Origin of the sequence: Mesorhizobium sp. B2-4-19 (assembly GCF_006441315.1) — a bacterium.
GTDB lineage: Bacteria > Pseudomonadota > Alphaproteobacteria > Rhizobiales > Rhizobiaceae > Mesorhizobium.
On record NZ_VFUV01000020.1, the window covers coordinates 2,501 to 112,063 of the forward strand.

Annotated in this window: 115 protein-coding genes, 1 tRNA gene, 1 pseudogene and 1 riboswitch (1 of these 118 running past the window's edge); of the genes and pseudogenes, 51 read left to right on the forward strand and 66 right to left on the reverse strand. The window is 64.3% G+C overall.

The features are described 5' to 3' along the window. Positions 1-45 precede the first annotated feature (45 nt). Positions 46-2,016: a M23 family metallopeptidase gene (locus FJ546_RS26125; protein WP_181168095.1), complete on the forward strand. Its 1,971-nt coding sequence runs from the start codon at positions 46-48 to the stop codon at positions 2,014-2,016. A gap of 105 nt (positions 2,017-2,121) precedes the next feature. On the opposite strand, the gene FJ546_RS26130 is transcribed toward FJ546_RS26125, so the two are convergent. Next, a complete protein-coding gene (locus FJ546_RS26130) occupies positions 2,122-3,696 on the reverse strand; it encodes an MFS transporter (protein WP_140891953.1) in 1,575 nt (524 codons plus the stop codon). Positions 3,697-3,849: 153 nt separating this feature from the next. On the opposite strand from FJ546_RS26130, the gene FJ546_RS26135 reads away from it, so the two are divergent. Then, positions 3,850-4,482 (forward strand): TMEM175 family protein, encoded by a 633-nt coding sequence (locus FJ546_RS26135; protein WP_140891954.1) that lies wholly within the window; start codon positions 3,850-3,852, stop codon positions 4,480-4,482. On the opposite strand, the gene FJ546_RS26140 is transcribed toward FJ546_RS26135, so the two are convergent. The 8 genes from FJ546_RS26140 to FJ546_RS26175 all read right to left on the reverse strand — a co-directional run bounded on the left by FJ546_RS26140 (position 4,456) and on the right by FJ546_RS26175 (position 16,230). Continuing rightward, entirely contained in the window at positions 4,456-5,970 is a 1,515-nt protein-coding gene (locus FJ546_RS26140) for a L,D-transpeptidase family protein (RefSeq protein ID WP_140891955.1), read from the reverse strand. The genes FJ546_RS26135 and FJ546_RS26140 overlap by 27 nt on opposite strands. A gap of 149 nt (positions 5,971-6,119) precedes the next feature. Next, positions 6,120-6,482 carry an MmcQ/YjbR family DNA-binding protein gene (locus FJ546_RS26145; RefSeq protein ID WP_140891956.1) on the reverse strand — a complete coding sequence of 121 codons (363 nt, stop codon included), beginning with the start codon at positions 6,480-6,482 and terminating at the stop codon, positions 6,120-6,122. 60 nt (positions 6,483-6,542) lie between these two features. Continuing rightward, entirely contained in the window at positions 6,543-9,149 is a 2,607-nt protein-coding gene (gene clpB, locus FJ546_RS26150) for an ATP-dependent chaperone ClpB (RefSeq protein ID WP_140891957.1), read from the reverse strand. Positions 9,150-9,369: 220 nt separating this feature from the next. Continuing rightward, positions 9,370-10,359: a DUF4167 domain-containing protein gene (locus tag FJ546_RS26155; RefSeq protein ID WP_140891958.1), complete on the reverse strand. Its 990-nt coding sequence runs from the start codon at positions 10,357-10,359 to the stop codon at positions 9,370-9,372. 310 nt (positions 10,360-10,669) lie between these two features. Next, entirely contained in the window at positions 10,670-11,542 is an 873-nt protein-coding gene (prmC, locus tag FJ546_RS26160) for a peptide chain release factor N(5)-glutamine methyltransferase (RefSeq protein ID WP_140891959.1), read from the reverse strand. Further along, entirely contained in the window at positions 11,535-12,614 is a 1,080-nt protein-coding gene (gene prfA, locus FJ546_RS26165; RefSeq protein WP_140891960.1) for a peptide chain release factor 1, read from the reverse strand. Before prfA ends, prmC begins: the two co-directional genes overlap by 8 nt. A 10-nt stretch (positions 12,615-12,624) precedes the next feature. Further along, complete coding sequence (gene ptsP, locus FJ546_RS26170; RefSeq protein WP_140891961.1) at positions 12,625-14,895, reverse strand: phosphoenolpyruvate--protein phosphotransferase; 2,271 nt, start codon at positions 14,893-14,895, stop codon at positions 12,625-12,627. A gap of 81 nt (positions 14,896-14,976) precedes the next feature. After that, positions 14,977-16,230 (reverse strand): aspartate kinase, encoded by a 1,254-nt coding sequence (locus FJ546_RS26175; RefSeq protein ID WP_140891962.1) that lies wholly within the window; start codon positions 16,228-16,230, stop codon positions 14,977-14,979. Between the two features lie 248 nt (positions 16,231-16,478). On the opposite strand from FJ546_RS26175, the gene FJ546_RS26180 reads away from it, so the two are divergent. After that, positions 16,479-18,317, forward strand: a complete 1,839-nt coding sequence (locus FJ546_RS26180) for a CHASE3 domain-containing protein (RefSeq protein ID WP_140892059.1) — start codon at positions 16,479-16,481, stop codon at positions 18,315-18,317. Between the two features lie 18 nt (positions 18,318-18,335). Here the strand turns inward: FJ546_RS26180 and FJ546_RS26185 are convergent, their stop codons facing one another. Then, positions 18,336-18,905: a putative glycolipid-binding domain-containing protein gene (locus FJ546_RS26185; protein WP_140891963.1), complete on the reverse strand. Its 570-nt coding sequence runs from the start codon at positions 18,903-18,905 to the stop codon at positions 18,336-18,338. A 181-nt stretch (positions 18,906-19,086) separates the two neighbouring features. On the opposite strand from FJ546_RS26185, the gene ubiG reads away from it, so the two are divergent. After that, positions 19,087-19,836, forward strand: a complete 750-nt coding sequence (ubiG, locus tag FJ546_RS26190; RefSeq protein ID WP_140891964.1) for a bifunctional 2-polyprenyl-6-hydroxyphenol methylase/3-demethylubiquinol 3-O-methyltransferase UbiG — start codon at positions 19,087-19,089, stop codon at positions 19,834-19,836. A 234-nt stretch (positions 19,837-20,070) separates the two neighbouring features. Here the strand turns inward: ubiG and FJ546_RS26195 are convergent, their stop codons facing one another. Both FJ546_RS26195 and FJ546_RS26200 read right to left on the reverse strand, forming a co-directional pair. After that, positions 20,071-20,568, reverse strand: coding sequence for a flavin reductase family protein (locus tag FJ546_RS26195; protein WP_140891965.1), 498 nt, complete (start codon positions 20,566-20,568; stop codon positions 20,071-20,073). 23 nt (positions 20,569-20,591) lie between these two features. Then, on the reverse strand, positions 20,592-20,735 hold the full coding sequence (locus FJ546_RS26200; protein WP_246686974.1) for a hypothetical protein: 144 nt from the start codon (positions 20,733-20,735) through the stop codon (positions 20,592-20,594). Between the two features lie 71 nt (positions 20,736-20,806). Between FJ546_RS26200 and FJ546_RS26205 the strand changes: the two genes are divergently transcribed. Continuing rightward, the gene (locus FJ546_RS26205; protein WP_246686975.1) at positions 20,807-20,953 is read left to right on the forward strand and encodes a hypothetical protein; all 147 of its coding nucleotides are present in this window, start codon (positions 20,807-20,809) and stop codon (positions 20,951-20,953) included. 6 nt (positions 20,954-20,959) lie between these two features. Here the strand turns inward: FJ546_RS26205 and FJ546_RS26210 are convergent, their stop codons facing one another. Beyond that, entirely contained in the window at positions 20,960-21,868 is a 909-nt protein-coding gene (locus FJ546_RS26210; protein ID WP_140891966.1) for a DMT family transporter, read from the reverse strand. A 117-nt stretch (positions 21,869-21,985) separates the two neighbouring features. Between FJ546_RS26210 and FJ546_RS26215 the strand changes: the two genes are divergently transcribed. Beyond that, entirely contained in the window at positions 21,986-22,471 is a 486-nt protein-coding gene (locus FJ546_RS26215; protein WP_140891967.1) for a MarR family transcriptional regulator, read from the forward strand. 4 nt (positions 22,472-22,475) lie between these two features. On the opposite strand, the gene FJ546_RS26220 is transcribed toward FJ546_RS26215, so the two are convergent. From FJ546_RS26220 to FJ546_RS26235, 4 genes are read right to left on the reverse strand one after another with little or no spacing between them, the layout of a single operon-like run. Next, positions 22,476-22,901, reverse strand: a complete 426-nt coding sequence (locus FJ546_RS26220; protein WP_032931815.1) for a DUF1178 family protein — start codon at positions 22,899-22,901, stop codon at positions 22,476-22,478. Beyond that, positions 22,898-23,764 carry a carbon-nitrogen hydrolase family protein gene (locus tag FJ546_RS26225; RefSeq protein ID WP_140891968.1) on the reverse strand — a complete coding sequence of 289 codons (867 nt, stop codon included), beginning with the start codon at positions 23,762-23,764 and terminating at the stop codon, positions 22,898-22,900. The genes FJ546_RS26220 and FJ546_RS26225 overlap by 4 nt, the downstream gene beginning before the upstream one ends. A 10-nt stretch (positions 23,765-23,774) precedes the next feature. Then, on the reverse strand, positions 23,775-24,044 hold the full coding sequence (grxC, locus tag FJ546_RS26230) for a glutaredoxin 3 (protein WP_140891969.1): 270 nt from the start codon (positions 24,042-24,044) through the stop codon (positions 23,775-23,777). A gap of 26 nt (positions 24,045-24,070) precedes the next feature. Next, the gene (locus FJ546_RS26235; RefSeq protein ID WP_095772302.1) at positions 24,071-24,871 is read right to left on the reverse strand and encodes a ComF family protein; all 801 of its coding nucleotides are present in this window, start codon (positions 24,869-24,871) and stop codon (positions 24,071-24,073) included. Positions 24,872-24,936: 65 nt separating this feature from the next. Between FJ546_RS26235 and FJ546_RS26240 the strand changes: the two genes are divergently transcribed. Next, the gene (locus FJ546_RS26240) at positions 24,937-25,809 is read left to right on the forward strand and encodes a methyltransferase domain-containing protein (RefSeq protein ID WP_140891970.1); all 873 of its coding nucleotides are present in this window, start codon (positions 24,937-24,939) and stop codon (positions 25,807-25,809) included. A 24-nt stretch (positions 25,810-25,833) separates the two neighbouring features. Here the strand turns inward: FJ546_RS26240 and FJ546_RS26245 are convergent, their stop codons facing one another. From FJ546_RS26245 to argJ, 5 genes are all read right to left on the reverse strand, one after another. Further along, a complete protein-coding gene (locus FJ546_RS26245; RefSeq protein WP_140891971.1) occupies positions 25,834-26,013 on the reverse strand; it encodes a Flp family type IVb pilin in 180 nt (59 codons plus the stop codon). A gap of 107 nt (positions 26,014-26,120) precedes the next feature. Continuing rightward, positions 26,121-26,438, reverse strand: a complete 318-nt coding sequence (locus tag FJ546_RS26250) for a hypothetical protein (RefSeq protein ID WP_140891972.1) — start codon at positions 26,436-26,438, stop codon at positions 26,121-26,123. Positions 26,439-26,639: 201 nt separating this feature from the next. Then, entirely contained in the window at positions 26,640-27,062 is a 423-nt protein-coding gene (locus FJ546_RS26255) for a (deoxy)nucleoside triphosphate pyrophosphohydrolase (protein WP_140891973.1), read from the reverse strand. A gap of 8 nt (positions 27,063-27,070) precedes the next feature. Further along, entirely contained in the window at positions 27,071-27,823 is a 753-nt protein-coding gene (locus FJ546_RS26260) for a GNAT family N-acetyltransferase (RefSeq protein WP_140891974.1), read from the reverse strand. 29 nt (positions 27,824-27,852) lie between these two features. Then, complete coding sequence (argJ, locus tag FJ546_RS26265; RefSeq protein WP_140891975.1) at positions 27,853-29,094, reverse strand: bifunctional glutamate N-acetyltransferase/amino-acid acetyltransferase ArgJ; 1,242 nt, start codon at positions 29,092-29,094, stop codon at positions 27,853-27,855. Positions 29,095-29,408: 314 nt separating this feature from the next. On the opposite strand from argJ, the gene FJ546_RS26270 reads away from it, so the two are divergent. Together FJ546_RS26270 and FJ546_RS26275 are read left to right on the forward strand one after the other, a co-directional pair. Continuing rightward, complete coding sequence (locus FJ546_RS26270; RefSeq protein ID WP_246686976.1) at positions 29,409-29,798, forward strand: hypothetical protein; 390 nt, start codon at positions 29,409-29,411, stop codon at positions 29,796-29,798. Positions 29,799-30,124: 326 nt separating this feature from the next. Beyond that, positions 30,125-30,724: a TetR/AcrR family transcriptional regulator gene (locus tag FJ546_RS26275; RefSeq protein WP_140891976.1), complete on the forward strand. Its 600-nt coding sequence runs from the start codon at positions 30,125-30,127 to the stop codon at positions 30,722-30,724. 66 nt (positions 30,725-30,790) lie between these two features. On the opposite strand, the gene FJ546_RS26280 is transcribed toward FJ546_RS26275, so the two are convergent. Further along, complete coding sequence (locus FJ546_RS26280) at positions 30,791-31,693, reverse strand: peptidylprolyl isomerase (RefSeq protein ID WP_140891977.1); 903 nt, start codon at positions 31,691-31,693, stop codon at positions 30,791-30,793. A gap of 262 nt (positions 31,694-31,955) precedes the next feature. Here FJ546_RS26280 and secA point away from each other — a divergent pair, with 262 nt between their 5' ends. The 5 genes from secA to FJ546_RS26305 all read left to right on the forward strand — a co-directional run bounded on the left by secA (position 31,956) and on the right by FJ546_RS26305 (position 39,801). Next, positions 31,956-34,688, forward strand: a complete 2,733-nt coding sequence (gene secA / locus FJ546_RS26285; protein WP_140891978.1) for a preprotein translocase subunit SecA — start codon at positions 31,956-31,958, stop codon at positions 34,686-34,688. A 319-nt stretch (positions 34,689-35,007) separates the two neighbouring features. Then, the gene (locus FJ546_RS26290) at positions 35,008-36,408 is read left to right on the forward strand and encodes a lipopolysaccharide biosynthesis protein (RefSeq protein ID WP_140891979.1); all 1,401 of its coding nucleotides are present in this window, start codon (positions 35,008-35,010) and stop codon (positions 36,406-36,408) included. Beyond that, entirely contained in the window at positions 36,408-37,688 is a 1,281-nt protein-coding gene (locus tag FJ546_RS26295) for a GNAT family N-acetyltransferase (protein WP_140891980.1), read from the forward strand. Before FJ546_RS26290 ends, FJ546_RS26295 begins: the two co-directional genes overlap by 1 nt. Positions 37,689-37,690: 2 nt before the next feature. Further along, the gene (locus tag FJ546_RS26300) at positions 37,691-38,632 is read left to right on the forward strand and encodes a creatininase family protein (protein ID WP_140891981.1); all 942 of its coding nucleotides are present in this window, start codon (positions 37,691-37,693) and stop codon (positions 38,630-38,632) included. 161 nt (positions 38,633-38,793) lie between these two features. After that, complete coding sequence (locus FJ546_RS26305; protein ID WP_246686977.1) at positions 38,794-39,801, forward strand: YncE family protein; 1,008 nt, start codon at positions 38,794-38,796, stop codon at positions 39,799-39,801. 22 nt (positions 39,802-39,823) lie between these two features. Here the strand turns inward: FJ546_RS26305 and FJ546_RS26310 are convergent. Next, positions 39,824-39,908: transfer RNA gene (locus FJ546_RS26310), tRNA-Leu, on the reverse strand. Between the two features lie 275 nt (positions 39,909-40,183). On the opposite strand from FJ546_RS26310, the gene FJ546_RS26315 reads away from it, so the two are divergent. Together FJ546_RS26315 and FJ546_RS26320 are read left to right on the forward strand one after the other, a co-directional pair. Further along, positions 40,184-40,768, forward strand: a complete 585-nt coding sequence (locus FJ546_RS26315) for a YqaA family protein (RefSeq protein WP_010911700.1) — start codon at positions 40,184-40,186, stop codon at positions 40,766-40,768. Positions 40,769-40,796: 28 nt separating this feature from the next. After that, positions 40,797-41,315, forward strand: a complete 519-nt coding sequence (locus tag FJ546_RS26320) for a disulfide bond formation protein B (protein ID WP_140891983.1) — start codon at positions 40,797-40,799, stop codon at positions 41,313-41,315. A gap of 152 nt (positions 41,316-41,467) precedes the next feature. Here FJ546_RS26320 and FJ546_RS26325 read toward each other — a convergent pair whose 3' ends face one another. Next, a complete protein-coding gene (locus tag FJ546_RS26325) occupies positions 41,468-42,025 on the reverse strand; it encodes an HNH endonuclease (RefSeq protein ID WP_010911702.1) in 558 nt (185 codons plus the stop codon). Between the two features lie 128 nt (positions 42,026-42,153). Beyond that, positions 42,154-42,795: a DNA-3-methyladenine glycosylase gene (locus tag FJ546_RS26330; protein WP_140891984.1), complete on the reverse strand. Its 642-nt coding sequence runs from the start codon at positions 42,793-42,795 to the stop codon at positions 42,154-42,156. A gap of 75 nt (positions 42,796-42,870) precedes the next feature. On the opposite strand from FJ546_RS26330, the gene gluQRS reads away from it, so the two are divergent. Continuing rightward, positions 42,871-43,746 (forward strand): tRNA glutamyl-Q(34) synthetase GluQRS, encoded by an 876-nt coding sequence (gene gluQRS, locus FJ546_RS26335; RefSeq protein ID WP_140891985.1) that lies wholly within the window; start codon positions 42,871-42,873, stop codon positions 43,744-43,746. A gap of 150 nt (positions 43,747-43,896) precedes the next feature. Further along, positions 43,897-44,811, forward strand: coding sequence for a DMT family transporter (locus FJ546_RS26340; protein WP_140891986.1), 915 nt, complete (start codon positions 43,897-43,899; stop codon positions 44,809-44,811). A gap of 141 nt (positions 44,812-44,952) precedes the next feature. Here FJ546_RS26340 and FJ546_RS26345 read toward each other — a convergent pair whose 3' ends face one another. After that, a complete protein-coding gene (locus FJ546_RS26345; protein ID WP_027047430.1) occupies positions 44,953-45,804 on the reverse strand; it encodes a YihY/virulence factor BrkB family protein in 852 nt (283 codons plus the stop codon). Between the two features lie 58 nt (positions 45,805-45,862). Between FJ546_RS26345 and FJ546_RS26350 the strand changes: the two genes are divergently transcribed. The 7 genes from FJ546_RS26350 (at position 45,863) to FJ546_RS26380 (ending at position 51,422) form a co-directional block, all read left to right on the forward strand. Then, positions 45,863-46,729 (forward strand): SDR family oxidoreductase, encoded by an 867-nt coding sequence (locus tag FJ546_RS26350; protein WP_140891987.1) that lies wholly within the window; start codon positions 45,863-45,865, stop codon positions 46,727-46,729. A 25-nt stretch (positions 46,730-46,754) separates the two neighbouring features. Next, entirely contained in the window at positions 46,755-46,946 is a 192-nt protein-coding gene (locus tag FJ546_RS26355; RefSeq protein ID WP_140891988.1) for a twin transmembrane helix small protein, read from the forward strand. 18 nt (positions 46,947-46,964) lie between these two features. Beyond that, positions 46,965-47,546 (forward strand): cob(I)yrinic acid a,c-diamide adenosyltransferase, encoded by a 582-nt coding sequence (locus tag FJ546_RS26360; protein WP_140891989.1) that lies wholly within the window; start codon positions 46,965-46,967, stop codon positions 47,544-47,546. A gap of 39 nt (positions 47,547-47,585) precedes the next feature. Next, positions 47,586-48,386 carry a rhomboid family intramembrane serine protease gene (locus tag FJ546_RS26365; RefSeq protein ID WP_140891990.1) on the forward strand — a complete coding sequence of 267 codons (801 nt, stop codon included), beginning with the start codon at positions 47,586-47,588 and terminating at the stop codon, positions 48,384-48,386. Positions 48,387-48,589: 203 nt separating this feature from the next. After that, positions 48,590-49,339 carry an electron transfer flavoprotein subunit beta/FixA family protein gene (locus FJ546_RS26370; protein WP_019861385.1) on the forward strand — a complete coding sequence of 250 codons (750 nt, stop codon included), beginning with the start codon at positions 48,590-48,592 and terminating at the stop codon, positions 49,337-49,339. Positions 49,340-49,497: 158 nt separating this feature from the next. Beyond that, positions 49,498-50,427 carry an electron transfer flavoprotein subunit alpha/FixB family protein gene (locus FJ546_RS26375; protein WP_140891991.1) on the forward strand — a complete coding sequence of 310 codons (930 nt, stop codon included), beginning with the start codon at positions 49,498-49,500 and terminating at the stop codon, positions 50,425-50,427. A 116-nt stretch (positions 50,428-50,543) separates the two neighbouring features. After that, positions 50,544-51,422 (forward strand): 3-hydroxybutyryl-CoA dehydrogenase, encoded by an 879-nt coding sequence (locus FJ546_RS26380; protein ID WP_013892834.1) that lies wholly within the window; start codon positions 50,544-50,546, stop codon positions 51,420-51,422. Positions 51,423-51,495: 73 nt separating this feature from the next. Here the strand turns inward: FJ546_RS26380 and FJ546_RS26385 are convergent, their stop codons facing one another. From FJ546_RS26385 to FJ546_RS26395, 3 genes are read right to left on the reverse strand one after another with little or no spacing between them, the layout of a single operon-like run. Beyond that, positions 51,496-51,651 carry a hypothetical protein gene (locus FJ546_RS26385; protein WP_246686978.1) on the reverse strand — a complete coding sequence of 52 codons (156 nt, stop codon included), beginning with the start codon at positions 51,649-51,651 and terminating at the stop codon, positions 51,496-51,498. A 40-nt stretch (positions 51,652-51,691) separates the two neighbouring features. After that, positions 51,692-52,330 (reverse strand): NrsF family protein, encoded by a 639-nt coding sequence (locus FJ546_RS26390; protein ID WP_140891992.1) that lies wholly within the window; start codon positions 52,328-52,330, stop codon positions 51,692-51,694. A gap of 1 nt (position 52,331) precedes the next feature. Then, entirely contained in the window at positions 52,332-52,883 is a 552-nt protein-coding gene (locus FJ546_RS26395; protein ID WP_140891993.1) for a sigma-70 family RNA polymerase sigma factor, read from the reverse strand. Positions 52,884-53,200: 317 nt separating this feature from the next. Between FJ546_RS26395 and FJ546_RS26400 the strand changes: the two genes are divergently transcribed. The 3 genes from FJ546_RS26400 (at position 53,201) to FJ546_RS26410 (ending at position 57,042) form a co-directional block, all read left to right on the forward strand. Further along, positions 53,201-54,208 (forward strand): iron ABC transporter substrate-binding protein, encoded by a 1,008-nt coding sequence (locus tag FJ546_RS26400; RefSeq protein ID WP_140891994.1) that lies wholly within the window; start codon positions 53,201-53,203, stop codon positions 54,206-54,208. A gap of 174 nt (positions 54,209-54,382) precedes the next feature. After that, positions 54,383-55,963 carry an iron ABC transporter permease gene (locus tag FJ546_RS26405; protein WP_181168096.1) on the forward strand — a complete coding sequence of 527 codons (1,581 nt, stop codon included), beginning with the start codon at positions 54,383-54,385 and terminating at the stop codon, positions 55,961-55,963. Further along, positions 55,960-57,042, forward strand: coding sequence for an ABC transporter ATP-binding protein (locus FJ546_RS26410; RefSeq protein ID WP_140891996.1), 1,083 nt, complete (start codon positions 55,960-55,962; stop codon positions 57,040-57,042). Before FJ546_RS26405 ends, FJ546_RS26410 begins: the two co-directional genes overlap by 4 nt. Before the next feature lie 29 nt (positions 57,043-57,071). On the opposite strand, the gene FJ546_RS26415 is transcribed toward FJ546_RS26410, so the two are convergent. From FJ546_RS26415 to FJ546_RS26435, 5 genes are all read right to left on the reverse strand, one after another. After that, entirely contained in the window at positions 57,072-57,881 is an 810-nt protein-coding gene (locus FJ546_RS26415; RefSeq protein ID WP_140891997.1) for a phosphodiesterase, read from the reverse strand. Positions 57,882-57,888: 7 nt separating this feature from the next. Then, positions 57,889-58,989 (reverse strand): sn-glycerol-3-phosphate import ATP-binding protein UgpC, encoded by a 1,101-nt coding sequence (locus FJ546_RS26420; RefSeq protein ID WP_140891998.1) that lies wholly within the window; start codon positions 58,987-58,989, stop codon positions 57,889-57,891. Positions 58,990-59,006: 17 nt separating this feature from the next. After that, a complete protein-coding gene (locus tag FJ546_RS26425) occupies positions 59,007-59,921 on the reverse strand; it encodes an ABC transporter permease subunit (protein ID WP_095772370.1) in 915 nt (304 codons plus the stop codon). Positions 59,922-59,927: 6 nt separating this feature from the next. Next, positions 59,928-60,812, reverse strand: coding sequence for a sugar ABC transporter permease (locus FJ546_RS26430; RefSeq protein WP_095772275.1), 885 nt, complete (start codon positions 60,810-60,812; stop codon positions 59,928-59,930). A 105-nt stretch (positions 60,813-60,917) separates the two neighbouring features. Further along, positions 60,918-62,270 (reverse strand): extracellular solute-binding protein, encoded by a 1,353-nt coding sequence (locus FJ546_RS26435; protein ID WP_140891999.1) that lies wholly within the window; start codon positions 62,268-62,270, stop codon positions 60,918-60,920. Positions 62,271-62,504: 234 nt separating this feature from the next. Between FJ546_RS26435 and FJ546_RS26440 the strand changes: the two genes are divergently transcribed. Continuing rightward, positions 62,505-62,684: a hypothetical protein gene (locus tag FJ546_RS26440; protein WP_140892000.1), complete on the forward strand. Its 180-nt coding sequence runs from the start codon at positions 62,505-62,507 to the stop codon at positions 62,682-62,684. A gap of 10 nt (positions 62,685-62,694) precedes the next feature. Here the strand turns inward: FJ546_RS26440 and FJ546_RS26445 are convergent, their stop codons facing one another. Continuing rightward, positions 62,695-63,375: a TlpA disulfide reductase family protein gene (locus tag FJ546_RS26445; protein ID WP_140892001.1), complete on the reverse strand. Its 681-nt coding sequence runs from the start codon at positions 63,373-63,375 to the stop codon at positions 62,695-62,697. A gap of 37 nt (positions 63,376-63,412) precedes the next feature. Between FJ546_RS26445 and argH the strand changes: the two genes are divergently transcribed. The 3 genes from argH to lysA all read left to right on the forward strand — a co-directional run bounded on the left by argH (position 63,413) and on the right by lysA (position 66,473). Then, positions 63,413-64,813 (forward strand): argininosuccinate lyase, encoded by a 1,401-nt coding sequence (argH, locus tag FJ546_RS26450; protein WP_140892002.1) that lies wholly within the window; start codon positions 63,413-63,415, stop codon positions 64,811-64,813. Between the two features lie 118 nt (positions 64,814-64,931). Further along, the gene (locus tag FJ546_RS26455) at positions 64,932-65,138 is read left to right on the forward strand and encodes a hypothetical protein (protein WP_140892003.1); all 207 of its coding nucleotides are present in this window, start codon (positions 64,932-64,934) and stop codon (positions 65,136-65,138) included. A gap of 66 nt (positions 65,139-65,204) precedes the next feature. After that, on the forward strand, positions 65,205-66,473 hold the full coding sequence (gene lysA, locus FJ546_RS26460; RefSeq protein WP_140892004.1) for a diaminopimelate decarboxylase: 1,269 nt from the start codon (positions 65,205-65,207) through the stop codon (positions 66,471-66,473). Between the two features lie 18 nt (positions 66,474-66,491). On the opposite strand, the gene FJ546_RS26465 is transcribed toward lysA, so the two are convergent. Further along, positions 66,492-66,794 (reverse strand): metalloregulator ArsR/SmtB family transcription factor, encoded by a 303-nt coding sequence (locus tag FJ546_RS26465; protein WP_140892005.1) that lies wholly within the window; start codon positions 66,792-66,794, stop codon positions 66,492-66,494. A gap of 58 nt (positions 66,795-66,852) precedes the next feature. On the opposite strand from FJ546_RS26465, the gene FJ546_RS26470 reads away from it, so the two are divergent. From FJ546_RS26470 to FJ546_RS26480, 3 genes are all read left to right on the forward strand, one after another. Beyond that, positions 66,853-67,794 (forward strand): threonine/serine dehydratase, encoded by a 942-nt coding sequence (locus FJ546_RS26470; RefSeq protein WP_140892006.1) that lies wholly within the window; start codon positions 66,853-66,855, stop codon positions 67,792-67,794. 116 nt (positions 67,795-67,910) lie between these two features. Then, positions 67,911-70,517 (forward strand): TIGR02302 family protein, encoded by a 2,607-nt coding sequence (locus FJ546_RS26475; protein ID WP_140892007.1) that lies wholly within the window; start codon positions 67,911-67,913, stop codon positions 70,515-70,517. Positions 70,518-70,549: 32 nt separating this feature from the next. Then, complete coding sequence (locus FJ546_RS26480; protein ID WP_140892008.1) at positions 70,550-70,921, forward strand: glyoxalase superfamily protein; 372 nt, start codon at positions 70,550-70,552, stop codon at positions 70,919-70,921. On the opposite strand, the gene FJ546_RS26485 is transcribed toward FJ546_RS26480, so the two are convergent. Next, on the reverse strand, positions 70,900-71,781 hold the full coding sequence (locus FJ546_RS26485) for a LysR substrate-binding domain-containing protein (protein WP_140892009.1): 882 nt from the start codon (positions 71,779-71,781) through the stop codon (positions 70,900-70,902). The genes FJ546_RS26480 and FJ546_RS26485 overlap by 22 nt on opposite strands. A gap of 224 nt (positions 71,782-72,005) precedes the next feature. On the opposite strand from FJ546_RS26485, the gene FJ546_RS26490 reads away from it, so the two are divergent. After that, positions 72,006-72,953, forward strand: a complete 948-nt coding sequence (locus FJ546_RS26490) for a DMT family transporter (RefSeq protein ID WP_140892010.1) — start codon at positions 72,006-72,008, stop codon at positions 72,951-72,953. Here the strand turns inward: FJ546_RS26490 and FJ546_RS26495 are convergent. From FJ546_RS26495 to FJ546_RS26505, 3 genes and pseudogenes are all read right to left on the reverse strand, one after another. Then, positions 72,954-73,324: pseudogene (locus FJ546_RS26495) on the reverse strand (response regulator). It lies immediately after the preceding gene. A 119-nt stretch (positions 73,325-73,443) separates the two neighbouring features. After that, positions 73,444-73,986, reverse strand: coding sequence for a hypoxanthine phosphoribosyltransferase (gene hpt / locus FJ546_RS26500; RefSeq protein WP_032931858.1), 543 nt, complete (start codon positions 73,984-73,986; stop codon positions 73,444-73,446). Positions 73,987-74,008: 22 nt separating this feature from the next. Further along, positions 74,009-74,653 carry a hypothetical protein gene (locus FJ546_RS26505; protein WP_140892011.1) on the reverse strand — a complete coding sequence of 215 codons (645 nt, stop codon included), beginning with the start codon at positions 74,651-74,653 and terminating at the stop codon, positions 74,009-74,011. Between the two features lie 258 nt (positions 74,654-74,911). Between FJ546_RS26505 and ftsE the strand changes: the two genes are divergently transcribed. From ftsE to FJ546_RS26520, 3 genes are all read left to right on the forward strand, one after another. Then, positions 74,912-75,571, forward strand: a complete 660-nt coding sequence (gene ftsE / locus FJ546_RS26510; protein WP_010911739.1) for a cell division ATP-binding protein FtsE — start codon at positions 74,912-74,914, stop codon at positions 75,569-75,571. After that, entirely contained in the window at positions 75,564-76,556 is a 993-nt protein-coding gene (locus tag FJ546_RS26515; RefSeq protein WP_140892012.1) for an ABC transporter permease, read from the forward strand. Before ftsE ends, FJ546_RS26515 begins: the two co-directional genes overlap by 8 nt. 110 nt (positions 76,557-76,666) lie before the next feature. After that, positions 76,667-77,392, forward strand: a complete 726-nt coding sequence (locus FJ546_RS26520; protein WP_140892013.1) for a YdcF family protein — start codon at positions 76,667-76,669, stop codon at positions 77,390-77,392. Between the two features lie 18 nt (positions 77,393-77,410). On the opposite strand, the gene FJ546_RS26525 is transcribed toward FJ546_RS26520, so the two are convergent. Next, the gene (locus tag FJ546_RS26525) at positions 77,411-78,043 is read right to left on the reverse strand and encodes a pyridoxamine 5'-phosphate oxidase family protein (protein WP_140892014.1); all 633 of its coding nucleotides are present in this window, start codon (positions 78,041-78,043) and stop codon (positions 77,411-77,413) included. Positions 78,044-78,124: 81 nt separating this feature from the next. Then, entirely contained in the window at positions 78,125-78,595 is a 471-nt protein-coding gene (locus tag FJ546_RS26530) for a DUF1348 family protein (RefSeq protein ID WP_140892015.1), read from the reverse strand. 119 nt (positions 78,596-78,714) lie between these two features. Between FJ546_RS26530 and FJ546_RS26535 the strand changes: the two genes are divergently transcribed. Both FJ546_RS26535 and FJ546_RS26540 read left to right on the forward strand, forming a co-directional pair. Then, positions 78,715-79,617 carry a LysR family transcriptional regulator gene (locus tag FJ546_RS26535; RefSeq protein ID WP_140892016.1) on the forward strand — a complete coding sequence of 301 codons (903 nt, stop codon included), beginning with the start codon at positions 78,715-78,717 and terminating at the stop codon, positions 79,615-79,617. 114 nt (positions 79,618-79,731) lie between these two features. After that, positions 79,732-80,520 carry a 1-acyl-sn-glycerol-3-phosphate acyltransferase gene (locus FJ546_RS26540; protein ID WP_140892017.1) on the forward strand — a complete coding sequence of 263 codons (789 nt, stop codon included), beginning with the start codon at positions 79,732-79,734 and terminating at the stop codon, positions 80,518-80,520. An 18-nt stretch (positions 80,521-80,538) separates the two neighbouring features. Here FJ546_RS26540 and FJ546_RS26545 read toward each other — a convergent pair whose 3' ends face one another. The 3 genes from FJ546_RS26545 to FJ546_RS26555 form a co-directional block, all read right to left on the reverse strand. Further along, the gene (locus FJ546_RS26545) at positions 80,539-81,165 is read right to left on the reverse strand and encodes a LysE family translocator (RefSeq protein WP_140892018.1); all 627 of its coding nucleotides are present in this window, start codon (positions 81,163-81,165) and stop codon (positions 80,539-80,541) included. Positions 81,166-81,252: 87 nt separating this feature from the next. Continuing rightward, positions 81,253-82,200 carry an aldo/keto reductase gene (locus FJ546_RS26550; protein ID WP_140892019.1) on the reverse strand — a complete coding sequence of 316 codons (948 nt, stop codon included), beginning with the start codon at positions 82,198-82,200 and terminating at the stop codon, positions 81,253-81,255. A 123-nt stretch (positions 82,201-82,323) separates the two neighbouring features. Further along, positions 82,324-82,845, reverse strand: a complete 522-nt coding sequence (locus tag FJ546_RS26555) for a gamma-glutamylcyclotransferase (protein ID WP_140892020.1) — start codon at positions 82,843-82,845, stop codon at positions 82,324-82,326. A 153-nt stretch (positions 82,846-82,998) separates the two neighbouring features. On the opposite strand from FJ546_RS26555, the gene FJ546_RS26560 reads away from it, so the two are divergent. Together FJ546_RS26560 and FJ546_RS26565 are read left to right on the forward strand one after the other, a co-directional pair. Next, positions 82,999-83,997 (forward strand): DUF2125 domain-containing protein, encoded by a 999-nt coding sequence (locus FJ546_RS26560; protein WP_140892021.1) that lies wholly within the window; start codon positions 82,999-83,001, stop codon positions 83,995-83,997. A gap of 6 nt (positions 83,998-84,003) precedes the next feature. Then, positions 84,004-84,933 carry a sugar kinase gene (locus FJ546_RS26565; protein ID WP_140892022.1) on the forward strand — a complete coding sequence of 310 codons (930 nt, stop codon included), beginning with the start codon at positions 84,004-84,006 and terminating at the stop codon, positions 84,931-84,933. On the opposite strand, the gene FJ546_RS26570 is transcribed toward FJ546_RS26565, so the two are convergent. Both FJ546_RS26570 and hisC read right to left on the reverse strand, forming a co-directional pair. Continuing rightward, positions 84,930-85,865, reverse strand: coding sequence for a prephenate/arogenate dehydrogenase family protein (locus FJ546_RS26570; RefSeq protein WP_181168097.1), 936 nt, complete (start codon positions 85,863-85,865; stop codon positions 84,930-84,932). The two genes, FJ546_RS26565 and FJ546_RS26570, sit on opposite strands and share 4 nt — an antisense overlap. A gap of 23 nt (positions 85,866-85,888) precedes the next feature. Continuing rightward, the gene (hisC, locus tag FJ546_RS26575) at positions 85,889-86,998 is read right to left on the reverse strand and encodes a histidinol-phosphate transaminase (protein ID WP_140892023.1); all 1,110 of its coding nucleotides are present in this window, start codon (positions 86,996-86,998) and stop codon (positions 85,889-85,891) included. A 184-nt stretch (positions 86,999-87,182) separates the two neighbouring features. Next, a riboswitch (SAM riboswitch) is annotated at positions 87,183-87,260 on the forward strand. Between the two features lie 106 nt (positions 87,261-87,366). Here hisC and FJ546_RS26580 point away from each other — a divergent pair. Both FJ546_RS26580 and metW read left to right on the forward strand, forming a co-directional pair. Beyond that, the gene (locus tag FJ546_RS26580) at positions 87,367-88,536 is read left to right on the forward strand and encodes a homoserine O-acetyltransferase (RefSeq protein ID WP_095787893.1); all 1,170 of its coding nucleotides are present in this window, start codon (positions 87,367-87,369) and stop codon (positions 88,534-88,536) included. 58 nt (positions 88,537-88,594) lie between these two features. Then, positions 88,595-89,212 carry a methionine biosynthesis protein MetW gene (gene metW / locus FJ546_RS26585; RefSeq protein WP_095788041.1) on the forward strand — a complete coding sequence of 206 codons (618 nt, stop codon included), beginning with the start codon at positions 88,595-88,597 and terminating at the stop codon, positions 89,210-89,212. A gap of 2 nt (positions 89,213-89,214) precedes the next feature. Here metW and FJ546_RS26590 read toward each other — a convergent pair whose 3' ends face one another. The 5 genes from FJ546_RS26590 to FJ546_RS26610 form a co-directional block, all read right to left on the reverse strand. Next, the gene (locus FJ546_RS26590) at positions 89,215-89,670 is read right to left on the reverse strand and encodes a macro domain-containing protein (protein ID WP_181168098.1); all 456 of its coding nucleotides are present in this window, start codon (positions 89,668-89,670) and stop codon (positions 89,215-89,217) included. 11 nt (positions 89,671-89,681) lie between these two features. Further along, the gene (locus FJ546_RS26595; RefSeq protein ID WP_140892025.1) at positions 89,682-90,002 is read right to left on the reverse strand and encodes a DUF1330 domain-containing protein; all 321 of its coding nucleotides are present in this window, start codon (positions 90,000-90,002) and stop codon (positions 89,682-89,684) included. 139 nt (positions 90,003-90,141) lie between these two features. Next, entirely contained in the window at positions 90,142-90,945 is an 804-nt protein-coding gene (locus FJ546_RS26600; protein WP_140892026.1) for a DUF1194 domain-containing protein, read from the reverse strand. 87 nt (positions 90,946-91,032) lie between these two features. After that, a complete protein-coding gene (locus FJ546_RS26605; protein ID WP_140892027.1) occupies positions 91,033-92,853 on the reverse strand; it encodes an ABC transporter ATP-binding protein/permease in 1,821 nt (606 codons plus the stop codon). A gap of 129 nt (positions 92,854-92,982) precedes the next feature. Continuing rightward, complete coding sequence (locus tag FJ546_RS26610; RefSeq protein ID WP_140892028.1) at positions 92,983-93,771, reverse strand: methyltransferase domain-containing protein; 789 nt, start codon at positions 93,769-93,771, stop codon at positions 92,983-92,985. Between the two features lie 164 nt (positions 93,772-93,935). Between FJ546_RS26610 and gloB the strand changes: the two genes are divergently transcribed. Further along, positions 93,936-94,703 carry a hydroxyacylglutathione hydrolase gene (gene gloB / locus FJ546_RS26615; RefSeq protein WP_140892029.1) on the forward strand — a complete coding sequence of 256 codons (768 nt, stop codon included), beginning with the start codon at positions 93,936-93,938 and terminating at the stop codon, positions 94,701-94,703. Between the two features lie 13 nt (positions 94,704-94,716). Further along, positions 94,717-95,157 carry a cupin domain-containing protein gene (locus tag FJ546_RS26620; protein WP_140892030.1) on the forward strand — a complete coding sequence of 147 codons (441 nt, stop codon included), beginning with the start codon at positions 94,717-94,719 and terminating at the stop codon, positions 95,155-95,157. Here FJ546_RS26620 and FJ546_RS26625 read toward each other — a convergent pair. The 3 genes from FJ546_RS26625 to FJ546_RS26635 all read right to left on the reverse strand — a co-directional run bounded on the left by FJ546_RS26625 (position 95,132) and on the right by FJ546_RS26635 (position 97,588). Beyond that, positions 95,132-95,806, reverse strand: a complete 675-nt coding sequence (locus FJ546_RS26625) for a lysoplasmalogenase family protein (RefSeq protein ID WP_140892031.1) — start codon at positions 95,804-95,806, stop codon at positions 95,132-95,134. The two genes, FJ546_RS26620 and FJ546_RS26625, sit on opposite strands and share 26 nt — an antisense overlap. Further along, positions 95,803-96,717, reverse strand: a complete 915-nt coding sequence (locus FJ546_RS26630) for an EamA family transporter (protein ID WP_140892032.1) — start codon at positions 96,715-96,717, stop codon at positions 95,803-95,805. Before FJ546_RS26630 ends, FJ546_RS26625 begins: the two co-directional genes overlap by 4 nt. 82 nt (positions 96,718-96,799) lie before the next feature. Further along, a complete protein-coding gene (locus FJ546_RS26635; protein WP_140892033.1) occupies positions 96,800-97,588 on the reverse strand; it encodes a DUF3108 domain-containing protein in 789 nt (262 codons plus the stop codon). 258 nt (positions 97,589-97,846) lie between these two features. Here FJ546_RS26635 and rpmB point away from each other — a divergent pair, with 258 nt between their 5' ends. From rpmB to FJ546_RS26650, 3 genes are all read left to right on the forward strand, one after another. Then, entirely contained in the window at positions 97,847-98,143 is a 297-nt protein-coding gene (gene rpmB / locus FJ546_RS26640; RefSeq protein WP_010911765.1) for a 50S ribosomal protein L28, read from the forward strand. Positions 98,144-98,295: 152 nt separating this feature from the next. After that, positions 98,296-98,976 carry a queuosine precursor transporter gene (locus FJ546_RS26645; RefSeq protein WP_140892034.1) on the forward strand — a complete coding sequence of 227 codons (681 nt, stop codon included), beginning with the start codon at positions 98,296-98,298 and terminating at the stop codon, positions 98,974-98,976. Positions 98,977-98,979: 3 nt separating this feature from the next. Further along, a complete protein-coding gene (locus FJ546_RS26650) occupies positions 98,980-99,654 on the forward strand; it encodes a spermidine synthase (RefSeq protein ID WP_140892035.1) in 675 nt (224 codons plus the stop codon). Positions 99,655-99,676: 22 nt separating this feature from the next. On the opposite strand, the gene FJ546_RS26655 is transcribed toward FJ546_RS26650, so the two are convergent. The 6 genes from FJ546_RS26655 to FJ546_RS26680 form a co-directional block, all read right to left on the reverse strand. Further along, positions 99,677-100,165, reverse strand: coding sequence for an SRPBCC family protein (locus FJ546_RS26655; RefSeq protein ID WP_140892036.1), 489 nt, complete (start codon positions 100,163-100,165; stop codon positions 99,677-99,679). Further along, positions 100,162-100,524, reverse strand: coding sequence for a metalloregulator ArsR/SmtB family transcription factor (locus FJ546_RS26660; protein WP_140892061.1), 363 nt, complete (start codon positions 100,522-100,524; stop codon positions 100,162-100,164). The genes FJ546_RS26655 and FJ546_RS26660 overlap by 4 nt, the downstream gene beginning before the upstream one ends. Positions 100,525-100,726: 202 nt before the next feature. Next, the gene (locus FJ546_RS26665; protein WP_140892037.1) at positions 100,727-101,755 is read right to left on the reverse strand and encodes an esterase-like activity of phytase family protein; all 1,029 of its coding nucleotides are present in this window, start codon (positions 101,753-101,755) and stop codon (positions 100,727-100,729) included. Then, positions 101,752-103,650 (reverse strand): cobaltochelatase subunit CobT, encoded by a 1,899-nt coding sequence (gene cobT, locus FJ546_RS26670; protein WP_140892038.1) that lies wholly within the window; start codon positions 103,648-103,650, stop codon positions 101,752-101,754. Before cobT ends, FJ546_RS26665 begins: the two co-directional genes overlap by 4 nt. Before the next feature lie 11 nt (positions 103,651-103,661). Next, positions 103,662-104,648, reverse strand: a complete 987-nt coding sequence (gene cobS / locus FJ546_RS26675; RefSeq protein WP_027047444.1) for a cobaltochelatase subunit CobS — start codon at positions 104,646-104,648, stop codon at positions 103,662-103,664. A 123-nt stretch (positions 104,649-104,771) separates the two neighbouring features. After that, positions 104,772-105,401 (reverse strand): J domain-containing protein, encoded by a 630-nt coding sequence (locus FJ546_RS26680; RefSeq protein ID WP_019861454.1) that lies wholly within the window; start codon positions 105,399-105,401, stop codon positions 104,772-104,774. 157 nt (positions 105,402-105,558) lie between these two features. Between FJ546_RS26680 and FJ546_RS26685 the strand changes: the two genes are divergently transcribed. Then, positions 105,559-105,861 (forward strand): BolA family transcriptional regulator, encoded by a 303-nt coding sequence (locus FJ546_RS26685; RefSeq protein WP_140892039.1) that lies wholly within the window; start codon positions 105,559-105,561, stop codon positions 105,859-105,861. 30 nt (positions 105,862-105,891) lie between these two features. Here FJ546_RS26685 and FJ546_RS26690 read toward each other — a convergent pair whose 3' ends face one another. The 4 genes from FJ546_RS26690 to aroB form a co-directional block, all read right to left on the reverse strand. Then, positions 105,892-107,442: an acetolactate synthase large subunit gene (locus tag FJ546_RS26690; RefSeq protein WP_140892040.1), complete on the reverse strand. Its 1,551-nt coding sequence runs from the start codon at positions 107,440-107,442 to the stop codon at positions 105,892-105,894. 118 nt (positions 107,443-107,560) lie between these two features. Beyond that, the gene (locus FJ546_RS26695; protein WP_140892062.1) at positions 107,561-108,361 is read right to left on the reverse strand and encodes an alpha/beta hydrolase; all 801 of its coding nucleotides are present in this window, start codon (positions 108,359-108,361) and stop codon (positions 107,561-107,563) included. A gap of 85 nt (positions 108,362-108,446) precedes the next feature. Further along, a complete protein-coding gene (locus FJ546_RS26700; protein ID WP_140892041.1) occupies positions 108,447-109,331 on the reverse strand; it encodes an HlyC/CorC family transporter in 885 nt (294 codons plus the stop codon). 1 nt (position 109,332) lies between these two features. Further along, positions 109,333-109,563, reverse strand: partial view of a 3-dehydroquinate synthase gene (aroB, locus tag FJ546_RS26705; RefSeq protein ID WP_140892042.1) — the final stretch only. 906 nt of this gene lie beyond the right edge of the window; the window shows 231 of its 1,137 coding nt (coding positions 907-1,137); its start codon lies off the right edge, out of view — the gene reads right to left on this strand; it ends in the stop codon at positions 109,333-109,335.

Below are 109,563 nucleotides of genomic sequence, written 5' to 3' on the forward strand. Positions count from 1 at the left end.
AAAAGCGACAAGCCGTTCCGCCCGGGGAAGAAGCAGCCCTTCTGGATGCCAGACACGGAAAATGTCATAGCCGAACTCGGCAATGAGCCGCCGCTTATCGCGGATGGCCGCAGTGGCCCGCCCGATCGGCGCGAGGTTTCTGCGCGCTGGCTGTCGGGAACATTCCTGACCGGCGTGACTTCGAGCGTGCTGATGGGCGTGGCGCTGTTCGCCGCCCTTGACGGGCGCCAGCAACTGGCGACGCCACCCGAAATCGCGGAACTGATCGGCCTTTCCAGCAATGGCGATTCCGGCGAGGTGGCCAAGACAACCAGGCTGGTGGCGCCGCGTCAGATCGCCAAGGCCAAGGACCGCCGCCGCATGGAAGTGTCGATGGTCACCAAGGTCGGCGACCGCGACGTCATCCACACAATGCCTTTCGTGCAGATCAAGATGGCGCTCGCCGCGGGCCACACCACCAGCCGGCCCTACCCGCCTTTCGACCCGATGCAGGTGTTCGGCGACGACGGCGACGACGCTCCGGCGCAACCGGCGGCGGCCTCCGCCGCCTCCGGCCAGATCTATGGCGCCAAGGTCGAAAGCGAGATGAGCCTGAAGACCGTCGACTTCCCGATCGAGACGGCGGCCTTCGACGAGAAGAGCGATCTGTCCGCCGACGAGGTGGAAAAGGTGGTGCGCGAGGCCGGCACCGACCTTAGCGACGGCGCCGTGCAGGTCGCTTCACTCCACTATGTCGATCCGCAGCGATTCGGCGATGCCTTCGCCGAGAGCATGGCCGGTTCCTATGACGTCAAGATCGTGCCGGAAAACGTCTCGGTGTCGCCGCGTGCCGCGACTGACGACCAGGCGCCGGCTTTCGCCGAGGAAATCATTCCCTTCACCAAGGACACCGACCTCACCGAGGCCTTTGCCGATTCGGGTTATACGGGCGACGACGCCACCGGCATGGCCGAAGCGATCGCCAAGCTGTTGAACGCGCCGACGCTGAAAGCCGGAACCGTGCTGCGCGTCGGTCTCGAAGTCCATGGCGACGCCGCCAAGGTCGTGCGCACCAGCGTCTACGACAGGACCACCCATATCGTTACCATCGCGCTCGATGACCGCGGCCAGTATGTGCCGGCGCAGGAGCCCGATCCCAATCCCGAATTGTTGACGGCATTTGGCGATTCGTCGGCGCCGGTGGTGGTGCGCGGCAACCTGCCCACTGTCTATGACGGTATCTACCGCACCGCCTATTCCTACGGCATGTCGAAGAAAATGACCCAGCGGCTGATCAAGCTGCTGGCATCTGGCGTCGACTTCCAGTCACGACTCAATCCGTCCGATCGCCTCGAAGTGCTGTTCTCGCAGCCGGACGGGGATGACCAGACCTCCGACGATTCGGAGCTCCTCTATGTCTCGGCGAACTTCGGCGGTACGACGCGCAACTTCTATCGCTTCCAAATGCAGGACGGCAGCACCGACTATTTCGACGAGGATGGATCGAGCGCCGAGCAGTTCCTGCTGCGCAACCCATTGCCCAACGGAAGATTCACCTCCGGCTTTGGGGCGCGCAAGCATCCTATCCTGGGGTATGTCCGTATGCACACGGGCACCGACTGGGCCGCCCCGATCGGATCGCCGATCATCGCCGCCGGCAATGGCGTCGTCGAGAAGGCCGGCTGGGCTGGCGGCTATGGCAAGCAGATCATCCTGCGCCATGCCAATGGCTACGAGACCTCCTACAATCACCAGAGCGCCTTTGCAAAAGGCATCGCGCCGGGTGTTCGGGTTCGCCAGGGCCAGGTCATTGGCTATCTCGGCCAAACCGGTCTTTCCACCGGTCCGCATCTCCACTACGAGCTGATCGTCAACGGCACCAAAGTCGATTCGATGCGTGTTCGGCTGCCGGTAGGCAAGGTGCTGAAGGGCGACGACCTCGTCGCCTTCAAGCGCGAGCGCGAGCGCATCGACGACCTGCTGAAGCAGGAAGAAGGCAATTCGCTGAAGGTCGCGAGCGCCAAGATCGACGGCTAGCGTTTCACCGTTTCCCGAGGGAGAGCGCTACGCGCTTTTCCCGGGAAAACCGCTCACACTTTTCCTGGAATTGCTCTGAACCTTCGCCAATCCGGCATCGGCGAATCAGTTTCGCGACGAATCGGTTGACGATCCATCGGTGCGGCGCGGCCAGGGCAGCGCCTGACCCGAAACGGTCATCCAGGTGATGATCGCTGCAAGCAGGCACAGCACGGCGGTCGTCAAGGATATGGCTGAAAAGGCCGTGTCGCTGGCAGCAAGCCGTGTTGCTTCGAGTTCGGGCGGCAGGCCTGTCGATACCGGTTCGCCAAACCCCGGAATGCCCGACCTGACCCTGGTGTCGAGCATCGTTGAATAGACCCAGGTGGCAAGCGAGCCCATTGCCGCCACCGCGATCAGGCCGCCAATGCGCGAGACGGCATTGTTGATGCCGGAGGCAGCCCCCGTATCCTTGTCTTCCACCGCCGTCATGATCGCGGTGGACAGTGGTGAGACGACCAGCGCCATGCCGAGGCCCATCAGCGCCATCAGCGGAAATATTCCGGTCCAGAAATTGTGGATGCCGGCATGGGCGAGCAAGGCAAGTCCGGCGAAAGCCAAAGCCACGATCAGGCTGCCGCAGGCGATCGGGAAACGCGGTCCGATCCGGTCCGACAACTGCCCGACCGGTCCCGACAGAAGCGCGATCGATGCTGACAGCGGCAGGAAGATGAAGCCGACCTCCGCCGTGCTCAGTCCCCAGCCGGCGATCAGCAGCATCGGCAGATAGAAAAGATTGGCCGACAGCGCGAAATAGAGGAAGAAGGTCGCGACATTGGCACCGGCAAAAGCGCCGATGCGAAACAGGCTGAGGTCGATCATCGGCTCGCGTTGCCGGTGTTCGAACAGGATGAAGACCACAAGCAGCATCGCTCCGGCGGCAATGCTCGGCCCCGCCATATTGCCCTCGCCGCTCGAACTCATCGAGGTCAGCCCATAGGCGAGTGCGCCGAACGCCAATGTCGCGAGCGCGCCACCGCCGAGGTCGAGGCTGCGTTCTTCCGTCGCGGCATCGGCCGGAATCTTGACGAGCAGCAGGTAGATCGAGATCAGGCCGAGCGGCAGGTTGACGGCGAAGATCGCCCGCCAGATGCCGTCGCCGAAAGCCGACAGCACCAAGCCGCCGAGCACCGGCCCAAGGGCCGTGGTCAGCGCCGAGGCGGCGGCCCAGATGCCGATTGCACGGCCCCGCTCCTTTTTCGGATAGGCCTTGGCGATGATGGCGAGGCTGCCCGGCACCATGATCGCCGCACCAATACCCTGGACAGCGCGAAACCCGATCAGCACGACAGCATTCGGCGCCAACGCGCAGGCGAGCGAGGCAACGATGAACAGTGCGATGCCGGCCATGAAGGCGCGGCGCAGCCCGAACCGGTCGCCGGCGGCGCCTCCGGCAAGGATCAGCGCCGAAAGCGTCAATGCATAGGCATTGGAGATCCACTGCGCCTCGGCAAGGCCGGCGCCGAGGTTGACACGGATCGCCGGCATGGCGATGGCCAGGATCGAGCCGTCGATGAAGCCGAGCGCCGAGGCCAGGATCGCCGCGATCAAGACGAATCGCCGCTGCGATTGCGGACAAAAGGTTCCGTTCGTGACCGGGCTGGTCAGCGAGACGGCGGCGGCTTCATTTGGCGAATGCATGCCACCTTGCTTAGACCCCAGGCGCGCCGGCGACAACCGGCCAGCAGCTTGCAGTCCTTGAAACCAGCCAATTGGCCAGGATGCGTCCCGTGCCGATGCAAACGCCGGCAGTCATGCTAGGTTTTCCGGAAGAACGGCAGCCGGGGGCAATCAATGAAACGTCCACTTGAAGCGTCGGCGGAAGGACGCGGCCGCATTGTCGGCATCACCGACGGCGTCTTTGCCATCGCGCTCACGCTCATCGTGCTCGAGATCAGGGTGCCGGCGCATGAGAGCGTGCATTCCGAGCACGATCTGCTCGTCGCCATCGCCGCACTGGCACCGCGCTTCCTGACTTATGCCTTGAGCTTCCTGACGCTGACCATCTTCTGGTTCGGCCAGCAGGCTCAGCATGGGCTGATCGCCAAATCCGACAGGCGGCTTGCCACGCTGAATCTCTGCTTTCTCGCCTTCATCGCGCTCTTGCCGTTCTCGACCGACCTTCTCGCGGACTTCCTCGAATTCAGGACCGCGGTGCTGGTCTACTGGCTCAACCTGCTGATGCTCGGCGTCACGCTGTTCGCCAGCTGGCGCTATGCGGAAAAGAACGGCTTTGTCGCCGAAGATGTCGATGCCGAAACGAAGCGCACGGTCTATCTGCGCATCGTCAAGGCACAGATCCTGTGGGCGATCGGCGCGCTGCTCTGCCTGGTCACGCCGTTGCTCAGCGTCGGCGTCATCCTGGTGGTGCAGCTGATCTATGCCACCGCGTTGCGCGGCTCATTGCTGCGCAAAGTCATCGGCTGAGGGTCCGCCGACAAACTCCACGGTGACGCCTGGCGACACCAGCTTGGCGAGTTCGCGCGCGTCCCAGTTGGTCAGGCGTACGCAGCCATGGCTTTCGGTCTTGCCGATCTTCGACGGCTCGGGCGTTCCGTGGATGCCGTAGGTCGGCTTGTCCAGGGCGATCCACACCGAGCCGACGGGGCCGTTGGGGCCTGGCGGAATGGTCAGGATCTTGTCGTTCTGGCCCTGCTTGAAATTGATGTTCGGGTTGTAGGTGTAGTTCGGGTCGAGCGCGATGCGCGACACGGCGTGGATGCCGGTAGGCGACGGCGTGTCGGACGAACCGATGGTCGCGGGATAGGCAGCGACCAGCTTGCCGCCCGCATCATAGGCGTACACTTCCTTCTTGCTCTTGTCGGCGACGATGCGCGCGACGGGCGTCGAGACCAGCTTGCCGAAATTGGCGACCTTGATGATCGTGCCGGGACGGTTGAAGTCGAGGCCCTTGTTGATCGACTTGAGATAGTTCTCGTCCATGTGGAAGCGCTCGGCCAGCGCCTCGGTGACGGAGGTGTAGCACATGCAGTTGAGCTGCGCCTTCTGGCCGTAGTCTTCCGGGATCGAGGCGACATAGGCACCAGCCGCATCTTCCGCTGTGATGGTGTAGCTGGCGAAAGCATCGCCGCCCGATTGCGCGAGCGCCGCCTGGATGCCGACCGTGTCCGTCGATTTCAGATTGCTGCCGGTGATCTGGTTATAGGCGGCCAGGGCCTTATCGACATTCGAGCCGAAACGCCCGTCGATCACGCCCGGCGAAGCGCCGCCGCGGTCGAGCAGCACCTGCAGCGCCGCCACGTCCTGGCGCACGCCGAGCGACAGCGACGGATCGACGGCGGCCTTGCCGCCAGTATCAGGCGGCAGGGAAGCCTGCGTATCCGGATTGACCTGCTCTGCGTCCGGCCGCGCTGGGTCTATCGCGGCCTCGTTCAGCGGCTGGCGCTTGATGGTGCCCGGCTTTGCCGGTGGCGCATCGGGATAGCTGTTGTCGTAGCTGCCGTCGTCTTGCGGCGCCGGCGGATAGGCTTCGACCGAATTGTCGCCATAGGGGTCGTATTCGTCCGCCGGCGGCGGGATGACCCGGCCTTCCTCTTCCAACTGCTTGCGGCGGAAGCGCGCCATGTCTTGTGGATCGTCGAGATAGTAGCGGTCATCGTCGGCGGGAGCCCGGCCCAATTCGCGCAACCTTGTCTCGCGGCGAAGTGCACGCCGGTCAAGCCGCGTCTGCGGCGGCTGGATGGCGATGACCTTGCCGGTGTCGGCATCGACGATGACGCGGTTGCCGCGGGCATCGTAGTAGATGTCCAGATTTCCGTCCTGGGCCACAAGAATGCCGCCATCATCGGTGGCGCGGGCAACCTTTGCTGCATTGTCCTGCGTCGGCGCGGCAACCGCACCGAAAGACACGAGCCCGGTGGCAAGCGCCGAAAGGGCAAAGATCGTGCGGAACATCGTGGCCAACTCTCCGGTCCGTAATTGCCGCCGCCCGGCGTTGTTCACTGGGCGAACCCCTTCGCCAGCAAACCAGTTACCCCACCCTATGGTTCCAATATGAACCGGGCATGAAGATGGCGGTTTTTCGGCGTACCGACGAATACTCGCTAGCTTGCGAGCCCCAATTCCTTGCGCGCCGGCTTGGTCAGCTTCAGGGCGACAAGGCGATGGCTCTCGCGCAAATAATCCTTCAGCGCAGCATCATCCATGCTCTGGCTTGTCCGACGCTGGATCCATTTCATGCCGCGCGAGGCAAGGTAGGGCGCGGGCCGCAAGCCCGGCTGCTCCTTCAGCACGTCATAGGCGATGTCGGAACATTTGAAGGTGACGAAGAGCTGCTGGCCCTGATCCCAGCCGCCGATCGCAAACACCTTGGTGCCGACCTTCCAGACATGGGCGCCGCCCCACTGGACGACGTGGTTTACCGCGGGCAGTGCGGCGCAGAAGCCATTGTAGTCGTCCAGCGTCATCCGCCCCCCACCCTCGATATGAAAACGTCGCGCGTCCAGGATGGACGCGCGGCGTTGAAATCAGGCCGCCGCTTCGGTCGCGACGACCGGCGGCTTCGAGCGGAAGTTCAACCGGTCGGAACCGGACGTGACCTTGACGGTCGAACCGTCGAGAATCTCGCCGAGCAGGATCTTCTCCGCCAGCGGATCCTGCAGTTCCTTCTGCATCACCCGCTTCAGTGGCCGCGCGCCATAGGCCGGGTCGTAGCCCTTGGCCGCCAGCCACTCGATCGCCTCGTGATCCAGCGACAGCGTGATCTTGCGATCGACGAGCAGGCTTTCCAGCCGCTTGAGCTGGATTTCGACGATGCGGTCCATGTCCTTGCGCCGCAGCCGGTGGAACAGGATCACCTCGTCGACGCGGTTGAGGAATTCCGGCCGGAACGATGCCCTGACCACGCCCATCACCTCGTCGCGCACGGCATCGACATCCTGGTCCTCGCCGAGATTGACCAGATATTCGGCGCCAAGGTTCGACGTCATGATGATCAGCGTGTTGCGGAAATCGACCGTGCGGCCCTGCCCATCGGTGAGCCGGCCGTCATCGAGCACCTGCAAGAGCACGTTGAAGACATCGGGATGCGCCTTCTCGATCTCGTCGAACAGCACGACCTGATAGGGCCGGCGCCGCACCGCTTCGGTCAGCGCGCCGCCTTCCTCATAGCCGACATAGCCGGGAGGTGCGCCGATCAGCCGGGCGACCGAGTGCTTCTCCATGAACTCCGACATGTCGATGCGCACCATGGCGCTGTCGTCGTCGAACAGGAAGCTTGCCAGCGCCTTGGTCAATTCGGTCTTGCCGACGCCCGTCGGTCCCAGGAAGATGAACGAGCCGATCGGCCGGTTCGGATCCTGCAGCCCGGCACGGGCACGCCGCACCGCCTTGGAAACGGCTTGCACCGCCTCGCCCTGCCCGACGACCCGCTTGCCGATCTCGTCTTCCATGCGCAGCAGCTTGTCACGCTCGCCCTGCAGCATCTTGTCGACTGGAATGCCGGTCCAGCGCGAGACGATATGGGCGACATGGTCGGGGGTGACCACTTCCTCGACCATGCCGGCCTTGCCGTCCTGGGCTTCGGCTTCCTTCAGCTTCTTCTCGAGTTCCGGGATCTTGCCATAGGCAAGCTCGCCGGCGCGCTGGAACTCGCCCTTGCGCTGGGCAATGGCAAGATCGTTGCGTGCCTCGTCGAGCTGCTTCTTCAAGTCGGCCGCAAGCCCGAGTTTCTGTTTCTCGGCCTGCCACTTGGTTGTGATCTCGGTCGATTCCTCCTCAAGGCCGACAAGCTCCTTCTCCAGGCGGGCGAGCCGGTCCTTCGAGGCATCGTCCGTCTCGACCTTCAGCGCCTCGCGCTCGATCTTGAGCTGCATGATGCGGCGGTCGATCTCGTCCAGTGCCTCTGGCTTGGAATCGACTTGCATCCTCAGCCGCGAAGCGGCCTCGTCGACAAGGTCGATCGCCTTGTCCGGCAGGAAGCGGTCGGCGATATAGCGGTTGGACAGCGTCGCCGCCGCCACCAGCGCCGAGTCCGAGATACGCACCTTGTGGTGCTGCTCGTATTTTTCCTTCAGGCCGCGCAGGATCGAGACGGTGTCCTCCACCGTCGGCTCATCGACAAAGACCGGCTGGAAACGGCGGGCAAGTGCCGGATCCTTCTCGACATGTTTTCTGTATTCATCGAGCGTGGTCGCGCCGACGCAGTGCAGTTCACCGCGCGCCAGCGCCGGCTTCAACAGGTTCGACGCATCCATCGCGCCGTCCGCCTTGCCGGCGCCGACCAGCGTGTGCATCTCGTCGATGAACAGGATGATGTTGCCATTGGCCGAGGTGACTTCGGAGAGCACGGCCTTCAGCCGCTCCTCGAACTCGCCGCGATATTTGGCGCCGGCGATGAGTGCGCCCATGTCGAGCGCCATCAGCTGCTTGTCCTTCAGCGATTCCGGTACGTCGCCATTGACGATGCGCAGCGCCAGGCCTTCGGCGATCGCCGTCTTGCCGACGCCCGGCTCGCCGATCAGCACCGGATTGTTCTTGGTGCGGCGCGACAGCACCTGGATGGTGCGGCGGATCTCGTCGTCACGGCCGATGACCGGGTCGAGTTTGCCGGCGCGCGCGTCGGCGGTCAGGTCGCGCGCGTACTTCTTCAGCGCGTCATAGCCTTGCTCGGCACTCGCCGAATCGGCGGTACGGCCCTTGCGGACATCATTGATGACCTGGTTCAGCGCCTGCGCGGTGACGCCGGCCTTTGCCAGTATGTCGGCGGTCTTGGCCGACTTTTCCATGGTGAGCGCCTGCAGCAGCCGCTCGACCGTGACGAAGCTGTCGCCGGCCTTCTTGGCCAGTTCTTCCGCCGTCGAGAACACCTTGGCCAGCGGCTGCGCCAGGTAGAGCTGGCCGTTGCCGCCCTCCACCTTCGGCATTGCCTCGAGCGCCGTCTCGACGCCGAGCTTGACGTCGCGGACATTGCCGCCGGCGCGCTCGATCAGTGACGCGGCCAGGCCCTCGTCATCGTCGACGAGCACCTTCAAAATGTGTTCGGGGGTGAATTGCTGGTGATTGCGTGAGAGCGCCATGGTCTGCGCGGACTGGATGAAGCCGCGCACGCGCTCGGAGTACTTCTCAAGGTTCATATCTGTCTCCTTCCATCACCGGCCCGCTTTGCGGCACCGGATCAGATTGCGGTGACGGACCCGCCCATTCGAGCCGGGTCCTGTTCCGCCGAGATATGGTGCATAGGCCATGCCGTCTCAAGACGCCTTGATGTCGGTCAATGCATAATATTCCACGTCAGCCGAGACGAAAACGGCGGAGATTTCTCTCCGCCGTTCAACGTTTTGAAATGCCGTTCGTTCAGTTGTCGATGTCGACGATCACCGGCTCGGCATTGCCGCTATCGGCCGGGGCCGCGGCCACCTCGCCGGCATCCGCGTTGTCGCTGCCGCCATCGACCTGGTCGGCACTGGCGCGCGGACGGCGCGGACGGCGCGGGCGACGGACAGCGCCGCTCTCGGCAGCCGCTTCGTTGAGCTCGGCCTGGGCGGCAAGAGCCGCCGGCGAAAAACTCTCGAACAGCGGCGCCGGCTCGGCGACGGCAACGGTCTCGGCCGGTGAACCAGGCTCTAGCTGCACCTCCGCTTGTGCCGGGGCTTCGTTGCGCTGCTGGCCGCCTTGCTCGGTCGATGACGCGTAATCACGCTGGCTATTCTGGCCATAGCCGCCATTGGGGCGGCGATCGCGGTGACGCCCGCCATTGTTGTCGCGGCCACCATTGTTGCGCCCATTATTGTCGCGCCCGCCATTGTCGCGCCCACCACTGTCGCGATTGTCGCGGCCGTCACGGTTCAGCGCGACCTCGGCCGGCATGCCCTCGATCACCGGCTGCGGACCGGCGCCATGGTTGATGACAGGAATTTGCGGATCGGAGACGGTGTTGCCGCCATTGCCCCCGCCATTGTTGCCGGCATTGTTGCCGGCATTGTCGAAATCGTCGCGATCTTCATCGCCGTCATCGTCGAAATCGTCACGGTTCTGCTGGACGTTCTGGATCGGCATCTGCGCCTGCGCGGCGGCAATGATGCGATTGTAGTGTTCGGCGTGCTGGAGATAGTTCTCCGCCATGACCCGGTCGCCGGAGCTTTGCGCGTCACGGGCCAGCGTAGCGTATTTCTCGGCGATCTGCTGAGCCGATCCACGGATCTTCACATCCGGGCCGTTGCTCTCGTAGTTGCGCGTCAGGGGATTCGGGCCCTTGCGGTTGTTGTTGTTGTTATTGTTGTTGCCGCCGCCGCCGCCACTGTTGTTGCGACCGCGCATGCGCCTGTTCTGCTGTTGTGGCCTCATTCGACTCTCTTCATCTTGAAATTTTCGAAAACTCGTTACGAACGGAGGCGCTCATGCAGCCAGCCGTTTCGTTTCTTCACCGGCGTTCGCCCGCATCAATTGCGTTGGCGCCACGTGCCATCCTGTTCCGGTTACATCACTTGCCGGACGATTCCCGCACGAAGCTTGGGCGTCGTTTGCGCAAGAAGGCAGCTATTTCCAAGGAGGACCGAATCGCTAAGAGCACTGCCTGCTTCGTCTCATCCGGTTGAGGCGACCCTAGCCGCATTCCCTGGTATTGCCAAGCGGTTTTTTCGCACTGCGTCAAGGCTTATCCCCATTGAAAGACAAGAACCCTGTCGTTTCCGCCGAGATCACGCAAAGCAGCAGCCGATGCATAACCAGCCGCCTTGAATATATCCGTAACCTCATTGCGTTGCGTATGGCCGATCTCGACCGCAATCCTGCTTTCGGCTTCTAGAAACCGTGCCGCCTCGGCGGCAATGATCCTGTAGGGGTTCAGCCCATCCACGCCGCCATCCAAGGCTTGGCGTGGGTCGAAATCGCGGACCTCGTCCTGCAGATTTCCAATGTCTCCTGACGGTATATAGGGAGGGTTTGCGGCAATTACATGGTATCGGCCGGAAACTTTTTCGAACCAGTCCGACTGCACCGTCGTGAACCTGGCTCCGAGTCCGAGTTCCACGGCATTGCGCGCCGCCGTCGCCAGAGCGCCGGCGGAAATGTCGACACCGGTGGCGGTCGCGGCCGGCACGGCACTCAGCAGCGCCAGCGCGATGGCTCCCGACCCGGTGCCGAGATCAAGGATGCGGCAGGCCCCCTCCCGCGTGGCCATTGCCTTGACGAAGGGCAGCATCGCCTCGACCAGCGTTTCGGTATCCGGCCTCGGCTCGAGCGTTTCCGGCGACAGCGCCAGGCGCAAACCGTAGAATTCGCGGTAGCCGAGGATGCGGTGCACCGGTTCGCCACCCGCCCGGCGTCTCAGGGCGGCATCAATCGCGGCGATGGTGTTGCTGTCGATCATGCGTTCAGGGTCGGCAACGGCCTGCGTGCGCGTCGTGCCGGAAAAATGTTCGACGATCAGCCGCGCATCGAGCGCCGGATCGCCGACCCCGGCCGTCATAAGCCTGGCCCGCGCTGCCCGCAGCAACGGCCCCAGCGCCTCGGGCAGAGGGTCAGCCATCAAGGCCGATATCGGCCAGCAGCTTCGACTGGTGATCGGCGATCAGCGCGTCGACGATCTCGTCGAGCTCGCCCATCATCACCCGGTCGAGCTTGTAGAGCGTCAGGTTGATGCGATGGTCGGTGACGCGGCCTTGCGGGAAATTGTAGGTGCGGATGCGCTCCGAACGATCGCCGGAGCCGACCTGCGATTTGCGCGATTCCGAGCGCTCCTCATCCGCCTTGCCGCGCTCCAGGTCATAGAGCCGGGCGCGCAGGATCTGCATGGCCTTCGCCCGGTTCTGGTGCTGCGACTTCTCCGCCTGCACCACCATGATGCCGGTCGGCAAATGGGTGATGCGCACCGCCGAATCGGTGGTGTTGACGTGCTGCCCGCCGGAGCCCGAGGCACGCATCGTGTCGATGCGGATGTCTTCGGCGCGGATCTCGATGTCGACTTCTTCCGCTTCCGGCAGCACGGCGACGGTCGCCGCCGAGGTGTGAATGCGCCCACTGGCCTCGGTCGCCGGCACGCGTTGCACGCGATGAACGCCGGATTCGAATTTCAGATGGGCAAACACGCCCTTGCCCGAGACGGTGGCGATGATTTCCTTGAACCCGCCGGCATCGCCGTCGCTGGCCGACACGGTCTCGAACCGCCAGCCGCGTTCGGCGGCATAGCGCTCATACATGCGAAACAGGTCGCCGGCGAAGAGCGCCGCCTCGTTACCGCCGGTGCCGGCACGGATTTCGAGGATGGCGTTCTTGTCGTCGGCGGCATCCTTGGGCAGAAGCAGGATCTGGATATCCTTCTGCAGCGTTTCGATACGTTCCTCCACGCCGGGCAGATCCGCCTCGGCGAGAGCCCGCATCTCGGCGTCGGTGCCCTTGTCGGCAAGCATTGCCTCGAGGTCGGCCTGCTCATGCTCGGCCGAGCGCAATTCCCTGACCTTGGCCACCATGTCCTGCAGCTCGGCATATTCCGATGCCATCCTCACATAGGCATCCGGCGCCGGGCCGGCCGACATCTGCGCTTCGAGCATCTCGAAACGCTTGACGACTTGATCCATACGATCGCGGGGCAAATTGACCATGATGGGGACGCTACAACGGAATCGAGCGGTCGTCGGCGAAGGCCTGCAGCAGCGCCCGCATCGGCAACCCCTGCGCCGGCGCCATCAGATTGTCGTCGAAGAACGCCGTCAGTTCATCCAGCGGCAATTCCGTCAGCATCGCCTTGACCGGACCGATCGAGGCCGGCGACATCGAGATCGAGCGGAAGCCAAGACCGATCAGCGCCATCGCCGAGATCGGCTTGCCTGCCAGTTCACCGCACAGCGTCACCGGCGTGTGGTTGCGGGTGCCGGCATCGGCGATCTGCTTGAGCACGCGCAGGAATGGCGCCGACAACGTGTCGAAGCGGTTGGCCAGTTGCGTGTTGCCGCGGTCGACCGCCATGACGAACTGGAACAGATCATTCGAGCCGACCGAGACGAAATCGACCGCCTTCATCAATTCGTCGAGCTGGAACAGAAGCGACGGCACTTCCAGCATCGCGCCCAGCTTGAGGCTGGTCGGCAGATGATGGGCGAAACGCGAGAGATGCCGCACCTCGCGGTCGATGATTTCGCGCGCCTGGGCGATCTCGCCAAGCTCGGTCACCATCGGCAGCATCAGCTTGAGCTCGCGCCCGCCGCTGGCCTTCAGCAGGGCGCGGATCTGGGTGCGCAGCAACCCCGGCCGGTCGAGCGTCAACCGGATCGCCCGCCAGCCGAGCGCCGGGTTTTCTTCCTGGATGGCGCCCTTGAAATAGGGCAGCACCTTGTCGCCGCCGATGTCGATGCTGCGGAAGGTGACCGGCTTGCCGCGCGCGGCCTCAAGCACGTCGCGGTAGAGCTTCTCCTGCGCCTCGGCGCGCGGAAAGGTCGAGGCGACCATGAACTGCAGTTCGGTGCGGAAAAGGCCGATGCCGGCGGCGCCCGACTCGGCCAGCTGCGGCAGGTCGACGGCAAGCCCGGCATTCATCAGGAGATCGACTTGCACGCCGTCCCTGGTCGTCGACGGCTTCTTGCGCAGTTCGCGATAGACCTCTTGCCGGCGGGCGCGGAACCGCACCTTTTCGGCATAGGCCGCTTCGAGATCGGACTGCGGCCGCAGATGGATCGTGCCTTCCTCGCCGTCGACGATGATGGCGTCGCCGTTTTCCGCCATGGAAACGGCGCCCTTCATCTGGCCGGCGACCGGAATGCCCATGGCGCGCGCGACGATGACGACGTGGCTGGTGGCGGCACCATCCTCGAGCACCAGCCCGCGCATTTTCTCCCTGGGGTAGTCCAGCAGCTCGGCCGCGCCCATCGAGCGGGCGACGATGATGGCGTCCTTCGGCAGCGAGGCCGCGACATCTTCCGGCCCGCGGCCCATCAGCTGGCGCAAGAGCCGGTTGGCGAGGTCGTCGAAATCGCTCATCCGCTCGCGCAGATAGGGGTCGGTCATATGCAGCATGCGGGCGCGCATGTCGCTCTGCACCTTTTCCACGGCGGCTTCCGCCGTCAGGCCGTTGCGGATCGCCTCCTCCAGGCGCCGCACCCAGCCGCGGTCGTTGGCGAACATGCGGTAGGCTTCCAGCACCTGGCGATGCTCGCCCTCGAAGGCGACGTCGCGGCGCTCCAGCATGTCGTCGATGGAGAGCCGCAGCGAACTGAGCGAGCTCTCCAGCCGCCGGACCTCTTCCTCGCTGTCTTCATTGAACAGATTGGTGACGACGATGCGCGGCTCATGCAGCACGACATGGCCGAGCCCGACGCCGTCGTTGAAGGACAGGCCGGTGAAACTGACGGGCCGGCGCAGGTCGAGTTCCAGCCCAGGCCGGGTCAGCCGCGCCAGATCGCCGGTGGCGATCATCTCGGCGATGACCATGGCGGTGGTTTCCAGCGCCTCGACCTCGTCGTCGCGATAATGGCGCATGGTCTTGTTCTGCACGACCAGGACGCCCAGCGTGCGCCCGGCCCTGAGCACCGGCACGCCGAGGAAGGAATTGTAGATCTCTTCCCCCGTCTCCGGCAGATAGGCGAAAGCCGGATGTTCCTGCGCATTGGACAGATTGAGCGGCCGCGCGCTGGCCGCGATGGTGCCGACCAGGCCTTGCCCGAGCCGCAGCTGCGCCAAGTGGACGGCGTTCGGGTTCAGACCCTCGGTGGCGTAGAGCTCAAGCACCGAATCGGCGCGCAGCACATAGAGCGAGCACACTTCCGCGACCATGTTGGAAGCGATGTCGCGCACGATCCGGTCAAGCCGCTCCTGCGGCTCCAGCGGCTCTTGCATGAGCTCGCGGAGCCGTTTCAGCAAAACGCGCGGGCCGCTGGCCTGGTCACGCATCGCGGCTTCTTCTCCAATGAAACACCTGCCGGCGCAGTTTCCGCCGCTGCCGGCATGCGCGCAACAACTGATTCAGTCTTGCTACTGCTTATCCAGACCGTAGACGGAATGCAAAGTGCGAACCGCAAGTTCGGTGTACGGACCGTCGATCAGTATCGAAATCTTGATCTCGGAGGTGGTGATGGCGCGGATATTGATCGCCTTCTCGGCCAGCGCCTTGAAAGCGGTGGCGGCGACACCGGCATGGCTCCTCATGCCGATGCCGATGACCGAAACCTTCGACATGCCGGCTTCCGACTGCACCACATCGTAGCCGACCTCGGCCTTCAGCGCGTCGAGCACGGCCAGCGCCTTGTCGACGTCACCCGAAGGCACGGTGAAGGTCATGTCGGTGAACTTGCCGTCCTCGGAGATGTTCTGGACGATCATGTCGACATTGATGTTGGCCTCGGCCAGCGGCCCGAAAATGCCGGCGGCGACGCCAGGGCGGTCGCCGACGCGGCGCAGCGAAATCTGGGCCTCGTCCTTGGCGTAGGCAATTCCGGTGACGACCTGCTGTTCCACGATCTCTTCCTCGTCGCAAATGAGCGTTCCCGGAGGATTGAGCAAATCCCCCATTCCGGGCGCGTCGGGATCGTCGAAGGACGACCGCACGAAGGTACGCACCCTGTGCACCATGGCAAGCTCGACCGAACGCACCTGCAGAACCTTGGCGCCGAGCGAGGCCATTTCAAGCATTTCCTCGAAGGAGATCTTGGCCAGCCGCCGCGCCTTGGGCTCGATGCGTGGATCGGTGGTGTAGACCCCGTCGACGTCGGTGTAGATGTCGCAGCGGTCGGCCTTGACCGCCGCGGCGATGGCGACCGCGCTGGTGTCGGAACCGCCGCGGCCGAGGGTCGCGATGCGGTTGTCCGGCCCGATGCCCTGGAAGCCGGCGATGACGGCCACCTGGCCCTCGCCGAAGCGCTTGATCAGGAAGGCGCCGTCAATGTCGAGGATGCGCGCCGCGCCATGCGCGTTGTCGGTCTTGATCGGGATCTGCCAGCCCTGCCAGGAGCGGGCATGTACGCCCATATTCTGCAAGGTGATGGCGAGCAGGCCGGCCGTCACCTGCTCGCCGGAAGCGACGACCGCGTCATATTCGCGTGCGTCGTGCATCGGCGAGGCCTCGCGCGTCCAGCCGACCAGCTCGTTGGTCTTGCCGGCCATCGCCGAAACCACCACCGCCACCTCATGGCCGGCGTCGACCTCGCGTTTGACGTGACGCGCCACATTGCGGATGCGGGCGATGTCGGCGACGGAGGTTCCGCCGAATTTCATCACGATACGCGCCATGGAAGCGAAATGCCTTTGACTGAAGCCGACCAGGAGCCGAAAACGAAGGAAAGCGCCCGGCTGGCGCCGGCCGCTGAATGCGCGGCCTCCTTAGCCAAATGCTTTGGGTTTCGCAAGGCTGGCGGCGGAATGCCGGCTTCAAGAAGACGGCATATTGCCATCTAGGCCGGCGCCGCGTACCAAATGCTGCCCGCGGGGGATTTCCTTTTGGCTCGGCACAACAGATGATTGCTCGTCTTCGGCGCGCCATGCGGTTGCAATCGCTGCCGCTTGTCGCCGGCTTTGCCGTGCTGGCGCTGATCGTCGGCACCCGCGCGCTGCTCGTCGAGGGACAAAGGGCCAATCGTGCCGCCGCGCGCGGGACAATCGAATACCAGCAACAGCTTTCAGGGCTGCTTTCATTGGCGCAGGAAGCCGAGGCAGGCCAGCGCGGCTATCTGCTGACCGGCGAGAAATCCTATCTCGAACCGTACCAGAAGGCTGTCGACGCAATTCCGGGCCAACTTGCCCACATCGATGCCATGACATCATCCAATGATCAGCTCGCCCCGCAGATCAGCCACATCAAGGATGCGCTGGTGCAAAAGCTGGCTGAAATGTCCGAGACGATCGCCCTCTACGACAAGGGCGATGCGTCGAAGGCGCTGGAACTCGTCCGCGGCGGCCAGGGCAAGGCCGCCATGGACGATATCCGCGCCAGCATGGACACGATCCGGCGCATCGGCGCCGCCGACATCGCCGCGCGCGATGAACGCACGGACCAGTTCGAGGCCTGGCTGCGTGTCGGTTCGCTTGCGGCCCTCGCCGCGATCTTCCTGCTCTGCGCCTACACCATCCGCCAATCCCGCCGCCGATTCCGCGAGGTCGCCACCGCCCAGGAAGAGCTGATGCGCAAGAACATCGAGCTCGGCAACGAGATCGACACGCGCGAGAGGGCCGAATCCCAGATTCGCCAGATGCAGAAAATGGAGGCGGTCGGCCAACTGACGGGCGGCATCGCCCACGATTTCAACAATATGCTGGCGGTCATCCTCAGCGCGATGAACCTTGCCCAGCGCAAGCTGAAGCGCGGCGAGAATGACATCGAGAAATTCATCGAGGCCGCGACGGATGCGGCCAACCGTGCAGCCAATTTGACCTCCCGGCTGCTTGCCTTCTCGCGCCTGCAGCCGCTGGCGCCGCAGGTGGTCGACACCAACCGGCTGTTGACCGGCATGTCCGACCTTCTGCACCGCGCGCTCGGCGAAGGCATCCGGGTCGAAACCGTGCTGGCGGCGGGCCTGTGGAAAACCTACGCCGACCCCAGCCAGATCGAGAACGCCATCCTCAACCTTGCCGTCAATGCCCGTGACGCCATGGACAATGACGGCAAGTTGACCATCGAGACCGCCAACAGCCACCTCGACGACGCCTACGCCGCGACGCATGCCGAAGTCACGCCAGGCCAATATGTGATGATCGCGGTAACCGACACCGGCACCGGCATGTCGCCCGAGGTCATCGCCAAGGCGTTCGAACCCTTCTTCACGACCAAGCCGGTCAACAAGGGCACGGGACTTGGGCTGAGCCAGGTGTTCGGCTTCGTCAAGCAGTCGGGCGGCCACGTCAAGATCTACTCCGAACCGGGCCAAGGCACGACGATCAGGATCTATCTGCCCCGGTTTTTCGGACCGGAGGAGCCGGCGGCATCCGCCGGGCGCGGCAAGGGCGCCGCCAGGGTCACCGAAACGATCCTCGTCGTCGAGGACGACGATCGCGTGCGGGCCGCCACGACAGACGCCATACGCGAACTCGGCTACACGGTCATCCACGTTGGAAGTGGCCAGGAAGCCCTTCAGAAGCTGGCGGCGACATCGGACATCGCCGTGCTTTTCACGGATATCGTCATGCCTGCGATGAACGGCCGCAAGCTCGCAGAGGAAGCGGTCGCACGCCAACCCGGTCTGAAGGTCATCTTCACCACCGGATTCACCAGGAATGCCGTCGTCCATAACGGCGTGCTCGACCATGACGTGCACTTCCTGGCCAAGCCGTTCACCATCGAGCAACTCGAAGCCAAATTGCGCGACGTGCTGGACGCAAAATAGGCCGCGCCAGAACGTCCTTCAGCCTGAGGCGGTCACGCTTGTCCACAGGCCGGGATAGTCGACGACGAAGCCGTGCGGCGAGACACCAAGGATCTCGTCATAGCCGAACACGGGCGCAGTGTAGGCGTAGCGGGTCTCGTCGAGATGCCGATAGCTTTGCTCGAGAAGCACTATCTCGAGCGTTGGAAAGCTCAGATAGGCGGCTGGAGCGGGCGTCGTCTCCCCGATGCCGAGGTCGAACCGGCGTATCGCCAGCAGGTTCGATGCCGGCGTGAAGCCGAGGTCGACGTCGACAAGGCCGGCAACGCCCCGCTGAGGCTCGCCGTTCAGCATCCACTCGCCGTCGGCACGTCGTTCAATGGCATAGTGCAGCTCGCGCATGCCGAGAAAACCATCGACCCGCTCCGATCGCGTGCGCCAGCCGGCGTCGCAAATCACCTCATAGGCAAGGCAGCATGGCTTGGCGTCCTGGACGAAGATGGCCTGTCCCTGGAGGCTGTGCCCGCCATCGGCTTGCGACAGCAGGCAGGCGTCGTGGCCCTCCACATCCAGCCTGCGCCAAAGGATCGAAGCCGTCATGACCTTCATCGTGCACTCCTCCGAATCCAAACGATGCTCGTCATTCGCCGGCCGGCCAATTGTGTTTCACCGCCGTGGTCGACAACTGACATGCCCTGACAGGATGCTCCGCCCTGTCGGCAGAGGAAAATTGTTGCCTTGACTTTCCCGCCTCCACGCCCGACTTCCTAGCGTTCGAGGAGACCAACCAATGCCAGAACCCCGACGATCGACGATCGATGCCGGAGAAGTGGAACGCTTTTCCGCCCTTGCCGCCGAATGGTGGAACCCGAACGGCAAGTTTCGTCCGCTGCACAAATTCAATCCGGTCCGGCTTTCCTATATCCGCGACCAGATAGCGACGCGCTTCGGCCGTGATCCGCGTGCCGCGCGGCCGTTCGAGGGGCTGCGCATCCTCGATATCGGCTGCGGCGGCGGTCTTTTGTGCGAGCCGATGGCGCGGCTTGGCGCCGAGGTCGTGGGAGCGGACGCTTCCGAGACAAACATCGAAGTGGCGAAACTGCATGCAGCCGAAGGCAATGTGATCGTCGACTACCGAGCCACGACTGCCGAGGATCTTGCCGACGCCGGCGAAACATTCGACGTCATCCTCAACATGGAAGTGGTCGAGCACGTCGCCGACATCGATCTGTTCGTCGCCAAATGCGGGCAGATGGTCCGCCCCGGCGGCATCATGTTCGTGGCCACCATCAACCGCACGCTGAAGGCGCTGGGTCTCGCCATCATCGGTGCTGAATATGTGCTGCGCTGGCTGCCGCGCGGCACTCACCAGTTCGGCAAGCTGGTGCGCCCGGAAGAACTGGAGAAGGCGCTCGGCGGCGCCAGCCTGACGGTCATCGACCGCACCGGCGTCACCTACAATCCGCTTGCCGACCGCTGGGCGCGGTCGAAGGACATGGACGTCAACTACATGGTGCTGGCGGAGAAGGGATCCGTCTGATCCGGCGCAGTTTTCCTGGAATTTGCTCCAGGTGTGTCGGGATTGAGGTCAGGCCGAGTCGAAAATGGCGGCTTCCGAGAACCGGAGCGGAGCTCACTTTTGGCTACGCGAGCACCGGCCTGCGCCGGCCGTAGCCTTAGCTGCCACGCCATTCACGAGTGCTTCGGCCGGCGAAGGCCGGAAGCGCAGCAAGCCGCCATTTGCAGCCCGGCATCACCTGAATATCGGCACACCTTAGGCGTCGAGTGGCCGATAGCCCCCGCGCCAGTAGATCAGCGCCTGGCCGGCATCGCGGGTGCGCACCGCCTCGACCGAACCGATGACGATGGAATGCGTGCCGCGGTCGATCATCTCGTCGAGGCTGCAGTCGAAGGCGGCCACCGCGTCCGAAAGCAGCGCGGCTCCGGTCTTCAACGTCACCCATTCGGCGCCCTCATAGCGGTCCTTGCCCTTGATGCCGCCAAAGCCGGAGAAACGCTCCGCCACGGCTTGATGCCGAGGCCCCAGCGAATTGACGCCGAAATGCCGATAGCGCTCGATAACCGGCCAGGTCGATGACGATCGGTTGACGCAAGCGATCACCTTGGGCGGTTCGGCCGACAGCGAGACCACCGAAATGACCACAAGGCCGGACCGGTCGTCGCCGACACCGGCGGTGATGACGCTGACATTGCCGACGATGAGCCGCATGGCGGCGCGAAAGTCGGCGACGCTGACCGGAGCTTCTGTCATGGCAATGCCTCTTCGCTTCTTTGCTAAGCCGCCGACTGCATCGCGGCCGGTGCGATGCGGATGCCCCTCTCTTCGAGAATGGGTAGCACGGTGTCGCGGAAATAGGGGAATTCCTCGACATAATCGACGAAGGACAGTGTCGAACCGCGAAAGCCTGCCGCGTGCAAGGCGGTGATCCCGTCGGCGACCTGGTCGGGCGTCCGTCCTGCTCATCGATGCGGTGACGCGCATTCCCGAAATGGCCGACAAGCTCGAAGACGTCGCGCGCACGCTCGAACTGATGACCGGCATCTACGAACAGGCGGCGCGGGCCGCCGCCACGCACCGCCGCCGGAACCCAAGGCCGGAGCCCGGCGGCGACGCCGACGGCGGCGGAAAACTCTGACGATTTTTACGCAGGCTGCGGCTTCGCGATGGCTTGGCTCTGCGCCTTCGTGGTGATGAAGACGCCGGCGGTGATGATGGCGGCGCCGGCCCAGGTCAGCAGCTGATAGCGTTCGCCAAGGAAGATCGTGCCGGCAAACAGGCCGACGGCGGCCGCCACATAGCCGATCTGGCTGAGATAGACCGGGCCGCCGACCGCCTGCAGCCGGAAGAAGAAGGCGAACATCGCAGACGCCGATGCGACCTGCGCGATGACGACCAGCGGCACGCCGCCGAGCGGCGCGAAGGCCTTGATGCCGAACAGAGCGAGAATGCCGGCGAGCAGCAGCGTCGCCGACGCCAGATGGCTGCCGACGGCAAGCTCGATCGGGCCGGTGCCTACCGGCCAGTCGACGGTGCGGTAGATGTTGCCTGCGGCAAGGCTGACCGGGATTAGCAGCCCCATCGCCACCCAGAACAGATCGGCCGGCTGGCCGGCCTCGCCGCGCGTCGCCGCCACAATTACGGCGCCGACGAAACCGACGGCGATGCCGATGATGCCCAGCATGTTGGGGCGCCGGACCCGCAGCAGGATCGAGAACACCAGTGTGACGACAGGCGAAAGCGTGAACATGATGCCGGTATAGCCGGCGCCCAGATGCGGTATGGCCGAGAACATCAAGAGATTGGGCACGGCATAGGACACGGCGGACGTGACGAAGAAATAGCGCAGTTTGTGCGCGGTGAGCCGGATACGCTGGCCGCGCAGCAAAAGCGCGCACAAAAGCACGCCGCCGGCGCCGAGCGAGATGACGAAAGCCCAGACCATGGCCGGCACGCCGGCTGCCGTGGCGAGCTTGCCGAAGGGCAGTGTCAGGCCGAGCAGGCCGCCTGTGACGACCAGCAGGCCGAGCGCCGAATCCCAGAGAAATTCCATCGGATGGTCCCGTTACTCAATCGTGAAATTTGGCACTTGCGGCGCTTGGCCGGTGCTGTACCTTAAGATAGGATAACACAAAGATTCTTAACGTCAAGATATTTAACGGTGAGACAGATGGATCGCGCGGCGAAAGCGATCGAGCAGTGGAAGCGGGAACGGCCGGACCTTGATGTCTCGCCGATGGGCGTGCTCGGGCGATTGAACGAAGCCTCGTCGTTGATCGCGCGTGATCGCCTGGCCCCGCTGTTTGCGCAATTCGGATTGCAAGCCGGCGAGTTCGACGTGCTGGCGACGCTGCGCCGCTCAGGCTCACCTTACGCGCTGACGCCGACAGATCTCTACGAAGCGACCATGGTGACATCGGGGGCCATGACCAACCGGCTCGACCGATTGGAAAAGGCCGGATTGATCCTGCGTGGCCCGCACCCCAACGACCGGCGCGGCATCGTCGTGCGGCTTACCGAGAAGGGTCTCGCCTTGATCGACGAGGCCCTGACCGCCCACGTCGCCAATGAGCACGAGATCCTCGCGGGCCTGACGCCTGCGGAACGGGAAGCGCTCTCGCACCTGCTTGAGAAATTGATAGGCAGCGTGAGCTGAACCTTCAGTTGCGGTCGTCCGGAAACACCGGGATCGGCATGAAATCGACGCCATCCTCGGCCAGCCCCTTGGCCTCTTCCAGCGTCGCCTCGCCATAGATGCCGCGCGGGTCGGTCTCGCCGAAATGGATTTTTCGCGCTTCCTCGGCGAATTTGTCGCCGACATAGTCGGCATTCTCGCGCACCTTCTCGGCCATCGCCTTGAGTTGCGCCAGGGCCTGCTTCTGCGCCTCGCCCATGGCGAGCGCTATGGTCTCCTGCTTGCGCGCCGTGGAAACGGCGGGCGCCATCAGGGCCTTCTCTACCTTGTGCGAGCCGCAGCTCGGGCAATCGACAAAGCCGCGCTTCTTCTGGGTGTCGAAATCGTCATTGCTGCGGAACCAGCCCTCGAACTCGTGCTCGTTCTCGCAGATCAGGGAAAAGCGGATCAAGAGGCAGCACCCCTGAGTCGGGGCGCATCCGCCGCGCCGGCATTGATGGTGAAATCCCGCGCATTCTTCAAATTGGGAATCTTCTTGCGCGCCGCAAGTGACTGCGCCGGGTCGATCTCGGCGACGATCACCGCCGGCTCGTCATGCGCGGCTTCGGCGATGATGCGCCCCCAGGGATCGACGATCAGCGAATGCCCAAACGTCTCGCGGCCGTCCTCGTGCAGGCCGCCTTGCGCGGCGGCAACGACAAAGGCGCCGTTCTCGATGGCACGGGCCCTGAGCAGCACATGCCAGTGCGCCTCGCCGGTCTGGCGGGTGAAGGCGGCGGGCACGGTCAAAACATCGGCGCCAGCCAGCGCCTCGGTGCGGAACAGTTGCGGGAAACGCACGTCGTAGCAGACCGCAAAGCCTAGCTTCGCGCCCGCTACCTCGGTGACGACGGCCTCGGTGCCAGGTTCGTAGGCCGCGGATTCGCGCCAGCTTTCGCCATTGTCGAGGTCGACATCGAACATGTGGATCTTGTCATAGGTGGCGAGCGTCGCGCCGTCCGGACCGAACAACAGCGCCCGGTTGGCGAGCTTGCCGTCGGCGCGCAGGATGGCGGTGGAGCCGATATGCAGGAAGACGCCGAGTTCGCGCGCCAGTCCGCGCCCAGTCGCGACGATGATGTCCTTGTCCTCCGAGGTGAAGGAGGCGGCGCGCGCCTGCTTGTCGCGGATCAGCGCCCCGGTCATTTCCGGCGTCTGGATATAGGTCGCGCCCTGACCGGCCGCCTCCCGCACCAGCCGGTCGAGATCGACCGCATTGCGCTCGGGGCTTTCACCGGAACGCATCTGGACCGCCGCAGCCTTGAAAACACCCATCGTCATACCCTCAAATCGTCGCGCCATTGGCGAGCAGCTTGTTCAGCCGGCCTTCGGCCTCCAGCTCGTGGAGATCGTCGCAGCCGCCGACATGCGTGTCGCCGATGAAGATCTGCGGAAAGGTCGTTCGGCCGTGCGCGCGCGAGATCATCTCCTGGCGCAGCTCCGGCGAAAACGAGGCGTCATGCTCGGTATAGGCGACGCCCTTGCGCTCCAGCAGCCGCTTGGCCGCCGTGCAGTAGCCGCACATCATGCGCGTATAGATCGTGACATCGACCATGACGAATTTCCGCTTCCGTTGCCGACTTATATAGTCACGGACTCGTCCGCCCGGAAGTCCCCCGGCAGCACACGCGCGAAGGTCAGCACGTCGACGGCGGCGGCACCTCCCTTTTTCAGCGCCTTGGTGGCTGCGCGCACGGTGGCGCCCGTGGTGTAGACGTCATCGATCAGAAGCACCCTGCGGCCGGCGATCTCGATCTCCGCCTCGGCAGGCACGCGGAAGGCGGCTCGCACATTCTCCTCGCGCTCCTGCCGCTCCAGCCCGACCTGCTGGCGGGTGAGTTTCACGCGCCGCATGGCGGAAGGCGCGAAAGACAGGCCGCTGAGCTCGCAAACCGCACGCGCCAGTTCCGCCGACTGGTTGAAGCGCCGCCGGAAAAAACGCCGCCAGTGCAGCGGCACCGGCACCACCACATCGGCCTCGGCGATGAGATCGGCGCCTGCGCGCACCATCCAGCGCGCCATCCAAGGCGCCAGATCGGTGCGATCCTGGTATTTCAGCCCTTGCACCATCTGGCGGGCAACGCCGGAATAGGCGACGGCTGCCCGCGCCCGCTCGAAGGGCGGTGGATCCGCGATCGCCTCGGCCGACAGAAAACCCTCGCCCATATGGTGGGTGAACGGCGTGCCCATCACCGGGCACCAGGGCCGTTCCAAGAGCCGCAGCTTCGGCCAGCAGGCGCCGCACAGCACGCCCGGCTGCGAGACATGCCGGCGGCAACCGGCACAGACCGGCGGAAACAGCATGCGCGCCGGCCAGCCCAGGGCCGATCGGGCGAGGTTCCTGATCCCGATGGACTTGATCTCTGGCATCGGATCGGCCACGTGGTTGGTTCTCCGCACCGAGTGTACCAAGTATATCAGGGCGTGGACAAACAAGGATCCACCCGTTGCAGGCTATTATGGATACCTCTTTGTGGCTGGCGCACAAGCGGCGCGCGCTCAGCCATCCTGTCGACGGCGCCGATTTCCTGATGAACCGTGCCGCCGAGGACCTTGCCGAGCGGCTGGGTGCCGTCGAGCGGCGGTTCGGCAAGGCGGCGGTGCTGTTTTGCCAGACGCCGGCCGCGGCCGATGTGCTCGCCGCGAGCGGCAAGGTGGCGGAGATCGTCCGCGTCGAGACGGACGCCGTCTTCCTGATGGGTGGCGTCGGCCTGGTCGCGCCGCTGGAAACCGTGCCGTTCGAGCCGGCAAGCCTCGATCTGGCGGTATCGCTTCTGTCGCTACAGGCGATGAATGACATTCCCGGCATGCTGATCCAGATCCGCCGCGCGCTGCGGCCGGACGGGCTCTTTCTCGGCGCCTTCGCCGGCGCCGGCACGCTCGGCGAGTTGCGTGAGAGCCTGCTTGCCGCCGAGACCGAGCTTTACGGCGGCGCCAGCCCCCGCGTCATCCCCTTCACCGACGTGCGCGACGCCGGTGCGCTGCTGCAGCGCGCCGGTCTTGCCCTGCCGGTCGCCGATGTCGAGACCGTGACGGTGCGTTATGCCAATTTGTTTGCCTTGATGGCCGATCTGCGCGCCATGGGCGAAACCAGCGCCCTCACCGATCGCAGCCGGCGGCCGGGCACACGCGGACTGTTTGCGCGTGCCGCGGAAATCTATGCCGAGCGGTTTTCCGACGCCGACGGCCGGATCCGGGCAAGTTTCTCGATGGTCTGGATGTCGGGCTGGGCGCCCGATGCATCGCAGCAGAAACCGCTGAAGCCGGGTTCAGCCAAAGTCTCGCTGAAGACGATACTGGAAGCCCCGGACGGGCAATGATCGGGTCAGCCGCGGACAGCCAGATCAGGGTGCGAACGCGTTCGCGAGCCGGCTGCCATTGTCGCTGAACAGCCAGGTGATCGAGTTGAACACCTGACTGATGCCGGCGACGATGGTCAGCGACAACACAGCGATGATCAAGCCATATTCGACCGCCGTGGCGCCGGTTTCGTCTTTCAGAAAATGCAGCAGCACTGGTTTCATCACCTCGATCCCCTCGCCGAGGACCTTACCGCCGACCTGTTAAGAAAGGTTAACGGCAAAGCCTTAACAGGCGGTGAAACCGCCACCTCTTGCAAATTCCAACCATGTCAGCAGTCGCCGCTGGTTCTGCCATCGGAGCCGATAATGCAGACCGAATCGGGCTGCGCCTGCAGCACGCTGCGGCGCACCGTATAGGTGGTGCGATGGTTGATCGAGCCGGTGGCCGTCATGTCGAGACCACCGGGAAAATCATCGCGTGCCGATTGCGAGCGCGTCTGGCTGTCGAGGTATGGGGTCGCGATCAGCGCCAGCGCCACAGCGGCCGAGCCGAACAGCAGTGTCACGCGCAGGATGCCCATGCCCGCATCGGCGGCACGAAAGCCGCGGTCGGGCCGGATCGAATCCCAATCCCTGTCCAGGCTCATCCTATCGCTCCCCAGCCAATCCGCGACGCGGCCGCGACGACACGGCCATGCATCAATTTTTCATGATGAGATAAATCTTCTATTAACGCTGGCTGATATGGGCGGTGGCCCGCTCCTCAGAGCAATTCCAGGAAACGTGAAGCGCCTTTCCCTGGAAAGGCTCGGAGCGCTTTCCCTTGGGAATTGCGTCAAGACAAATCCTCAGAGCAGATCGATCAGGAACGGAATCAGCGGCGCGTCGGCCGGCGGCATCGGATAATCACGCATCTGCTTTGGCCGTACCCATTTCAGCGCCTGCCCTTCCCGGGGCTGGGCAATGCCGCGGAAGCGGCGGCAGACAAACAGCGGCATCAACAGATGGAAGCCGTCATAGGAATGGCTGGCGAAGGTAAGCGGCGCCAGGCACGGGATTTCGGTCTCGATGCCGATCTCCTCGTGCAATTCGCGGATGATGCATTGTTCCGGCGTCTCGTCGGGCTCGACCTTGCCGCCGGGAAATTCCCACAGGCCGGCAAGCTGCTTGCCCTCGGGCCGCTGCGCGAGCAGCACGCGGCCGTCGGTATCGACCAGCGCGCAGGCCGCGACCAGGAGCAGGCGCTTGCCGGTATTGAACGGATCATTCATGCCCGACGTCACTCATGACCGGGCGGCCGGCGATAATGGTAGCGATAGACTTCCTCGAAGCCGAGCGACCGATAGAGCGCCAGCGCCGGCACATTGCCGGCCTCGACCTGCAGCCAGGCCTCCCGCGCGCCGCGCAGCCGCGCCCATTTCAGCGCCGACCGGATCAGGTTGCGGCCATGACCCTTGTTGCGCGCCGCCTTGTCTGTGGCGACTTCGAAAAGGCCGGCGAGATCGCCGTCATGCACGCAGATCAACGTCGCCAGCGCCTCTGCCCCATCTTCCAGTGCGAACAGCCCGGCCTCGGGCTGGATGGCGCCGATGATCTCCGACAGGCCGGGCCGCAGCGAAACATCCGAGCCACTGACCTTGAGCAACGCGCCGATGAAGCGGCTGATGTCCTTGAGCGGAATCTGGTCCATGGCGGCATCGAGCTGGGCGTCGGCCAGCGGCAGCCTCATGACCAGCGATTCGTCGAACCGGCTCCAGCCCTCCTTGTCGAGATGGCCGGCAAGATCGGGACCCGACAGCGGCGACATGCGGAACGTCAGCGGCCTTCCATAGGCGTCGAAACGGCGGCTGGCGCGGCCGATGCGGTCGGCTATGTGCTGGATATCGCCGGGATCGAGCGGGTTGACCGAATTCAGCCGCTTGGCCGGATGGCCGGCGGTGAGCCGCACCACCCAGGTGCCGTCATAATGGACGGCGGCCGCCGGCCAGGCGCGAAAGCCGGCCGCCTCGTAGCGGCGCACGATCGCAAGCATGCTTGCCGGATGCCTGGAAGCCAAAACCGTCAGCTCCGATAATCGCCGTTGATGGCGACATATTCCTTGGTGAGGTCGCAGGTCCACACCGTCGCCTTGCCGCGGCCGATGCCGATATCGGCACGGATGCGGATATCGTCGCGCTTCATGTAGGCCGAGGTCTCTTCTTCCGAATAGGCCGTATCGCGCTCGCCCTCATGCGCCAGCCTGATATCGCCGAACCAGATCGACAGCCGGTCGCGGTCGGCGGGCTCGCCGGCCTTGCCGACGGCCATGACGACACGGCCCCAATTGGCGTCCTCGCCGGCGACCGCCGTCTTGACCAGCGGCGAATTGGCGATCGACAGCGCGATGCGCTTGGCCGAGCGGGCCGATTTCGCGCCGGTGACGGTGACTTCGACCTGCTTGCGGGCGCCCTCGCCGTCGCGCACCACCTGCAGCGCCAGCGACTTCAGCACCTTGCCGAGCGCCCGGCGGAACTGACCGAGCCGTACGTCTTTCGGGTCGGTGATTTCGGGCGCACCGCGCTTCGCCGCCTTGCCGGTGGCGAAGATCAGCAGCGTGTCGCTGGTCGAGGTGTCGCTGTCGACGGTCACCGCGTTGAAGGTCTTGGCCGTGCCGCGCGACAGCAGATCCTGCAGCACGGGGGCCGCGATCGGCGCGTCGGTGGCGATGAAGGACAGCATCGTCGCCATGTCGGGGGCGATCATGCCGGCGCCTTTGGAGATGCCGTTGATGGTGACCTCGGCATCGCCAAGCTTGACGGTCTGCGTCGCCACTTTCGGATAGGTGTCCGTGGTCATGATGGCCTTCGCCGCCTCGGTCCACAGGTCGGGCTTGCCATCACTGACCAGTCCGGCGAGCAGATGGCTGAACTTGGTCGTGTCGAGCGGCTCGCCGATGACACCGGTCGAGGCCAGGAAGACCTCCCCTGCGGTGCAGCCGGCAGCCTTTGCCGCCGCCTCGCCGGTCAGCGCGGTGGATTCGCGGCCCTTCCTGCCGGTGAAGGCATTGGCATTGCCGGAATTGACGACCAGCACCCGCGCCTTGCCGGCGGCAAGGTTCTGGCGGCAGAAATCGACCGGCGCCGAGGGGCATTTCGACCTGGTGAACACGCCGGCGACCGCGGTGCCGGCATCGAACACCATGGCCAGCAGGTCGGTGCGGTTCTTGTACTTTATCCCCGCTTCGGCGGTGGCGATGCGCACCCCTTCAATGACAGGCATCTTGGGGTACTTCTTCGGCGCGAGCGGCGAAATCGTCGTGGACATGGGGACCTCGGGCGGGAAAATCGCAAGGGAAGGCCGGTTTGCCCGATACGGCGCGTGGGCGCAAGGGCGTTTTCGCCGCGCCTGCCTGGGCGGCGAACCACGCCGGATTAAGCCTGCATTTCAAATCTGTTGGCGTCGCCGGGCCCTGTGTTGCTATGATTGCGCCCCATGGGCAGGCTCGCGATCCTCGCTTGGGCATCTCTGGGACTGTTGCTGCTGAGCGCCGGCGCTGAGCCGGCGCGGCGCGTTGCACTCGTCATTGGCGACGGGCCGAGCCGGCGCCGGCTCCACAGGTCGCCGCACTTGGGCGCTCCGTGGGTGACGACAAGGCTTCGATCGAACACTTCCTGCGCCGGGATTGTCTGACGCCCGACACCAAGACGATGGCAGAAACGGTCAAGCGGATCTACGGCGCGTCGGCCACCATTTTCGGCACACGCTACGACGCCGATGCCATCGTCAAGCTGAAGACCGACTGGTTCGCGCAATGGGCCTCGTGGTCGCTCGGGCTGGAACCCGGCAGCCTGGAGATCACGCCGCATGGCGAGGACCGCGCCGACGCCGCCTTTGCCATGCGCTACGACTATGTGCCGAAGGACAAGTCGGCGGCACGGCTGACCGGCAAGGCGCGCGTCACGCTCGGGCTGGTCAAGGCCGATGGTGGCTGGCGCATCGAATCCGAGACATCGCAAGCGATGCAATAGACATCGGCCGGCGGCCAATCCAGCGGTGTCGGCGGCTCTTGTGCCGGTCGCGCTTCATGTCGATAGGAATTTTTTCTTGACCCGGTTAGGGCAGCTATGCTACAAATTTGTCGATGGTGCTGATTTGCGCCAGTGGCCCGCCGCCCAGGCGGGTTTTTGCTTTTTGGTGCTTCGTCAAGCAACGCGCCGGCGAAGGGTCCGAGGGAACCTCGTTAACCCGGATTCGTTGCCTGCCGCCACTGCCGCCGGCAGCTTGAAAACGGGCCGTTTCGTTTGATCGCCTGGTCACGTATAGTGCCGGCGAATTGTTGGCGAGGATGACAGGAATGGGCGAAATCGCCGATCCGGCACGCAAATCGATTGGCGCCAGGCGCAATCCCGACAGCGCCGAAGCCATTCTGGAGGCTGCCGAAGCCGTGCTGATCGAGGCCGGCTATGCCGGCTTCTCGATCGAGGCGGTGGCGCGCCGCGCCCGTGCCGGCAAGCCGACCATCTATCGCTGGTGGCCGAGCAAGGCGGCACTGCTGCTCGAAGTCTACCAGCGCCAGAAGCGCGTCGACATTCCCGATACGGGAAGCCTGGAGGAGGATCTCGTCGGCTTCCTGGTCAATCTGTTTGCGCACTGGCGCGAGACTTCGTCGGGCAGCGTCTTCCGGTCGCTGATCGCCGAGGCGCAATCGGATGAAACCGCGGCGGCGGCCCTGGCCGGCTATGCCGGGGCGCGCCGCACCCACACCGGCCAGATCATCGAGCGCGCCAAGGCGCGGGGCGATATCGCCGGCGATATCGATGCGGGCGTGGTCGCCGATCTCATCGCTTCCTACGCCTGGCGGCATCTCCTGACCAACCGGCTCGACGAGCCCGAGGCAACGATACGCAAGATGGTCCACTATCTCCTGCAAGGCATAGCGGCATCAGGCAGATGATAGCGGCCAACAAAAAAGGGCGCGGCAACCCTTGGCTGCCGCGCCCTTTTGAAAACTCAATCAGGCTTACTTGCCGGCTTCCATCGTATCGACGGCCTGCTTCAGCTTGGCGTCGGGGATCTCGACCTTGGCGCCGGCGCGCAACGACTTGACCAGCGCGAAATACTTGTCGCGGATGACCGCCTGCTTGGCCTGGTCCTTGACGTCGTCGAAGGCCGGCGGCTGCTTGGCGCGCTTGTCCTCAAGCTTGATGACGTGCCAGCCGAACTGCGACTGCACCGGCTCCTTGGTGTATTTGCCGACGTCGAGCGCGAAGGCCGCCTTGTCGAACTCCGGCACCATCTGGCCAGGCCCGAACCAGCCGAGATCGCCGCCATTGGACTTGCCCGAGGGATCGCTGGTGTGCTCGTTGGCGAGCTTCTGGAAGTCGGCGCCGCCGTCGAGCTGCTTGATGATCGCCTCGGCCTCTTCCTTCGTCTTCACGAGGATGTGACGGGCATGCACTTCGTTGACCGGCGGCGTGTTGGCGATTTCCTGGTCGTAGCGGGCGCGGATCTCGGCGTCGGTGACCTTGTTGACGACGCCCTTCTCGACCATTTCGCCATGCAGCGCGCGCTGCTGCAGGAAGGCCATGCGGCGCTGGAAGTCGGGATCCTTGTCGAGGCCGTCGGTGACGGCCTTGGCGGCCATGACGCGGATCTCGATGGCGGCCGAAAGGGCAGCCGCGCGGCGCTGTTCGGGCGGCAGCTGCGCGAATTGCTGCGACAGCTCGCCCTCGGCAAGCACCAGGTCGGCTTCGGTCAGGGGCTGGCCATTGATCGTGGCGACCACGGCATTCGGGTCGACCGGCGCCGCCGCAGGAGCGGCAGGAGCGGCCTCCTGCGCCATGACGGGCGACAGGCAAAGAGCCGACAGGCCGAAGGCCAGGCCAAGGCTGGCAAGCGACGCACGGCGGAACAACAAGGGCATAAGGATGACTCCGGTGGAGGATTGTAAGAAGGGATGGCTTCCAGATCAGCCAGATTGTGGCGGAATTTGGCGCGACCGGCAGGGCCAGCGCGGCGTTGACATCAGTTGAGCCCCCTCTTATCTGTCCAACGACTTTGCGTCCAGAACCGTTTTCCGGGCGCTTTTTGTGTTTGCCCGTATTCAGGCGGTGCGATCACGCGGATTTGATGGGGCCGGCCGGCGCCTGTCTCAAGATTGAGAATTCTATCGAAAGGACCATTGGATGGTCAGTCTCGGCGGTCTCGCCCGTAAGGTTTTCGGTTCCTCCAACGACCGTCGGGTCAAATCGACCCGGCCCCGTGTCGAGGCGATCAACGCCATGGAAAACGAGATGCGGGCGCTGTCCGACGCCGAACTCGCGGGGCGTACGGAAAAATTCCGCCAGGACATCGCCAATGGCGCCAGCCTTGACGACCTTCTGGTCCCGGCCTTCGCCACCGCGCGCGAGGCGGCGCGCCGCGTGCTCGGCATGCGTCCCTTCGACGTCCAGCTGATCGGCGGCATGGTGCTGCACAATGGCGGCATCGCCGAGATGCGCACCGGCGAGGGCAAGACCCTGGTCGCGACACTGCCGGTCTACCTCAATGCGCTCGCCGGCAACGGCGTCCATGTCGTCACCGTCAACGACTATCTCGCCACCCGCGACTCCGAATGGATGGGCCGCGTCTACAAATTCCTCGGCCTCTCGGTCGGCGTCATCGTCCACGGCCTGTCCGACGAGGAGCGTCGCGTCGCCTACGCGTCCGACGTCACCTACGCCACCAACAACGAGCTCGGCTTCGACTATCTGCGCGACAACATGAAGTACGAGCGCGCCCAGATGGTGCAGCGCGGCCATAATTACGCGATCGTCGACGAAGTCGATTCCATCCTGGTCGACGAGGCGCGCACGCCGCTGATCATTTCCGGTCCGCTCGAGGACCGCTCGGAAATGTACAACACCATCGACACCTTCATCATCCAGCTGCAGCCGCAGGATTATGAGATCGACGAGAAGCAGAAGACCTCGATCTTCACCGAGGAAGGCACCGAGAAGCTGGAGAACCTGCTGCGCGATGCCGGCCTGCTGAAGGGCGAGTCGCTCTATGACGTCGAGAACGTCGCCATCGTCCACCACGTCAACAACGCGCTGAAGGCGCACCGGCTGTTCCAGCGCGACAAGGACTACATCGTGCGCAACGGCGAGATCGTCATCATCGACGAGTTCACCGGCCGCATGATGCCCGGCCGCCGCTATTCGGAAGGCCTGCACCAGGCGCTGGAAGCCAAGGAGCATGTGGCGATCCAGCCGGAGAACCAGACGCTCGCATCCGTCACCTTCCAGAACTACTTCCGCCTCTACAAGAAGCTGTCCGGCATGACCGGCACGGCGCTCACCGAGGCCGAGGAATTCGGCAACATTTACGGTCTCGAAGTCACCGAGATCCCGACCAATCTGCCGGTCATCCGCAAGGACGAGGACGACGAGGTCTACCGGACGGTCGAGGAGAAGTACAAGGCGATCGTCAAGGAGATCCGCGAGGCCAGCGCCAAGGGCCAGCCGACACTGGTCGGCACCACCTCGATCGAGAAATCCGAGCAGCTGGCGGACCGCCTGCGCAAGGAAGGTTTCAAGGATTTCGAGGTGCTGAACGCCCGCCACCACGAGCGCGAGGCGGCCATCGTCGCCCAGGCCGGCAAGCCCGGCGCCATCACCATCGCCACCAACATGGCCGGCCGCGGCACCGACATCAAGCTCGGCGGCAATGCCGAGATGCGCATCGCCGACGAACTGGGCGACATGCCGGAAGGTCCCGAGCGCGAGGCCCGCGAACAGGAAATCATTACCGACGTCGAGCGCCTGAAGGAAAAGGCGCTGGCCGCCGGCGGCCTCTACGTGCTCGCCACCGAACGCCATGAATCGCGCCGCATCGACAATCAGTTGCGCGGCCGTTCCGGCCGTCAGGGCGATCCAGGCCGTTCGAAATTCTTCCTGTCGCTGCAGGACGATTTGATGCGCATCTTCGGCTCCGAGCGCATGGACGGCATGCTGCAGAAGCTCGGCCTCAAGGAAGACGAGGCGATCATCCATCCCTGGATCAACAAGGCGCTGGAAAAGGCGCAGAAGAAGGTCGAAGCGCGCAATTTCGACATCCGCAAGAACCTGTTGAAGTATGACGACGTCTCCAACGACCAGCGCAAGGTGGTGTTCGAGCAGCGCATCGAGCTGATGGACGGCGAAGGCCTCTCGGAAACCATCGCCGAGATGCGCGAGGGCGTCATCGACGAGATCGTCGCCAAGGCCATCCCCGAAAACGCCTATGCCGAACAGTGGGATGTCGCCGGCCTGAAGGCCGAGGTCGCCGAATTCCTCAATCTCGACCTGCCGGTCGAGGACTGGGCCAAGGAAGAGGGCATCGCCGAGGACGACATCCGCGAGCGCATCACGGCTGCCGCCGACGCCGCCGCCAAGGAACGCGCCGATCGCTTCGGCCCCGAGGTGATGAACTATGTCGAACGCTCCGTGGTGCTGCAGACGCTCGACCATCTGTGGCGCGAGCACATCGTCAACCTCGACCACCTGCGCTCGGTCGTCGGCTTCCGCGGCTACGCCCAGCGCGACCCGCTGCAGGAGTACAAGGGCGAGGCGTTCGAGCTGTTCCAGGCGATGCTGGGCAATCTGCGCCAGGCCGTCACCGCGCAGCTGATGCGCGTCGAGCTGGTCCGCCAGGCCGCCGAAGCCCCGCCGCCGGAAGCGCCCGACATGTTCGGCACGCATATTGACGGCAGCACCGGCGAGAACGATTTCGAAGGCGGCGAAACCGCCCTCCTGGTGCGCCAGGAGCAGAGCGCGGTCGTCGCCCCCGAGGACCGCGACCCGAACAATCAGGCGACCTGGGGCAAGGTCGGCCGCAACGAAGCCTGCCCCTGCGGTTCCGGCAAGAAATACAAGCACTGCCACGGCGCGTTTGCGTAAGGACGCCTCTTCCTTCTCCGCGTCACTACGGGGAGAAGGTGCCCGAAGCGCGGATGAGGGGCGGCGCTGAGCTCCGTGATTAGCCCAAATCTCCAATTGATGAGATGACATTCCGGGCCCGGCAAAGCCCCCTGCGTTCGTAGATAATTCTTCCCGAACTTCCCGCATCAGCAGAAATTCTCGAAGCCGGCGCTGCCCCTCATCCGCCTGCCGGCACCTTCTCCTGCTCACGGGACGAAGGACGCCCACCCACATTTTCTTAATGTGTCTCCGCTACACCAACGCCTGAAAAAGAGGCGGAAAACGGAGAGAGATCGGGGTGCGCTTTTCCGCGGCCACGACTGCCGGGCGGTTCTTGCCGCAGCGTTTGGCGCTGCGCGTCGGGCCGTTGCTTGGCCGCATCGACGCCGTGCTGTTCACCGCCGATGAGCGTGGCGAGGCCGGCCGCATGTCGGTCATCGCCTTCTCCATCCGCATCGTCAGCGCCGTCATCGCCTTCATCAGCCAGGTGCTGATGGCGCGCTGGATGGGCTCGTTCGAATACGGCATCTTCGTGCTGGTCTGGGTGACGATGGTGATCGTCGGCAACCTCGCCTGCCTCGGCTTCCACACCTCGGTCATCCGCTTCATCCCCGAATACCGCGAGCGCGGCCTGATGGACGAACTGCGCGGCATCGTCGTGGCCAGCCGCCTGTTCGTGCTGATCGCCTCCACCATCATCGCCGGGCTCGGCGCGCTCGGCGTCTGGCTGGCGGCACCCTGGATCGAGAACTATTACGTGATCCCCTTCATCCTCGGCGTCATCTGCCTGCCCATGATCGCGCTGTCGGATCTGTTGCAGGGCCAGGCCAGGGCGAACAGCTGGGCGCTGTTTGCCCTGTCGCCGACCTATCTGATACGGCCGGTGCTGATCCTGCTGTTCATGGCGCTGATGCTTTTCGCCGGCTACGCGGCCGATGCCAGGACGGCGATCTTCGCCTCGATCGGCGCTACCTATGTCACCACGCTCGCCCAGCTGATCGGCGTCACCCACCGCATGGAAAGGCAGATCCCGGCCGGGCCGATGAAGGTGCATTTCGCGCAATGGTTCATCGTCTCGCTGCCGATCTTCCTGGTCGAAAGCTTCTTCTTCCTGCTCACCAATGCCGACGTGCTGATGGTCGGCGCCTATATGGATCCCAACGACGTCGCCGTCTATTTCGCCACGGTCAAGACGCTGGCTCTGGTGCATTTCGTCTATTTCGCCGTCAAGGCCGGTGTCGCCCAGCGCTATGCGCAGTTCACCCATGGCGAACCGGAAAAGCTTGCCGTCTTTGCCCGCGAGACGGTGTCCTGGACCTTCTGGCCCTCGCTGCTGATGGCGCTGCTGGTGCTGGCGCTGGGCAAACCCATGCTGGTGCTGTTCGGCCCCGAATTCACGTCGGGTTATCCGCTGCTGTTCCTGCTCGTCTTCGGCGTCGTGGCGCGCGCAGCTGTCGGCCCTTGCGAAAGCCTGCTCACCATGAGCGGCAACCAGAACATCTGCGCCGCCGTCTATGCCATGACACTGGCCTTCAACATCGGCCTCAACGTGGTGCTGATCCCGCATTTCGGCCTGTGGGGCGCCGCCATGGCCACCGCTTTCGCCATGATCTTCGAGGCCAGCGCGCTGTCCTTCACCGTCTGGCGCAAGCTCGGCATCGTCATGACGATCTTCGTGCCTGCCAAAGGAGCCGCCTGATGGTCGCCATCCCGTTGCTCGAGGAAACCAACGGCGGCACCGCCGGCGCCATGGTATCCGGCCTTGCCGGGCTGGCGCGCGATCCCGACCCCGCCCATATCGAAATCCTCGCCAACAACCGGCCGGAGCGCAAGCTTGCCATCTACCCGGCGTCCGCCGGCTTCGACCTGGTCGAGGAGCTGGATTATCTGTGCGCCCGCACGATCGAGCCGAACGTCTTCTTCAACCCGCGCTTCCTGGCGCCGGCCATGCCCCGGCTGGAGGATCGCGAGGTGCGGCTGGCGGTGATCCGCGACGGCGACGAATACCGCAACCGGCTGCGCCTGCTGGTGCCGATCTCGGTGGAGCGTCCGGTGGTGCCGCTCGGCGTTCCGGTGATGCGCACCTGGTCGAGCCCGTTCGGTCCGCTCGGCACACCGCTGATCGACCGCGACGATCCGGTCGGCGTCGTCGAGGATTTCTTCTCGATGCTGTCGCGCCCGCACCTCAAGCTGCCGAAAGTCTTCGTGCTGCCCGACATCAGGCTGGACGGTCCGGTGGCGAGCCTGCTTGACACCGTGGCCGAGACGCGCGGCCTGACGCTGGTCACCACCGGCCAGACCCCGCGCCCCGTTCTGGACAGCGAGCTCGATGGCGACGACTACCTCAAGGCGTCGCTGCGCTCGCACCATTATCGCGAGTTCCGCCGCCTGAAGCGCCGCCTTGCCGACCTCGGCAGGCTGGAACATGTGGTGGCGCGCGGCCCCGAGGATATCCGCCACGCCATCGAGAGCTTCCTGACGCTGGAAGCCTCCGGCTGGAAGGGCCGCGAGCGCACCGCCATGGCGATCGACCGCTTCCGCGCCGCCTTTGCCCGCGAGGCCGTGCACCGGCTGGCCGAGCAGGACATGTGCCGCATCCATTCGCTGACGCTCGACGGCCGCACAATCGCTTGCCTGATCGTGTTCGTCGAGGCCGGCGTCGCCTATACCTGGAAGACGGCCTATGACGAGACGCTGGCCGCCTATTCGCCCGGCACGCTGCTGATGATCGAGGTCACCCGGCAGCATCTCGACGATCCCAACATCATGATGACCGATTCCTGCGCGGTGCCGGATCATCCGGTGATGAGCCGGCTGTGGACCGAGCGCAAGCCGATCGGCACGCTGGTGATCGGGCTGACGCCGGACGCCGACCGCCTCGCCCGCCAGGCCGCCTCGCAGCTGCATCTCTACCGCGAGACCCGCAACATGGCCCGCCTGCTGCGTAACCGCATGAAAAGCCTGCTGAGACGGAGCTAGCCATGATCCCGAACATTCGTGGCCGCCGGCGCCATGCCGAGACCTCCGCCCCGGGACTGGCTCCAGGAAATCGGCCGACATCCGGTCCGGTACAACGCATCGCCCGAAGGCTGATCGCACGGCACGGTTTCACGCTCGCGAGCATTGTCGTCGGCCTTTGGGTTCTGTCGGGTCTTGCATCGGCGGCCCATGCCGCCAATGCGTCGGTCTTCCTCGAAGACCAGACCTGGACCGAACTGCGCGATCGGATCAGCGCCGGGACGACGACGATCATCGTCCCGATAGGCGGCACCGAACAAAGCGGTCCGGACATGGCCTTGGGCAAGCACAATATGCGGGTCAAGTTCCTGGCCGAGAAGATTGCCGGTCAACTCGGCAACGCCTTGGTCGCCCCGGTGATCTCCTATGTCCCGGAAGGGACCATCGACCCGCCGACCTCCCATATGCGGTTTCCCGGAACGATTACCATCAGCGACAAGATTTTCGAGCAATTGCTCGAATCCGCGGCGCGCAGCTTCAGGCTGCACGGCTTCAAGACCATCGTGCTGATCGGCGACCATGGCGGCTATCAAGCCGACGAGCGCCATGTGGCCGATCGTCTGAATGCCGAATGGAGCAAAAGCCCGGTCCGGGTCTTTGCGGCGCTGCAATACTATCAGATCACCCAGGGCGCCTATGTCGACAAGCTTCTGTCGGCCGGCGCGAGGCAGTCCGAGATCGGAACCCACGCCGGATTGGCCGACACATCGCTGATGCTCGCCATCGACCCTTCCATGGTGCGCAAGGATCGCCTCGCGGCGGCGCCGAAGCTCGGCGCCGGTGACGGCGTCTATGGTGGCGACCCGACACGATCGTCGGCCGAGTTCGGTCAACTCGGCGTCGACCTGATCGTCAACGGGACGACCGAAGCGATCCGCGAATTCGCAAGACAGCAGCCCAAGTGATCAAGCCATATCCACGGTTCACGAGCTTCCGCGGCCTGCTCGTTTTGTTGCTTGCCCTGTCGCCGGCATCGGCTTGGGCTGGTTCGTGCCCGGAGGATTGCAGCGAGCCGCCGCCTGCCGGCTCTCCGGTCAATATCTACGACCAGACAACCTCTGATCATTTGAGCCCGGCCACGACAGGCGCGCTGCCGCGCGTCTATGTTCCGAACCGCTCGTCCAACAGCGTATCGGTCATCGACCCCGCGACACTCAAGGAGGTCGACAGGTTCCCTGTCGGGCGCAAGCCGCAGCACGTCGTTCCGGCCTGGGATCTCAGGACGCTCTGGGTCGCCAACAACGCCAGCGGCACCAGCAAGGGCAGCGTGACGCCGATCGACCCCAAGACCGCCAGGCCGGGTCACGAAATCCCGGTCGATGACCCCTACAACATGTACTTCATGCCGGACGGAAGTGCGGCCGTCATCGTCGATGAGGCTTATCAGCGGCTTGATCTGCGCGATCCGCAGACCATGGCGCTGAAATCGACGATACCGACCCCGACCTGTCCTGGCATCAACCATGCCGATTTCTCCGCCGACAATGCCTACGCAATATTCACCTGCGAATACGGCGATGGCGGACTGTTGAAGGTGGACCTGAAAAACCAGAAGGTGCTCGGCCACCTCGCTTTGTCGAAGATGGGCATGCCGCAGGACATCCGGCTTTCGCCCGACGGCAAGGTCTTCTATGTCGCCGACATGATGAACGACGGCGTGTTCCTGATCGACGGGGGCAGCTTTTCCGAGATCGGCTTCATCGCCACCGGCATCGGAACGCACGGCTTTGTCGTGAGCCGCGACGGGACAAAACTCTACGTTTCAAACCGTGGCTCGCACAAGATGGAGCAAGGCCGTGCAAAGGGGCCGGGCAGCGTGACCGTCATCGACTTCGCCACCCGTTCGGTCGTCGCGCAATGGCCCATACCCGGTGGCGGCAGCCCCGACATGGGCAATGTCGGCGCCGACGGCAGGCAATTGTGGTTGTCCGGCCGCTTCGACAGCGAGGTCTACATGATCGACACCACCTCGGGCGCCGTGACGAAAATCCCGGTCGGCGTCGAGCCGCATGGCCTGACGGTCTGGCCGCAGCCCGGCAGATACTCGCAGGGCCATACTGGCAATATGCGGTAGCGTTGCGTTGCGGAAAAAAAATTGGTGCCCCTAGCCGGGATCGAACCAGCACTCCTTGCGGAACTCGATTTTGAGTCGAGCGCGTCTACCAATTCCGCCATAGGGGCTCAGGCCGGGCGGCCTGGATGGGCGCGGACTATACGGTTGGAGCCCTGTTCGTCAACTGGCCAAATCTCGAGATCACCGGCATGCGACCAATCTTCGCCTTTTGATTTCGTGACCGCGCTGCCATTGTGCGGCGCGGAAAATCTTTCTAGACAGGCGGCGCATCAAAGCGAGGCGCGTCCCAGTGGATGGATGGCGCGCTTTGGGCCCTTGTTTTGTGCACGCCATTGCCCCGAAACCGCTGCGCACCGTTTGGGCGACACGCATAGGAGAGCCGATGCTTCGCGGACTGTACGACTGGACCTTGTCGCTGGCGGCCAGGAAATCCGCGGAATGGTGGCTTGCCATCATCGCCTTCATTGAAAGCTCGTTCTTCTTCGTGCCGGCCGATGTGCTCTATCTGCCGATGGCGTTGGCACGCCCCGACCGCGCCTACCGCTATGCGCTGACCGCCACCGCCGCCTCGGTGCTGGGTGGCATCGCCGGCTGGATGATCGGCTATTTCGCCTACGACACCATCGCCCGTCCGATCCTGGAGCATTTCGGCGGCCTGGAGACCTTCGAGCGCTGGCAGAATTCTGGCATCGGCTTGATGCTGGTGCTGCTCGTTACTTCCGGTCTCGCGCACCTGCCGCCGATCAAGGTCGTCACCATCCTTGCCGGCGCCCTGCACGTCAATTTGCTGATCTTCATCATCTCGGCCATCGTCGCTCGCGGCGCGCGCTTCCTGCTCTTGGCCTGGCTGCTGCGGCGCTATGGCGAATCGATCCGCGAATTTATCGAAAAGCGCCTCGGGCTGATCGCAGGCGCCGCGGCAGCTGCCCTGATTTTGCTCTATATCGTCGTCAAATACGCGTTCTAAGCGAGCCGGACCAACGGACAAAAGACCCATGACAGCGACCATGAATGCCGACACCGGACGCCAGCGGACACGGACCGCCCTGTTTCTCGCCATCGCCATGGCCGCGACCGTCGGTTCGGCGCTAGGCTTCCAGTATATTGGCGGCTATATCCCTTGCCATCTCTGCCTGGAGCAGCGCACGCCCTACTATGTCGGCGCGCCGCTGATGGTGCTGGCGGTGATCGCCTCGATGCTGCGGGCGCCGGCCTGGCTGACGCGCGGCCTGCTGGGCATTGGCGGCCTGTTGATGCTCTACGGCCTCTATCTCGGCGTCTATCACTCCGGCGTCGAGTGGCAGTGGTGGGCCGGCCCGACCGATTGCACGGCGGGCGCCGGCCCGGTCGACACCGGCGGCAAGGGCGTGCTCGACGCGCTCGACAAATTCGTGCCGCCCTCCTGCGACAGGGCGGCTCTGCGCATCCTGGGCCTGTCGCTGGCCGGCTGGAACGCCATCGCCAGCTTCATCCTGGCCGCCGTCGCCTTCCGCGGCGCGCTGGCCCGCGACTAGACCTGCGCGACGCGGAGTTCGTCCAGAAATTCGGCAGGCTGAGTCGAATGGCGCGGCTTTCGAGAACCGGAGCGGAGCGTACTTAAGTGCGTGAGCACCGGAAGCGCAGAAAGCCGCGTCAGGCGGCCAGCATGGCGGATTTGTGCCGAACTCTATGGCTCCAGCTCAACATCCCAATACAGATAATCCATCCAGCTTTCATGCAGATGGTTCGGCGGGAACAGGCGGCCATTGTTGTGCAGATCATGCACGGTCGGCTGATAGGGCTTCTGCAGCGGCCACATCTTGGCATGCGCCGGCATCATGCCGCCCTTCCTCAGATTGCAGGGCGAGCAGGCGGCGACGACATTCTCCCAGGTCGTCGCACCGCCGCGATGGCGGGGGATGACGTGGTCGAAGGTCAGGTCGTCGGGCGTGCCACAATACTGGCACTGGAAGCGGTCGCGCAGGAAGACGTTGAAGCGGGTGAAGGCCGGATGCCTGGACGGCTTCACATAGGCCTTCAGGCTGACCACGCTCGGCAGCTTCATCGAGAAGGTCGGCGAGGACACCGCATGCTCGTATTCGGCGACGATGTTCACCCGGTCGAGGAACACCGCCTTGATGGCGTCCTGCCAGGACCAGAGCGACAAGGGGTAGTAGCTGAGCGGACGGTAATCCGCGTTCAGCACCAGTGCTGGAAGCCCATCCGGAGATACGGCAACCGTCACGTGTTTACCTCCTTGGTTCTAGACCCGAACGGCGCGGATACTGTAAGCCCGACATGACAGGGATGTGAAGCGGATTGTCGCTTGTCCAAAGCGTCAAAAAAACCCGATTTTTATGCTTTTTTGCGAATTCAGGACGGCGGCGTGGCATCCCTGCCCCTGGTTTCGCGATAATAGGACCAGAAAAGCCGCGATGCGACACCTCGCCACGGGCTCCATGATTCGGCCAATGCGATCAGTGTTTTCTCCGGCGGACGCGGGTCGATACCGAGCGCATGGCCGACCGCGCTTTGCAGCGCAACGTCACGCGCTGGGAAAATGTCGGGGTGCCCGGCGGCAAACAGAAGGTACACTTCCGCCGTCCACGGGCCGATGCCGGACACCGCCGTCATCGCGGTGATCGCCTCGGTCGCGTCGAGCGAACAGAGGTGATTGAGGTCGAGCCCGTCGGCCACCGCCTGGGCAACCGCGATCAGTCCGCGCTGCTTGGGCCGCGACAGGCCGGCCTCGCGAAACATGTCCTCGCCGGCGGCCAGGATCGCCTGCGGCGTCAGCGGATCGAGGAGTTTCGTCAGCCGGCTGAAGATGGCGTCGGCGCTCGCCCGCGACACTTGCTGCGAGACGATGATCGAGGCCAGGCTCCTGAATCCCGGCTCCGAAAGCCGGAGCGGCACCTCGCCGGCCATGCCGCGCACCTTTTCCAGGCGCGGGTCGATGATGCAAAGCGCATCTAGCCCCCGCGCAATGTCGTCCAGTGTCGCGATGCGCTGCATGGTATCCTTGTCCGCCAATGTGCAACAAAGTAGCAACCGCCAAAAGCACAGCACAACCCGATTGCCGCCTCAGACATGACGCTCCTGACATTCCGCTTCGCGCCCAGCCCCAACGGCGAACTGCATCTCGGCCATGCCTATTCGGCGCTGCTCAACCAGAAGCTCGCGGAGACCCACGGCGGCCGCCTGCTGCTGCGCATCGAGGACATCGACACCACGCGCTGCACGCCGCAATTCGAAGCCGGCGTGCTTGCCGACCTGAAATGGCTGGGCCTTGGCTGGGAAGAGCCGGTGCGCCGCCAGTCGGAGCATTTCGCGGAATATCAGGCGGTGCTCGACCGGTTGATCCGCGAGGACCTCGTCTACCCCGCCTTCATGAGCCGTGGCGAGATCAGGGCCTTCATAGCCGACAGCGAAAAGCGCGGGCGTGACTGGCCGCGCGATCCCGATGGCGTGCCACTCTATCCTCCGTCCGACAAGGCGTTGCCGCTGAAGGAACGCAAACGGCGTATCGCCGAAAACGAGCCCTTCGCCTGGCGACTTGATGTCGATGCCGCTGTTGCACGTGTAGGCAGGGACCTCGCATGGACCGAATTCAGCGATGAGACGCTATCGGCGACGCGCTCGGTCGAGGCACGCCCGCAGGACTGGGGCGACGTGATCGTGGCGCGCCGCGACATCCCGACCAGCTACCACCTGGCCGTCATTGTCGACGACGCCCTGCAAGCGGTCAGCCATGTCGTGCGTGGGCAGGACCTGTTTTCCGCTACCGGCGTGCAGCGCCTGTTGCAGGAATTTCTTGGGCTTCCGCAACCCGCCTATTTCCACCATCGGCTCATCCTTGGGCCGGACGGGCGGAAACTGTCGAAAAGCCTTGGCGACACCGGCCTTGCCAAACTGCGCGAGGCCGGCGCATCGCCGGACGACGTCAGACGGATGGTCGGTCTCTGAGCCGGTGGAGCTCTGGAGCACGCGTGACGAATCCGCCACCGATTGAATTCCCGTGATGCATGGATCAATCGTTTCGTTTTGCGCGCCGGGTAGAACGGGATTAGAGCAGCGCCACGGTCAGTTTCTCACCAGCGTGGCGGTCTCCGGAAAATGCAAAGCATCAAGCGGTTCATCCCAGCCACCTTCGTCGTCCTATGGGCAACGGGCTTCATCGGCGCGCGCTATGCCATGCCGTGGGCGGAGCCGTTCACCTTCCTCGCCGCCCGTTTCGTCATAGCGGCCATCCTGCTGGCAGCGCTGATGCCCGTTCTGGGTTCGAAGCGAGCCACCCGCAAGGAGGCGCTACACGCCACCGGCGCCGGCGTGCTGATGCATGGCGTCTATCTCGGCGCCGTCTTCTGGGCCATCCACAGGGGCATGCCGGCCGGGTTTTCGGCCCTGATCGTCGGCCTGCAGCCGCTGATCACCGCGGTGCTTGCCGGCAAGTTCCTGGGGGAAGCGATCCTGCCGCGCCACTGGCTCGGCCTTGGCATCGGCCTGATCGGCATCGTCATCGTGCTGTGGCCAAAGCTTGGCGCGCTCGGCGGCGGCGTGACCGCGGCGACGCTCACCGCCTCGCTGGTCTCGGTGCTCGGCATGAGCGCCGGCACCATCTGGCAGAAGCGTTTCGCTTCCGGCGGCGACCTCGTGGCGGCGACCATGTGGCAATATGTCGGCGGCGCCTCGCTGATGATCCTGGCCGCGCTCGCCTTCGAAACGCACACCGTCATCATCAACGGCGAACTGATCTTCGCCATGGCCTGGCTGGTGCTGGTGCTGTCGCTCGGCGCCATCTTCCTGCTGATGGTGATGATCCGCGACGGCGAAATGTCGAAAGTCGCCTCGCTGTTCTACCTGGTGCCGGCGGTGACGGCGATCATCGCCTGGGCCCTGTTCGACGAACAGCTCAACACGCTGCAGATCGTCGGCATGGCGATCACCACCTTCGGCGTCGGCCTGGCTACGGCGCGGCCGGCCAAGGGGAGAATTGAGGGATTGAAAAGAACTGAGGAACTGAGGAATTGAGGAATTGAGGAATTGAGGAATTGAGGAATTGAGGAATTGAGGAATTGAGGAATTGAGGAAGAAGCACACGGCGCCAGATATGGCCGCTTTTTTCTTCAATTCTCCAGTTCTTCAATTCCTCAATTCCTTATCGGCACCGCCTCATCCGACCCGGGCACGCGCCTCGAGATAGCGACTGATCGCGGCATTGAGCTCGCCGCCGAGGATGAAGATCGCCGAGACGATGTAGAGGAAGACCACCGCGATCATGATCGAGGCCAACCCGGCATAAGTCGTCACATAGGACGAGAAATGATCGAGATAGGTGGCGAACATCGTCGAGCCGATGAGCCATGCGGCCAGTGTGAAGACGATGCCCGGCACCAGCGAGACGAAGCGGCGCTTGCCGGCCGGCAGCCAGTAGTGCACGGCAAACAAACCGCCGATGATGACGGCCGAGGCGATGACGTAGCGCCACAGCGTGATCGTGCCGGTATAGGGCTTTATCCATTCGAAATGCGCTTCCGCCAGCCGCGCCAGCAGGGGCGCGAACACCAGAAGCACGCTGATCGCCAGGAAGCCGGCCGTCGCGATCAGCACGAAGAAGATGCTCTGCACGCGGCGATAGATGATGCCGCGCGTCTCGGTGACGCGATACGCGCGGTTGAGCGAGGTGCGCAGCGCCTCGATGCCGTTCGAGGCAAAATAGGCGGCAAGCAGCACGCCGTAGGTCAACAGGTCGGTGCGCCGGACGGTCAGCACGTTCAGCACCTCATGCGCGATCGGCTTGGCGATCTGATCGGGCCAGGTGTCGAAGACCAGGTGCACGGCCGTGTCGGCAAAGGCCTGGGCGCCGAGGAAGCTGCCCAGCGTCGTGGCGAAGATCAGGAACGGAAATAGCGCCATCAGCGAGGTGATCGCCAGATGGCTGGCCATCGCCCAGCCGTCATCGGTGTTGAAATGGCCGAGCGCGTCGTAGAGCACGCGGCGCAGGGCGACGATATTCCGCAACAAGAACCCGCGTTCCCTTCGATTGTCTCGACGCCGCGAATATGGGAAGTGAATGCGGCAAATGGCAACCCTTGGCGAAACCACGAGTCCGACGGCGCAGCAATTGCGCACAATCATCATCACCGGCGCCTCGTCCGGCATAGGTGCATATTGCGCCCGGGCACTCAAGGCGGAAGGCTGGCGTGTCTTTGCAACAGCCCGAAGACCCGAGGACATCGCCGCCCTCGAAAGCGACGGCATCGAGGCTTTCTATCTCGATTACAGCGAACCGGACTCCATTGCAGCCCTGGTAACGGCGGTGCTCGAGCGCACCGGCGGCCGGCTCGATGCGCTGTTCAACAACGGCGCCTACGCCCAGGCCGGTGCGGTCGAGGATCTGTCGGTGGCCGCGCTCAAGCAGCAATTCGAGGTCAATTTCTTCGGCTGGCATGACTTGACCCGCCGCCTGGTTCCGGTGATGCGCCGTCAGGGTCACGGCCGCCTCGTCCATTGCTCGTCGATCCTCGGTCTGGTGCCGGTGCGCTTTCGCGGCGCCTATTCGGCATCCAAACATGCGCTCGAGGCGCTGATGCTCTGCCAGCGCCAGGAACTGGACGGCAGCGGCGTCCGAGTTTCACTGATCGAACCGGGGCCGGTGAAATCGAAAATCGCCAGCAACGGCCTGACCTGGTTCCTGAAAAACATCGACATCGACAATTCCGTGCACAGGGCGGACTATGCCGCGCAGCTGGAGCGGCTGCGCGCCGGCGGCAGCCAATCGGCGCTCAAGCCCGGGCCGGAAGTGGTCCACAAGGTTCTGCGTCATGCCCTTCTGTCGCCGCGCCCGCGTCCGCACTATGTGGTAACAGTGCCGGCCAGAATCGGCGCGGCGCTCAAACGCATCCTGCCGGCATCGATGCTCTACCGCCTGATGGCCAAACGCGCCTGAACGCGAAACAAGTGGGAACGCAACAATGGCAACCGTCTTCAACATCCTCGCCATTCTGGTCATGGCCGCCGTGGCGATCGTGCTGATCCGAGGCCTCGTCAACATGATGCGTGGCGGTTCGGGCGTCACCTCGAACAAGCTGATGCAGGCGCGCGTCATGCTGCAGGCCGTGGCGCTGTTGCTGATCCTGCTGGCCGTGTATTTCACCCGCAAGTGAGGCCGTTCGGGAGGCGACGTGGTCAAGCTCAACAAGATCTACACCCGCACCGGCGATGACGGCACGACGGGTCTCGGCACTGGTGAGCGGCGGCTGAAATCCGACCTGCGGGTGGACGCCTACGGCACGGTCGACGAAGCCAATGCCTGCATCGGCATGGCGCGCGTGCATACCGCAGCGAACCACCCGGCGATCGATGCCATGCTGTCGCGCATCCAGAACGATCTCTTCGACCTCGGCGCCGATCTCGCCGTGCCCGACGACGGCAAGCCGCTTGGCTACGAGCCGCTCCGTATCGTTGCCGCGCAGACCGACCGCGTCGAGAAGGACATCGACCTCCTCAACAAGGATCTCCAGCCGCTCAAATCCTTCGTGCTCAATGGCGGCACGCCGGCTGCGGCGGCGCTGCATCTGGCCCGCACGGTGGCGCGGCGGGCCGAACGGCTGATGGTGGCGCTGGCTCAAGACCCGGGCGAGCACGTCAACCGTGAGGGGTTGAAATACATCAACCGCGTCTCGGATTTCCTGTTTGTCGCCGCCCGGGCGGTCAATGACAATGGAAATGCCGACGTGCTATGGGTTCCCGGCAAGAACCGCTGAGCTGAACGGATCGAAAAGGCGGGAGGGGACCAGGCACGCATGTTCATCCCGCTTTACGACACAAACAGGCTGCGCCACATCCGCCTGCAATATGTGACGATCGGCCTGATCGTGGTCAACGCGCTGGTCTATTGCGCCACGGCACTCGGCGGCGAGAACTTCACCAATGCCGCCGTGCTTGGCCTCGGCTTTATTCCGTCCGTGGTTCACAACACGGCCGAGCTTGATCCTCGGTTCATCATCATTCCGGAAAGCCTGAGCTACCTTACCTATTCCTTCCTGCATGCCGACATCTTTCATCTTGGCGGCAACATGCTGTTCCTGTGGGTGTTCGGCGACAATGTCGAGGACGCGCTCGGCCATATCCGCTACCTGATCTTCTATCTCCTGTGCGCCATCGCCGGCGCCGCCTTCCAGGGGCTTGTCGCCTGGGATTCGCAGGTGCCGCTGATCGGCGCTTCCGGCGCCATCGCCGGCGTGGTCGTCGCCTATCTGATCCTCTATCCAAGGGTTAAGGTCTGGGTGCTGGCCTTTGCCCGCATCCCGTTGCGCATTCCGGCCTTCATCCCGCTTATCCTGTGGGTGCTGTTCCAGGTCTTCATGTTCGCCGCCGGCGGCGAGGACCAGATTTCCTGGGCCTGCCATATTGGCGGCATCATCGCCGGCGCGGTGCTGGTGCTGGTCCTGCGCAGCCGCGGCGTGCCGCTTTTTGCCGGCGCGGACGAGGATGCCGTGGCTCCCACGCCCGACCAGCCGACGATTGCTGCCGAACCAGCGGCGCCTGAACCGCAGGCCACCACGACGCGCTGGGGCCGGGGAAACCCCTCTGGCCCAAACTGAACCGATTTGAGCCGCTTTCAGCGTATTGACGGCAAGGGTTGCCGCAACTACGGAAACGTCTCCGTCCAAGCCGCAAGGCTGTTAAGGAGCAGTCCAAGACGGGCAAAGACCAGAATTTCCATCCGGAATGTCGGCTTTCGACAACTCAGAAGGGGCGCAAGCTGTTATAGCGCGCCCAACTAGCGTGAAGAGGTGACAGGCAAATGAAGATCCTTGTGCCCGTGAAGCGGGTTGTGGATGCGAACGTCAAGGTTCGCGTCAAGGCCGATGGTTCGGCGGTGGAACTCGCCAACGTCAAGATGGCGATGAACCCGTTCGACGAGATCGCGGTGGAAGAGGCGATCCGGCTCAAGGAAGCCGGCAAGGCCGAAGAGATCATCGTCGTGTCGATCGGCCCGCAGCAGGCGCAGGAAACCCTCCGCACCGCGCTCGCCATGGGCGCCGACCGCGCCATCCTGGTCAAGACCGACGAGCAGACCGAGCCGCTCGGCGTCGCCAAGGTGCTGAAGGGTGTCGTCGATGCTGAACAGCCCGGCCTCGTCATCCTCGGCAAGCAGGCGATCGACGACGATTCGAACCAGACCGGCCAGATGCTGGCGGCCCTGCTCGGCTGGGCGCAAGGCACCTTCGCCTCCAAGGTTGTGCTCGACGGCGACAAGGCCAAGGTGACGCGCGAGGTCGACGGCGGCCTGCAGACGGTGGAATTGAAGATGCCGGCGATCGTCACCGCCGACCTGCGCCTCAACCAGCCGCGCTATGCCTCGCTGCCCAACATCATGAAGGCCAAGAAGAAGCAGCTCGACGAAAAGACCCCGGCCGACTACGGCGCCGACGTCAAGCCGCGGCTGAAGGTCATCAAGACCGAGGAGCCGGGCGGCCGCAAGGCGGGCGTCAAGGTCAAGAGCGTCGCCGAACTGGTCGACAAGCTGAAGAACGAAGCCGGCGTTTTGTAAGGAAATCCGATGAGGCCGGCCTGCAAACGGCCGGTTTCTCCGCTTCCGGTGCTCACGTACAAAAGTACGCTCCGCTCCGGTTCTCGAAACCAACCGTTTTCGACTCGGCCTGACCGGATTTCAGGGAGCCTCGAAAGCGAAAGTCAGGAATATCATCAATGGCTATTCTTCTGATTGCCGAACACGACAACGCCAGCCTTTCCGACCAGACCGCCAAGGCGCTCTCGGCGGCCCTGCAGATCGGCTCGGACGTGCATGTGCTGGTAGCCGGCAAAGGCGCCAAGGGTGCAGCGGATGCAGCCGCCAAGCTCAAGGGCGTCGGCAAGGTGCTGCTCGCCGAAGCCGATGAACTCGCCGAGCGCCTCGCCGAACCGACGGCAGCCCTCGTCGTGTCGCTGGCCGGCGGCTACGACACCATCATCGCGCCGGCGACCTCGTCGGGCAAGAACGTCGCGCCGCGCGTCGCGGCCCTGCTCGACGTCGCGCAGGTCTCCGAGATCATCGAAGTGGTCTCGCCCGACACGTTCAAGCGGCCGATCTATGCCGGCAACGCCATCCAGACCGTGCAGTCGAGTGACGCCAAGAAGGTCATCACCGTGCGCACCGCCTCCTTCCAGGCGGCGCCCGAGGGTGGCTCGGCCGCAGTCGAGACCGTCAAGGCGGCAGCCAATCCCAGCCTGTCCACCTTCGTCGAGAACAAGCTCTCGGAGACCGATCGTCCGGAACTGACCTCGGCCAAGATCATCATCTCGGGCGGCCGCGCGCTCGGCTCGTCGGAGAAGTTCCAGGAGGTCATCCTGCCGGTCGCCGACAAGCTCGGTGCGGCGGTCGGCGCCTCGCGTGCCGCCGTCGATGCCGGCTATGCGCCGAACGACTGGCAGGTCGGCCAGACCGGCAAGGTCGTCGCTCCCGATCTCTACATCGCTGTCGGCATCTCCGGCGCCATCCAGCACCTCGCCGGTATGAAGGATTCCAAGGTCATCGTCGCCATCAACAAGGACGAGGAGGCCCCGATCTTCCAGGTTGCCGACTACGGCCTCGTCGGCGATCTCTTCGTCATTCTGCCGGAGCTGCAGAAGGTGCTTTGACGCTCTCTGGCAAAGCGTATTAAATGCTTGGGGTGGGGTAGACGAAGTCGCCCCGCCCTTTTAGTTTGCACCGCACAAAAAGCAGGCTGCAAAAGCCTTTGGACGGGATCGGTGTAATGAGCAAGATCGAGACGATCGGCATCATCGGCGCAGGCCAGATGGGCGGGGGTATCGCCCATGTCTCCGCGCTTTCGGGCTACAAGGTGCTGATCTACGATATTTCGCCCGACCGCATTGAAAAGGGCATCGCCACCATCAGCGGCAACATGGCCCGCCAGGTGGGCTCCGGCAAGCTCGACGAGAAGCTGCGCAACCAGGCGATGGCGCGCATCGCCTCCGCACCGGCGATGGCCGATCTTGCCGGCGCCGATCTGGTGATCGAGGCGGCGACCGAGGACGAGACGGTCAAGCGCAAGATCTACGCGCAGCTCTGTCCGCAGCTCAATCCCGAAGCCATACTGGCGACCAACACCTCGTCGATCTCGATCACGCGGCTCGCCGCGCAGACCGACCGGCCGGAGCGCTTCATCGGCATACATTTCATGAACCCGGTGCCGCTGATGAAGCTGGTCGAGCTGGTGCGCGGCATCGCCACCGAGGATCAGACCTTCGAGGCCGCGAAGACCTATGTGAAGCAGCTCGACAAGACGATCACGGTCTCGGAGGATTTCCCGGCCTTCATCGTCAACCGCATCCTGCTGCCGATGATCAACGAGGCGATCTACACGCTCTATGAGGGTGTCGGCTCGGTCGACGCCATCGACACCGCCATGCGGCTCGGCGCCAACCATCCGATGGGACCGCTGCAGCTGGCCGATTTCATCGGCCTCGACACCTGCCTGTCGATCATGCAGGTGCTGCATGACGGCCTGTCGGATTCGAAGTATCGCCCCTGCCCGCTGCTGGTGAAATATGTCGAAGCCGGCTGGCTCGGCCGCAAGACCGGGCGCGGTTTCTACGACTATCGCGGCGAGCACCCCGTTCCGACGCGCTAGGGCAATTCCAGGAAAAGCGCGAAGCGCTTTCCCTTGGGAATTGCGTTAAAACAAAGAGATAGAACGCGTCCGTTCACGACGCCGCGGCAAGCGGCGCAGCCGGCTCCGACTTGTCGTCGGGCGCCACGCAGACGCATCCGCGGCCGGCCGCCTTGGCGGCATAGCAGGCGGCGTCGGCCCTTGCGATGATCTCGTCTGCCTCGCCGCAATTGGCGTTGATTGCCGCCACACCGATGCTCGCGCCGATGGCATGCGGCCGGCCTATCCTGCTACCAGCGCACGAAAAACCGCCCGCCGAGCGCGCCGAGCAAGGTGAGAACGGCGATCGCGATCGTGTACCAGGTGGCGACGAAAAGCGGCGAATCGTCAAAACAGTGCGCGGCATAGAAGGTCGCCGCCAGCCCGCCGGCGAGCAGCCCCGCCACCGCGCCGGCAAGCACCGGCCGCGTCGGCGCGCCGTAGCGCAGCACCCACAGGAAGATGGCCAGCGGGCCGATGCCGATCAGCGGGATGAAGCCCATGCAGATCATCATGTTGGAGCCGATCATCCTGGTGCCCCACAACGCCTCCGGCACCATGAAGAGCTCCAGAACCACCGCCACGGCCACCAGCAGAGGGGCCGCGGCCATCCAGGCCATGGCCCTGGCCGTTGAGGCGCCTGGCGTAGACAGCGCCCGGATCAGGCCGAAGGCGGTGACGGCAAGCACGATGGTGAAAACGAATTTGGACAGGAAGCGCATCGTGTGCGCGGCCACCATGAAATCGGGGCGCGGGCCGATCGTCAGCAGGAAAACGATTGCCGCGATGACAATGGCCGCGCCAGCCGCCAGCCACCAGGCCGAGCGCAGCGGCATCGCCTTGCTGCTTGCATCGGCGTCGAGCGCCTTGATGAGATCCTCGGTCCTCATGTCATTGCCGCCCGACTCGCCCCTGCCCGAATCGCTTGGCTATGGCGGCTAGCCCGCGATGCAGCGACACACGCACCGCCGTCTCGCTGATGCCGAACTTCGCTGCCGTCTCGCCGATCGAGCGGCCTTCCACGGATACGGCCGAAACCACCGAACGCTGTGCCGGCGGCAGCCCGTCCAGGGCCCTGTTGATGTCACGCTCGCTGACGGTTTCGGTTTCCGGTTCGGCGAAGGTCTCGGCAATATCGTCGACATCGATTTCGATACGCCGACCGCGCCGCCGGAACGCATCGATCAGCTTGAAGCGGGCGATCGCGTAGATCCACGGCAGCACCGGCGCGTCCTGGCGCCAGGTATGCCGTTTCACATGAATGGCCAGCAAGGTTTCCTGCACGACATCCTCGGGATCGACTCCGCCCTGCACGATCTTGCGCCGGACAAAGCCGCGCACCAGCGCGGCAATCCGGTGCAGAAAGTCGGCATAGGCCTTTTCATCTCCGGCGATCGCGGCCCGCAACAGCCGGGAAAGCTCGGCCTCGTCCTTGCCGCTCACAAGAGTTCACTCCCCCGATTTTCGTGCCTCGGCACTGATTTGTTACGTGGCCGGCGAAATAATGTCCAAGCCAAACTGCGGGCAAATCACGAAAGTTTGCGGGTCCCGGGGGCTCAGTCCGGACCGGACGACCTCATGGGTCTTGCTCGCACGTCCTGCGGAAACCCTCGGTCCGGGATGCCATCACATGGAATTGTCCGCCTCGCGCCGCTCTTTACGCCTCAGCGACCGATTGAAGCAGGCCAACAATGTTGACTATTCGTGTCATGTATCGATAGGTGCAGCGAGCCAAGACCAACGAAAGCGAGGATGCCGCCATGAGATACACCCTTTCCGCCCTTGTCGGCGCCACCGCACTTGCAATCGGCCTGGTCGCCGGCCCGGCGAGAGCCGGGGAAGCCGGCATCATCGTCTACAACGCCCAGCACGAAAGCCTGGGCAAGGCATGGGCCGAAGGTTTCACCAAGGAGACCGGCATCAAGGTCACGCTGCGCAATGGCGGCGACAGCGATTTCTCCAACCAGATCGTTGCCGAAGGGGCCGCCTCGCCCGCCGACGTGTTCCTGACGGAGAATTCGCCCGCCATGGTTCTGGTCGAGAATGCCGGCCTGTTCGCGCCCGTCGAAGCCGACACGCTGGCACAGGTGCCGCAGGACTATCAGGCGGCCAGCGGCAAATGGGTGGGTGTGGCCGCGCGCAGCACCGTCTTTGCCTACAACACGACCAAGCTCAAGACCGAGCAGTTGCCCAAGTCGGTGCTCGACCTGGCCGATCCGAGCTGGAAGGGCCGCTGGGCGGCCTCGCCTTCGGGCGCCGATTTCCAGGCCATCGTCAGCGCGCTGCTGCAGCTCAAGGGCGAGGCCGCCACGGCGGACTGGCTGAAGGCGATGAAGGAGAACTTCACCGCCTACAAGGGCAACAGCACGGTGATGAAGGCGGTCAACGCCGGCGAGATCGAAGGCGGGGTGATCTACCACTATTACTACTTCGGCGATCAGGCCAAGACCGGCGAGAACAGCAAGAACGTCGCACTGCACTATTTCAAGAACCAGGATCCGGGCGCCTTCGTCTCGGTCTCGGGTGGCGGCGTGCTCGCCTCGAGCAAGCATCAGAAGGAAGCACAGGCCTTCCTGAAATGGGTGACCGGCAAGGGCGGCCAGGCTGTGCTGAAGAACGGAAACTCCTTCGAATACGCTGTCGGCAAGGGTGCCGAGTCCAACCCGAAGCTCGTTCCGCTGGCCGACCTGCAGGCACCGAAAGTCGACGCCACGACGCTGAACTCCAAGAAGGTCACCGACCTGATGACGGCAGCCGGCTTGCTTTAGTTGCCGTTCGTCCTAATAAGGACAAACTGACCGTGCTCCCGCGGGAATCCACCTTCCGCGGGAGCGTTTTGTTTCGAGATGGCATTCGTCGATGACGACACGCTGCGTTCCTGACCTCCGACCGGGGTCCCTCGATTGCCGGCACGCCGCCGCAACCGTGGGGCATCCGAGCTGATGCAGTCCGCCGTCGACCTCGGGCGCGCCGGCTTGCCGTCGAAGATGCGCCGAATGCCGCATCGGCGGGCGGCACGCTGGCTTGTCACCGCCGCCGTCTTCGTCGCGCTGTTCGCCCTTTTGCCGCTTGCCTTTATCATCTGGATCGCGGTGCAGACCGGCTGGGAGGCCGTGTCGGCGCTGGTCTTCCGGCCGCGGGTCGGGGAACTGCTGTTCAACACCACGCTGCTGGTGCTGCTGACTGTGCCGGTCGCCATCACACTGTCTGTCGCGCTGGCTTGGCTGACCGAGCGCAGCGACCTGCCCGGCGCCAGGCTGTGGGCCTGGCTGTGCGTGGCGCCGCTCGCCATCCCCGCTTTCGTGCACTCCTATGCCTGGATCACCATGGTGCCGGGCCTGCATGGCCTGTGGGCCGGCGTGTTGGTGTCCGTGATCGCCTATTTTCCCTTCCTCTACCTGCCCATATCGGCAGCGCTGCGCCGTCTCGATCCGGCCCTGGAGGACGCGGCCGCCGCCCTTGGCCTTGGGCCATGGCGCGTCTTCTGGCGTGTCGTGATGCCGCAGCTCAGGCTCGCCATCTGCGGCGGCTCGCTGCTGGTCGGGCTGCATCTGCTGGCCGAATACGGCCTCTATGTCTTCATCCGCTTCGACACCTTCACCACGGCGATCGTCGACCAATTCCAATCGACCTTCAACGGACCGGCCGCCAACATGCTGGCCGGCGTGCTGGTGACCTGCTGCTTCGTGCTTCTGGGCCTCGAAGTGCTGGTGCGCGGCGAGGAGCGTTATGCCCGTGTCGGCGCCGGCGCGGCGCGTTCCCAGCAGCGCACGAACCTCGGCCGCGCCACCATGCCGAGCCTGCTCTTGCTGGTCGCCACCACGCTGCTGGCGCTCGGCGTGCCGTTCGTGACCATCGGCCGCTGGCTCATCGCCGGCGGCACCGAGGTCTGGCGTCTCGACGAGATTGGCCTGGCGCTCGGCCAGACGCTGTTCCTGTCGCTTGCCGGGGCGCTGCTTGCCACTGTCGCCGCCATGCCGATGGCCTGGATCTCGATCCGCGCCCCAGGGCCGCTGCAGCGCCTGCTGGAAGGTTGCAACTACATCGTCGGATCGCTACCGGGTGTCGTCATTGCGCTGGCGCTGGTCACCATCACCGTGCGCGTTGCGCTTCCGCTCTATCAGACGCTGTTCACCATCCTGGTCGCCTATGCCCTCATGTTCCTGCCGCGCGCCCTGGTCAGCCTGCGCGCCTCGATCGCCCAGGCGCCGGTCGAGCTCGAGCGCGCCGCGTCCAGCCTCGGCAGGCGTCCGTTCAACGCGCTGTGGTCGACGACCATCCGCCTGTCGGCGCCTGGTGCCGCGGCCGGCATGGCGCTGGTGGCGCTCGGCATCATGAACGAACTGACCGCGACGCAGATGCTGGCACCGAACGGCACCCGCACGCTGGCGATGGCATTCTGGTCCTACAGCAGCGAGATCGACTACGCCTCGGCGGCCCCCTACGCCTTCATCATGGTGGCGATGTCGCTGCCCCTGACCTGGCTGCTCTATGTCCAGTCGAAACGGATGGCCGGACGATGAGCTTTCTCGAAATCCGCGGCCTGCACAAGCATTACGGCCCGGTCGCCGCATTGGCCGGTGTCGACCTCGATGTCGCCAGCGGCAGCCGGACCGCGATCGTCGGCCCCTCCGGCTGCGGCAAGACCACCTTGCTGCGGCTGATCGCCGGCTTCGAGGCGCCGGACCAGGGCCGCATCGTGCTCGACGGCGAGGTGCTGGCCAATGGCGGCGCCGCCGTCCCGGCGCATCGCCGCGGCATCGGCGTGGTGGCTCAGGACGGCGCCCTGTTCCCGCATCTGACCATCGGCGACAATATCGGTTTCGGCATGGGCCGCGGCGATGAAAAACGCGCCGAGCGCATCGTCGAGTTGGCCTACATCGTCGGGCTCGACAAGGCGATCCTCAAGCGCCGCCCGCACGAGCTTTCCGGCGGCCAGCAGCAGCGCGTGGCGCTCGCCCGCGCCATGGCGATGAAGCCGCGGCTGATGCTGCTCGACGAACCGTTCTCGGCGCTCGACACCGGCTTGCGCGCTTCGATGCGCAAGGCCGTGGCCGAACTTCTGGAGGCGGCCGGCATTACCACCATCCTGGTGACCCACGACCAGGCCGAGGCACTGTCCTTCGCTGCCCAGGTGGCGGTGATGCGCGATGGAAAATTCTCGCAGGTCGGCACGCCTCGCGATCTCTACCTCAAGCCGAAGGACAGGATGATCGCCGAATTCCTCGGCGACGCCATCATCCTGCCGGCGAGCGTTTCGGGCGGCTTCGCCAACTCGCCGCTCGGCCGCATCGCCGTCGATACCAATGACAGCCGCGATGTCGCCCGCATCATGCTGCGGCCGGAGCAGATCGGGCTGAAACGCACGTCGCGCGAAGGCATGTCGGGCACCCCCGACATGCTGTTTGGCGAGGTGACGGAATCGGAATTCGCCGGCTCGACATGCATGATCGCGGTGCGGCTCCTGAACAATGCCGATCCGCCCGACGCCGCCGCCATCGGCAACACGCCGCTGATCCTACGCAAATCCGGCATGGACGCACCGACGGTCGGCGAGATCGTCCGGCTCACCGTGTCGGGAAAGGCGCATGTGTTCGTCTAGGCACCGAAGACCGGCGCCCGGCGCGCGGTTCATGCCGTGATAAGTTCGCCGGTTTCGGCTGAATAGATCGGCCAGCGCTCGAGAAAATCACAGCCATGCACGACAACCCTCTGGTTGGCGCTGTCGACAAGGATGACGGCGTAGGAGGGCGGCGCCTGCTCGACAATTTGGCTCGACCGGTCAAGCGCAAGTTCGAACCTTGCGTGCAGGCCGCGCTGCGCCGAGAACGGAATCCCGGCGACTGTGCCGGCGATGTCGCGATGGACATGGCCGAAGAAGATGTGGCGGACGTTACCGTGGCGCTTCAGCACTCCGAGCAACCGATCAGGCTGCTCGAGCGCCAGCGGATCGAGCTGCGGCAGGCCGAGCGCGACCGGCGGATGGTGCAGGAAGATGTAGGCGGGCCTGCCGGCCGATCGGTTCAGGCGGGTTTCGAGCCAGGCAAGCCGCCTTTCGCACAATTCGCCTTCGATGCGCCCTTCCGCCAGGCAGTCGAGAAACAGCAGCACCTCGTTGCCGGTGTCATGGACCGACTGCACGAAGCCATTCTCGTCGACCGGATTTTCCGGGAACGCCGCTGCGAGATTGGCCCGCCGGTCATGGTTGCCGGGTAGCAGCCTGTACGGCACCGACAGCGTGTTCAGGGCAGCGCGCAGATCCGTGTAACTCTCCGGCGCGCCGCTCTCGGTCAGGTCGCCGGTGAAGACGCAAAGGGCGGCGTCGGCGTGATGCGCATTGATATGCGCGATGCAGGACGCCAGCCTTTGATGCAGGTCCGCGCCATAGCGGCGCTCGCCTTGCCGGCCAAGATGCACATCGGTGACTTGGACGATTTTCATCACGCTTTCAGAGCGCCGGCTCGGGTACGGACGCCTTGAAGACATCGAGGCGGGCTCCCGTCTCCGACGAGAAGAAATGCATGTCTTCAGGCGAAATCTTCAGGCCGACCTGGCTGCCGGGCTCGGGGTGGACGGCCTCCGACGTCATCACCGAAAACGGTGCGCCGTCGAGATCGACATAGATAACCCGCCCCGCCCCCAGTTCCTCGACGAGGTCGACCGTGGCATTCAACGCGCCGGCCACGCCGGGCGCCACCAGCCGGACGGCCTCCGGCCGGATGCCCATCGCGACCTTGGTGCCGACCGGCAGGCCGGCACGTGCCATGGCCAGGCGCCGGCTGCCGCCGAGTAGCGACAGCCCGTCGAGCTCGACCGTGCCTTCCAGAATGTTCATGGCCGGCGCGCCGACGAAGGTGGCGACGAAGCGGCTGGCCGGACGGGTATAGATTTCACCCGGCGTGCCGACCTGTTCGACACGTCCGCCATTCATCACCACCAGCCGGTCGGCCAGCGTCATCGCCTCGACCTGATCGTGGGTGACGAAGACGGAGGTGGCGTTCAGCCGGCGATGCAGCTTGCGGATTTCCGAGCGCATCTGCACGCGCAGCTTGGCGTCGAGATTGGACAGCGGCTCGTCGAACAGGAATACCTTCGGCTCGCGGATCATGGCGCGGCCCATGGCGACGCGCTGCCTCTGCCCGCCGGAAAGCGCCATCGGCTTGCGGTCGAGCAGATGTTCGAGCTCCAGCGTGCGGGCGACTGCCTGGATGCGCAGCTGGCGCTCGGCCGAGGGAACGCCGGCGACCTTGAGCGAATAGCCGATGTTCTGCGAAACACTCATGTGCGGATAGAGCGCGTAATTCTGGAACACCATGGCGCAGCCGCGCTCGCGCGGTTCCAGCCTGTTGACCACCGTGCCGTCGATCGCGATCTCTCCGGCGGAAATCTCTTCCAGCCCGGCGATCATGCGCAGCAGCGTGGACTTGCCGCAGCCGGACGGTCCCAGGATGACGACGAATTCGCCTGAGGCGAAGTCGAGATCGACGCCGTGCACGACCTGCGTCTTGGCGTAGTTCTTCTTGACGCCGCGTATTGTGATGGAGGCCATTTTTGTCTCCTTATTTCTTATTTCTCGGTGGCGATCAGGCCGCGCACGAACCAGCGCTGCATCAGCACCACGACGATCAGCGGCGGCAGCATGACGATCAGCGTGCCGGCCATGGCGATGTGCCATTCCGGAATGCCGCCGACATTGGGGATCAGCTGCTTGAGTTCGGTCACCGCCATCGCATGCGACTGGTCGGTGGTGATGAGCAGCGGCCACAGATACTGGTTCCAGGCCCACAGGAACATGATGGTGCCGAGCGCCGCCATATTGTTGCGCGACAGCGGCAGCAGGATATCGATGAAGAACCGCAGCGCCCCCGCGCCGTCCATGCGCGCGGCCTCGGTCAGCTCGTCCGGTACGGTCAGGAAGAACTGCCGGTAGAGGAACGTGCCGGTCGCGGTGGCGACCAGCGGCAGTATCAGGCCGCTATAGGAATTGAGCAGTCCAAGGCTGAGCTGGACCTGCACGCCCGAGACCTTCTCGATCAGCCAGGAAATCCCGGTCAGGTCCAGGATCGCCTGGTACGGCTCGAGTACGTTGGCGACCACGGCGTAGGTCGGCACGATGCGCACTTCGAGCGGCAGCATCAGCGTGATGAAGATCAGCCAGAAGATCAGCATGCGGCCAGGATAGCGGAAGTAGACGATCGAGAAGGCGGTGAGCGCCGAGACGATCACTTTGCCGGCGGCGACGCCGGTCGCCATAATGAAGCTGTTGAGCAGCTTGGGACCGAGATCGGCGGTCGTCCAGGCGGTCTTGATGTTGACCCAGAAGTCGCTGCCCGGCAGCAGCGACATCGGCACATCGTTGACGTCCTTGAGGTTATGCGACGCAGCGATCACCACGACCACGAACGGCGCAATGCAAAAGATGAAGCCGATGAACAGGATCAGATGCGTGAAGAAATTGAGGAACGGGGTGCGCTCGACCATATCCATCTACCTGTAGTGCACGCGCCGCTCGATGAAGCGGAACTGGAAGATGGTGAGCACGATGATGAGCAGCATCAGGATGATGCTCTGCGCGGCGGCGCCTGAATAATCGAGGCCTTTGAAGCCGTCGGAATAGATCTTGTAGACCATCAGATTGGTCGCGTTCGCCGGACCGCCAGCGGTCATGATGTCGACGATGCCGAAGGAGTCCTGAAAACTCTCGGTGATGTTGATGACCAGCAGGAAGAAGATGGTCGGCGTGATCAGCGGAAACTGGATGTCCCAGAAACGCCTGATGACGCCGGAACCGTCCATCGCCGCGGCCTCGATCAGCGAGCGCGGGATGGCTTGGAACGCCGCCAGGAAGAAGATGAAATTGTAGCCGACATATTTCCACGAAAAGGCGACGATGATCGAGGCCATGGCGTCGGCGCCGTCGAGGCCGGGATCCCAGAAGCCGGGCCAGACCCGGTTGACCACGGCCATGAAGCCGGCCTCCGGCGCCAGGATGAAGCGGAACGCCATCGCCAGCGCGGGCGCGGCGATGCCGTAGGGCCAGATCAACACCACGCGATAGAGACGCGAGCCGGCGAGCTGCCGGTCGGTCAAGGCGGCGAGCACAAGCGCGATGAACATTGCGAGACCGGTACTGATGCCGGCAAAGACAAGGCTCGCGGTGATCGAGTTCCAGTAGTCGGCGTTGGACAGGATCGAGCGGAAATTGTCGAGCCCGACCCAGATGTTGCCGCCGCCCCAGGGCTGTTGCAGCGTCAGCGACCAGTACACGGCCTGGCCGGCCGGCCAGTAGAAGAACGTGAAGATCAGGAGGAGCTGCGGCACCGCGAAAAGGATGCCGATCGTCCATTTGCCGAAAGTGACGCGTTTTTCCATCGATCCGCCGATGCCGTTGAACCGTCAGCCCGCTTCTTGGGGCAAGACTAGATATGAAATGGCCGCCCGTCGAATCTCGACGGACGGCCGTTCCGCAATCGGAGGTTAGGGCAGGGTCTTGCCCGGATAGGTCTGCTGGAAGCGTTCGAGGATGGCGTCGCCGTTCTTGACCAGCGTGTCGAGGCCTTCCTGGACGCTGACCTTGTTGGCGAAGATCGCCTGCATCTGCGTACCGAACTCGGCGCGGATCTGGGTGAAGTTGCCCAGCCGGATGCCGCGGGTGATTTCGGTCGGCTCGGACGCCGTCAGGCTGGCGATGGCGACTTCACGGCCCTTGTAGGGCGCCTTGTCGTAGAAGCCCTGGCCCTTCATGTAGTCGAAGCCCGACTTGGTCACCGGGATGTAGCCGGTGTTGGTCGACCAGAACAGCGCGGTCTTGGGGTCGTGGATGAAGTTCAGGAACGCGGCAGCGCCCTTGTACTCGGCGTCCGACTTGCCGGAGAGCACCCACAGCGAAGCGCCGCCGACGAGCGAATTCTTGCGCTCCGTGCCGGCATAGACCGGCAATTCGGCGACATCCCACTTCATGCCTTCCTTCTGGGTCCTGCCGACCGTGCCGTGGTCGCCGACCGAGGTCAGGATGACCTCGCAGGTACCCGAGGCGAAGGCCTGGACCATATCCTGGCCGAGATCCTTGGACTTGATCTTGATCAGGCCGGCGTCATACCACGTCTTGAGATCGGTGACGTACTGGACGAACTTGGTCTTGTTGACTTCCAGACGCGCGTCGAGACCGTCATAACCATTGTTCTTGGTGGCGATCGGCTGGTTGTGGAGCGCCGAGAACTGCTCCATCAGCTGCCAGCTTTCGTTGGCCGAGATGTTGATGGCCATCGGGCACTCGTAGCCGGCGTCCTTCAACGCCTTGAGGTCGGCGCCGACATCTTCCCAGGTCTTGGGCGCTTCGGTCTTGCCGATCTTGGCGAAGGCGTCCTTGTTCCAGTACATCAGCGGGGTCGAGGAATTGAACGGGAAGGACAGCATCTCGCCCTTCGACGTGGCGTAGTAGCGCGCGATGCCTGGGAAATAGTCGGCGTAGTCGATCTTGTAGCCGTTTTCTTCCATCAGCTTGTCGGCGGGCTTGTAGGCGCCCGACAGCATCATGGTGGCGGTGCCGACATCGTAGACCTGGACGATGGCCGGCTGCTTGCCGGCGCGGAAGGCCGCGATGGTGTTCTGCAGCGTCGCGTCGTAGTTGCCCTGGCTGGTGCAGACGACTTCATAGTCCTTCTGCGAGGCGTTGAAGTTCTTGCACAGCGTGTCGACGACACGGGCAAGGTCGCCCGAAAGGCCGAACCAGAAGTCGAATTTTACCGGTTCTGCAGAGGCAGGCATTGCCAGCGCGGTGCTGAGCGCACCAGCGGCCAGGGCAGCAAAGCCCCGCTTGATCATGGTCATGGTTTTTCCCTCTTGAGTGGCTGGAGACAAGGGTCTTGCGCAAGTCCTTGCCCGCTCTCTTAGAGAAGGTATGTGACAGTTCTGTTGTGGCTCCCCGGCCTTTGCACAGCTGCCCGTTCCTCTCCCTCGGCGGCTTGGCCGGCATAAAAACGCACCGGCGTTTTAGGTAGCTAGGGCGACTGTCGAGGACGTAAAGACCATATCGGCCGGCATGATTATCCGGCTAAGGGGACGATGGAATGCAGGCGCGGCAGCGGGCGTAAATGCGCCGGCGAAGCACGCCAGGGCTACTATCTCGGCAAACCGGCGCCCATCGAGGCGTTCGACGACCTGACCGGCCACGGCAAGGGCACTCCGGTACGCACCGACCATCGGGATGGCAGTCTCGTATTGCTCAAGCCTAGCGTGCGCTAGGCTTGATCGCTCACGATCCGAGAGCCGTGTCGATCAGCCGCCTGGCGTCGGGCCCCGACCATTCAGCCGGGCCGTTCATATGCGCGATCAGGCAGCCTTCGCCGTCGATCAGCATGGTGACGGGAAGGCCGAGCGCCAGGCCGCGCGTCTTGAGGTCGTTGAACAGGGCCACCGTCGAATCCCGGTAATAGCCGAGCGCTTCGACATCTGTTTCCTTGAGGAATTTCTTCGGCTTCACATCATCGCCGGCATCGACATTGACGGCGACTACCTGAAAGCTGTCGCTGCCTTTCTCCTTCTGCAGCGCATCGAGCGCCGGCATTTCGGCACGGCAAGGCGCGCACCATGTCGCCCAGAGGTTGAGCAGCACCGTCTTGCCGGCATGGTCGGCGATCGTCATCGGCTTGCCGTCCGGGCCATTGAAGGCAAGGCTTTTCATCGACTGCGGCGGATCGGCGGGCAACAGGGCCGCGACCTGGCCGGTGGCGGCAGCCGCGATCTTCTTGGCGCGGTCGCTCTTGGCGGCGCAGGCGACGTCATCCTTGCTGCCGCCGACCGCCACCTGCGCCGGTGCATTGTTGCCAGACCGGCTCTCGCTGACATATACCGCGACCGCGCCGGCCAGCGCTCCCGCCACCAAAGCGGCGAGGATCAGGCGCGGGGCCGGGAAAAATCTGTTTCCGTCTGCCATTTTCTCAAAACTGCTCCGAAGCACGGGTTTTATAGCGATGAGCGACAAGAAGACCAGCAACCAGATGTGGGGCGGACGATTTGCCTCGGGTCCGGCCGCGATCATGGAAGCGATCAACGCGTCGATCTCGTTCGACCGCAAACTCTACGCGCAGGACATACGCGGCTCGATCGCTCATAGCGAGATGCTGGCGCAAACGGGCATTATTTCGGCGGCCGATCAAGAAAAAATCGCTCACGGGCTGAACACGATCCTGAAAGAGATCGAGGCCGGCCGCTTCGAGTTTTCGACGAAGCTCGAAGACATCCACATGAATGTCGAGGCCCGGCTCGCCGACCTGATCGGCCCGGCCGCCGGCCGCCTGCACACCGCGCGCTCACGCAACGACCAGGTGGCGGTGGATCTGAGGCTCTGGGTCAAGGACGAATGCTTCCGCGTCGCGGAGGCACTGAAGGGCCTGATCACGGCGCTGCTGGAGCGGGCCGAGGAGCACGCGGCGACCGTGATGCCGGGCTTCACCCATATGCAGGCGGCGCAGCCGGTGACCTTCGGCCACCACTGCATGGCCTATGTCGAGATGTTTGCACGCGACCTGTCGCGCGTGCGCGATGCCATCGAGCGCATGGACGAGAGCCCGCTCGGTGCCGCCGCCCTTGCCGGCACCAGCTTTCCGATCGACCGCCACAGAACCGCCAAGGCGCTCGGTTTCCGCGAGCCGATGCGCAATTCGCTGGACAGCGTTTCCGATCGCGATTTCGCGCTGGACTTCCTCGCCATGGCGGCGATCTGCGCCACGCATCTGTCGCGGCTGGCCGAGGAGATCATCGTCTGGTCGACGCCGCAATTCGGCTTCGTCAGGCTGTCGGACTCGTTTTCCACCGGCTCCTCGATCATGCCGCAGAAGAAGAACCCCGACGCCGCCGAACTGGTGCGCGGCAAGACCGGCCGCGTCAACGGCCATCTGGTCGGCCTGCTGACGGTGATGAAGGGCATGCCTTTGACCTATGGCAAGGACATGCAGGAAGACAAGGAATCGGTCTTCGACGCCGCCGAGACGCTCGACCTGATGCTGGCGGCGATGACCGGCATGGTCTCCGACATGACGGTCAACGCGGCCGCGATGAAGAAGGCCGCCGGCTCCGGCCACGCGACCGCGACCGACCTCGCCGACTGGCTGGTGCGCACGCTGGGCCTGCCGTTCCGTGAGGCGCATCACGTCACCGGCCGTGCGGTGGCGCTGGCCGAGGAGAAGAAGGTAAGCCTGGAAAAACTTTCGCTGGAGGATCTGCAGTCGATCAATCCCGGCATCACATCGGATATTTTCTCGGTGCTGGCGGTGCAGAATTCGGTCAAGAGCCGCACCAGTTTCGGCGGCACCGCGCCGTCCGAAGTGAGGAAGCAGATCCGCCATTGGAAAAAGCGGCTGGCCAAAGCCTGAAGCCGGACAATGCGACCGGCAATATCCCGGATATTGCAACCGGCAATATCCGGGGTGCAATGCGCCGAGAACTCGGCTAAAAGCGGCGGCTGACAAAACGTTTCGGACGGATGGATCGATGACCGGAAGCAGGATTTTGGTGACGCTGACGCTGCTGGCGGCGATGGCCGCCGTGACCGCCTGCGGCCGCAAGGCCGGTCTCGACACGCCCTATGAGGCGGCCATCCAGGCGCGCAAGGATGCCGAGAAGGCCAAGCAGCCGCTGCCGCCGGAGCCGGAAAAACCGGTCAAGGACAAGAAGTTCATCCTCGACCCGCTGATCTAGAACCGATCAGGCCGGGTTTGGCTTCCAAGCCCGATCTATCGTGCTCCAACTTCCGGAATCACTCTCGTGAACCATTTCGACTACCGCGACGGCGTGCTGCATGCCGAGGACGTGGCAATCCCTGATATCGCCGCTCAGGTCGGCACGCCGTTCTACTGCTATTCGACGGCCACGCTGACCAGGCACTACCGCGTCTTTGCCCAGGCTTTTGCCGGCCTCGACGCGCTGGTCTGCTACGCCATGAAGGCCAACTCCAACCAGGCCGTGCTGCGCACCCTTGCCAGGCTAGGCGCCGGCGCCGACGTGGTCTCGGAAGGCGAGCTGCGCCGGGCGCTGGCGGCCGGCATCCCGGCAAGCAAGATCCTGTTTTCCGGCGTCGGCAAGACCGCGCGCGAAATGGACCTTGCGCTCGAAGCCGGCATCCTTTGCTTCAACGTCGAATCCGAGCCTGAACTCGAACTGTTGTCGGCGCGAGCCACGGCACTCGGCAAGGTGGCGCCGGTCTCGCTGCGCATCAATCCCGATGTCGACGCCAAGACCCACAAGAAGATTTCCACCGGCAAGGCCGAGAACAAGTTCGGCATCGCCTGGCAGCGCGCGCGGCAGGTCTATGCCCGGGCGGCGACGCTTCCGGGTATCAAGGTCACCGGCATCGACACCCATATCGGCAGCCAGATCACCGAATTGCAGCCCTTCGACGACGCCTTCGCCCTTTTGGTCGATCTGGTCGGCGCGCTGCGCGCCGATGGCCACGCCATCGAGCATGTCGATCTCGGCGGTGGCCTCGGCATCCCTTACCGTGTCGACAACAACCCACCGCCCTTGCCCGACGCCTATGCCCAGATCGTCAGGAAGCATGTCACCAAGCTCGGTCTGAAGGTGATCTTCGAGCCGGGCCGGCTGATCGTCGGCAATGCCGGCATCTTGGTTTCGGAAGTGATCTTCGTGAAGGAAGGCGACGCCAAGAATTTTCTGGTCGTCGACGCCGCCATGAACGATCTGATCCGGCCGACGCTCTACGACGCCTTCCACGACATCAGGCCGGTCGTGCAGCCGCCTGCCGACACGCCGCGCATGATGGTCGACGTGGTCGGCCAGGTCTGCGAGACCGGTGACTATCTCGGCCTCGACCGTGACCTGCCCAGGCTGAAGGCCGGCGATCTCATTGCCGTTTCCACCGCCGGTGCCTATGGCGCCGTGCAGGCAGGCACCTATAACACCCGCCTGCTGGTGCCGGAGGTGCTGGTCGACGGCGACCGTTTCCACATCGTGCGTCCACGCCTGACCTATGACGATTTGATCGGGCTGGATTCGGTGCCTGACTGGCTGGCATAGAAGCCATGGCCGGCAGCGCTACAGCCGGTTCTGCAGGCGCGTCCTTGTCTCGGCGATCCTGTCTTCGTCACGGCGGTAGAACGTCCATTGCTTGATGCGCTTGGCGCGCAGCAGGCCGGCCTGGGTGAGCACGCGCATATGCTCGGAGAGCGTCGCCTGCGTAATACCGAGCTTCTCGGCGATCAGCAGCGCGCAAACGCCGTCCTCGATCAGATCGCCGTCGGCCTGAGCCGGGAAATGCGCGCGCGGATCCTTCAGCCAGTCGAGGATCTGCAGCCTGCGTTCATTGGCAATCGCCTTGAAGACATCAACCTCTTGCATTTAGGCATTTAGGCATTTTGCCAAGTTACTAATTACTGTCAATCCCAAGGAGATCGCCATGGCGCAGGGCAACACCGTTACACGCGAGCGCATTGCCGCGATGGAACCGCGCATCCGCCCCTATATCAGGCACACGCCGGTGCTGCGCGTCGACATGGCCGACTTCGACCGGCCACCGCTGGCGGTAGACCTCAAGCTCGAATGCCTGCAGCATTCCGGTTCGTTCAAGGCGCGCGGCGCCTTCACCAATCTTTTGGAAAGGGCGGTTCCCAAGGCCGGTGTCGTCGCCGCATCGGGCGGCAACCATGGCGCCGCCGTCGCCTATGCCGCCATGCGGCTCGGCCACAAGGCGACCATCTTCGTTCCCGAAGTGAGCCCGCAGGCCAAGCTGGACCGCATTCGCGGCTATGGCGCCGACCTAGTGGTTGGCGGTGCCCGCTACGCCGAGGCGTTGGCCGCCAGCGAACGTTTCGCGCAGGAGACCGGCGCCTTGCAGATCCACGCCTTCAACCAGGAGGAAACGCTGGTCGGCCAGGGTACGCTTGGGCTCGAGATCGAGAACGACCTGCCCGAGATCGACACGCTGCTGGTCGCCGTCGGCGGTGGCGGCCTGATCGGCGGCATCGCCGCCTGGTATGCCGGCCGCATCCGCATCATCGCCATCGAGCCTGAAGGCGCGCCGACGCTTCATCGCGCCTTCGAGGCCGGCCATCCCGTCGACGCGCCGGCCGAAGGCATCGCCGCCGATTCGCTGGCGCCGAAGCGCGTCGGCGAAATGATGTTCCCGATCGCCGAAGCCTTCGTCGAGCGCTCCATCCTGGTCAGTGATGACGACATCATCGCCGCGCAGAAGGCGCTGTGGAACCGGGTGCGCATCATCTCCGAGCCGGGTGGGGCTGCCGCCTTCGCCGCGATCCTGTCCGGCCGCTACACGCCGGCACCGGGCGAAAGCGTCGCCGTGCTGGTCTGTGGCGCCAATGCAAACCCCGCCAATTTCTGATTGCAACCATCTCGGCGGGCTTCACGTTTTTTGAAACCGCCTCGCCTTTGCCGTGTTTGCTGGTATTCTTCGAGTCGTGAGGATCGGGCTATCCTGCCTGATTCCAGGAAGGGCCGATGACGCAACGACCCATCTCTAGCGATCGCAGTCTCGCCGGGCGCCTTGCGCTCAGCCGGCTGGCGACGCGGGTCTCGATGATGGTCGAGCGCGGCTGGCCGTTGCTGCTGCCGCTGATCCTTGTCGCCAGCCTGTTCCTGAGCATCTCCTGGTTCGGCGTTTTCTCCCGCTTGCCGGATATCGCGCGCATCGGCCTTGTCGCCGCATTCGGCCTGGCAGGGCTGGCGGCGCTCTATCCGCTGCGCTTTTTCCGCCTGCCCGGCGCCGCCGAGGTCGACCGCCGCATCGAGGCCGCCAACGAATTGCTGCACAGCCCCGTGCTGGTGCAGGCCGACCGGCCAAGCGGCCGCGAAAGCAGCTTCTCGCAGGCGCTGTGGCGCGAGCACCAGAAGCGCATGGCCGCCAGGCTCGACAGCCTTGGCGCCGACCTGCCGCGCACCCGGGTGCCGGAGCGCGATCCTTGGGGGCTGCGCGCCGTGGCCGCGCTGCTGCTCGTCACCGCCTTTGCCTTCTCCTTCGGGCCGACGGGCGGCAGGATAGCCGACGGCTTCAGCACCCACGGCGCGCATGATGCCGTGCCGCCACGCATCGATGCCTGGGTGACGCCGCCTGCTTATACCGGCAAGCCGCCGATCTTCCTGACCGCCGACGCCAACCAGGCAACGCCGACGTTTCATGTGCCCGAGGGCAGCGACGTCTCCTTGCGCGTCACCGGAGGCTCGGGCGAGGAAACGCTCGCCTATGCCGACAAGGATGGCAATGCACGCACCATCGACCCTGCCGGACCACAGGCGGCCAGCGCCAAGCCAGCCGCGAGCCCGGCGGCGCCGACCCCCGCATCCCCGTCGAAGGTGCGCCAGTTCATCGGCAAGCTGACCGGCGACGGCACGCTGACGCTGAAATCGGGCGAGGATCAGCTCGGCCGCTGGGCCTTCGCCGTGATCGAGGACAAACCGCCACAGATCCGCTTCGTCGGCGAGCCCAAACGCGCCGCCAACGGCGCCTTCGAACTCAACTACCGGATCGACGACGATTATGGCGCCGCCACCGCCAAGGCTGTCTTCGCGCTGGCCGACCCGCAGGCGCCTGGCGCGCATCCGCTGTACGGCCCGCCGGAAATGCCGTTGGCGCTGCCGCGCCGCGGCGGCAAGTCCAATGCCGCCAAGACCACCAAGGACCTGACCGAGCATGTCTGGGCCGGCAGCAGCATCAAGCTGACGCTGGTCGCCACCGACGACGCCGGCCACACCGCGTCGAGCGAGACCAAGACGCTGGTGATGCCGGAGCGGCCTTTCGCCAACCCGCTGGCGCGGGCGGTGATCGAACAGCGCCGCCTGCTGGCGCTCGACGCCAATGCCAAGCCGCACGTGCTCGACCTGATCGACGCCATCACGCTGCGGCCGGAAGACACGTTCGACAACATGTCCCACTATCTCGCCATCATGAGTGCGCGCAGCCGGCTGAAACTGGCCGGCAACGACGATCAACTGCGCGGCGAGGTCGCCTATCTCTGGGAAATCGCGCTCGGCATCGAGGAGGGCAACCTCTCGGCCGCCGAGAAGCGGCTGCGCCAGGCGCAGCAGGCGCTGCAGGACGCCATCAAGAACGGCGCCAGCGACGCCGAAATCGAGAAGGCGATGAAGGAACTGCGCGAGGCGATGAACCAGTTCCTGCAGGAATTCGCCGAACGCGCCAAGCAGAACCCGAATGCGCCGCAAATGCAGCAGAACGGCCAGGAACTGCGCCAGAGCGACATCGCCCGGATGATGGACCAGATCGAGAACCTGGCGAAGTCGGGCGACCGCGACAAGGCGCAGCAATTGCTGTCGCAGCTGCAGGACATGATGAACAATCTCCAGGCCGGCCGCCAGCAGCAGGGCGGCGAGCAGGACAGCCAGATGCGCCAGCAGATGGACAAGCTCGGCGAGATCCTGCGCCGCCAGCAGGAGATGATGAACGACACCTTCCGCATGGACCAGATGCAGCGTGGCGAGCGCCAGCGCGGGCAGAACCGCGATGAGCAGCTTGGCCAGGGCCGTGGCGAGGACCAGAACAAGCCAGGCCTCGGCGAGGACCGCGATCCGCTCGCCAGGCAAAAACCGATGACGCCGCAGGAATTCGCCGATGCGCTGAAGCAGTTGCAGGAAGGCCAGGGCCAGCTGAAGGGCGATCTCGAGCAGCTGAAGAAGAACCTCGAAGGCATGGGCATGGAGCCCAATGAAGGATTTGGCGAGGCCGGCAAGTCGATGGGCAGTGCCGAACAGGCGCTTGGCGAGGGTCAGGGCGACGAGGCCGTCGGCCACCAGGGCCGGGCACTCGAGGCGCTGCGCAAGGGCGCCAAGGACATGATGAAGCAGATGCAGGCCATGCAGGGCGACCAGGGCGGCAGCCAGGAAGGCGGGCGTCAGCAGAATGCCGACCGCGACCCGCTCGGCCGGCCGCGCGCCAGCCAGGGTCCCGATTTCGGCGATTCGGTGAAAGTCCCCGACGAGATCGACGTCCAGCGCGCCCGCCAGATCCTGGAAGCGATCCGCAAACGGCTCGGCAACGCGCTCGGCCCCGATATCGAGCGCAGCTATCTCGAACGGCTGCTCGAGCTGAAATAGGGACCCCGCCCCTCTCGAACGGTTGCAACACCATGCCGAAGCTCGGTACCGTCACGCCCATCCTGCGCATCTTCGATATTGCCAAGGCGCATGAATTCTACGTCGGGTTTCTCGGTTTCGAAGTGCAGTTCGAACACCGCTATGATGACAACGCGCCGCTCTACACAGGCGTTTCACGTGACGGCTGCGTCTTGCATCTGAGCGAACATCATGGCGACGGCGCACCGGGCTCCCACATCCGGATCGAGACGACCGACATTGCGGGGCTCCACCACGAATTGACCGAAAGAAGGTACCGCTTTGCCAGGCCGGGGTTGGAGGAGACGCCCTGGAAGACGAAGGAGGTCACGGTCGACGATCCGTTCGGCAACCGCCTGACCTTCTATGAGGATGTGAAGGACTGAGCTAACCGGTTGACGAACGCCTCGCGGATCGCCTCCTGCATGCCGTCGATCGCCTCGCCCGATGCGTTCGGGTTGCGATGCATGACCACATTGGAGGAATCGATGTCGCCGAACCCATCGGCGGAGGTCAGTTCGCGGCAGCCGTCCGGAATGTTGCTGCGCGAGATCGGCGCGATCGCCAGCCCTGAGGTGACGGCAAGCTTCAGACCACCGGTGGTGTCGCTTGTATAGGCGACACGATAGGCAAGACCGCGCTGCTCCAGCGACTTGATGGCGAAGTCCTTGCACCAGCTGACCCGGTTGTAGAGCGCGATCGGCACTGGGCGTTCCTCGTGCATGTGATGCAGGGTCGACGTCACCCAGACCGTCGGGTCGTGCATCAGCACTTCGCCGCCGCCCGGATCCTGCCATTCGAACACCACGCACAGATCGAGTTCGCCGGCGGCGAGCGCCGCCAGCTGCGCCTCCGAATGCGCGTAGCGCACGGTGACCTCGACCTTGGTGTGGCGTTTCGAAAACGCGCCGAGCGCGCGCGACAGGATGGCGTGGCCATATTCCTCCGGAATGCCGATGCGCACCGGTCCGCCGAGCGGCGCCGCCGCCATCGAAGCCGCCGTTTCGTCGAGCAGCGAGACGATGCGACGGGCATTGACGATGAGTTCGCCGCCGCGCCGCGTCAATGCGACGCCGCGCGAGCCGCGCTCGAACAGGCTGTCGCCGACCAGTTCCTCAAGCTTCTTCATCTGCATCGACACGGCCGACTGGGTGCGCCCGGCCTGCTCGGCCGCACGGGTGAAATTGCCGGCCTCGGCAATGGCGACGAAGGTGCGCAGGAGATCGCTGTCGAGGGTTGGACGCATGTTATCCATCATAAGCGGATTTGATTGCAGGCATCATTCCAATTCGTTTGCAACATGTCAAACACCGGACGATAGTTGCCTTACCCATTGGATATGCGGCTGCGAAATCGGCTGCGGACCAAGCAAAGAGTCCTCACTCGTACCCGCTGCCCGAAACGGTGGCGGGTTCTTTTTGATCTGGAGGCGGGCTGCTTCGGATCGTACGCGTAGGAGCCGGAACGCAGATGCAGAATAGGATGGTGCGCGGCATCCTGAGCCTGTGCCTGGGCGTGCTGGTGTTCTCGCTGCAGGACCCGCTCGTCAAGGCCGTGTCGAGCGGCTATCCGGTGACCGAGGTGATGGCGATCCGCTCGATCGTCGCCTTGCCGATCCTGATCATCCTCGTCCATGCCGATGTCGGGCTGTCGGCAATCCTGTCGAAGCGGTTCGGCTTGCTGACGATCCGCGCCTTCATCCAGTTCACCTCCTACACGGTGTACTATCTGGCCATCGCCGCGCTGCCGCTGGCCGACGCCGTGGCGCTCTATTTCATGGCGCCGCTGTTCATCATGGCGCTGGCCGGACCCTATCTCGGCGAACGCGTCTCCTGGCGAACGCTGGCGACGGTGCTGATCGGCATGCTTGGCGTCATCGTGATGGTGCGCCCCGGCGCCGGCCTATTCGACTGGGCGGCACTGCTGTCGCTCGGCTCGGCGGCGCTCTACGGCTTCTCGCAACTGATGGCGCGCAAGATCGGCGATACCGAATCGTCCACCGTCATGGCCTTCTATCAGAACGGCGCCTATCTCATCGGCGCCGCCGTGGTTGCCGGCACGTTCCATCTGGCCGGCATAAGTCACGCCGTCCACCCCAGCGTCGAATTCCTGGTGCGTCCGTGGATATGGCCGACGCTGCCGGATTTCCTCAAGATGGCCGCCTGCGGTTTCGTTGCCTCCGCCGGCATGATCCTTCTGTCGCAGGGCTACAGGCTGGCGCCGGCCAACCGGGTCGCGACCTTCGAATACACCGGCATTCTGTGGTCACCGCTCTGGGGTTTCCTGTTCTTCGCCGAGGTGCCGCGGTCGACGACCGTGATCGGCGCGGCGCTGATCATCGGCGCCGGCCTGCTTGCGCTCAACACTGGGCGGCGCAAGAATGCACCACCGGTGCTTGCAACTGCCGATTCGGTCTAATCAGGCGAAGCAGATCAGCGCGCGCTCGACGCGCGAGCGGATTTCGGCCAGCGTGAACGGCTTCTGCACGACATCGAGGATGATGCCGTTCAACTCCTCGGCGCGCTCGCGCTGGTCGGCATAACCGGTCATCAGCATGATCTTCATCGCCGGGAAAAGGGCGGCCGCCGCGATCGCCATCTCGATACCGTCCATCTCGGGCATGCGGATGTCGGAGACGACGAGATCGTAACCACCATGCGCGGCGCGTATCAGCGCCAGGCCTTGAGCGCCGTCGGCGGCGATATCGATTGCGTGGCCTGCGCGTTCAAGCGCGCGGCAGCGAGGGTGCGGACGGACTCATCGTCCTCGACGATCAAAAGCTTTGCCATGGCCGGCAATTTGGCCGCGAAAAGTTGACTTTTCCTGAAAGGACCCGGCCCCTGACCGGGCTAATTTTTCCGGCGCCGTTAAGGCCTTTTTCAGAACTTGTCGGCGCAAGGCAGTTGCCTCACGCATCGCCTTTCACGATGCCCACGAACGGCAATTCACGGAAGGCGTGCGCGACATCCATGCCGTAACCGACGACGAAATAATCGGGGCAGTCGAAGCCGACATAGTCGGCGACGAGCGCGGTCTGGCGGCGCATGCGCTTGTCAAGCAGCACGGCGATGGAACAGCTTTTCGCGCCGCGCGACAGCATCAGGTCGCGGGTGAAGGTCAGTGTCTTGCCCGATTCCAGAATGTCGTCGATCAGCAGCACGTCGCGGCCGGCGACCTCATTGTCGATGTCGCGCAGCACCCTCACCTCACCGCTGGTGGTGCCGGCGCCATAGCTGGAAATGAAGATGAACTCGACCTCCGGCGACAGGCCGACATCGTGCATGGCGCGGATCAGGTCGGCGGCGAAGATGAACGAGCCCTTCAGCACCGAAATCACCAGGAGATCATGATAGTCGTGCCCGGCGATCTCCTTGGCGAGTTCGAGATTACGCCGCGCGATCGCCGACGCCGAAAACAGGACTTCGATGTCCTTGTCGCGTACGATGGGCATTGTCGTCTTCCCCGGTGATCGCCTACTCAGCGAAAGTAACCAAAACGGTCCTTACGCCGTTCTTAGGCACGTCGAGCCGGCTGGCAAAGCCGAATCTTTCGCCCGATGCCAGCGAATGGCCGGATGTCCCCAACGTATAGCGGGTTGTGCGCCCGTCATTGCCGGTCACGCGGATTTCGAGCGGCGGCATTGTCGCCGGCCCCGCCCCGTCATTGGCGGCCTCGCCATCGACGAACAGCACCGGATTGGCTCCCGAGGCGTCGACATGCGAGGTGACGCCTGAAATGGTCAGCGCCGGGGCTTGCGCGCCGGTCAGGAAGGGCGTCTGACGCACCAGCGCATGTCCGCCGGAGACCCAGAAAGCGGCCAAGGCGGCACCAATGCCGGCGATCCAGAAGATCGGCCCGCCGCGCGCGGCCGGCGGCCGTTCCGCCGGCGCTTCCGGCTTGCGCAGCATGTCCATCCCCTCGATGGACGGCGTGACAATCAGGCGCGGCGGCAGTGAAACGCCTTCCACGGCAGGGACAAGGCGCGGCATCACTTCATAGTCGGCATCGACGATATCAGCCGCCGGGCCGCGCACGATCCGCTCCGCCGCGACAATTGCCGGGGGATCGGTCATGATTTCGCCGGAAACCGGGCGCGCGGTTCGTTCGTCAGCCATCATGGCCCCGTTATTGCGCGTGTTCGCTTTTCGTTTCTTTTGCGTAAACAAAAATGGTTAACGCTTCCCCACCGGAGCCCTCGTGACGCGCCGAAACAAGCCAGAAATTAACCGCCGGTTAACCATGCCGGCCGATGGTCTTTTCGCAGAACAGGCAGGCGCTGCGCTGCCCGTCCAAACTAAAGAGATAGAGCATGATGCCGTCCGAAAACCGCTTCACACTTTTCGGCATCATGCTCTAGAAATTTCAGGTCGTCGAAATTGATTCGCTTCGAAAATGTCGGCCTCCGCTATGGCATGGGTCCGGAAATCCTCCGCGATATCTCCCTGCACATCCCGGAGCGCTCCTTCCAGTTCCTGAGCGGACCCTCGGGCGCCGGCAAGACGACGTTGCTGCGGCTTCTGTTCATGTCGCTGAAGCCGACGCGCGGGCTGATCACCATTTTCGGCAAGGACCGCTCGCGCATTTCGCGCACCGAACTGCCGCATCTGCGCCGCCGCATCGGCGTGGTGTTCCAGGATTTCCGTCTGCTCGACCACATGACCACCTATGAGAATGTCGCGCTGCCGCTGCGCGTGCGCGGGCGCGAGGAAGCAAGCTACCGCACCGATGTCACGGAGCTGCTGAAATGGGTGGGGCTGGGCGAGCGCATGCATGTGCTGCCGCCGGTCCTGTCGGGCGGCGAGAAGCAGCGCGCCGCCATCGCGCGCGCCCTGATCGAGCAGCCCGAGATCCTGCTCGCCGACGAACCGACCGGCAATGTCGATCCGCCGCTGGCGCGGCGGCTGCTGCGGCTCTTCATCGAGCTCAATCGTCTCGGCACCGCCGTGGTGATCGCCACCCATGACCTTGGCCTGATGGAACAGGTCGATGCACGCCGCATGATCCTGGCCGGCGGAAGGCTGGACATCTATGACTGATCTGTCCGCCGAACACTTCGAAGAGCATGAGCAGGAAGCCGAGGCGGCCGAAGCGAGACCGCGCGCCCAGCGCCGCATGGCGCCGATCGTGCCGGCGCAGAACATCGCCGGCCGGGCGCTCGTCCTGGTCATCGCCATCATGACCTTCCTGTCCTGCCTGACCTTCGGCGCGGTGACGCTGGTACGCGACACCGCCTCGGTCTGGGAGAACCAGATCTCGCGCGAGGCGACGATCCAGATCAAACCGGCCGACGGCCTCGACATGGAGGCCGCCCTTGCCCAGGCCTCGCAGATCGCCGGCGAATTCCCCGGCGTGAAGTCGACAAAGATCATCGACCGCGATGCGACGGCGAGGCTGCTGGAGCCATGGCTTGGTTCCGGCCTCAACATCGACGAGCTGCCGGTGCCGCGCCTGATCATCGTCACCATCGATGAGAACAGCCCGCCCGACTTCGCCGCCATGCGCGCCGCCATCACGCCGAAACTGCCGAGTGCGTCGCTCGACGATCACCGCACCTGGGTCGACCGGCTGGTGGCCATGGCCCGCACCACGGTGACCATCGGCGTTGCCGTGCTGGCGCTGATGCTGTCGGCGACGGTGCTGACCGTGGTGTTCGCTACCCGCGGCGCCATGGCCGGCAACGGCCATATCATCGAGGTGCTGCATTTCGTCGGCGCCGAGGCCGCCTTCATCGCTCGCGAATTCCGCCGGCATTTCCTGGTCACCGGCATGAAGGGCGCGGCCGCCGGCGGTGCTGCGGCGGTACTGGTCTTCATCGTCTTTTCCTGGTGGTCGTCACGCAACATGGCGACGCCGCAGGCCGACCAGGCGACTGCCCTGTTCGGCAATTTCGCCATCGGCTCGGCGGGTTATCTCGGCGTCGTCCTCATGGTGCTGGTGATCGGCGCGCTGACGGCGGCAACCTCGCACGCCACCGTCGTCGCCTATCTCAGCGACATCGATATTCGCCAACCAGACGCATGAAAGGCAACTTGCTCTGGCGGAAATCGAAGCAGGGTGATCACGGATCGAGAAACGGCGTAACGCAAAGTGCGTCTTTTACCTACCAAAGGCCGCATTTCAGGATTAACCATATGATCATGGACGTGCGGGATTCGACCGGGACGGCTGGGCAGATGCCAGTGGTGGTTGCTCGTTTGCACGACCACGGGGGCGCTAGCCGTTTAAGAACCGCACTGCGGATATCCGCGCTCGCCATTCTCGTTCTCGCAACGCTGTTTGCCGGCGGCTTCGGCTGGTTCGCCAACAAGGTCGCGCATCTCACCACGCCCGCCAATCCGGCCAAGGCCGATGCCATCATCGTGCTGACCGGCGGCCAATCGCGCCTTGACGCGGCGATGGATCTGCTGGCGTCCGGCAAGGGCGAGCGGCTTTTGATCAGCGGCGTGCATCCTTCGGCCAGCCGGCGCCAGCTCCAGGCAGCCACCGGCGGTGACAAGAACCTGTTTTCCTGCTGCGTCGACATCGACCGTGCCGCGTTGGACACGATCGGCAATGCCGAGGAAAGCGCCAAATGGGTCGAAAGCCACGCCTATGGCACGGTGATCCTGGTCACCAACAATTACCACATGCCGCGCAGCCTGCTGGAGATGGGCCGCCTGCTGCATGGCGCCAAGCTGGAACCCTATCCAGTGGTCAATTCCAATCTCGACAATGGCGGCTGGCTGACAAAGCCGCGGGCGTTGCGCGTGCTGTTCACCGAATACACCAAATATCTGCTGGCGCTGGCGCGCGGCATCGTGCCGGTGAAACCGACCCCGGACGGCATTGCGCTGGCCGAGACCGCGGCCGGCGGCTGAGCCCCCGGCGTTCCATCATCATTCCTTGTCTGTTCCCTTCGACACGGCCTTCAGGCGACTGACCTCCTGCTCGAGCTGTTGAATGCGCCTGTCCCGCTCGCCAAGCGCTGCCGCCACATCAGCCGCCTCGAAGCGCTGCGGGATGTGTTGCGGGCAATTCGCATCCCAGGCCGAGACGGTGAACAGGATGACCTGCTCGGGACGTGCCTTGTAATCCTGCGGCATCAGCCTCGCCATCAGCTCGGCATCGTTCTCGACGACGCTCGCCGTGCCCCAGATCTTGATGCGCTGGCGCAGCATGTAATCGATCAGGAACAGGAAGGCGCGTGGATTGTCCGCCAGATTGCCTTGCGTGATGAACTGCCTGTTGCCGGAAAAATCCGCGAAGCCTATCGTCTTTTCGTCCACGACCTTGAGAAAGCCGGCCGGGCCGCCGCGATGCTGGATGTAGGGCTGGCCATCGCCATTGGCCGTCGACAGGAAGACGCTGGTCTGCATCTCGACGAAGGCGGCAAGGTCCGGCGTGATGACAGCCTGCCAGCCACCACGCTCCTCGACGCGGGCGTAGGACTGACGCGAACCCTTGCGCGCCTGGATCGCCTTGACGGTCGGCGTGAAGGCGACATCGCTGGTGAAAGCATGCGCGTCCATCGAAACCTCCTTGCCTGAAACCGGCTTCCACCGGACGCAATTCCGGACGGAAAACCGCTTCACACTTTTCCTGGAATTGCTCTAAAGCCCGAGCGCCGACAAAGTCGGATGGTCGTCCGGGCGACGCCCCAACGGCCAATGGTACTTGCGATCAGCCCCGCTGATCGGCAGGTCGTTGATGCTGGCGATGCGCAGACGCATCAGCCCGTGCTCGTCGAACTCCCAGTTCTCATTGCCATAGCTGCGGAACCAGGAGCCGTTGTCGTCGTGCCATTCATAGGCGAAGCGCACGGCGATGCGGTTGCCGTGGAAGGCCCAGACCTCCTTGATCAGCCGGTAGTTCAGCTCGCGGCTCCATTTGCGCGTCAGGAAAGCCTGGATGGCATCGCGCCCTTGCAGGAATTCGGTGCGGTTGCGCCAGCGGCTGTCGGTCGTATAGGCGAGCGCCACCCGCGCCGGATCGCGCGAATTCCACGCATCCTCGGCCATGCGAGCCTTTTGCGCTGCCGTCTCGGCGGTGAACGGCGGAAGGGGTGGGCGACTTTCAGACATGAGAACTCCATTGCGCGGCTACGCTGCGGACAACACCATGCCCGAGATATAACCCCTTCCATTCCTGAAATGGAGATGGCATATCTGCAATCGTTCCTTCCATTTTATGGAAGAAGTGAATGGATCGTCTCGAAGCCATGTCGCTCTTTGTCGCGGCGGTGGAGGCCGGCAGCCTTTCCGCCGCGGCCCGCCGTTTCGGCATTCCGCTGGCGACCGTCAGCCGCAAGGTTTCCGATCTCGAACGCCATCTCAACACCCGGCTCCTGAACCGTTCGACGCGCCGGCTGACGCCGACCGATGCCGGCGAGGCCTATCTTGCGGCCTGCCGCCGCATCCTTGATGACGTTGGCGAGGCTGAACGCGCCGCGGCCGGCGAGTACAGCGCTCCGACCGGTGAACTGGCCATCACCGCGCCGGTCGTGTTTGGCCGTCTCCATGTGTTGCCGGTGGTCACCGGCTTTCTCTCGGCCTATCCCGACGTGGATATCCGCCTGACCCTGGCGGACCGCATAACCCAGTTGGTCGAGGACCATTTCGACCTCGCGCTGCGCATCGGCCAGTTGCCGGATTCGAGCCTGGTCGCCATTGGCGTCGGCGCGATCCGCCGCGTTGTCTGCGCCAGCCCGGCCTATCTAGCCGAACACGGCACGCCCACGATCCCAGAAGATCTAGGCACCCACAGTTGCATCACCTTCGAGGGACTTTCCTCCGCCGCCCCTTGGAGCTTCGCCAGAGGCAAGACGGACGTCACGGTCCAGGTCCGCTCGCGCCTGCAGGTCAACACCGCCGAGGCGGCGATCGATGCCGCGATTGCCGGCGTCGGGCTGACGAAAGTGCTTTCCTATCAGGTCGATGCCGCCGTGCGGTCCGGCATGCTGCGCATCCTGCTGCAAGAATTCGAGCCGGAACCGTGGCCGGTGAGCCTGGTGCATGCGGGCCACGGCCTGCTGCCGGTCAAGCTGCGCGCCTTCCTCGACTTTGCCGCGCCGCGTCTGAAGGAGCGGCTGGCGCGATTGGAGTAGCGTGCTTGCGCTGGCGGGAGCCGTGCTTCAGCATCGGCCGGAACGCTGCTGCGCCATTTCCTTTTTCCCCGCGCTTGGTGTAACCAACGCACACTTCCTCATCGGACCTCCCCCATGCTCTATGTCAGATCGCTGGCGTTCAATTTCGCCTTCTACGTCAATCTGATCGTCCAGATGATCCTCTGGACCCCCTATTATTTCCTGTCGCCCCGCCACCGTGCCTGGTTCGTGCCGAAATTCTGGTCGCGCAGCTGCATGTGGCTCTACGACAAGATCGCCGGAACCAAGAACGACATCACCGGGCAGGAAAACCTGCCCGAAGGCTCCTTCATCCTGGCGCCCAAGCACCAGTCGTTCTGGGATGCGATCGCCTTCTTCCCTTTCCTCCAGGACCCGCTCTACATCCTCAAGCGCGAGCTGACCTGGATCCCGTTCTTCGGCTGGTACATCATGAAGATGCGCATGATCCCGGTCGATCGCGGCAGCCGCTCCAAGGCCCTGAAGGCAGTGGTCGCGGCGACCAAGCAAGAGATGGCGCGCAACCCGCGCCAGCTGATCATCTATCCCGAGGGCACGCGCCGGGCGCCGGGCGACGAGCCGGCCTACAAATACGGCATCGTCGAAATCTACACGCAGCTTGGTGTTCCCGTGGTGCCGGTTGCCCATGTCGCCGGCCTCTACTGGCCGCGCCGCAAATTCCTGCGTTATCCCGGCACCATCAAGGCGCGTTTCCTGCCGCCGATCCCACCGGGCCTCGGCAAGGACGAGTTCATGGCGCGGCTGATCGGCGAGACGGAAGCCGCTTGCGACCAGTTCCTCATCGAGGCATCGCGCGCGCCCAACCCGCCCGCCTTCCCGCCGACGGCGTTGAAGCGGCTGCGGGAGCTCGGCGCGAAGGCCTGAAAGCCTCCAGCCGGGCGATCAGCCGTAAACAGCCAGCAGCGTGGTCAGCACCAGCGTCGCGGCAAAGATCAGATTGATGATCCGCGAAGCGACAGGCCTGCGCAGGAGGCGCGCGAACGCCGCGCCGACAAGCAGCCACACGGCATGGATGACAACGATCATCGCCGCGAGCACCGTCAGCTTCAGCCATAGGCCGAGTTCCGCGCCGTCCTGGCTCGACGAGGCGCCGGCGAACACGGCGGCGATCGCCACATAGGCTTTCGGGTTGGCGACAGCCAGCAGAAACCCGGCCAGCCAGGTCGGGCGCGCAGCGTCGGCCGTGCGTGCCGCCAGCGGTGGCGCCGTGGCGATCCTGAACGCGAGATAGAGGATATAGGCCGCCGAGGCGACAACCAGCACCGGCGCCAGCTTCGGCATCGACCCAAGCACCGCCATGATTCCGGTCGCCACGACCAGCAGCACGGCGACCGTGCCGAGAACGATCCCCAACGTGTAGCGCACAGAATCGCGCAGGCCGAAGGCGGCGCCAACAGCGGTGACGCTTATCGTTGCCGGCCCTGGACTGCCCATGACCACCGTGGCGGCCAGCACAAGGGCGAGCAGAGGCCGCCAAAGCTGCGGCTGCGAAAGAAGCGGCTCCGTCATCGCACCCTCTGTCTTGCCAATGGCGAAGGACGCTATGGCAAGACGGGAGCGTGGTCTTGGACGTTCGTGCGTAGAGCGGCCGAAGCCTCAGTCGCTCGCTTTGTCGAGCTCGGCCATGTCGTCGGCGGTCAATTTCAACGACGCCGCCTTGATCAGGCTGTCCATCTGGCTGGGCTTGGTGGCGCTGGCGATCGGTGCGGTGACACCTGGCCGCGCGATCGCCCAGGCAAGAGCGACTTCCGCCTGTTTCGCCGAATGCTTGGCGGAGATGGCATCCAGAGCGGCCAGAATGCGCATGCCGCGCGCATCGAGATAGCTGCCGACGTCCTCGCCGCGTTCGCTTTGGCCGAGATCGGCCTCGCTGCGGTATTTGCCGCTCAGGAACCCCTTGGCCAGGCTGAAATAGGTGATGACGCCGATGTCCTCGGCCACGCACAGATCGCGTAACGGCCCATCGAAGGAGGAGCGGTCGTAGAGATTGTATTCCGGCTGCAGCACCTCGTAGCGCGGCAAGCTGCGCAGGCTCGCCACGTCGAGCGCGGCGCGCAACTGGCCGGCGTCGAGGTTCGAGCAGCCGATATGGCGGACCTTGCCCTTGGCAAGCAGCTTCTCATAGGCGCCAAGCGTTTCCTCATAGGGCGTGGCCGGGTCCGGCCAGTGCGACAGATAAAGGTCGATGACATCGGTCCGCAGCCGCTTCAGCGAGGCCTCGACGGCCTTTTCGATATAGGCGGCGGAGAGGTCCTTGTGCCCCTGCCCCATATCCGAGCCGACCTTGGTGATCACCACGACCTTGTCCCGGTTGCCACGGTCCTTCATCCAGTTGCCGATGATGGTTTCCGATTCGCCGCCCTTGTTGCCGGGCACCCAGCGTGAATAGGCGTCGGCCGTATCGATGGCGTTCAGTCCGCCCGCGACAAAGCGGTCAAGCAGGTCGAAAGAGGTTTTCTCGTCGGCGGTCCAGCCGAAGACGTTGCCGCCCAGAACCAGCGGCGCGATGGAAAGGTCGGTGCGACCGAGACGGCGTTTCTGCAAGATGGTTCTCCGTGATGATTGGGATGGGGCGCATGCCGCCCGCTGGCTGGGTTCGAAGCCTAAGCTAGGTCGTGCCGCGTCGAGGTCAAAGGCCTGACCGCCGATTTCAGCAGAGCCAGTGCTTCACGATGGCGCTATCCCCCGTGCCACATCCTCAAGCCAATGGTCGCGGATACCCAGTGCCTCCAGATGCTTCAGCGTGCTGAGCACATAATCCTGGTTGTTGCCGGATTGGCCGACGGCGCCGCGCACCACCGCCGCCGCATGCGCGGCATCCAGCGCGCCGGCATATTGCTCATGCTTGCGGTCGACGATGTAGGCGACCGCTTCGACCGTGCCGCCGCCGTCGAGGCGGACCTTCAGAGTGCGCTCGAGATAGACGCTGGTGACGAGTTCGCGCTCACGCAGATAGGCGACCACCTCGTCGCGCAATTCTCCAGGCACTCGGAAAGCCAGCCCGACGCAGGAGCCGCCATGGTCGAGGCCAAGCACCAGCCCGGGCCGCTCACGCGTGCCACGGTGCACGAAGGAATAGACACAAAGCGAGCGACGATAGCCGTGCAAATGGGCGCGCCGCGTCTCGACATGCGCGAAACCCGGCCGCCAGATCAGCGAACCGTAGCCAAACACCCAAAAATCGCCCATATCGCCGTGCCTGATTGCAAAAAGAATGGCCACACCGCACCGGAAACCGGTGTTTTTCCGTCCGTCCCCGGCTACCTATTCGTCAATGTCTACCAGGCGTTGTCGGAATCGAAGGTCCGTCCACCAACACCGTGGGTTAATGAGAGCCAAAGCATGACGTCAAGTGACGAACGCCAACCAAAGTCCCGCCGCGGCCTGTTCTGGCTTGTGGCGTTCATCGTTGTGCTGTTCGCCATCTACAGCGGCGGCTGGTTCTATCTGGCCAACAGGGTCAGGACCGAGGCCGACAAGGCGGTCGCCACGCTCAACAAGAGCGGCATCCAGGCCGGCTGCGCCAATCTCCAGGTCAGCGGCTATCCCCTGAGCTTTACCGTCTCTTGCGACAATCTGGCGTATGAGGACGATGCCAAGAACATCGCGGCCTCGGCCGGCTCCTTCAATGCCGTCGCCCAGATCATCCAGCCCTTGTCGCCGGTCGCCGATCTGCGCGGTCCGCTCAGGACCTCCGTGCCCGGCATGGTGCCGCTGTGGATCGACTGGGACAATCTGCAGGCCAAGGTCAAACTGTCATGGCCGCTGCCGCAGCGCATCGTGCTGCAGGCGGAGGGCCTGTCGGGCCAGACCGATCCAGCCGACGACACCGACCCGGTGGAACTGTTCAGCGCCGGCAGAGCGGCCGGCCAGCTGCAGCCGAACGGTCAGGACGTCGATTATGTCGGCAGCTTCACCGATCTGGAAATCGACCCGGATGCGATCGGCGGCCGCGTGCTGCCGGCGCTCGATGCCAGCGGCGACGCCACGCTGAAGAATGGTGTCGCGCTGATCGGAACGCAGGCGAAAAGCCTTCGCGGCCAAAGGGTCGAGATCCGCAACCTCGATTTGTCGTCAGGCACGGCGCGGGTCACCGTTTCCGGACCGCTGTCGGTCGATACCGAAGGCCTGGTCGACGCCGATCTGATGATCAGGATCAAGGATCCGGAGGCCGTGGCGGCCATTCTGGCCGGTGCCATACCCGAGCAGAAGAATGCGATCGAACAGGGTTTTGCCGCGCTTGCCATGCTCGGCAGCGAACCGTCGATGCCGCTGAAAGTGGTCAAGGGCAAGGTCTCGCTCGGCTTCATCCCGCTCGGCAAGATCAAGCCGGTGCAATAGCGCGCCATGCCGGGACCCCCGAGGCTCCTCAGTGTCGGCGCGCTGACGCTGGACACCATCCTGCGTGTCGAGACGCTGCCCACGCATCAGGGAAAGTTCATCGCCGCCGATGGCGTGCAGATCGCCTCGGGCATGGCCACCAGCGCTGCCTGCGCCGCGCGCCGGCTGGGCGCCGAGGTGTCGCTGTGGGCGAGCGCCGGCGACGATCCGGCCGGCGATCAGCTGATCGCCGGGATCGAGGCCGAGGGTGTCGACTGCAGCTATGTCCGCCGCGTCGGCGGCGCCCGCTCGGCATTGGCCTCGATCCTGGTCGACGCGCATGGCGAGCGCATCATCGTGCCTTTCTATGACAGCCTGGCCCAGGCCGATCCCGAGGCATTGCCTTTCGCGGACATCGCGGCATTCGATGCCGTGCTGGTGGACGTGCGGTGGCCGGGTGCAGCGACACTTGCCCTCAAGGCGGCGTGCGCGGCCGGCCGGCCGGCAATCCTCGATGCCGATACGGCGCCGCTGGCGGTGCTGGAGCAGGTGTTGCCGCTGGCTTCGCACATCGTCGCCTCGGAGCCCGCGGTGCGCATCATATGCGGCCAGGCACTGGATCTGGCGAGCGCTTGCACCGAAATGGCTTCCCGCACCGATGCGTTCGTCGCCGTCACCGGCGGCGCGGCAGGCACCTGGTGGTTCGATCGCGCGTCGAGATCATCCCGCCATGTCGCGGCGCCAAGGATCAAGGCGGTCGACACGCTCGCCGCCGGCGACGTCTTTCACGGCGCCTTTGCCGTCGGACTGGCGGAGGCCATGCCGGTCGAGCAGGCCTTGCGCTTTGCAAGTGCCGCCGCGGCGCTCAAATGCCTGCGCTTTGGCGGCAGGCTCGGCGCGCCGGATCGGGCCGAGACGCAGGCAGTGGTCACGGCGACCTGGCCCGAAACAGCCTAGTTCTTCGACGGATGCTCCACCGCCTGGCGGCCGAAATCGGGCACGTCGATATCCTGGCCAGCCTCGATGATCGAGCGGCGCACGGCACGGGTGCGGGTGAACAGGTCGAACAATTTGTCGCCATCGCCCCAGCGGATCGCCCGCTGCAGGAATGCCAGATCTTCCGAGAACCGCGCCAGCATTTCGAGAATGGCGTCCTTGTTGTGCAGGCAGACGTCCCGCCACATGGTCGGGTCGGAGGCGGCCAGACGCGTGAAGTCGCGAAAGCCGGAGGCCGAATATTTGATGACTTCGGTCTTGGTCACCGATTCCAGGTCATCGGCGGTGCCGACGATGTTGTAGGCGATGATGTGCGGCAGATGCGAGACGATGGCGAGCGTCATGTCGTGATGCTGGGGATCCATCGTGTCGATGTTGGCGCCGCAACGGCGCCAGAATTCCGACAGCCTCTCCAGCGCGTCCGGATCGGTGCCCGGCAACGGGGTGAAGATGCACCAGCGATTGTCGAACAGATCGGCGAAACCGGCGTCCGGTCCGGATTTTTCCGTGCCCGCCAGCGGATGGCCGGGAATGAAATGAACGCCATCAGGCACATGCGGCTGCATCTGCGCGATGACCGAGGCCTTGGTCGAGCCGACGTCGGTGAGGATGGCGCCGCTCTTCAGCGCCGGCGCGATCTCCTCAGCCACCGCGCCGGACGAGCCGACAGGCACCGAGACGATGACCAGGTCGGCATCGCGGACCGCTTCCTTCGCATCCGTCGTGTAGGAATCGCCCAGTCCAAGTTCCTCCGCCCGCTTCAGCGTCGCGGCGCTGCGGGTCGAGATGGCAACCTGGCCGGCAAGGCCCTCGCGTCGGATGACGCGGGCCAGCGACGAGCCGATCAGGCCGATGCCGACCAGCGCGATCTTTTCAAACATCGGTGATGTCATGGTGTTCCTGCTTTTCGGGCGTTCTAGCTTTTCAGGAATGTCGTGAGCGCGGCGACGACGCCGCGATTGGCGTCTTCCGTGCCGACGGTCATGCGCAGCGCGTTGGGGAAGCCGTAGCCGGAAACGCGCCTTAGGATATAGCCGCGCGCGGTCAGATAGTCGTCCGCCGCGGCCGCCGAATGCTTCTGGTCGTCGGGAAAGTGAATGAGCAGGAAATTGCCGACGCTGGGCGTCACCCGCAGCCCGAGCCCGGTCATCTCCTGGCTCAGCCAGGTCAGCCAGGTCTCGTTATGCGCCACGCTGCGCTCGACATGGGCGCGGTCGCGGATCGCCGCGATGCCGGCCTCGATCGCCGTCGCGTTGACGTTGAAGGGACCGCGCACGCGGTTGATGGCGTCGACGATGTGCATGGGCGCATACATCCAGCCGATCCGCGCGCCGCCGAGGCCGATCTTGGAGAAGGTGCGGGTCATGACGACATTCTCGGCGCTGCCGACCAGTTCGATGCCGGCTTCATAGTCGTTGCGGCGGACATATTCGGCGTAGGCCGCGTCGAGCACCAGCAGCACATGTTTGGGCAGGCCGGCATGCAGACGGCGCACCTCCTGGAACGGCACATAGGTGCCGGTCGGATTGTTCGGATTGGCGAGAAACACGATTTTCGTGCGCGGCGTGACGGCCGCCAGTATCGCATTGATGTCGGCGCGCTCGTCGGTCTCCTTGACCGCGATCGGCGCGGCCCCGGCCGACTGGATGTAGATCTTGTAGACCATGAAGGCGTGTTCGGTGAATATGGCCTCGTCGCCGGGTGCGAGATAGGTCTGCGCCAGCAGGCCGAGGATCTCGTCGGAGCCGTTGGAGCAGATGATGTTCTGCGCGTTGAGGCCATGCACTTCCGCGATCGCCTCGCGCAGCCGTCTGGCGGTGCCGTCGGGATAGATGTCGAGCCTGGCGGCGACTTCACGCGCGGCCTCGATCGCCTTCGGCGACGGGCCAAGCGGGTTCTCGTTGGACGACAGCTTGTAGACCTTGGCGACACCGGCGGGTGCTGCGCTCTTGCCCGGCACATAGGCGTCAATGTCCATGATGCCCGCGCGCGGGGTTGGACGTGCCTGATCCGGTGTCTGGTTCATTTTTGCAAAATCCATCGAAAATGCCTCGATCCGGAGGCCGCAGCGGAAATACAAGCCGTGGCCGATAATGTCGAGAGGTGGCAGTGGTGCCAGCAGCCGGCCCAGATGTCGGCCCGGATGTCGGCCCGGATGTCGGCCCAGATGTCGGCATTGACGGCAGGGCGGGCGAGTTCTAGAAGGGCAGCAACAGTTCCGTGGTGATTTGGCCGGTCGGCTTGCAGCCACGTTAAACAATTCGCTAAAGGGCCGTTTGCGTGACGTAACCGGCTTTGCGAATGGCAATGCCGGTTTTTTATTGTCCGCGGCCGGCCGGACGGACGCATCGGCGGCGATTTTTCGCCCGATATGATGCAGCAAGTGAGACGAGAATGGCCGCTCTGCGCGCAGGAAAGACCAACAACGAGGCCGACCAGCCGTCGAGCCCGGTGTTGCGCTTCGGGGCGGACAAGCCGCTAAAGCTCGACGCCGGTACGCTTCTGTCGCCGTTCCAGATCGCCTACCAGACCTACGGTACGCTGAACGATGCACGCTCCAATGCCATCCTCGTCTGCCATGCGCTGACCGGCGACCAGCATGTCGCCAGCACCAATCCGGTGACCGGCAAGCCGGGATGGTGGGAAGTGCTGATCGGCCCCGGCAGGATCATCGACACCAGCCGCTTCTTCGTCATCTGCTCCAACGTCATCGGCGGCTGCCTGGGCTCCACCGGGCCAGCTTCGACCAACCCCGCCACCGGCAAACCCTATGGGCTCGACCTGCCCGTCATCACCATCCGCGACATGGTGCGGGCGCAGCAGATGCTGATCGACCATTTCGGCATCGAGAAACTGTTCTGCGTGCTCGGCGGTTCGATGGGCGGCATGCAGGTGCTGGAATGGGCGTCGAGCTATCCCGAGCGCGTCTTTTCGGCGCTGCCGATCGCCACCGGCGCGCGCCATTCCTCGCAGAACATTGCCTTCCACGAGGTCGGCCGGCAGGCCGTCATGGCCGATCCGGACTGGCATGGCGGCAAATATTTCGAACACGGCAAGCGCCCGGAAAAAGGCCTGGCGGTGGCGCGCATGGCCGCCCACATCACCTATCTCTCCGAAGCCGCCCTGCACCGTAAGTTCGGCCGCAACCTGCAGGATCGCGAAGCGCTGACCTTCGGCTTCGACGCCGACTTCCAGATCGAAAGCTATCTGCGCCACCAGGGCATGACCTTCGTCGACCGCTTCGACGCCAATTCCTATCTCTACATGACGCGGTCCATGGATTATTTCGACCTCGCCGCCGACCATGGCGGCAGGCTGGCGGACGCCTTTGCCGGAACCAAGACCCGCTTTTGCCTGGTGTCGTTCACATCGGACTGGCTGTTTCCGACGGAAGAAAGCCGCTCCATCGTGCACGCGCTCAACGCCGCCGGCGCCTCGGTGTCCTTCGTCGAGATCGAGACCGATCGCGGCCACGATGCCTTCCTGCTCGACGAGCCGGAACTGTTCGCCGCCATCAATGGCTTCATCGGTTCCGCGGCGCGGGCGAGAGGGCTAAGCGCATGACCCCGGAAAGTTGTAGACTTTCAGGATCGGGATCATGCGCCGCAAAGGAGATGACATCATGAGTGTCAACGGCAGCCAGCGCGTCGACCTCGAGGTCGTCGCCAACCTCATCCCGCCGCAGTCCCGCGTGCTCGACGTCGGCTCGGGCGACGGCTCGCTGCTTGAATTGCTGCAGGACACCAAGCAGGTCGACGGCCGCGGACTGGAACTGTCGCAGCGCGGCGTCAACGAATGCGTGGCGCGCGGCCTCTCCGTCATCCAGGGCGATGCCGACAAGGACCTCGAATTCTATCCCGACAAGGGTTTTGACTTCGTCGTCCTGTCGCAGACCTTGCAGGCCACCCGCAACCCGAAGCTGGTGCTCGACGAGTTGCTCCGCATCGGCAACCGGGCGATCGTCTCCTTCCCCAATTTCGGCCATTGGCGGGTGCGTCTGTCGCTATTCGTCAAAGGCCGCATGCCGGTGACGCAGGACCTGCCCTATTCCTGGTACGACACCCCCAACATCCACTTCTGCACGATCCGCGACTTCGTCAACCTGTGCGACGAGCTTGGCGCGACGGTGGAAAAGGCGACCGCGCTCGACGCCGCCGGCCAGAAGATCGGCCTGTCCATGCCCTGGTGGTTCTGGAACTTCTTTGGCCAGCAGGCGGTGTTTCTGCTGAAACGGAGCTGACGTTACGGCGCGTATTCGACCAGCCTGTGGTTCTCGTCCGCAAGCTCCTCATCGATGATCGAAGCAATCGTTGCCCAATCGCCTCTCGCCAGACCCGCGCCAATCCTGGGATAGCCGATGCTCCGGCCGGCGAATCCAGCCTTGACCGCCTTCATGACACTGCGGATGGCGCCATAGTCAGCCTTCACGCCCTGGCCCTGCCAATGAAACTGGGTGTAGCCATTGATGACGTGGAAATTTCGATCTTCGCGCCGGATCTCGGCAACCGAGATAGTACCCAGCTTGGAGCGGTGGCCTTTCACGGTCGCGATATCCGCAGCGTAGGCCTCGGGAAACCGCTGCTTGATGGAAAGGGCAATGCCTTTGCCCATCTGGCATTGGCAATTGCAGCCATGCACGATCGCGTCGAACTCTCCGTCGAGCGCAAGTTGCAACAGATCGCCGCGAATCGTCCGCATGGGCAGCTCCATCAGCCAAGCACATCAGTAGCCTTGTGCGGATGCTCGACGCCGTCAACGATGATTACGTCTGAGTCCGAATTATCGGTGCGCAGTGAAAGGATCGCCTGATAAGCGGGCGAAGCATACCACTCGCGCGCATGCCGCCGGTCGGGAAATTCGATGATGATGAGGTTGCCCGGCCAGTCGTTCTCGATCACCTCCACATCGCCGCCATGGACCAGGAAACGGCCGCCGAAAGGCTCCAGCGTGGCATCGATCCTGTGCAGATACTCGACGATCTGCGGACCCATCGTGACTTGGCGCATATGGGCGATGGCGTAAGCGGTCATGACGTACCTCCCTTTGCATCGAGACCGACCAAGCGGCCTCGCAAGGGCAATCTGCCGGAGCGGCGATCGCAAAGCGATTATGCCTGAGGTAATGGAATCGGTGCCTTCGACGGCCGGCCGCAGGCGCTCTTGCGCAATTTCACCGGTCGAGTTCCGGAAAATACGGATCCGACAGGAACCGCCTGTCGCGTTCGCCTTGCAGGCAGTCGATCGGCGCGTCCGCGTCGACGGGGATGATCCTGGCCTTGTCCTGAATACCGCTCACTTCGAGGATCAGCTTGCGCCGGATGGCGGTGGAAAATTCGGCAGCCGAGTGGATGGGCAGCACGAACGAGCCGGGGCCACCGGTCACGCACTGCGCATAGTACTGGTCGAGATGCTTGAAGGTGGGCGATGGATTGATCACGATCGGCAGGCCGTTGATGACGATGCCTTTTGCGGTTGCCGCATCGCGCGTCGCGGTGACCGGCGGCCCGATATTGTTGGGGCCATCGCCCGATATATCGATGACGCTGCGCTCACCGGCGAAATTCGTCCTGCCGAACAGCCCTGTGCCGAAGGCAATTGCCGTGGAAATCGAGGTGCCGCGAAAACTCCGGAACGGGCGCGCCGCCACCCTGTCGGCAAAGCTGTTGGCGCTTTGCGCGCCATCGATGATCTGCCAGTCGATGACCGCGTCGTCGCGCACCGTGCCGGCCCATTCGAAATAGGCAATCGCGATGCGGCCGGTATTGCCGGACCGGACGGCCTGGATGAAGTCAGGATGGCGCAGCGCCTCGACATAGCCGGCGCGTTGCAGGGCGAATTCCTTCTCGTCCATCGACAGGGATATATCGACCGCCAACACCAATTCGACGTCGACAGCCAGCGCACCCGATGGCGAGGCAACGGGCGTCGGCTGGACACAGGCAAGACAGGCAAGCAGGCGCAGAGCATCAAGCATCGCCACCGCCAAGTTTTGTTTCTCGGGGAAATCTTCCTTCGCGATCGCGGCGAAATAAAGCTTGCTGCGAGAGTGCGGGAAACGGCCCTACTTCTTGCGGCGGACCGCGACCGGCGGCGGATCGATGGCGCCCGCCCTGACGTGGGCGGGCTTCAGTGCTGGCGCACCGGAATCCTTGACGATCGTCAGCCCGCGCGGAAAGAACTGAATATTGTGCTGGCCGCGCCCGATGTTGATGATCGTGGCGCCCTTCAGATGCTTTTCCAGCATGGCCAGCACCCGCCGCAGCGAGGGGCCGTCGAACGCATCCATGGCTTCGTCGATGATCACCCATTTCGGTTGCCGCAAGGCGAGCCTGGCCACGCCCAGCAAGCGCTGTTCGTCATCGCCCAATTCATGGTCCCAGCGCCCGACGCGGTCGAGCGAGGACGACAGCCGTTCCAGGCCAACCTCGGCCAGCACCGCCGCAATGTCGGCGTCACTCGCGGGCGCATGCCCGTTGGCGTGATTGAGCACTTCGCGCAACGTGCCGGCCGGCAAATACGGCACGCGTGGCACGAAGATGAGGGGTTCTCCGGCCGGCAGGCCGATTTTTCCGCTGCCCCAGGGCCACAGCCCGGCAATGGCGCGGAAGAACAGCGTCTTGCCGGCGCCGGGTTCGCCGGTGATCATCACGCGATCGCCGGCGCGGATCTCGACATGCTGCTCGGAGAGTTTTGTGCAGCCCTCCGGCGAGGCCACCTGGAGCTTCTCGAACGTCAGGCTGCCATTGGCGTTCTGATCGAAGGTGATGCGCCTTTCGGTGTCGTGCAGCACATCGGTTTCATCGAGCGCGATGCGGAAGTCGGCGACGCGCATCAGCGTGGCCCGCCAATCGGCGATGCTGCCGATATTGTTGATGAACCAGCGCAACGAGGAATGGACCTGGTTGAAGGCGCCGACCGCCATCATCAGTCCGCCAAAGCTGATGTCGCCCGAGAAATAGACGGGCGAGGCAACCAGGATCGGCGCCACGACGGTGATCCAGCCATAGGTATCGGTCACCCAGGACAGGTTGATCTGCGCGGTATAGATGCGCCGCATGGCGCCCAGCACCGTGCCGAGGTCGAGTTCGAGCCGCTGCTTGGCGTCGGCCTCGCCATGGTACAGCGCGATGGCATCGACATTCTCGTTGACGCGCACCATCGAGGAGCGCAGCTCCGCCTCTCGTGTGTAGCGATCGCTGTTCAGCTTGATGAGCGGCCGGCCGACCAGCCAGCTCAGCCAGGAGGCGGTGCCGGCATAGAGGAACGCCGCCCAGACCATGTAGCCCGGTATGGCCAGCGACCAGCCATTGATGTGGAAAACGAAACCCGAAGACAGTTCCCACAGCACGCCGACGAAGGACACGAGCAGGATGAGCGACTGCAGGAGCCCGACGCCGAGATCGGTCGACAGGTCGGACAGATGCGCCGCATCCTGCTGCATGCGCTGGTCGGGATTGACGCCGATGGCGCCGGCATTGGCCAGCCGGAAGGCGCGTGCCGGCCGCATCCACTGGTCGATCAGGTCGAGCGTCAGCGCCTCGCGCAGCTTCAGCCGGATCATCTGGTTGAGCCAGGTCTGGCCGATATTGAGCACCAGCAGCCCGCCGGCGATCATCGCAAAGACAAGGAGCTGGTGCACGAAGGCCGCCATGTCGCGGCGTGCCAGCGCATCGTAGAAGGGCTGGTTCCAGCGGTTGAGCAGGACCTGGCCGATCGAGGTCGCGATGATGACGGCCATGATGCCGACCGACGTCCACAGCAGCCATTTGCGAACCGGCGACACCACCAGCGCCCGCCTGATCGTCGCAACCTGATCACGCAGGCTGCTGGCCTCGACCGCGACCGGCTGAACGGTGGCCTGATTGTCAAGTTGATCAGCCATGTCAAAGGTCCTTGCGTTCAGGTGCGATGCTGAAACCGGATGATGACGGCATCCGCATATCAGGCAGGTTGCGGGTTCACCACGACAGATAGGTCGAGGAGGGACGCGCCGCGCGCGTTTCTAGCACGATCACGAAGGTTTCACCTGGCGAGACGGCATGGCCGCGCCTGTCGCCTCGGCCCGGCGGCCGAGCCGCGTGGCGCCGTGTGGCGACAGCACCGGCACGAAGACGCGGCGCGAGGCGCGCTGGGCGACCGGCACGCCCTGATAGAGCCGCTTCTGCGCCTCGACGACGATGACGCCGGAAAAGATCGGCCACAGCCGCCGGCCGGCGCGCTCCAGCACATTGTGGAAGCGCATCATGAAGCGCCGCCGCGATGGCGGGAAGAACAGCGCATCCGACCAGGCGGCAGGCGTGAAATTCGCCTCCCGCAGCAGTTCCGTCAGCTGCCCGCGCGAGAACGGCCGGCCATTGCCGAACGGTGTGTGCTCGAAGCGTGCCCAGACGCCGCGCCGGTTGGGCACGACGATGACGACGCGCCCCGCGGGCGACAGCACCCGCCAGATCTCGTTCAGCGTCTCGCGCGGATTTTCGACATGTTCGAGCGAATGGACGAGCAGCATGCGGTCGATGCAGGAATCGACCAGCGGCAGTTCCTCGTCGAAGACCAAAGCGGTCGCCGTCGGCCCGGTTGCCGGCCAGACCACGGCGCCCTGCGTCGCCGGCATGAAGGCAAAGACCCGCTCTGCATCGGAGCCGAAACGCTCCAGCCAGGGCAAGGTATAGCCAAGCCCGACCAGCCGTTCATTGGGGACAGCCGCCCATATCGACGACAGCGCCATGGTGATCGAACGCTCGGCGAACCGGCCAAGCGTTGTCGAATAGAAGGAGCGAAGGTCGACGATGTCGGAATGCATGTCACGGATGTAGCCGTGATATCAGCCGGTTTCAACAAAGGGCGCTGAGGGCGGCCGACACATTGCGATGACATTCGTCATCCCCGGGAATGGATATTCGTCATCCCGCAGATGACATACGCCCTCCGGCGCCCTATGTCTGCGGCGACAAAAGGAGAGACGCGATGGCGGTCGAAATCGAACAATTCATGTGCCGCACGGACAATTTCGGCGTGCTGGTGCATGACCCCGAAAGCGGGCAGACGGCGATCATCGACGCGCCCGAGGAAGCGCCGATCCTGGCCGCGATCAAGCGCACCGGCTGGACGCCGACGATGATCCTGACCACGCATCATCATATGGACCACGTCGAGGCCAATCTGGCGCTGAAGGAGCGCTTCAAGCTGCGCATCGTCGGCCCGGAGGCGGAAAAGGCCAAGATCCCCGGCATCGACGAAACCGTCGAGGAGGGCTCCGTCCTTCATCTCGGCGACGAGCGCATCGAGGTGATCGCCACACCCGGCCATACCGCCGGGCATGTCTCCTATTATCTGCCGGCATCGCAGGTGGCGTTCACCGCCGACACGCTGTTTGCGCTGGGCTGTGGGCGGCTGTTCGAATGCAGGCCGCCGGTGATGTATGAATCGCTGCGGAAACTCGCAGCCCTTCCCGCCGCGACGACAATCTATTGCGGCCATGAATACACGCTTGCCAACGCCCGTTTCGCGCTGACCGTCGACCCGACCAATTCGGCCTTGAAGGAGCGCGCCGCCAGGATCGAGGCACTGCGGGTCGACAACAAGCCGACGCTGCCGACGACGATCGGCGAGGAACTGTCGACCAATCCCTTCCTGCGCTGGCACGATCCGGCGATCCGCAAGCATCTCGGCATGGAAAAGGCCGGGGATGCCGAGGTGTTCGCCGAGATCCGCAAGCGCAAGGACAATTTCTGAGCACCTCCGACCGATGACCAGCGCAGCAGAAATCATCGCGACACTTGGACTGAAGCCGCATCCGGAAGGCGGCTGGTACGCGGAAACCTTTCGTGACGAGGCCGGCGGAGCGCGCGGCCATTCGACCGCCATCTATTTCCTGCTGGAACAGCACCAGCTTTCGGCCTGGCATCGGGTCAAGGACGCAGCCGAGGTCTGGCATTTCCATGCCGGCGCGCCGCTGGCGCTGTCGATGTGGCAAGAAGGCGGTGCCGTCATTGAGCAGGTGCTCGGCATCGGCCTCGCGGCCGGCGAACGGCCGCAGATCGTCGTGCCGGCGGGCTGGTGGCAATCGGCGCGCAGCCTGGGGGAATGGACGCTGGTCGGCTGTACGGTCGCGCCGGGCTTTGATTTCGCCGCCTTCGAACTGGCCGAGCCGGGTTGGACTCCTAACCCAGCAGGAACCCCAGCGTAATCCCAAGCTGGGCTGCGTAGTACAGCACCCAGACGGCCAAACGCATCCAGGCGCGATGCGGCGAGATGGCCGCTACCAGAAATTTCTCGGTGGCCAGCAGACCGTCCGATGCCATGAACAGCACCGCGCCGCCGATGACCCAGGCGCTGTTGGTGGTCAGCGCCGCCATGCCCATCGCCAGGATCGCCACGACATAGATGGCGATCGGCACGCGCAGGCCGGGGCCGACACGGCGCCAGAGCGCCGCCAGCATGACGATGACGAACACCGCCAGTGCCAGCGCGACCGCCCCGCGCCAGGGCTCGGCCCCAAGCAGTCCCAACCCGCCGCCGCTGCGCAGGAACAGCGCGATGTAGACGATGTGGGCGACAAGGAAGCTGGCGAGCCCACCGAGAAACGCCTTTTCGCCGTCGCGCGACAGGAACGCGTCGCCCACCGCGCTGAGCGCAAGGGCCGCGACCAGCAGCAGCGGGCCGCCTTGCAGCGCCGAAAGCACGGCTAGCATCGCGACCGCGAGCGTCTTGGCAGCGGAGCGGGCGAGGCCCGGCGACATGCCCAGCGTGAAGGCATAGATCACCGCCGCCACCAGCGAGAAGCTCAGCGTCGCATTGGCATTGGCGTCGATGCCGCCGGCAAACGGCATCGTCATGCCGCGGCTTCGCTTTCGGATGCCTTGGCTTCGCTCTCGGCTTGGGCCGGCTTACGCAGGAACAGCGACTTCGCCGCCAGGGCGGCGCCACCGGTGATGAGCACGCAGGCGGCGAGGATGCGCAGCGACGGCTCGGCAACGCCGGCCGCAATCAGCACTAGCGTCGAGAGCAACGGCGCCGCGTAGCTTGCCGCGCCCAGCACCTGGATGTTGCCGCGCTTGACGCCGATGTCCCAGGCATAGAAGGCCGCACCCACCGGCATCAGGCCAAGCCCGAGCACAGCCACCCACTGACCTGTGCCATTTGGCAGAACGGTTTGTTCCAGCGCCAGATGGCAGACGAGCGACAGCACGGCGGTCGCCGCGCAGAACCAGGTGACGATGCTGGTCGGCACCGAGGGAAAGCGCCGTGACAAAAGCGAATAGGACGACCAGAGCAGGGCGCAGACGGCCGCCATGGCGTAACCGAAGGCGTAGCGCGCATCGAAGGCCAGCCCGCCGCCCTTGGTGACGATCAGCACCGTGCCGGCCAGGCCGAGCAACGCGCCGACGACATGGTTCCACGCCAGTTTTTCGCCCGGCATAAGCGCGGAGCCGAGCACGATCAGCAGCGGCCACAGATAGGCGATCAGGCTCGCCTCCACCGCCGGCGCGTTGCGCAGCGCGGTGAAATAGAAAAAGTGGTAGCCGAACAGGCCGGCAATACCGATCAGCCAGACCTGCGGCGGTATTTTCTGGCTCTTCTCGGCGGCCGGCATGAACAACCGCGCGACAAGGCCGACGCCGGTGCCGATCGAGAAGGTGAGCGCCGACAAAAGGAACGGCGGTACCTTGCCGGACGCATCGGTGAGCAGCGCCAGAAGCGCCCACATGGCGACCGCTGAAAAACCGATCAGTGTTGCACGCCCCATTCCTGCCCCCGACAGCGCACCGAGGCGCCCACCACAATCTCTGGAAACCGCGTGGCGGTGGTCGTCCCGAAATTGCGTAAGATTACTCGACTGCTTCGAACCGTCTCGCGCTTATGGTCAGCGGACCGATCTGGGTCCCCACCGTAGCGTGGATCGGCGCATATACGCCGGTTTGGCCAAGCGGTGCAAACGTCACCATCATCCGGCTTTTGTTCCTGAGATAGTTCAGCGCCTTGCGGCCCTTGCGATAGCCGGCCACCGGCTCGAAACCCATCCGGCAGGTGACGGTGTCGCCCTTGTAGCCCGGCACCGAGATGGTGCCTTTCGAATCATAGGTCAGCGTCAGGTCGGCGCGCATCTCGCCATCATAGAACTTGACCGTGCGGCCGCAGACCTGGTCGAGGCTGTCGGCGTGGATGACGGTGGCGGCCATCGGATCGAGTACCGATGCCAGGTCGCCGGCGCCGATCGGCACCCAGTCGTTGGGGTCGCGCTTGCCGGGCGCCGGGACGACCTGCGTCGAGGTGACGGCGCCGTTGGCGAAGCGAATGTCGATCGCCGACGCCTTCTTGCCGGAGGTATAATCGGCACGGAACGCCTGGGGCACCATTTTCTTGCCTGAAATCGTGCCCTTGGACGAGATCGTGCCGCGCGTGTCGTCGAATAATTTGGCGAGGCCCGCAGCGGTCACGCTACCTTCGATCGCGTAGGCGCCGTTCTCGTAATGGCTGGAGAAGGTCGATCTCGCGATCGAGAGACCAAGGAATGACACCGTGTACTCACCCTTGAAGGACTGCGGCGAGGCAGCCGACGCGGCGGACGGCAAGGCGACGGCAAGCACGGCAAAAAACGCGTGAGACAAACGAAGCATGGCGGGATCGGATCCTTGATTTTCGGCCGGAGGCGGGCGACTCCGGTCTGGCGTGTCCCTATGAGACCGCTTATAGGATGAAATCCGGCCTTAATATGAAATGCCGGGCGCTTCCGTGGCGAAGCCGGAGCTTGACGCCCCGGTGAAATGCAACTATGGAACGCCAACTTTTTCCATAAGGCCGCCTGACCAGAACCGCGCGCCACCCGGCGTGGGCACAAGGTTTGGCAGGTCCCGAGAGAATTGAAGGTTAGAATTATGTCCCGCACCTGCGAACTCACTGCCAAGGCAGTCCAGACCGGCAACAATGTGAGCCACGCCAACAACAAGACCAAGCGTCGCTTCCTGCCGAATCTCGTCAATGTGACGCTGATCTCGGAAGCGCTGAACCAGAATGTGCGCCTGCGCATTTCGGCCAACGCGCTGCGTTCGGTCGAACATCGCGGCGGCCTCGACGCCTTCCTGGCCAAGGCCGACGTCAAGGAGCTGTCGCAGCGCGCGCGCCTGCTGAAGAAGCAGATCGCCAAGAAGCTGGCCGAACAGGTCGCTGCCTGACATCGGACAAAGGCGGGGGACCGCCCGGGCCAACTTGTTGGCCTTGAGCATCGGATGGATCCGCAAGGTTCGACAATCCGGTGCTCGACTACGAAGCGAGCACGGCCCGATGGGCATGATGCTCCTCTGGTTCCATTACCCAGGATAAAAAAATGACTTCCTTCTCGCGATATCTGCCCTTCGTGGCCGCCATGGCGGTTGTCGTCGTGGCATCGAACATCCTCGTGCAGTTCCCGATGCAGGGCCAGGTCGGCGGCCTGTCGCTGGCCGATCTGCTGACCTGGGGGGCTTTCACCTATCCCTTCTCCTTCCTGGTCACCGACCTCGCCAACCGCCGCTATGGCCCCGCCGTGGCGCGCCGCATCGTCTTTGTCGGCTTCATGACGGCTGTGGTCTGCTCGATCCTTGTCCCGCCCTTCCTGTTCCGCCATGGCCTGATCGAATTCGAGACCGCGGCCGACCGGCTGGTGCGCATCGCAGCCGCTTCAGGCGCGGCATTCTTGTCCGCGCAGCTGCTCGACGTCACCGTGTTCAACCGGCTGCGCCGGCAGAGCTGGTGGCGCGCGCCGATCGTCGGCACGCTGGTCGGGTCGGTCTTCGACACCATGGTGTTCTTCACCGTCGCTTTCTCGGCCGCTTTCGCTTTTGCGGGCCCCAACGACAGTTTCGCGCTCGAGACAGCGCCGCTGATGGGCGTCTTCCATGTCGAAGCCATGCGCTGGGTTTCCTGGGCGCTGGGCGATCTCTCGGTGAAGCTGATCATCGCGGTGGTCGCGCTCATCCCCTACCGGCTGCTCGCCGCTCGATGGAGCCAGCCGGCGCTGGCCGTTTAAACCATGATCCCCTGGGTTCACCTCGATTCGGCAAAGACCGGGGATGGTGTCCAGGAACTTCGCCTCAAGCGTCGCGGCAGCGAATTCTCGATCATGCTCGGCACCAACGAGCTGATGAACAGCCGCCTCAGCGGCTCCGAGCAAGCGCTGGCGAAACTGTCTTGCCAAAGGATTGCTGGCCATCGCCAGCCGAGGATCCTGATCGGCGGCCTCGGCATGGGTTTTACATTGCGCGCCGCTCTGGCCGAACTCGGCAAGGATGCCGGCATCGTTGTCGCGGAACTGGTGCCGGCGGTCGTCGCCTGGGCACGCGGCCCGATGGCGGAGGTGTTTGGCGGCTGTCTCGACGACCCCCGCGTCGCCATCCAGGAGACCGATGTCGGGCAATTGATCCGATCCGGGTCCGCGGTCTGGGACGCCATCCTGCTCGACGTCGACAACGGCCCCGAAGGCATCGTCCATAAGGGCAACGACGCGCTCTACAGCCTCGCAGGCCTCGGCGCCGCACGCACCGCCCTCAAGCCGGGCGGCGTGCTGGCGGTGTGGTCGCAAGGACCGGACAGCGGCTTCACGCGACGGCTGAAGCAGGCAGGCTTTGCCGTGGAGGAGGTCAACACGCGCGCCAACGGCAAGCGCGGCGCGCGCCACGTCATCTGGATCGCCACCAACGGCTCCTGACCGAAGCCGTCGTCAGGTCGTGTCAGGCTTTTGACCTCTGAAGCTCCGCGGCAAGCGCCTCCAGCAGTCCGCGCGTCCCTTCCTCCCGCCCCTTGGCGGAATCGACACCATCAAAGAAGGCGCCCTGCTCGGTATAGGTCAGCCTCGTGCCCTCACCCGAAGGTGTCAGCTCAACCGTGGTCAGCGATGCCGACATCGGATGCGGCCCTATTGCCATTCGGTAGGAAAAAACGATGCGCTGATCCGGAACGATGTCCTGGAACTGCGCGTCGAGCCTGACCTCCGGGCCGCCGCCATAGCTGAAGCGCGACACCTCGCCGCCGCCGATACGGAAATCGAAGCTGAATTCGGCGATGGTGAAACCATCCCCTTCCACCCGCCAGCGCCGCACCGTGGCCTTGTCGGCGAAGGCGTGGAAGACACGTTCGGGGGATTGCGGATAGGTGCGCTCGATGGTGAAGGTGGAATGGATGACGGACTGCTCGTCTTTGACGGGGGCTATCTGGTTCATGTCTGGTCGCCCTTTTCCTGAATTTTCGGGGATGATGGGTCTGACTCGGCCAGGATTTGGCCAAGCCGGTCGAGATGGCGTTCCGCCGGTAAGCGGCGTTCGGTGATCCAGTCGGCGAGCGGAGCGAGCCCGCCCGGTTCGATCCGGCAGGTTCGCACCCGCCCGATCTTTTCGCTGCGGATAAGCCCGCAGGCCTCCAGCGTCTGCAGATGCTGCAGCACGGCGGCGAAGGTCATGCCGAAGGGCTCCGCCAGCTGGCTGACGGTGGCCGGTCCGCGGCTCAACCGTTCCAGGATCTGGCGACGGGTTGGCTCGACAAGGGCCCGAACGATGCTGTCGATCCCGGAATAGTTAAGCATGGACTTGAGTATTGCGGCGAGAGCCTCAATTGTCAAGTCTGGACTAAAGTATTTTAACGAGCGAATATCGAGTGACGGGCAGTCGACCCCCACTCCGTCGCTGCTTCGCAGCGACGGAGTGGGGAAGGCGCCTGACCGGATCGAACCTGTCCAAATCGAACCCGCCGTTGAAAACTCTTCAGCTTGGCAGTTGGACCGCTTCTCAGTCCTGGTGCAGGACGAATTCCAGGTAGAGGTTGCGCTGCAGGATCGAGTGGTTGTCGTCGGAGATCAGCGACACCATCACCGCGCCGTCATCGCGCGTCCAGACGTCGAGACCTTCCATATTGTCGATCTGGTAGCCCATGTCGGCGTCCAGCAGCACGGGTCCGTCGGCGACGGCGCCCTTCTCGACACTCTCGCCATGGATGCGCCGCAGCCGCATCTTGAGCCCGCCCGCCATGGTGAAACTGCGCTCCAGCAGCAAGAGGTCGCCGTCCGGCAGGAAGGCGCCGTCGGTGATGTCGAAATCGCCGTTGCGCCTGACGGTGAAGACGCCCATGTGCGGCCCTTCGATGATGGCGGCGTAGATGTTGCCTGATTTGTCGAGGCTTTTCTCCGACACCACGACCAGACCGCCCTGATGCTCGCCGTTGGCATTGGCATGGGTGACGGTCTCGAAGCCGCGATTCTGGCGCAGCTCGCGCGCCGGCACCAGGAAATCCAGCTGCCGGTACGGCGCCTTCATATCAGTCGGATCGATCTTGAACTGGGTGACGCGGTGGTTGCGCTCGAAGCCGACGGTGGCGACGCCATCCTTGACCGCGAGGCCTTCGGCGTCGACTTCCCATTTCTCGTCGATCGGCTGGCCGCCCTGGTCGACCATCTGCTGCATGCGGAAGTTCTGGATGCCCACGGGCCGCCTGTCGGCGTCGCGGGCCACGGTGCCGAAGAACCAGTAGCCGGTATCGGCCACGCCGATGAAATCGCTGCCCGCTTTCAAAAAGCGGAAGGCCGACAGCGCGCCGAAATCGCGCGATTTCGAGGTCATTTCCAGCCCGCCGACGAATTCGAGCGAGCCGAACTGCTTGTCGGTCCGGCCAATGCGGAACTCGGTGATCGGGCGGGACGAAACCTCGATGGGATCAACCGGCGCCGAGCCGGCCGGACGGGCTGGCGCGGACGCCAAGCCGGCGAACAGGGCGATGGCGGCGAAGAGCGTTTGCCGAAACCCGCCGCGCGAAAGGATCATCCGGCGCGCCGCATGCCGCCGCGCCGCGTGTCGCGCGCGCTTTCCTCGGCGAACAGCGAGGCCAGTTGCTCGGTCATGGCACCGGCCAATTCCTCGGCATCGACGATGGTGACGGCGCGGCGATAATAGCGCGTGACGTCATGGCCGATGCCGATGGCCAGCAGTTCCACCGGCGAGCGCGTCTCGATCAGCTCGATGACGGCGCGCAAATGGCGTTCGAGATAATTGCCGGGATTCACCGAAAGCGTCGAATCGTCGACCGGCGCGCCGTCCGAGATCATCATCAGGATCTTGCGCTGTTCGGGCCGGGCGATCAGGCGATTGTGCGCCCACAGCAGCGCCTCGCCGTCGATGTTTTCCTTGAGCAGGCCTTCGCGCATCATCAGGCCGAGATTGCGCCGTGCCCGCCGCCACGGATGGTCGGCCGACTTGTAGATGATGTGGCGCAGATCGTTGAGGCGGCCGGGGTTCGGCGGCTTGCCGTCCTTCAGCCACTTCTCGCGCGCCTGTCCGCCCTTCCACGCCCGCGTGGTGAAGCCGAGGATCTCGACCGAGACGCCGCAGCGTTCCAGCGTGCGGGCAAGAATATCGGCGCAGGTGGCGGCGACCGTGATCGGCCGGCCGCGCATCGAGCCCGAATTGTCGAGCACAAGCGTCACCACCGTGTCGCGGAACTTGGTGTCTCGTTCCTGCTTGAAGGACAGCGGCTGCATCGGGTCGATGACGACGCGCACCAGCCGCGCCGGGTCGAGATAGCCCTCTTCCAGGTCGAAATCCCAGGACCGGTTCTGCTGTGCCATCAGCCGGCGTTGCAGCCGGTTGGCCAGCCGCCCGACGACACCCGACAGATTGGCAAGCTGCTTGTCGAGGAAAGCGCGCAGCCGGTCGAGCTCTTCCTCTTCGCAAAGCTCTTCGGCGCCGACCGTCTCGTCGAAAGCGGTGGTGTAGACCTTGTAGTCGATTTCCTTCGGCAGATTGGTGAAGGGGTTGTCGTTGCGGCGCGCCTCGCCGGGCGTTTCGGCGTCGGCATCGTCGTCGTCGGACAGATCGTCGGCGGTGGCGTCGGAGGCTTCCGTCTCGGACGACTGCTCGTCATCGGCCGAAGCCTCGGCGTCCTCGGACTGCGACTGCTCGGAGCCGGAATCGTCTTCCCCGCCCTCCTCGCTCTGCTCGTCGCCTTGCGGCTGGTTGTCGTCATTGTCCTCGGATTCTTCTGTCTCCTGGTCGTCGCCGAGTTCCTCGGCCATCTCCATGGAGGCGAGCATCTCGCGCACGACGCGGGCGAAGGCCTGCTGGTCGTCGAGCTTGGCCGACAGGCCGTCGAGGTCGGCCTTGGCCTTTTCCTCGACCCAGGGGCGCCAGAGCTCGACCAGCCGCTCGCCGCTTTTCGGGACCGCCCGGCCGGTCAGCTTCTCGCGCACCATGAGCGCCAGCGCTTCCTCGATCGGAGCATCGGCCTTGTCCTTGACGTCGACAAGATTGGCCTTGGCGTATTTGTCCTCCAGCATCGAGCCGATATTGTCGGCGACGCCCTGCATGGCGCGGCTGCCGATCGCCTCGACACGGGCCTGCTCGACCGCGTCATAGATGGCGCGCGCCGCCTTGCCTTCCGGCGCCAGCTTGGTGTGGATGCGCGCGTCATGGCAGGCGCGCTTCAGCGCCATGGAATCGCCGAGGCCGCGGGTAATCGCGATATCGGTCTTCGAGGCCTTCTTCGGAAGTTCCGGCAGTCGGGCACGGCTGCCGGCAAGAGCGGGCCTGTCCTTGGCGAACCCGACTTCCATGTCCTTGTCGCCGGCAATGGCGCGCATGCAGACGGTGACGGCGCGCTTGAAGCTGTCGGCTTCAGACCCCGTCTTCGACTTGTTGCGCGTATTGTCGCCCGGACCCGCCATCGAGGCTCTGCTTAGCCCAGCACCACGTTGGCGGCGCTCTCGGGCAGATCCTCGCCAAAGGCGCGCTGGTAGAATTCGGCCACCACCGAACGCTCCAGCTCGTCGCACTTGTTGAGGAAGGTCAGCCGGAACGCCATGCCGATATTGCCGAAAATCTCGGCGTTCTCGGCCCAGGTGATGACCGTACGCGGGCTCATCACGGTCGACAGATCGCCGTTGATGAAGGCCGAGCGCGTCATGTCGGCGACGCGCACCATCTTGTTGACGATGTCCTTGCCCTTGTTGTCGCGATAGTGCTTGGCCTTGGCCAGCACGATGTTCACTTCATTGTCGTGCGGCAGGTAGTTCAGCGTGGTGACGATCGACCAGCGGTCCATCTGCGCCTGGTTGATCTGCTGCGTGCCGTGATAGAGGCCGGTCGTGTCGCCGAGGCCGACCGTGTTGGCGGTCGAGAACAGCCGGAAGGCCGGATGCGGACGGATGACCCGGCTCTGGTCGAGCAGCGTCAGCCGGCCCGACGATTCCAGCACGCGCTGGATGACGAACATCACGTCCGGACGGCCGGCATCGTATTCGTCGAAGCAGAGCGCGACATTGTGCTGGTAGGCCCAGGGCAGGATGCCGTCGCGGAATTCGGTGATCTGCAAGCCGTCCTTAACGACGATCGCATCCTTGCCGACGAGGTCGATACGGCTGACATGGCTGTCGAGGTTGACGCGCACGCAGGGCCAGTTGAGGCGGGCGGCGACCTGTTCGATATGGGTCGACTTGCCGGTGCCGTGATAGCCCGACACCATGACGCGGCGGTTGTAGGCAAAGCCGGCCAGGATCGCCAGCGTCGTTGCCTTGTCGAACAGATAGTCCGGATCGACGTCAGGCACATGTTCTGATGTCACCGAATAGGCCGGCACCACCATCTTGGAGTCGAAGCCGAATTTGTCCTTCACCGACACCGTCGTGTCGGGCAGGTTGGCGATGTCGCGATCGACCTTGTTCATATCTCTCAACGTCTCCACGGGCGAAACGTCCCGTTTCGCCGGCAATCGATTTTGTTCGGGGGCGGTCTTAGAGCCTTTTCCAACCTTATGAAAGTTGGAAAGCGACACAAACCGTAGGGTCGCTCAGCACAGGCCCGCCTGTTTGAGCACGCGATAGGCCTGCAGCACATCGCGGAACCGGTCTTCCGAACCTCTGTCGCCACCATTCGCATCCGGATGGTGGCGTTTCACCAGTTCCTTATAGCGCGCCTTGATATCCTTGCCAGTCGCCTTTGTATCAAGGCCAAGCGTTTCCAGCGCCTTGGCCTCAAGCGGCTTGGCCTTGCGCTCGCGCGCCTCGCGCGGATCCTTCGGCCCCTTGAACAGGTCGAACGGGTCGCGCATGCGGTTGTAGTAGCCGGCGCGGCCGGAGCGCATCTGCGCCATGTCGGGTGACGAACGTGTTGAGGCGCCGTTGACGCCCATCTTCCAGGTCGGCCGATGACCGGTCATGGCTTCCTTCTGGAAGCGCGCGACCTCGGTGTCCGGCACGCCGGAGAAGTAGTTGAAGCCTTTGTTATACTCGCGCACATGGTCGAAGCAGAAGCGGAAATACTCGCCCTCCTTCATGCGCCCGACCGGCGCGCGATGGGTGCCAGGCTCCTTGCAGCCGTCCCACTGGCAGATCGGCGAGTGCGACTTCAGCTCCGCATCCTTCTCCGGGCGGATGCGAATCTTCTCGAAATATTTGGGGTACGGCTTCATTTCACCCATTTATGGGGCGTTCGCAGATGCGAAACAAGAATTGACATTTTCGCGATCATCGCCCTAACCGCTGAATCGCGGCATAAAGCAGGCGAATTGCGGATTTAGTTGCGCGATAGTGGCCCCAGGCTAGCGCGCCAGCCACATGTGGTAAACGGAGACGGCAATGTCCATACAGGCGACCATGGAAGACAAGCTCAACAAGGCATTTTCGCCGGAGCGGCTGGTCATCATCAACGAAAGCCATCTCCACGCCGGCCACCATCACCATGGCTCGGACCATCATGGCGCTTATGACGGCACCGGCGAGACGCATTTTCGCGTTCGCGTCGTCTCTTCAACCTTTGCCGGCATGAGCCGCATCGACCGCCATCGCGCCGTCAACGAACTGCTTGCCGACGAACTGGAGGCCGGCGTGCATGCGCTGGCAATCGAACCGGCGGCGCCCGGCGAAAAGACCCGCTGGTAGGTCAGTCCGCCCTGACCCTCCGCGGCGCGGTCAGATCGCGGCTTCGATCAGGAACGGCCCGCGCCGTGACAGGGCACTGTCCAGCAGCGCGTCGAACCGCTCGCATGTGTCGGCCCGCGCCGCCTCCACGCCCATGCCCTTGGCCAGCGACACCCAGTCCAGCGCGGGATGGTCGAGGTCGAGCATGCGCCTGGCATTCTCGCCGATCGCGTTGACGCCGACATTGCGCATCTCCCCATGCAGGATCGCATAGGTGCGGTTGGAAAAGACGATCGTCACCACGTCGAGATTTTCGCGCGCCTGCGTCCACAGGCCCTGCACCGTGTACATGCCGCTGCCATCGGCCTCCAGATTGATCACCTTGCGGTCGGGACAGGCGATCGCCGCTCCTGTCGCCATCGGGATGCCGCCGCCGATCGATCCGCCAGTGCCCATCAGGTAGTCATGCGGCGCGGCAAAGGCCGACAGGGCGAAGAAACGCCGTGCCGAAGTGACTGCTTCGTCGCAGACGATCGCATTATCCGGCAGCTTGCGCGCCACCGACAGCGCGATGGCGTCTTCCGTCAGCCCGCCGCTCGGCGCGGCCTCGTCGGGAAAAGAGGTTGCGACGTCAGTTGGTTGCGATGGTTTGACGCCGAGTTCGTCGCGAAGCGCTTCCAGCGCCGCATGCAGGTCCTGCCCATGGGCAGCGAGCGTCAGCACCTGGCAGCCGTCGCGCACAAGCCGCCCCGGCTTTCCTGGATAGGCGAAGAAGGCAACCGGCTCCTTGCCGCCGACCAGCACCAGCACGTCGATATCCGCCAGCAGCGCCGTCGCCGCATCGATCGGATAGGGAATGCGTGTCGGCGCGACGCGCCCACGCCCGCGTTGCATCCGGGCGATCAGGACCTCGCTGAACAATCGGACATCACAGGCCGCCGAAATCTGACCGGCGATCTCCAGCGCATCGGCGCGCGCCGCTCGCCCGCGAACGATCATGCCGACACGGCCCGGAGCCGCACGGATCGCCGCGGCGGTCGCGCGCACGGCGTCCCTATCGACGGGCGGTGGCGGCGAAAGGACGACCTTGCCCGGCGAGGCGGCAGCGTCGCCCCAGGCGGCATCCGCCGGCAGGATCAGCGTCGTGACCCCCGGCGGCGTCAGCGAGGCACGGAAAGCCGCCTCCGTGGCCGGCTGGACATCGGCCGGCCCGGCGATGCGGCGAACCCAGTTGGACATCGGCGCCGCCAGGCCTTCGATGTCGCTGGTGAGCGGCGCGTCGAGCGGCAAATGATAGGAAGCGTGGTCGCCGACGATGTTGATCATCGGGCTGAACGCACGCCGGGCGTTGTGCATGTTGGCCAGCCCATTGGCCAGGCCCGGACCGGTGTGCAGCAAAGTCGCGGCCGGGCGGTCGGTCATGCGCGCATAGCCATCGGCCGCGCCCGTCACCACACCCTCGAATAGGCCAAGCACGCAGCGCATCTCAGGCTTGCGGTCGAGTGCCGCAACGAAATGCATTTCGGAGGTGCCGGGATTGGCGAAGCAGACCGTCACATTATTGGCCAGCAGCACGTCGCACAGGACATCGGCGCCATTCATGCAATTTTTCTCCAAGTCATGAGGACCAATTGCACTCAGGGTGTCTGCACGGCAATATCCCGCCGCCGCTTTTGGCATGATCCAGTTGCAGAAGTTGGCGAGCGGAAGTCGACAGCGATCAGCCGACCGTCGATTTCAGGAAGGCCAGGGCGGCAGCGGTCAGCGCGTCGCCATCGCTGCCGAAATCGCGGTTGATCGACATGTGCGTATAGGCGCTGCCGTCGAACAGCGTGACCTCGGTGCCCGTGGCGCGCAAGCGCTCGGCGAAGGCTTTCGACTCCTCGCCACGGCCTGACGCCCCCGAATAGGCGATGAAGGTCGGCGGATGCTTGCGACCATCGACATAGCTGGCGGGCGAAAGTGCCGCCCATTGCGAAGGGTCGGAAAAGACCCGCGCATAGGCACGCACCATGCCGCCATTCTTCTCAAGCGCCGCGAGATCATAGGCCCTGGTGTCGTCGAGCAGCAGGCCGGCGACGCCAGGCAACCCGCCGCGCATGCCGGTCAGTGCGATCAGATGGCAGCCGGCGGAATGACCCATGCCGACAATGCGCTTAGGGTCGCCACCATGCTTGGCAATATTTGCGCTGACATAGGCATAGGCCTTTTCGACGTCACTGGCCTGGGTGGCGACAGCGGCCTCGGGCAGCATGCGATAGTCGATGGAGACGAAGCAGAAACCGTTGGCGAGCAGGAAGGCCGGCTTGGCGCCCACCTGGCTGCGTTTGCCGTACTCCCAGGCCCCGCCATGGACGAAGAAGACGACAGGCAACCCGCTTGCGCCGTCGGGCGCATAGATGTCGAGCTTGGCCGTTCCGTAGTCGAAGGTTTTGGGAGATGGTGAGGATTGGCGCGCGAGCGTCGTGGCCGGCACAAAAGCTGCCATCGAAGCCAGAAGCAGGGTTCGCCGATCGATTATCATCTTCTCCTGACTGCCCGGCGCAAAATGCACCGGGACGCCGCGAAGTTCCAATGAAGGATCGGTAAGGTGGCCGAAAGTGGCGCTACGCGATCGGCCTGATCCTTAACCGGGCGATCCGGTTCTTGTCGCGCTTCATGACGATGAAGCGCTTGCCGTGGAAGGTGAAAGCCTGCTTCTCCTCTGGGATCGACTGCGCCTCGTGGATGACGAGGCCGGCAATCGTGGTCGCCTCCTCGTCCGGCAGGTTCCAGTCGAGCGCCCGGTTCAGGTCGCGGATCGGCACATTGCCGTCGACGACGACGGAGCCATCGGCCTCCTGCTTGACGCCCTGGATATCGACATCGTGCTCGTCGGCGATTTCGCCGACGATCTCCTCGATGATGTCCTCCAGCGTCACCAGCCCTTCGACCTCGCCATATTCATCGACGACGACGGCGAAATGCGCCTTGCGGCGCAGGAAGGCGTTGAGCTGTTCCTGCAAGGTCGTGGTGTCGGGCACGAACCAGGGCTTCGAGGCGATCTTCATCACGTCGATCTTGGAAAAGTCGTTGCCGACTTCGTTCAGCGCGCGCAGCAGATCCTTGGCATGCAGCACGCCGACAATGTTGTCGAGCGAGCCCTTCCACAGCGGCATGCGGGTGTGCGGGCTCTGCAGGATCTCGCGCACCACCGCTTCCGGGGCGTTGTCGGCATTGACCGAGCGCATATTGGTGCGGTGGACCATGATATCGGAGACTTCGAGCTCTTCGAGGTCGAACAGGCCGCCGATGCGGTCGCGGTCCTCGCGCACCACCTGGCCGTCGCGGCGGAAATCGTCGACAGCGCCGCGCAACTCATCCTGGCTCGAGCGCTGCGGCTCGATGCGCGACAGCTCATAGCCGAACATGGCGAGAAGGCGCGTGCGCACGGCAACGACCAGCAGGATGAGGATGACAAGAACGGCGACGACGATCCAGCCATTGTCCATTTCAGCCGGCTTTCCGGCTGGCTGGGTGGTTTTCCCGCAGGAACGACAGCACTTCCGAAGCCGGAACGTCCTTGGCGATAAAAGCCTGGCCGATGCCGCGCGTCAGGATGAAGGTCAGCGCGCCGCGCGACACCTTCTTGTCCTGGGTGATGAAGGAAAGCAGCGCCTCGGCATCGGGCAATTCACCCGGAATATCGGCCATCCGCCACGGCAGGCCGACCGCGCGCAGATG

What these genes read in the sequence shown, in the direction of transcription:
- FJ546_RS26125 (WP_181168095.1), top strand. Translation starts at nt 46, where the DNA reads ATGCCAGACACGGAAAATGTCATAGCCGAACTCGGCAATGAGCCGCCG.
- FJ546_RS26130 (WP_140891953.1), bottom strand. Translation starts at nt 3,696, where the DNA reads ATGCATTCGCCAAATGAAGCCGCCGCCGTCTCGCTGACCAGCCCGGTC.
- FJ546_RS26135 (WP_140891954.1), top strand. Translation starts at nt 3,850, where the DNA reads ATGAAACGTCCACTTGAAGCGTCGGCGGAAGGACGCGGCCGCATTGTC.
- FJ546_RS26140 (WP_140891955.1), bottom strand. Translation starts at nt 5,970, where the DNA reads ATGTTCCGCACGATCTTTGCCCTTTCGGCGCTTGCCACCGGGCTCGTG.
- FJ546_RS26145 (WP_140891956.1), bottom strand. Translation starts at nt 6,482, where the DNA reads ATGACGCTGGACGACTACAATGGCTTCTGCGCCGCACTGCCCGCGGTA.
- clpB (WP_140891957.1), bottom strand. Translation starts at nt 9,149, where the DNA reads ATGAACCTTGAGAAGTACTCCGAGCGCGTGCGCGGCTTCATCCAGTCC.
- FJ546_RS26155 (WP_140891958.1), bottom strand. Translation starts at nt 10,359, where the DNA reads ATGAGGCCACAACAGCAGAACAGGCGCATGCGCGGTCGCAACAACAGT.
- prmC (WP_140891959.1), bottom strand. Translation starts at nt 11,542, where the DNA reads ATGGCTGACCCTCTGCCCGAGGCGCTGGGGCCGTTGCTGCGGGCAGCG.
- prfA (WP_140891960.1), bottom strand. Translation starts at nt 12,614, where the DNA reads ATGGTCAATTTGCCCCGCGATCGTATGGATCAAGTCGTCAAGCGTTTC.
- ptsP (WP_140891961.1), bottom strand. Translation starts at nt 14,895, where the DNA reads ATGCGTGACCAGGCCAGCGGCCCGCGCGTTTTGCTGAAACGGCTCCGC.
- FJ546_RS26175 (WP_140891962.1), bottom strand. Translation starts at nt 16,230, where the DNA reads ATGGCGCGTATCGTGATGAAATTCGGCGGAACCTCCGTCGCCGACATC.
- FJ546_RS26180 (WP_140892059.1), top strand. Translation starts at nt 16,479, where the DNA reads ATGCGGTTGCAATCGCTGCCGCTTGTCGCCGGCTTTGCCGTGCTGGCG.
- FJ546_RS26185 (WP_140891963.1), bottom strand. Translation starts at nt 18,905, where the DNA reads ATGAAGGTCATGACGGCTTCGATCCTTTGGCGCAGGCTGGATGTGGAG.
- ubiG (WP_140891964.1), top strand. Translation starts at nt 19,087, where the DNA reads ATGCCAGAACCCCGACGATCGACGATCGATGCCGGAGAAGTGGAACGC.
- FJ546_RS26195 (WP_140891965.1), bottom strand. Translation starts at nt 20,568, where the DNA reads ATGACAGAAGCTCCGGTCAGCGTCGCCGACTTTCGCGCCGCCATGCGG.
- FJ546_RS26205 (WP_246686975.1), top strand. Translation starts at nt 20,807, where the DNA reads ATGGCCGACAAGCTCGAAGACGTCGCGCGCACGCTCGAACTGATGACC.
- FJ546_RS26210 (WP_140891966.1), bottom strand. Translation starts at nt 21,868, where the DNA reads ATGGAATTTCTCTGGGATTCGGCGCTCGGCCTGCTGGTCGTCACAGGC.
- FJ546_RS26215 (WP_140891967.1), top strand. Translation starts at nt 21,986, where the DNA reads ATGGATCGCGCGGCGAAAGCGATCGAGCAGTGGAAGCGGGAACGGCCG.
- FJ546_RS26225 (WP_140891968.1), bottom strand. Translation starts at nt 23,764, where the DNA reads ATGGGTGTTTTCAAGGCTGCGGCGGTCCAGATGCGTTCCGGTGAAAGC.
- grxC (WP_140891969.1), bottom strand. Translation starts at nt 24,044, where the DNA reads ATGGTCGATGTCACGATCTATACGCGCATGATGTGCGGCTACTGCACG.
- FJ546_RS26245 (WP_140891971.1), bottom strand. Translation starts at nt 26,013, where the DNA reads ATGAAACCAGTGCTGCTGCATTTTCTGAAAGACGAAACCGGCGCCACG.
- FJ546_RS26250 (WP_140891972.1), bottom strand. Translation starts at nt 26,438, where the DNA reads ATGAGCCTGGACAGGGATTGGGATTCGATCCGGCCCGACCGCGGCTTT.
- FJ546_RS26255 (WP_140891973.1), bottom strand. Translation starts at nt 27,062, where the DNA reads ATGAATGATCCGTTCAATACCGGCAAGCGCCTGCTCCTGGTCGCGGCC.
- FJ546_RS26260 (WP_140891974.1), bottom strand. Translation starts at nt 27,823, where the DNA reads ATGCTTGCGATCGTGCGCCGCTACGAGGCGGCCGGCTTTCGCGCCTGG.
- argJ (WP_140891975.1), bottom strand. Translation starts at nt 29,094, where the DNA reads ATGTCCACGACGATTTCGCCGCTCGCGCCGAAGAAGTACCCCAAGATG.
- FJ546_RS26275 (WP_140891976.1), top strand. Translation starts at nt 30,125, where the DNA reads ATGGGCGAAATCGCCGATCCGGCACGCAAATCGATTGGCGCCAGGCGC.
- FJ546_RS26280 (WP_140891977.1), bottom strand. Translation starts at nt 31,693, where the DNA reads ATGCCCTTGTTGTTCCGCCGTGCGTCGCTTGCCAGCCTTGGCCTGGCC.
- secA (WP_140891978.1), top strand. Translation starts at nt 31,956, where the DNA reads ATGGTCAGTCTCGGCGGTCTCGCCCGTAAGGTTTTCGGTTCCTCCAAC.
- FJ546_RS26295 (WP_140891980.1), top strand. Translation starts at nt 36,408, where the DNA reads ATGGTCGCCATCCCGTTGCTCGAGGAAACCAACGGCGGCACCGCCGGC.
- FJ546_RS26300 (WP_140891981.1), top strand. Translation starts at nt 37,691, where the DNA reads ATGATCCCGAACATTCGTGGCCGCCGGCGCCATGCCGAGACCTCCGCC.
- FJ546_RS26315 (WP_010911700.1), top strand. Translation starts at nt 40,184, where the DNA reads ATGCTTCGCGGACTGTACGACTGGACCTTGTCGCTGGCGGCCAGGAAA.
- FJ546_RS26320 (WP_140891983.1), top strand. Translation starts at nt 40,797, where the DNA reads ATGACAGCGACCATGAATGCCGACACCGGACGCCAGCGGACACGGACC.
- FJ546_RS26330 (WP_140891984.1), bottom strand. Translation starts at nt 42,795, where the DNA reads ATGCAGCGCATCGCGACACTGGACGACATTGCGCGGGGGCTAGATGCG.
- gluQRS (WP_140891985.1), top strand. Translation starts at nt 42,871, where the DNA reads ATGACGCTCCTGACATTCCGCTTCGCGCCCAGCCCCAACGGCGAACTG.
- FJ546_RS26340 (WP_140891986.1), top strand. Translation starts at nt 43,897, where the DNA reads ATGCAAAGCATCAAGCGGTTCATCCCAGCCACCTTCGTCGTCCTATGG.
- FJ546_RS26350 (WP_140891987.1), top strand. Translation starts at nt 45,863, where the DNA reads ATGGCAACCCTTGGCGAAACCACGAGTCCGACGGCGCAGCAATTGCGC.
- FJ546_RS26355 (WP_140891988.1), top strand. Translation starts at nt 46,755, where the DNA reads ATGGCAACCGTCTTCAACATCCTCGCCATTCTGGTCATGGCCGCCGTG.
- FJ546_RS26365 (WP_140891990.1), top strand. Translation starts at nt 47,586, where the DNA reads ATGTTCATCCCGCTTTACGACACAAACAGGCTGCGCCACATCCGCCTG.
- FJ546_RS26370 (WP_019861385.1), top strand. Translation starts at nt 48,590, where the DNA reads ATGAAGATCCTTGTGCCCGTGAAGCGGGTTGTGGATGCGAACGTCAAG.
- FJ546_RS26375 (WP_140891991.1), top strand. Translation starts at nt 49,498, where the DNA reads ATGGCTATTCTTCTGATTGCCGAACACGACAACGCCAGCCTTTCCGAC.
- FJ546_RS26380 (WP_013892834.1), top strand. Translation starts at nt 50,544, where the DNA reads ATGAGCAAGATCGAGACGATCGGCATCATCGGCGCAGGCCAGATGGGC.
- FJ546_RS26390 (WP_140891992.1), bottom strand. Translation starts at nt 52,330, where the DNA reads ATGAGGACCGAGGATCTCATCAAGGCGCTCGACGCCGATGCAAGCAGC.
- FJ546_RS26400 (WP_140891994.1), top strand. Translation starts at nt 53,201, where the DNA reads ATGAGATACACCCTTTCCGCCCTTGTCGGCGCCACCGCACTTGCAATC.
- FJ546_RS26405 (WP_181168096.1), top strand. Translation starts at nt 54,383, where the DNA reads ATGCAGTCCGCCGTCGACCTCGGGCGCGCCGGCTTGCCGTCGAAGATG.
- FJ546_RS26410 (WP_140891996.1), top strand. Translation starts at nt 55,960, where the DNA reads ATGAGCTTTCTCGAAATCCGCGGCCTGCACAAGCATTACGGCCCGGTC.
- FJ546_RS26415 (WP_140891997.1), bottom strand. Translation starts at nt 57,881, where the DNA reads ATGAAAATCGTCCAAGTCACCGATGTGCATCTTGGCCGGCAAGGCGAG.
- FJ546_RS26420 (WP_140891998.1), bottom strand. Translation starts at nt 58,989, where the DNA reads ATGGCCTCCATCACAATACGCGGCGTCAAGAAGAACTACGCCAAGACG.
- FJ546_RS26425 (WP_095772370.1), bottom strand. Translation starts at nt 59,921, where the DNA reads ATGGTCGAGCGCACCCCGTTCCTCAATTTCTTCACGCATCTGATCCTG.
- FJ546_RS26430 (WP_095772275.1), bottom strand. Translation starts at nt 60,812, where the DNA reads ATGGAAAAACGCGTCACTTTCGGCAAATGGACGATCGGCATCCTTTTC.
- FJ546_RS26435 (WP_140891999.1), bottom strand. Translation starts at nt 62,270, where the DNA reads ATGACCATGATCAAGCGGGGCTTTGCTGCCCTGGCCGCTGGTGCGCTC.
- FJ546_RS26440 (WP_140892000.1), top strand. Translation starts at nt 62,505, where the DNA reads ATGGAATGCAGGCGCGGCAGCGGGCGTAAATGCGCCGGCGAAGCACGC.
- FJ546_RS26445 (WP_140892001.1), bottom strand. Translation starts at nt 63,375, where the DNA reads ATGGCAGACGGAAACAGATTTTTCCCGGCCCCGCGCCTGATCCTCGCC.
- argH (WP_140892002.1), top strand. Translation starts at nt 63,413, where the DNA reads ATGAGCGACAAGAAGACCAGCAACCAGATGTGGGGCGGACGATTTGCC.
- FJ546_RS26455 (WP_140892003.1), top strand. Translation starts at nt 64,932, where the DNA reads ATGACCGGAAGCAGGATTTTGGTGACGCTGACGCTGCTGGCGGCGATG.
- FJ546_RS26465 (WP_140892005.1), bottom strand. Translation starts at nt 66,794, where the DNA reads ATGCAAGAGGTTGATGTCTTCAAGGCGATTGCCAATGAACGCAGGCTG.
- FJ546_RS26470 (WP_140892006.1), top strand. Translation starts at nt 66,853, where the DNA reads ATGGCGCAGGGCAACACCGTTACACGCGAGCGCATTGCCGCGATGGAA.
- FJ546_RS26475 (WP_140892007.1), top strand. Translation starts at nt 67,911, where the DNA reads ATGACGCAACGACCCATCTCTAGCGATCGCAGTCTCGCCGGGCGCCTT.
- FJ546_RS26480 (WP_140892008.1), top strand. Translation starts at nt 70,550, where the DNA reads ATGCCGAAGCTCGGTACCGTCACGCCCATCCTGCGCATCTTCGATATT.
- FJ546_RS26485 (WP_140892009.1), bottom strand. Translation starts at nt 71,781, where the DNA reads ATGCGTCCAACCCTCGACAGCGATCTCCTGCGCACCTTCGTCGCCATT.
- FJ546_RS26490 (WP_140892010.1), top strand. Translation starts at nt 72,006, where the DNA reads ATGCAGAATAGGATGGTGCGCGGCATCCTGAGCCTGTGCCTGGGCGTG.
- hpt (WP_032931858.1), bottom strand. Translation starts at nt 73,986, where the DNA reads ATGCCCATCGTACGCGACAAGGACATCGAAGTCCTGTTTTCGGCGTCG.
- FJ546_RS26505 (WP_140892011.1), bottom strand. Translation starts at nt 74,653, where the DNA reads ATGATGGCTGACGAACGAACCGCGCGCCCGGTTTCCGGCGAAATCATG.
- FJ546_RS26515 (WP_140892012.1), top strand. Translation starts at nt 75,564, where the DNA reads ATGACTGATCTGTCCGCCGAACACTTCGAAGAGCATGAGCAGGAAGCC.
- FJ546_RS26520 (WP_140892013.1), top strand. Translation starts at nt 76,667, where the DNA reads ATGATCATGGACGTGCGGGATTCGACCGGGACGGCTGGGCAGATGCCA.
- FJ546_RS26525 (WP_140892014.1), bottom strand. Translation starts at nt 78,043, where the DNA reads ATGGACGCGCATGCTTTCACCAGCGATGTCGCCTTCACGCCGACCGTC.
- FJ546_RS26530 (WP_140892015.1), bottom strand. Translation starts at nt 78,595, where the DNA reads ATGTCTGAAAGTCGCCCACCCCTTCCGCCGTTCACCGCCGAGACGGCA.
- FJ546_RS26535 (WP_140892016.1), top strand. Translation starts at nt 78,715, where the DNA reads ATGGATCGTCTCGAAGCCATGTCGCTCTTTGTCGCGGCGGTGGAGGCC.
- FJ546_RS26540 (WP_140892017.1), top strand. Translation starts at nt 79,732, where the DNA reads ATGCTCTATGTCAGATCGCTGGCGTTCAATTTCGCCTTCTACGTCAAT.
- FJ546_RS26545 (WP_140892018.1), bottom strand. Translation starts at nt 81,165, where the DNA reads ATGACGGAGCCGCTTCTTTCGCAGCCGCAGCTTTGGCGGCCTCTGCTC.
- FJ546_RS26555 (WP_140892020.1), bottom strand. Translation starts at nt 82,845, where the DNA reads ATGGGCGATTTTTGGGTGTTTGGCTACGGTTCGCTGATCTGGCGGCCG.
- FJ546_RS26560 (WP_140892021.1), top strand. Translation starts at nt 82,999, where the DNA reads ATGACGTCAAGTGACGAACGCCAACCAAAGTCCCGCCGCGGCCTGTTC.
- FJ546_RS26565 (WP_140892022.1), top strand. Translation starts at nt 84,004, where the DNA reads ATGCCGGGACCCCCGAGGCTCCTCAGTGTCGGCGCGCTGACGCTGGAC.
- FJ546_RS26570 (WP_181168097.1), bottom strand. Translation starts at nt 85,865, where the DNA reads ATGACATCACCGATGTTTGAAAAGATCGCGCTGGTCGGCATCGGCCTG.
- hisC (WP_140892023.1), bottom strand. Translation starts at nt 86,998, where the DNA reads ATGAACCAGACACCGGATCAGGCACGTCCAACCCCGCGCGCGGGCATC.
- FJ546_RS26580 (WP_095787893.1), top strand. Translation starts at nt 87,367, where the DNA reads ATGGCCGCTCTGCGCGCAGGAAAGACCAACAACGAGGCCGACCAGCCG.
- metW (WP_095788041.1), top strand. Translation starts at nt 88,595, where the DNA reads ATGAGTGTCAACGGCAGCCAGCGCGTCGACCTCGAGGTCGTCGCCAAC.
- FJ546_RS26590 (WP_181168098.1), bottom strand. Translation starts at nt 89,670, where the DNA reads ATGCGGACGATTCGCGGCGATCTGTTGCAACTTGCGCTCGACGGAGAG.
- FJ546_RS26595 (WP_140892025.1), bottom strand. Translation starts at nt 90,002, where the DNA reads ATGACCGCTTACGCCATCGCCCATATGCGCCAAGTCACGATGGGTCCG.
- FJ546_RS26600 (WP_140892026.1), bottom strand. Translation starts at nt 90,945, where the DNA reads ATGCTTGATGCTCTGCGCCTGCTTGCCTGTCTTGCCTGTGTCCAGCCG.
- FJ546_RS26605 (WP_140892027.1), bottom strand. Translation starts at nt 92,853, where the DNA reads ATGGCTGATCAACTTGACAATCAGGCCACCGTTCAGCCGGTCGCGGTC.
- FJ546_RS26610 (WP_140892028.1), bottom strand. Translation starts at nt 93,771, where the DNA reads ATGCATTCCGACATCGTCGACCTTCGCTCCTTCTATTCGACAACGCTT.
- gloB (WP_140892029.1), top strand. Translation starts at nt 93,936, where the DNA reads ATGGCGGTCGAAATCGAACAATTCATGTGCCGCACGGACAATTTCGGC.
- FJ546_RS26620 (WP_140892030.1), top strand. Translation starts at nt 94,717, where the DNA reads ATGACCAGCGCAGCAGAAATCATCGCGACACTTGGACTGAAGCCGCAT.
- FJ546_RS26625 (WP_140892031.1), bottom strand. Translation starts at nt 95,806, where the DNA reads ATGACGATGCCGTTTGCCGGCGGCATCGACGCCAATGCCAATGCGACG.
- FJ546_RS26630 (WP_140892032.1), bottom strand. Translation starts at nt 96,717, where the DNA reads ATGGGGCGTGCAACACTGATCGGTTTTTCAGCGGTCGCCATGTGGGCG.
- FJ546_RS26635 (WP_140892033.1), bottom strand. Translation starts at nt 97,588, where the DNA reads ATGCTTCGTTTGTCTCACGCGTTTTTTGCCGTGCTTGCCGTCGCCTTG.
- rpmB (WP_010911765.1), top strand. Translation starts at nt 97,847, where the DNA reads ATGTCCCGCACCTGCGAACTCACTGCCAAGGCAGTCCAGACCGGCAAC.
- FJ546_RS26645 (WP_140892034.1), top strand. Translation starts at nt 98,296, where the DNA reads ATGACTTCCTTCTCGCGATATCTGCCCTTCGTGGCCGCCATGGCGGTT.
- FJ546_RS26650 (WP_140892035.1), top strand. Translation starts at nt 98,980, where the DNA reads ATGATCCCCTGGGTTCACCTCGATTCGGCAAAGACCGGGGATGGTGTC.
- FJ546_RS26655 (WP_140892036.1), bottom strand. Translation starts at nt 100,165, where the DNA reads ATGAACCAGATAGCCCCCGTCAAAGACGAGCAGTCCGTCATCCATTCC.
- FJ546_RS26660 (WP_140892061.1), bottom strand. Translation starts at nt 100,524, where the DNA reads ATGCTTAACTATTCCGGGATCGACAGCATCGTTCGGGCCCTTGTCGAG.
- FJ546_RS26665 (WP_140892037.1), bottom strand. Translation starts at nt 101,755, where the DNA reads ATGATCCTTTCGCGCGGCGGGTTTCGGCAAACGCTCTTCGCCGCCATC.
- cobT (WP_140892038.1), bottom strand. Translation starts at nt 103,650, where the DNA reads ATGGCGGGTCCGGGCGACAATACGCGCAACAAGTCGAAGACGGGGTCT.
- cobS (WP_027047444.1), bottom strand. Translation starts at nt 104,648, where the DNA reads ATGAACAAGGTCGATCGCGACATCGCCAACCTGCCCGACACGACGGTG.
- FJ546_RS26680 (WP_019861454.1), bottom strand. Translation starts at nt 105,401, where the DNA reads ATGGGTGAAATGAAGCCGTACCCCAAATATTTCGAGAAGATTCGCATC.
- FJ546_RS26685 (WP_140892039.1), top strand. Translation starts at nt 105,559, where the DNA reads ATGTCCATACAGGCGACCATGGAAGACAAGCTCAACAAGGCATTTTCG.
- FJ546_RS26690 (WP_140892040.1), bottom strand. Translation starts at nt 107,442, where the DNA reads ATGAATGGCGCCGATGTCCTGTGCGACGTGCTGCTGGCCAATAATGTG.
- FJ546_RS26700 (WP_140892041.1), bottom strand. Translation starts at nt 109,331, where the DNA reads ATGGACAATGGCTGGATCGTCGTCGCCGTTCTTGTCATCCTCATCCTG.